The sequence below is a fragment of the Rhizobium sp. R693 genome, assembly GCF_002211315.1.
Taxonomy (GTDB): Bacteria; Pseudomonadota; Alphaproteobacteria; order Rhizobiales; family Rhizobiaceae; genus Rhizobium.
In genome coordinates this window covers 57,142-172,484 of sequence record NZ_LOKY01000047.1, presented here as the reverse complement: position 1 = coordinate 172,484, position 115,343 = coordinate 57,142, and the positions used below count along the sequence as shown (strand labels likewise).

Annotated in this window: 104 protein-coding genes (2 of these 104 only partly in view); 51 read left to right on the top strand and 53 right to left on the bottom strand. The window is 60.8% G+C overall.

Annotated elements, in window-relative coordinates; all coding sequences use genetic code 11:
• From ATY79_RS27060 to ATY79_RS27010, 11 genes are all read left to right on the top strand, one after another.
• On the top strand, positions 1-988 hold the 3' portion of the coding sequence (locus ATY79_RS27060; protein ID WP_088692088.1) for a transglutaminase family protein. Its footprint begins 2,333 nt before the window's first position; the window shows 988 of its 3,321 coding nt (coding positions 2,334-3,321); the start codon falls outside the window, past its left edge; it ends in the stop codon at positions 986-988.
• Between the two features lie 13 nt (positions 989-1,001).
• Entirely contained in the window at positions 1,002-3,419 is a 2,418-nt protein-coding gene (locus ATY79_RS27055; protein WP_088692089.1) for a circularly permuted type 2 ATP-grasp protein, read from the top strand.
• Positions 3,416-4,303: a transglutaminase family protein gene (locus ATY79_RS27050; protein ID WP_088692090.1), complete on the top strand. Its 888-nt coding sequence runs from the start codon at positions 3,416-3,418 to the stop codon at positions 4,301-4,303. Before ATY79_RS27055 ends, ATY79_RS27050 begins: the two co-directional genes overlap by 4 nt.
• 172 nt (positions 4,304-4,475) lie before the next feature.
• Entirely contained in the window at positions 4,476-5,654 is a 1,179-nt protein-coding gene (locus ATY79_RS27045) for a TadE/TadG family type IV pilus assembly protein (protein ID WP_088692091.1), read from the top strand.
• Positions 5,655-5,925: 271 nt separating this feature from the next.
• The gene (locus ATY79_RS27040) at positions 5,926-8,388 is read left to right on the top strand and encodes a glycogen/starch/alpha-glucan phosphorylase (RefSeq protein ID WP_088692092.1); all 2,463 of its coding nucleotides are present in this window, start codon (positions 5,926-5,928) and stop codon (positions 8,386-8,388) included.
• A complete protein-coding gene (glgB, locus tag ATY79_RS27035) occupies positions 8,385-10,592 on the top strand; it encodes a 1,4-alpha-glucan branching protein GlgB (protein ID WP_088705443.1) in 2,208 nt (735 codons plus the stop codon). Before ATY79_RS27040 ends, glgB begins: the two co-directional genes overlap by 4 nt.
• A gap of 20 nt (positions 10,593-10,612) precedes the next feature.
• The gene (gene glgC / locus ATY79_RS27030; RefSeq protein WP_088692094.1) at positions 10,613-11,875 is read left to right on the top strand and encodes a glucose-1-phosphate adenylyltransferase; all 1,263 of its coding nucleotides are present in this window, start codon (positions 10,613-10,615) and stop codon (positions 11,873-11,875) included.
• Between the two features lie 3 nt (positions 11,876-11,878).
• Positions 11,879-13,321 (top strand): glycogen synthase GlgA, encoded by a 1,443-nt coding sequence (glgA, locus tag ATY79_RS27025; RefSeq protein WP_088692095.1) that lies wholly within the window; start codon positions 11,879-11,881, stop codon positions 13,319-13,321.
• 6 nt (positions 13,322-13,327) lie between these two features.
• On the top strand, positions 13,328-14,959 hold the full coding sequence (locus ATY79_RS27020; protein WP_088692096.1) for an alpha-D-glucose phosphate-specific phosphoglucomutase: 1,632 nt from the start codon (positions 13,328-13,330) through the stop codon (positions 14,957-14,959).
• A 10-nt stretch (positions 14,960-14,969) separates the two neighbouring features.
• Positions 14,970-16,937, top strand: coding sequence for a glycogen debranching protein GlgX (gene glgX, locus ATY79_RS27015; protein WP_088705442.1), 1,968 nt, complete (start codon positions 14,970-14,972; stop codon positions 16,935-16,937).
• An 87-nt stretch (positions 16,938-17,024) separates the two neighbouring features.
• Positions 17,025-17,510 carry a MaoC family dehydratase gene (locus ATY79_RS27010; protein WP_088692098.1) on the top strand — a complete coding sequence of 162 codons (486 nt, stop codon included), beginning with the start codon at positions 17,025-17,027 and terminating at the stop codon, positions 17,508-17,510.
• A 42-nt stretch (positions 17,511-17,552) separates the two neighbouring features.
• Here the strand turns inward: ATY79_RS27010 and ATY79_RS27005 are convergent, their stop codons facing one another.
• The 5 genes from ATY79_RS27005 to ATY79_RS26985 form a co-directional block, all read right to left on the bottom strand.
• A complete protein-coding gene (locus ATY79_RS27005) occupies positions 17,553-17,948 on the bottom strand; it encodes a VOC family protein (RefSeq protein WP_088692099.1) in 396 nt (131 codons plus the stop codon).
• A 148-nt stretch (positions 17,949-18,096) separates the two neighbouring features.
• Complete coding sequence (locus ATY79_RS27000) at positions 18,097-18,645, bottom strand: sarcosine oxidase subunit gamma (RefSeq protein WP_088692100.1); 549 nt, start codon at positions 18,643-18,645, stop codon at positions 18,097-18,099.
• Positions 18,638-21,631 carry a sarcosine oxidase subunit alpha gene (locus ATY79_RS26995; protein WP_088705441.1) on the bottom strand — a complete coding sequence of 998 codons (2,994 nt, stop codon included), beginning with the start codon at positions 21,629-21,631 and terminating at the stop codon, positions 18,638-18,640. Before ATY79_RS26995 ends, ATY79_RS27000 begins: the two co-directional genes overlap by 8 nt.
• Positions 21,628-21,969, bottom strand: a complete 342-nt coding sequence (locus ATY79_RS26990; RefSeq protein WP_018856591.1) for a sarcosine oxidase subunit delta — start codon at positions 21,967-21,969, stop codon at positions 21,628-21,630. Before ATY79_RS26990 ends, ATY79_RS26995 begins: the two co-directional genes overlap by 4 nt.
• A 12-nt stretch (positions 21,970-21,981) precedes the next feature.
• A complete protein-coding gene (locus ATY79_RS26985) occupies positions 21,982-23,235 on the bottom strand; it encodes a sarcosine oxidase subunit beta family protein (RefSeq protein ID WP_037133489.1) in 1,254 nt (417 codons plus the stop codon).
• Positions 23,236-23,664: 429 nt separating this feature from the next.
• Between ATY79_RS26985 and ATY79_RS26980 the strand changes: the two genes are divergently transcribed.
• A complete protein-coding gene (locus ATY79_RS26980) occupies positions 23,665-25,101 on the top strand; it encodes a DUF1254 domain-containing protein (RefSeq protein WP_088692102.1) in 1,437 nt (478 codons plus the stop codon).
• Between the two features lie 67 nt (positions 25,102-25,168).
• On the opposite strand, the gene ATY79_RS26975 is transcribed toward ATY79_RS26980, so the two are convergent.
• The 3 genes from ATY79_RS26975 to ATY79_RS26965 all read right to left on the bottom strand — a co-directional run bounded on the left by ATY79_RS26975 (position 25,169) and on the right by ATY79_RS26965 (position 26,071).
• Positions 25,169-25,393: a hypothetical protein gene (locus tag ATY79_RS26975; protein WP_088692103.1), complete on the bottom strand. Its 225-nt coding sequence runs from the start codon at positions 25,391-25,393 to the stop codon at positions 25,169-25,171.
• A gap of 39 nt (positions 25,394-25,432) precedes the next feature.
• Positions 25,433-25,672 carry a 30S ribosomal protein S21 gene (rpsU, locus tag ATY79_RS26970; protein WP_088705440.1) on the bottom strand — a complete coding sequence of 80 codons (240 nt, stop codon included), beginning with the start codon at positions 25,670-25,672 and terminating at the stop codon, positions 25,433-25,435.
• A gap of 189 nt (positions 25,673-25,861) precedes the next feature.
• The gene (locus tag ATY79_RS26965) at positions 25,862-26,071 is read right to left on the bottom strand and encodes a cold-shock protein (protein ID WP_088692105.1); all 210 of its coding nucleotides are present in this window, start codon (positions 26,069-26,071) and stop codon (positions 25,862-25,864) included.
• 444 nt (positions 26,072-26,515) lie between these two features.
• On the opposite strand from ATY79_RS26965, the gene rpsU (ATY79_RS26960) reads away from it, so the two are divergent.
• The 5 genes from rpsU (ATY79_RS26960) (at position 26,516) to ATY79_RS26940 (ending at position 31,234) form a co-directional block, all read left to right on the top strand.
• Entirely contained in the window at positions 26,516-26,728 is a 213-nt protein-coding gene (gene rpsU, locus ATY79_RS26960) for a 30S ribosomal protein S21 (RefSeq protein WP_037119559.1), read from the top strand.
• A gap of 135 nt (positions 26,729-26,863) precedes the next feature.
• Positions 26,864-27,727, top strand: a complete 864-nt coding sequence (locus tag ATY79_RS26955) for a tetratricopeptide repeat protein (protein WP_088692106.1) — start codon at positions 26,864-26,866, stop codon at positions 27,725-27,727.
• A gap of 24 nt (positions 27,728-27,751) precedes the next feature.
• Complete coding sequence (locus ATY79_RS26950; protein WP_088705439.1) at positions 27,752-28,816, top strand: FAD-binding oxidoreductase; 1,065 nt, start codon at positions 27,752-27,754, stop codon at positions 28,814-28,816.
• A 220-nt stretch (positions 28,817-29,036) separates the two neighbouring features.
• A complete protein-coding gene (locus ATY79_RS26945) occupies positions 29,037-30,695 on the top strand; it encodes a sensor histidine kinase (protein ID WP_088692108.1) in 1,659 nt (552 codons plus the stop codon).
• 56 nt (positions 30,696-30,751) lie between these two features.
• A complete protein-coding gene (locus tag ATY79_RS26940; protein WP_088692109.1) occupies positions 30,752-31,234 on the top strand; it encodes a DUF992 domain-containing protein in 483 nt (160 codons plus the stop codon).
• A 49-nt stretch (positions 31,235-31,283) separates the two neighbouring features.
• Here the strand turns inward: ATY79_RS26940 and ATY79_RS26935 are convergent, their stop codons facing one another.
• From ATY79_RS26935 to ATY79_RS26905, 7 genes are all read right to left on the bottom strand, one after another.
• Entirely contained in the window at positions 31,284-31,907 is a 624-nt protein-coding gene (locus tag ATY79_RS26935; protein WP_088692110.1) for a LysE family translocator, read from the bottom strand.
• Between the two features lie 81 nt (positions 31,908-31,988).
• Positions 31,989-33,383: an NAD(P)(+) transhydrogenase (Re/Si-specific) subunit beta gene (locus ATY79_RS26930; RefSeq protein WP_088692111.1), complete on the bottom strand. Its 1,395-nt coding sequence runs from the start codon at positions 33,381-33,383 to the stop codon at positions 31,989-31,991.
• Between the two features lie 7 nt (positions 33,384-33,390).
• Positions 33,391-33,789, bottom strand: coding sequence for a proton-translocating transhydrogenase family protein (locus tag ATY79_RS26925; protein WP_028746746.1), 399 nt, complete (start codon positions 33,787-33,789; stop codon positions 33,391-33,393).
• Positions 33,789-34,937, bottom strand: coding sequence for a Re/Si-specific NAD(P)(+) transhydrogenase subunit alpha (locus tag ATY79_RS26920; protein WP_088692112.1), 1,149 nt, complete (start codon positions 34,935-34,937; stop codon positions 33,789-33,791). The genes ATY79_RS26925 and ATY79_RS26920 overlap by 1 nt, the downstream gene beginning before the upstream one ends.
• 98 nt (positions 34,938-35,035) lie before the next feature.
• Positions 35,036-35,260 (bottom strand): aa3-type cytochrome c oxidase subunit IV, encoded by a 225-nt coding sequence (locus ATY79_RS26915; RefSeq protein ID WP_088692113.1) that lies wholly within the window; start codon positions 35,258-35,260, stop codon positions 35,036-35,038.
• 179 nt (positions 35,261-35,439) lie between these two features.
• Positions 35,440-36,192: a hypothetical protein gene (locus tag ATY79_RS26910; protein ID WP_088692114.1), complete on the bottom strand. Its 753-nt coding sequence runs from the start codon at positions 36,190-36,192 to the stop codon at positions 35,440-35,442.
• Between the two features lie 150 nt (positions 36,193-36,342).
• On the bottom strand, positions 36,343-38,646 hold the full coding sequence (locus ATY79_RS26905) for an EAL domain-containing protein (protein ID WP_088692115.1): 2,304 nt from the start codon (positions 38,644-38,646) through the stop codon (positions 36,343-36,345).
• Between the two features lie 329 nt (positions 38,647-38,975).
• Between ATY79_RS26905 and ATY79_RS26900 the strand changes: the two genes are divergently transcribed.
• Together ATY79_RS26900 and ATY79_RS26895 are read left to right on the top strand one after the other, a co-directional pair.
• Complete coding sequence (locus ATY79_RS26900; RefSeq protein ID WP_088692116.1) at positions 38,976-39,515, top strand: TRAP transporter small permease subunit; 540 nt, start codon at positions 38,976-38,978, stop codon at positions 39,513-39,515.
• Positions 39,516-39,537: 22 nt separating this feature from the next.
• Positions 39,538-41,085, top strand: coding sequence for a TRAP transporter large permease subunit (locus ATY79_RS26895; RefSeq protein ID WP_088692117.1), 1,548 nt, complete (start codon positions 39,538-39,540; stop codon positions 41,083-41,085).
• Between the two features lie 58 nt (positions 41,086-41,143).
• Here ATY79_RS26895 and ATY79_RS26890 read toward each other — a convergent pair whose 3' ends face one another.
• Positions 41,144-42,253, bottom strand: a complete 1,110-nt coding sequence (locus ATY79_RS26890; protein ID WP_088692118.1) for a TRAP transporter substrate-binding protein — start codon at positions 42,251-42,253, stop codon at positions 41,144-41,146.
• Positions 42,254-42,550: 297 nt separating this feature from the next.
• On the opposite strand from ATY79_RS26890, the gene ATY79_RS26885 reads away from it, so the two are divergent.
• Positions 42,551-43,330, top strand: coding sequence for a gamma-glutamyl-gamma-aminobutyrate hydrolase family protein (locus tag ATY79_RS26885; RefSeq protein WP_088692223.1), 780 nt, complete (start codon positions 42,551-42,553; stop codon positions 43,328-43,330).
• A 43-nt stretch (positions 43,331-43,373) separates the two neighbouring features.
• Entirely contained in the window at positions 43,374-44,183 is an 810-nt protein-coding gene (locus ATY79_RS26880) for an inositol monophosphatase family protein (protein WP_189637113.1), read from the top strand.
• 56 nt (positions 44,184-44,239) lie between these two features.
• On the opposite strand, the gene ATY79_RS26875 is transcribed toward ATY79_RS26880, so the two are convergent.
• The gene (locus ATY79_RS26875) at positions 44,240-44,914 is read right to left on the bottom strand and encodes a VOC family protein (protein ID WP_088692120.1); all 675 of its coding nucleotides are present in this window, start codon (positions 44,912-44,914) and stop codon (positions 44,240-44,242) included.
• Between the two features lie 89 nt (positions 44,915-45,003).
• Positions 45,004-45,906 carry an adenylate/guanylate cyclase domain-containing protein gene (locus ATY79_RS26870; RefSeq protein ID WP_088692224.1) on the bottom strand — a complete coding sequence of 301 codons (903 nt, stop codon included), beginning with the start codon at positions 45,904-45,906 and terminating at the stop codon, positions 45,004-45,006.
• Positions 45,907-46,201: 295 nt separating this feature from the next.
• Here ATY79_RS26870 and ATY79_RS26865 point away from each other — a divergent pair, with 295 nt between their 5' ends.
• Positions 46,202-46,573, top strand: a complete 372-nt coding sequence (locus ATY79_RS26865) for a hypothetical protein (RefSeq protein WP_088692121.1) — start codon at positions 46,202-46,204, stop codon at positions 46,571-46,573.
• A gap of 105 nt (positions 46,574-46,678) precedes the next feature.
• Here the strand turns inward: ATY79_RS26865 and ATY79_RS26860 are convergent, their stop codons facing one another.
• The 3 genes from ATY79_RS26860 to ATY79_RS26850 all read right to left on the bottom strand — a co-directional run bounded on the left by ATY79_RS26860 (position 46,679) and on the right by ATY79_RS26850 (position 49,363).
• Positions 46,679-47,626 carry a 2-hydroxyacid dehydrogenase gene (locus ATY79_RS26860; RefSeq protein WP_088692122.1) on the bottom strand — a complete coding sequence of 316 codons (948 nt, stop codon included), beginning with the start codon at positions 47,624-47,626 and terminating at the stop codon, positions 46,679-46,681.
• 19 nt (positions 47,627-47,645) lie between these two features.
• On the bottom strand, positions 47,646-48,668 hold the full coding sequence (locus tag ATY79_RS26855; RefSeq protein ID WP_088692123.1) for a LacI family DNA-binding transcriptional regulator: 1,023 nt from the start codon (positions 48,666-48,668) through the stop codon (positions 47,646-47,648).
• A 122-nt stretch (positions 48,669-48,790) separates the two neighbouring features.
• Positions 48,791-49,363 (bottom strand): MarR family winged helix-turn-helix transcriptional regulator, encoded by a 573-nt coding sequence (locus tag ATY79_RS26850; RefSeq protein ID WP_189637114.1) that lies wholly within the window; start codon positions 49,361-49,363, stop codon positions 48,791-48,793.
• Positions 49,364-49,477: 114 nt separating this feature from the next.
• Between ATY79_RS26850 and ATY79_RS26845 the strand changes: the two genes are divergently transcribed.
• From ATY79_RS26845 to ATY79_RS26835, 3 genes are all read left to right on the top strand, one after another.
• Complete coding sequence (locus ATY79_RS26845) at positions 49,478-50,269, top strand: creatininase family protein (RefSeq protein ID WP_088692125.1); 792 nt, start codon at positions 49,478-49,480, stop codon at positions 50,267-50,269.
• 125 nt (positions 50,270-50,394) lie between these two features.
• Complete coding sequence (locus tag ATY79_RS26840) at positions 50,395-51,507, top strand: GTP-binding protein (RefSeq protein ID WP_088705438.1); 1,113 nt, start codon at positions 50,395-50,397, stop codon at positions 51,505-51,507.
• Positions 51,507-52,496, top strand: a complete 990-nt coding sequence (locus ATY79_RS26835; RefSeq protein ID WP_088692225.1) for a WD40 repeat domain-containing protein — start codon at positions 51,507-51,509, stop codon at positions 52,494-52,496. The genes ATY79_RS26840 and ATY79_RS26835 overlap by 1 nt, the downstream gene beginning before the upstream one ends.
• 116 nt (positions 52,497-52,612) lie before the next feature.
• Here the strand turns inward: ATY79_RS26835 and ATY79_RS26830 are convergent, their stop codons facing one another.
• From ATY79_RS26830 to odc2, 3 genes are all read right to left on the bottom strand, one after another.
• Positions 52,613-53,761 carry a GGDEF domain-containing protein gene (locus ATY79_RS26830; RefSeq protein WP_088692127.1) on the bottom strand — a complete coding sequence of 383 codons (1,149 nt, stop codon included), beginning with the start codon at positions 53,759-53,761 and terminating at the stop codon, positions 52,613-52,615.
• A 928-nt stretch (positions 53,762-54,689) separates the two neighbouring features.
• Positions 54,690-55,280: an N-acetyltransferase gene (locus ATY79_RS26825; protein WP_088692128.1), complete on the bottom strand. Its 591-nt coding sequence runs from the start codon at positions 55,278-55,280 to the stop codon at positions 54,690-54,692.
• A gap of 88 nt (positions 55,281-55,368) precedes the next feature.
• Positions 55,369-56,502: an ornithine/lysine decarboxylase gene (gene odc2, locus ATY79_RS26820; RefSeq protein ID WP_088692129.1), complete on the bottom strand. Its 1,134-nt coding sequence runs from the start codon at positions 56,500-56,502 to the stop codon at positions 55,369-55,371.
• Positions 56,503-57,070: 568 nt separating this feature from the next.
• On the opposite strand from odc2, the gene ATY79_RS26815 reads away from it, so the two are divergent.
• The 3 genes from ATY79_RS26815 to ATY79_RS26805 all read left to right on the top strand — a co-directional run bounded on the left by ATY79_RS26815 (position 57,071) and on the right by ATY79_RS26805 (position 59,766).
• Positions 57,071-57,964, top strand: a complete 894-nt coding sequence (locus tag ATY79_RS26815) for a LysR family transcriptional regulator (RefSeq protein ID WP_088692130.1) — start codon at positions 57,071-57,073, stop codon at positions 57,962-57,964.
• 87 nt (positions 57,965-58,051) lie between these two features.
• On the top strand, positions 58,052-58,693 hold the full coding sequence (locus ATY79_RS26810; RefSeq protein ID WP_088692131.1) for a DUF1007 family protein: 642 nt from the start codon (positions 58,052-58,054) through the stop codon (positions 58,691-58,693).
• 38 nt (positions 58,694-58,731) lie between these two features.
• Positions 58,732-59,766 carry a nickel/cobalt transporter gene (locus ATY79_RS26805; protein ID WP_245312461.1) on the top strand — a complete coding sequence of 345 codons (1,035 nt, stop codon included), beginning with the start codon at positions 58,732-58,734 and terminating at the stop codon, positions 59,764-59,766.
• 16 nt (positions 59,767-59,782) lie between these two features.
• Here ATY79_RS26805 and ATY79_RS26800 read toward each other — a convergent pair whose 3' ends face one another.
• The 4 genes from ATY79_RS26800 to ATY79_RS26785 all read right to left on the bottom strand — a co-directional run bounded on the left by ATY79_RS26800 (position 59,783) and on the right by ATY79_RS26785 (position 62,218).
• Positions 59,783-59,998: a hypothetical protein gene (locus ATY79_RS26800; RefSeq protein WP_088692133.1), complete on the bottom strand. Its 216-nt coding sequence runs from the start codon at positions 59,996-59,998 to the stop codon at positions 59,783-59,785.
• On the bottom strand, positions 59,995-60,690 hold the full coding sequence (locus tag ATY79_RS26795; protein WP_088692134.1) for a GNAT family protein: 696 nt from the start codon (positions 60,688-60,690) through the stop codon (positions 59,995-59,997). Before ATY79_RS26795 ends, ATY79_RS26800 begins: the two co-directional genes overlap by 4 nt.
• Before the next feature lie 70 nt (positions 60,691-60,760).
• A complete protein-coding gene (locus tag ATY79_RS26790) occupies positions 60,761-61,471 on the bottom strand; it encodes a tellurite resistance TerB family protein (protein ID WP_088692135.1) in 711 nt (236 codons plus the stop codon).
• A gap of 108 nt (positions 61,472-61,579) precedes the next feature.
• A complete protein-coding gene (locus ATY79_RS26785; protein ID WP_088692136.1) occupies positions 61,580-62,218 on the bottom strand; it encodes a 2-dehydro-3-deoxy-phosphogluconate aldolase in 639 nt (212 codons plus the stop codon).
• Positions 62,219-62,373: 155 nt separating this feature from the next.
• Here ATY79_RS26785 and ATY79_RS26780 point away from each other — a divergent pair, with 155 nt between their 5' ends.
• Genes ATY79_RS26780 through ATY79_RS26770 form a run of 3 tightly spaced genes read left to right on the top strand, consistent with a single transcriptional unit; the run spans position 62,374 to position 64,736 of the window.
• The gene (locus ATY79_RS26780; protein ID WP_088692137.1) at positions 62,374-62,862 is read left to right on the top strand and encodes a CYTH domain-containing protein; all 489 of its coding nucleotides are present in this window, start codon (positions 62,374-62,376) and stop codon (positions 62,860-62,862) included.
• A complete protein-coding gene (locus ATY79_RS26775; protein ID WP_088692138.1) occupies positions 62,840-63,748 on the top strand; it encodes a CHAD domain-containing protein in 909 nt (302 codons plus the stop codon). Before ATY79_RS26780 ends, ATY79_RS26775 begins: the two co-directional genes overlap by 23 nt.
• A 46-nt stretch (positions 63,749-63,794) precedes the next feature.
• A complete protein-coding gene (locus ATY79_RS26770) occupies positions 63,795-64,736 on the top strand; it encodes a rhodanese-related sulfurtransferase (RefSeq protein ID WP_088692139.1) in 942 nt (313 codons plus the stop codon).
• Here the strand turns inward: ATY79_RS26770 and ATY79_RS26765 are convergent, their stop codons facing one another.
• The 7 genes from ATY79_RS26765 to ATY79_RS26730 form a co-directional block, all read right to left on the bottom strand.
• Positions 64,737-66,947, bottom strand: coding sequence for an EAL domain-containing protein (locus tag ATY79_RS26765; RefSeq protein WP_088692140.1), 2,211 nt, complete (start codon positions 66,945-66,947; stop codon positions 64,737-64,739).
• Positions 66,948-67,103: 156 nt separating this feature from the next.
• The gene (locus tag ATY79_RS26760) at positions 67,104-67,652 is read right to left on the bottom strand and encodes an NADPH-dependent FMN reductase (protein ID WP_088692141.1); all 549 of its coding nucleotides are present in this window, start codon (positions 67,650-67,652) and stop codon (positions 67,104-67,106) included.
• Between the two features lie 43 nt (positions 67,653-67,695).
• Positions 67,696-69,069 carry a GH1 family beta-glucosidase gene (locus ATY79_RS26755; RefSeq protein WP_088692142.1) on the bottom strand — a complete coding sequence of 458 codons (1,374 nt, stop codon included), beginning with the start codon at positions 69,067-69,069 and terminating at the stop codon, positions 67,696-67,698.
• Positions 69,070-69,239: 170 nt separating this feature from the next.
• Positions 69,240-70,841: an ABC-F family ATP-binding cassette domain-containing protein gene (locus ATY79_RS26750; RefSeq protein WP_088692143.1), complete on the bottom strand. Its 1,602-nt coding sequence runs from the start codon at positions 70,839-70,841 to the stop codon at positions 69,240-69,242.
• 206 nt (positions 70,842-71,047) lie between these two features.
• Entirely contained in the window at positions 71,048-71,425 is a 378-nt protein-coding gene (locus ATY79_RS26740) for a hypothetical protein (RefSeq protein ID WP_088692144.1), read from the bottom strand.
• A 125-nt stretch (positions 71,426-71,550) separates the two neighbouring features.
• Positions 71,551-72,738: a Gfo/Idh/MocA family oxidoreductase gene (locus ATY79_RS26735; protein ID WP_088692145.1), complete on the bottom strand. Its 1,188-nt coding sequence runs from the start codon at positions 72,736-72,738 to the stop codon at positions 71,551-71,553.
• A 115-nt stretch (positions 72,739-72,853) separates the two neighbouring features.
• Positions 72,854-73,906, bottom strand: a complete 1,053-nt coding sequence (locus ATY79_RS26730; protein ID WP_088692146.1) for a sugar phosphate isomerase/epimerase — start codon at positions 73,904-73,906, stop codon at positions 72,854-72,856.
• Between the two features lie 292 nt (positions 73,907-74,198).
• Between ATY79_RS26730 and ATY79_RS26725 the strand changes: the two genes are divergently transcribed.
• Entirely contained in the window at positions 74,199-75,974 is a 1,776-nt protein-coding gene (locus ATY79_RS26725) for a tetratricopeptide repeat protein (protein WP_088692147.1), read from the top strand.
• Positions 75,975-76,037: 63 nt separating this feature from the next.
• On the opposite strand, the gene ATY79_RS26720 is transcribed toward ATY79_RS26725, so the two are convergent.
• From ATY79_RS26720 to ATY79_RS26710, 3 genes are all read right to left on the bottom strand, one after another.
• Complete coding sequence (locus ATY79_RS26720) at positions 76,038-76,985, bottom strand: substrate-binding domain-containing protein (RefSeq protein ID WP_088692148.1); 948 nt, start codon at positions 76,983-76,985, stop codon at positions 76,038-76,040.
• Between the two features lie 89 nt (positions 76,986-77,074).
• Positions 77,075-78,079, bottom strand: a complete 1,005-nt coding sequence (locus ATY79_RS26715) for an ABC transporter permease (RefSeq protein WP_088692149.1) — start codon at positions 78,077-78,079, stop codon at positions 77,075-77,077.
• Between the two features lie 82 nt (positions 78,080-78,161).
• On the bottom strand, positions 78,162-79,685 hold the full coding sequence (locus ATY79_RS26710; RefSeq protein ID WP_088692150.1) for a sugar ABC transporter ATP-binding protein: 1,524 nt from the start codon (positions 79,683-79,685) through the stop codon (positions 78,162-78,164).
• A 171-nt stretch (positions 79,686-79,856) separates the two neighbouring features.
• On the opposite strand from ATY79_RS26710, the gene ATY79_RS26705 reads away from it, so the two are divergent.
• Positions 79,857-80,888 carry a LacI family DNA-binding transcriptional regulator gene (locus tag ATY79_RS26705; protein ID WP_088692151.1) on the top strand — a complete coding sequence of 344 codons (1,032 nt, stop codon included), beginning with the start codon at positions 79,857-79,859 and terminating at the stop codon, positions 80,886-80,888.
• A gap of 80 nt (positions 80,889-80,968) precedes the next feature.
• On the opposite strand, the gene ATY79_RS26700 is transcribed toward ATY79_RS26705, so the two are convergent.
• From ATY79_RS26700 to ATY79_RS26665, 8 genes are all read right to left on the bottom strand, one after another.
• The gene (locus ATY79_RS26700) at positions 80,969-81,439 is read right to left on the bottom strand and encodes a cupin domain-containing protein (RefSeq protein WP_088692152.1); all 471 of its coding nucleotides are present in this window, start codon (positions 81,437-81,439) and stop codon (positions 80,969-80,971) included.
• A gap of 128 nt (positions 81,440-81,567) precedes the next feature.
• Positions 81,568-81,786 (bottom strand): hypothetical protein, encoded by a 219-nt coding sequence (locus tag ATY79_RS26695; RefSeq protein ID WP_088692153.1) that lies wholly within the window; start codon positions 81,784-81,786, stop codon positions 81,568-81,570.
• A 77-nt stretch (positions 81,787-81,863) separates the two neighbouring features.
• Positions 81,864-82,640, bottom strand: coding sequence for a phosphodiester glycosidase family protein (locus tag ATY79_RS26690; RefSeq protein ID WP_088692226.1), 777 nt, complete (start codon positions 82,638-82,640; stop codon positions 81,864-81,866).
• 170 nt (positions 82,641-82,810) lie between these two features.
• Positions 82,811-84,121, bottom strand: a complete 1,311-nt coding sequence (gene xylA, locus ATY79_RS26685; protein WP_088692154.1) for a xylose isomerase — start codon at positions 84,119-84,121, stop codon at positions 82,811-82,813.
• 37 nt (positions 84,122-84,158) lie between these two features.
• Positions 84,159-85,613, bottom strand: coding sequence for a xylulokinase (gene xylB, locus ATY79_RS26680; RefSeq protein ID WP_088692155.1), 1,455 nt, complete (start codon positions 85,611-85,613; stop codon positions 84,159-84,161).
• Between the two features lie 18 nt (positions 85,614-85,631).
• The gene (locus ATY79_RS26675) at positions 85,632-86,657 is read right to left on the bottom strand and encodes a LacI family DNA-binding transcriptional regulator (RefSeq protein WP_088692156.1); all 1,026 of its coding nucleotides are present in this window, start codon (positions 86,655-86,657) and stop codon (positions 85,632-85,634) included.
• 148 nt (positions 86,658-86,805) lie between these two features.
• On the bottom strand, positions 86,806-88,398 hold the full coding sequence (locus ATY79_RS26670) for a DHA2 family efflux MFS transporter permease subunit (RefSeq protein ID WP_088692157.1): 1,593 nt from the start codon (positions 88,396-88,398) through the stop codon (positions 86,806-86,808).
• A 22-nt stretch (positions 88,399-88,420) separates the two neighbouring features.
• Positions 88,421-89,617 carry an HlyD family secretion protein gene (locus ATY79_RS26665; protein ID WP_088692158.1) on the bottom strand — a complete coding sequence of 399 codons (1,197 nt, stop codon included), beginning with the start codon at positions 89,615-89,617 and terminating at the stop codon, positions 88,421-88,423.
• Between the two features lie 154 nt (positions 89,618-89,771).
• On the opposite strand from ATY79_RS26665, the gene ATY79_RS26660 reads away from it, so the two are divergent.
• The 3 genes from ATY79_RS26660 to ATY79_RS26650 all read left to right on the top strand — a co-directional run bounded on the left by ATY79_RS26660 (position 89,772) and on the right by ATY79_RS26650 (position 92,241).
• The gene (locus tag ATY79_RS26660; protein ID WP_088692159.1) at positions 89,772-90,443 is read left to right on the top strand and encodes a TetR/AcrR family transcriptional regulator; all 672 of its coding nucleotides are present in this window, start codon (positions 89,772-89,774) and stop codon (positions 90,441-90,443) included.
• Between the two features lie 107 nt (positions 90,444-90,550).
• Positions 90,551-91,390: an AraC family transcriptional regulator gene (locus ATY79_RS26655; protein WP_088692160.1), complete on the top strand. Its 840-nt coding sequence runs from the start codon at positions 90,551-90,553 to the stop codon at positions 91,388-91,390.
• Positions 91,391-91,491: 101 nt separating this feature from the next.
• A complete protein-coding gene (locus ATY79_RS26650) occupies positions 91,492-92,241 on the top strand; it encodes a TerC family protein (protein ID WP_088692161.1) in 750 nt (249 codons plus the stop codon).
• Positions 92,242-92,273: 32 nt separating this feature from the next.
• Here the strand turns inward: ATY79_RS26650 and ATY79_RS26645 are convergent, their stop codons facing one another.
• On the bottom strand, positions 92,274-93,206 hold the full coding sequence (locus ATY79_RS26645; RefSeq protein ID WP_088692227.1) for a phytanoyl-CoA dioxygenase family protein: 933 nt from the start codon (positions 93,204-93,206) through the stop codon (positions 92,274-92,276).
• Between the two features lie 92 nt (positions 93,207-93,298).
• On the opposite strand from ATY79_RS26645, the gene ATY79_RS26640 reads away from it, so the two are divergent.
• The gene (locus ATY79_RS26640; RefSeq protein WP_088692228.1) at positions 93,299-94,126 is read left to right on the top strand and encodes a helix-turn-helix domain-containing protein; all 828 of its coding nucleotides are present in this window, start codon (positions 93,299-93,301) and stop codon (positions 94,124-94,126) included.
• A 53-nt stretch (positions 94,127-94,179) separates the two neighbouring features.
• On the opposite strand, the gene ATY79_RS26635 is transcribed toward ATY79_RS26640, so the two are convergent.
• Both ATY79_RS26635 and ATY79_RS26630 read right to left on the bottom strand, forming a co-directional pair.
• On the bottom strand, positions 94,180-95,748 hold the full coding sequence (locus ATY79_RS26635; protein WP_088705435.1) for a DHA2 family efflux MFS transporter permease subunit: 1,569 nt from the start codon (positions 95,746-95,748) through the stop codon (positions 94,180-94,182).
• A 24-nt stretch (positions 95,749-95,772) separates the two neighbouring features.
• Positions 95,773-96,972, bottom strand: coding sequence for an HlyD family secretion protein (locus tag ATY79_RS26630; protein ID WP_088705434.1), 1,200 nt, complete (start codon positions 96,970-96,972; stop codon positions 95,773-95,775).
• Between the two features lie 121 nt (positions 96,973-97,093).
• Here ATY79_RS26630 and ATY79_RS26625 point away from each other — a divergent pair, with 121 nt between their 5' ends.
• Entirely contained in the window at positions 97,094-97,750 is a 657-nt protein-coding gene (locus tag ATY79_RS26625; protein ID WP_088692164.1) for a TetR/AcrR family transcriptional regulator, read from the top strand.
• Between the two features lie 28 nt (positions 97,751-97,778).
• Here ATY79_RS26625 and ATY79_RS26620 read toward each other — a convergent pair whose 3' ends face one another.
• Positions 97,779-98,327, bottom strand: a complete 549-nt coding sequence (locus tag ATY79_RS26620) for a glutathione peroxidase (protein ID WP_189637115.1) — start codon at positions 98,325-98,327, stop codon at positions 97,779-97,781.
• 136 nt (positions 98,328-98,463) lie between these two features.
• Between ATY79_RS26620 and ATY79_RS26615 the strand changes: the two genes are divergently transcribed.
• The 4 genes from ATY79_RS26615 to lysS all read left to right on the top strand — a co-directional run bounded on the left by ATY79_RS26615 (position 98,464) and on the right by lysS (position 104,353).
• On the top strand, positions 98,464-99,225 hold the full coding sequence (locus ATY79_RS26615) for a DUF4239 domain-containing protein (RefSeq protein WP_088692165.1): 762 nt from the start codon (positions 98,464-98,466) through the stop codon (positions 99,223-99,225).
• A gap of 196 nt (positions 99,226-99,421) precedes the next feature.
• Complete coding sequence (locus ATY79_RS26610) at positions 99,422-101,191, top strand: SLC13 family permease (RefSeq protein ID WP_088692166.1); 1,770 nt, start codon at positions 99,422-99,424, stop codon at positions 101,189-101,191.
• A gap of 191 nt (positions 101,192-101,382) precedes the next feature.
• On the top strand, positions 101,383-102,840 hold the full coding sequence (gene gltX / locus ATY79_RS26605; RefSeq protein WP_088692167.1) for a glutamate--tRNA ligase: 1,458 nt from the start codon (positions 101,383-101,385) through the stop codon (positions 102,838-102,840).
• Positions 102,841-102,853: 13 nt separating this feature from the next.
• Complete coding sequence (gene lysS, locus ATY79_RS26600; protein ID WP_189637119.1) at positions 102,854-104,353, top strand: lysine--tRNA ligase; 1,500 nt, start codon at positions 102,854-102,856, stop codon at positions 104,351-104,353.
• A 60-nt stretch (positions 104,354-104,413) separates the two neighbouring features.
• Here lysS and ATY79_RS26595 read toward each other — a convergent pair whose 3' ends face one another.
• Positions 104,414-105,118 carry a hypothetical protein gene (locus tag ATY79_RS26595; RefSeq protein WP_088692169.1) on the bottom strand — a complete coding sequence of 235 codons (705 nt, stop codon included), beginning with the start codon at positions 105,116-105,118 and terminating at the stop codon, positions 104,414-104,416.
• A gap of 181 nt (positions 105,119-105,299) precedes the next feature.
• Between ATY79_RS26595 and ATY79_RS26590 the strand changes: the two genes are divergently transcribed.
• The 8 genes from ATY79_RS26590 (at position 105,300) to ATY79_RS26555 (ending at position 112,852) form a co-directional block, all read left to right on the top strand.
• Complete coding sequence (locus tag ATY79_RS26590) at positions 105,300-106,208, top strand: LysR family transcriptional regulator (RefSeq protein ID WP_007527791.1); 909 nt, start codon at positions 105,300-105,302, stop codon at positions 106,206-106,208.
• A 131-nt stretch (positions 106,209-106,339) separates the two neighbouring features.
• On the top strand, positions 106,340-107,500 hold the full coding sequence (locus tag ATY79_RS26585; RefSeq protein ID WP_088692170.1) for an ABC transporter substrate-binding protein: 1,161 nt from the start codon (positions 106,340-106,342) through the stop codon (positions 107,498-107,500).
• Positions 107,501-107,701: 201 nt separating this feature from the next.
• Positions 107,702-108,688: an ABC transporter ATP-binding protein gene (locus tag ATY79_RS26580; RefSeq protein ID WP_088692171.1), complete on the top strand. Its 987-nt coding sequence runs from the start codon at positions 107,702-107,704 to the stop codon at positions 108,686-108,688.
• Positions 108,685-109,659, top strand: a complete 975-nt coding sequence (locus ATY79_RS26575) for an ABC transporter permease (RefSeq protein ID WP_088692172.1) — start codon at positions 108,685-108,687, stop codon at positions 109,657-109,659. Before ATY79_RS26580 ends, ATY79_RS26575 begins: the two co-directional genes overlap by 4 nt.
• On the top strand, positions 109,649-110,464 hold the full coding sequence (locus ATY79_RS26570; RefSeq protein ID WP_088692173.1) for an ABC transporter permease: 816 nt from the start codon (positions 109,649-109,651) through the stop codon (positions 110,462-110,464). The genes ATY79_RS26575 and ATY79_RS26570 overlap by 11 nt, the downstream gene beginning before the upstream one ends.
• Positions 110,465-110,539: 75 nt before the next feature.
• A complete protein-coding gene (locus ATY79_RS26565) occupies positions 110,540-111,967 on the top strand; it encodes a gamma-aminobutyraldehyde dehydrogenase (RefSeq protein ID WP_088692174.1) in 1,428 nt (475 codons plus the stop codon).
• Between the two features lie 66 nt (positions 111,968-112,033).
• The gene (locus ATY79_RS26560) at positions 112,034-112,528 is read left to right on the top strand and encodes an ester cyclase (RefSeq protein ID WP_088692175.1); all 495 of its coding nucleotides are present in this window, start codon (positions 112,034-112,036) and stop codon (positions 112,526-112,528) included.
• Positions 112,529-112,678: 150 nt separating this feature from the next.
• Positions 112,679-112,852 carry a DUF1328 domain-containing protein gene (locus ATY79_RS26555; protein ID WP_088692176.1) on the top strand — a complete coding sequence of 58 codons (174 nt, stop codon included), beginning with the start codon at positions 112,679-112,681 and terminating at the stop codon, positions 112,850-112,852.
• Positions 112,853-112,861: 9 nt separating this feature from the next.
• Here ATY79_RS26555 and ATY79_RS26550 read toward each other — a convergent pair whose 3' ends face one another.
• Both ATY79_RS26550 and ATY79_RS26545 read right to left on the bottom strand, forming a co-directional pair.
• Positions 112,862-113,539, bottom strand: a complete 678-nt coding sequence (locus ATY79_RS26550) for a DUF1345 domain-containing protein (protein ID WP_088692177.1) — start codon at positions 113,537-113,539, stop codon at positions 112,862-112,864.
• A 64-nt stretch (positions 113,540-113,603) separates the two neighbouring features.
• Entirely contained in the window at positions 113,604-114,335 is a 732-nt protein-coding gene (locus tag ATY79_RS26545; RefSeq protein WP_088692178.1) for an SDR family oxidoreductase, read from the bottom strand.
• Positions 114,336-114,549: 214 nt separating this feature from the next.
• Here ATY79_RS26545 and ATY79_RS26540 point away from each other — a divergent pair, with 214 nt between their 5' ends.
• Positions 114,550-115,343, top strand: partial view of an amidohydrolase gene (locus tag ATY79_RS26540; RefSeq protein WP_088692179.1) — the 5' portion only. The gene runs 43 nt beyond the window's last position; the window shows 794 of its 837 coding nt (coding positions 1-794); the start codon lies at positions 114,550-114,552; its stop codon lies off the right edge, out of view.

Below are 115,343 nucleotides of genomic sequence, written 5' to 3'. Positions count from 1 at the left end.
CTACGAGCTGGAAACGGCGCTCGCCCAGATCCCCGCACCGGGCCGGGGCCTAACACCGCTGCCGTGGATCACCGACCGCCTGTTCCGCAATCTCCTGATCGACGTCACCGGCAACACCCACCGCGCCGAGATTTGCATCGACAAGCTGTTCTCGCCCGACGGCCCGACCGGTCGCTTGGGACTTGTCGAGTTCCGCGGCTTCGAGATGCCGCCGAATTCGCGCATGTCGCTCGCCCAGCAATTGCTGGTCCGCGCCCTCATCGCCCGCTTCTGGCAGAACCCGGCCGACGGCCGCTTCGTGCGCTGGGGCACGACCCTGCACGACCGTTTCATGCTGCCGCACTTCGTCTGGCACGACTTCCTCGACGTGCTCGCCGATCTCAAGCAGAACGGCTTCGGCCTCAGCCCGGAATGGTTCAAGGCGCAGCTCGAATTCCGCTTCCCCTTCTGCGGCGAAGTCGAATACGAGGGCTCCAAGCTGGAGCTTCGCCAGGCGCTGGAACCCTGGAACGTCATGGGCGAAGAAGGTGCGATCGGCGGCACCGTGCGCTATGTCGACAGCTCCGTCGAGCGCCTGCAGGTGCGGCTCGAGACCAGTAACGCCTCCCGCTACACCGTCACCTGCAACGGCCGCACCGTGCCGTTGACGCCGACGGGAACGGCGGGCGTCTCGGTCGCCGGCGTCCGCTTCAAGGCATGGCAGCCGGCGTCGGGATTGCACCCGCTTCTGCCGGTCAACACGCCGCTGACCTTCGACATTTATGATACATGGTCGAAGCGTTCGATCGGCGGCTGCATCTATCATGTTGCCCATCCGGGCGGGCGTAACTATGACACCTTCCCGGTCAATGGTAACGAAGCGGAAGCAAGGCGTCTGGCGCGATTCGAGCCGTGGGGGCATACATCGGGCGGCTATATCCCGCGCACGGAGACAGCTTCGCCGGAATTCCCGCTGACGCTCGATCTTCGCAGGCCGGTGGGAATCTAGACGTTAGGGCGAAATGGGCAAAAAACCGACGGCAGAACTGAGGGAAGCACCACGCAACCGCACCGGCAACGATGCGGTGCTCAGCTACGCCCCGCTGCCTGGCGTGGCCGACGAAATGGTCGATACCAACGGCGCCATCCGTCCGGTCTGGCAGCGTTTCTTCGCGCATCTGAGCGGCATGCCCGAAAAGGACCTGACCGAGCGCTTCGCTCGCGCCGATCGCTATCTCCGCGATGCCGGCGTGTTTTATCGCGCCTATGGCAGCACCGGCAGCGCCGAGCGCTCCTGGCCGCTTTCGCATGTGCCCGTCCTGATCCACGCCCGCGAATGGGAAGCGCTGTCGGCCGGCCTCGTACAGCGCGCCGACCTGCTTGAGGCGATTGTTGCCGACATCTACGGTCAGAACCGGCTGGTCGCAGACGGCGTCCTGCCACCCGCACTCATCGCCGCCAATCCGGAGTACCAGCGTCCACTCGTTGGCGTCACTCCCGCGGGCGGTCATTATCTGCATTTCTGCGCCTTCGAGATCGGCCGCGGCCCGGACGGCAACTGGTGGGTGCTGGCCGACCGCACCCAGGCTCCGTCGGGCGCTGGTTTCGCGCTCGAGAACCGCGTCGCAACGACCCGCGCCTTCTCCGACATCTATGCCGAGACCCCGGTTCATCGCCTGGCCTCCTTCTTCGGCGCCTTCCGTGACGCGCTGCAAGGCATGAAGCACAGCGGCGACGACCGCATCGCCGTCCTGACCCCCGGCCCCGCCAACGAGACCTATTACGAACACGCCTATATCGCCCGCTACCTCGGCTTCATGCTGCTCGAGGGCGAGGACCTGACGGTCGTCAACGGCAAGGTGATGGTGCGCACCGTTTCGGGCCTGAAGCCGATGACCGTTCTCTGGCGCCGCCTCGATTCCGCCTATGCCGACCCGCTCGAACTGAACCAGAATTCGCACATCGGCACGCCCGGCCTCGTGGAAGCATTGCGCGCCGAAAGCGTCACCATCGTCAACGCGCTCGGCAGCGGCATCATCGAGACCCGCGCGCTTCTCGCCTTCATGCCGACCATCTGTCGCCGCCTGTTCGGCGAAGAACTGAAGCTCCCCTCGATCGCGACCTGGTGGTGCGGCCAGAAAGGCGAGCGCGAACATGTCGCAAAGAACATCGGGAAGATGGTGATCGGCCCGGCTTATTCGCGCGCGCCCTTCTTCGATGACAGCGGTGAATCCGTGCTCGGCTCGAGCCTGCGCGCCACCGCCAAAGACTCGATCGCCGACTGGCTGAATTCCGACGGCACAAAGCTCGTCGGCCAGGAAGTCGTGACGCTTTCGACAACGCCCGCCTGGATCGACGGCAAGCTGACGCCACGGCCGATGTCGCTGCGCGTCTTCGCGGCTCGCACGGCCAATGGCTGGCAGATCATGCCCGGCGGCTTTGCCCGCATCGGCGGCAGCGACGACGTGGCGGCCATCGCCATGCAGTCTGGCGGTGCGGCCGCCGACGTCTGGATTGTCAGCGACAAGCCGGTGGAGCGGCACACGCTGCTGCCGGCCGAAGGCAGCTTCACCCGCAACATGCCGGGCAGCCTGCCGAGCCGCGCCGCCGACAACCTCTTCTGGCTTGGCCGCTACATCGAACGCGCCGAAGGGGCACTGCGCATCCTGCGCGCCTGGCACGCCCGCTTCGCCGAGGCCGCCGATCCGAGCCAGCCGCTACTGGCCGACGTGACGGCCTATCTGACAGCCGTCGATATCGACACCAAGGACGCGGTGCCGGACACGCTGCTGCGCAACATCGACAGCGCCGTCTATTCCGCCAGCAACATCCGCGACCGCTTTTCACCCGACGGTTGGCTGGCGCTGACCGATCTCGCCAAGACGGCGCGGCGTTTCCACGCGACGGTCTCACCGGGCGACGACGCAAGCCATGCGATGACGATCCTGCTGCGCAAGCTCGCGGGTTTCGCAGGTCTGGTGCACGAAAATATGTATCGCTTCATGGGCTGGCGGTTCCTGTCGCTCGGCCGCCATATCGAGCGCGGCCTGCACATGACGCGGCTGCTCGGCCACATGTCGGGACCGGACGCCCCCGACGGCGCGCTCGACATGCTGCTGGAGATCGGCGACAGCGTCATGACCCATCGCCGTCGCTACAACGTCAACACTGCCCGCCTGACGGTCACCGATCTTCTGGCGCTAGATCCACTCAACCCGCGCTCGATCCTCTTCCAGATGAACGAGATCCATCGCGAGGTGGAGCAATTGCCGAACGCGCTCGTCAACGGCCAGATGTCGCCCTTCTACCGCGAAGCAATGCGGCTCCACGCAGGTCTTGCGGTGATGACGCCGGAGACGATGAGCGTCGATGTCTATCGCCGTCTCGAACGCGAGTTGGAACAACTGTCCGACCTTCTTGCCCAAACATATCTCGGGTGACTCAGGTGCTCTACGATCTCTCCCTGCACATGGGCTACATCTACGACACCCCGGCCTCCGGTGCCCGCCACATCATGCGGCTGATGCCATTGTCTCTGCCAGATCGTCAGCGGCTGATCGCCGGCTCCATCAAGGTTTCGCCAACGCCGGACGAACAGGCCCACTTTGTGGATTTCTTCGAGCATCCCGCGACTTCCTTCATGTTGCGCGCGCCGCACGAAAAGCTTGATATCCGCATGCAGGCCCGCGTGCAGGTGGAGAGCCATTCGATCGCGGCGGATTTTTCGCCAGTGCTTGCGAAGTTGCCGGATGAGATTGCTGGCGTCTGGTCGCTGAAGCCCGATGCCCCGCACCACTTTCTCGGCAACAGCCCTCGCCTGCTGGAAACGCGCGCCATTTCGGACTATGCGAAGGCCTGCGCCGAAGCGTCATTGACCGTGCTGCAGATCGCCACTGCGCTTTGCGCGAAAATCCACCGGGATTTCAAGTACGATGCCGAAGCGACGACCGTCGATACGACGCCGCTTGAGGCCTTCCAGTTGAAGAGCGGCGTCTGCCAGGACTTCGCCCATGTCATGATCCTTGCACTCCGCAGTCTCGGCATTCCGGCAGGCTATGTCTCCGGCTTCCTGCGCACCATCCCGCCGCCCGGCAAGGAACGGCTGGAGGGCGCCGACGCCATGCACGCCTGGGTCAGGGTCTGGTGCGGCGAAACGATCGGTTGGGTCGAACTCGACCCGACGAACAACATCCCGGCCGGCACCGACCACATCGTCGTCGCCTATGGCCGCGACTACGCCGACGTCGCCCCGGTCATCGGTGTCTTGAAGAGCTACGGCGGCCAACGCGCCGTCCAGGCGGTAGACGTCGTCCCGCTGGGGTGAACATTCTATAGCTGCATCAATGTCAAAAATCCCTCAAAGAGGGCATTTTTCATTGAGGCTGCGCACAAGAAAGCGACATTCCGCTAGAATCTTAACGATCCGATAAAGGCGAGCTCAACAATTGCCGGGCATGAATTAGGCATTATTGGGGCACTTAACTCAGGTGAACATGATGAGCACCTTTCAATCGCTGAAGTCGAGCCTGTCTCGGCTGCAGAAGGATCGGCATGGCAATTTCGGGATGGTTACTGCGATCCTGCTACCGATCGCAATAGGAGCCGGCGCGGTCGCGGTTGACGTAACCAACGCTGCGTTGGCGAAGCATCAGTTACAGGAAGCCTCCGACGCGGCGGCACTTGCCACCGCCTCCGCCCTTGCCGAGGGAAAGATCGACACAACGACTGCCTCTGCGTTCGCGAAGGATTTCGTTGCCGGTCAGATGGCAAACTTCATTAGCGACACGACCGCACTCCGGGCCGCCACAACGGCCACAGCGACCAAGACAACGTCCGGGAGTGCTGCGAGCTACAGCGTGAACGTCTCATCGTCTTACAGCATGCAACTCAGCGGCCTTGCGCGGGTCATCGGCTTCCAGACTGCCAACATCGCTACGTCAAGCCAAACAGCAAGCGGCTATTCCGAGAAGCAGGGTTCAGTTTCGATATTCCTGGCTCTCGATAAATCGGGCTCGATGGGCGACTACACAACGACGTCCTACACCTATACCTGCGGTAAAAACCACAATAAGACGTGCACAGCCTACTACACTAAAATTGCAGCCTTGAAGCTCGCGGTCGGTAACTTGACGGCAGAACTCGACAAGGCCGACCCAACGCACATCTATTCCCGCACGGGTGCGGTCTCCTACGATCTCATTACGTATCCGGAAACCAAGCTCGCCTGGGGAACCAGTGCCGTCACGACCTATGTCAACGCGCTCTCGGCGGCCAACGGCACGAATTCCAGCGGCGCGGTGAGCATGGCTTATAACTCGTTGATCGCGAAAAACAACGCCGGCAACGACAGCGAAAACGCTCTGCATCAGGCGAAAACCGGCCAGACGCCCAAGAAATATATTGTCTTCATGACGGACGGTGACAACAACGATGATCCGTCAGGCGGCCGCTCCTATGACACGTTGACGAAGGGCACGTGCGATAAAGCGAAGGGTGATGGCATTGAGATCTACACGGTCGCCTTCATGGCGCCTGAGAACGGCCAGGCGCTGCTGAAGTATTGCGCGACGGATGACAACCACTACTTCAAGGCAGAAAGCATGTCCGATCTTCTCGCTGCCTTTAAAGAGATCGGCGCAAAAGCTTCCGACCAGACGACGCGCCTGATCAACTGATCTCTAGACTATCTCAAGCAACAAGCCGCTCCGGAACAAACCGGAGCGGCTTTTCGTTTGCTTGCAAAAACGCGCGTATCAAAATCGGAAAACCGATTGAAATCAAGCTCTTTCCGCAATGGAACGTCGAGCCTCGTCAATTTTTTCGTTTGGGTAATTCCCTTGTTGCAAGTGCGTTGTAACGATGCATAAACTGCGTCTTTAGTGCGCGGTAAACCGATTGAAATTGGCATAAAGCACTGAAACAGAACAGAATTGGCGAGGACTGACGATGAACACCGTTTCGAAACCGACCATCCCCTCCCCCGCCCCCCGCAGTTCCAAGCCGGAAATTCTCGCTGAAGAAATCATTGAGCGTTTGACCTACCGCATCGGCAAGGATGCGAAGGTCGCCAAGCCTCATGACTGGCTGACTGCCACGATCCTCGTCGTGCGTGACCGCATCATCGACAAGTGGATGGAATCGACCCGCAGGGTCTATGCGACCGGCGACAAGCGCGTCTACTACCTCTCGCTGGAATTCCTCATCGGCCGCCTGATGCGCGATGCCATCTCGAACCTTAATCTGATGGAACAGGTTCGCGACGCACTCGCCTCGCTCGGCGTCGATGTGGCCGTCATCGCTGGCCTCGAGCCCGATGCCGCCCTCGGCAATGGCGGCCTCGGCCGTCTCGCTGCCTGTTTCATGGAAAGCATGGCGACCGTTGAGGTGCCGGCCTATGGCTACGGCATCCGTTATGTACACGGCCTCTTCCGCCAGCAGCTCGCCGACGGCTGGCAGGTCGAGCTGCCGGAGAGCTGGCTGGCGCACGGCAACCCCTGGGAATTCGAGCGTCGCGAAAGCGCCTACGAAATCGGCTTCGGCGGCACGGTCGATGTCGTCAACAATCCCGAGGGCGAGCCGCGCTATGTGTGGAAACCAGCCGAGCGGGTGATTGCCGCGGCCTTCGATACGCCAGTCGTCGGTTGGCGCGGCAAGCGCGTCAACACACTGCGCCTCTGGTCGGCGCAGCCGATCGATCCGATCCTGCTCGATGCCTTCAACGCCGGCGACCATATCGGCGCGCTGCGCGAAAGCAACAAGGCGGAAAGCCTGACGCGCGTTCTCTACCCGGCCGATGCGACGCCGGCCGGCCAGGAGCTGCGCCTGCGCCAGGAGTTCTTTTTCTCCTCCGCGTCGCTGCAGGACATCCTGCGCCGTCACCTGCAGCAATACGATGACTTCACTTCGCTGCCCGACAAGGTGGCGATCCAGCTGAACGATACGCATCCGGCCGTCTCCGTCGCCGAACTGATGCGTCTGCTGTGCGATGTTCACGGCCTCGACTTCGACCAGGCCTGGGACATCACCCGCGGCACGATCGGCTACACCAACCACACGCTCCTTCCCGAAGCGTTGGAAAGCTGGCCGATCCCGCTCTTCGAGCGCCTGCTGCCGCGCCATATGCAGATCATCTACGCGATCAACGCCAAGGTGCTGCTCGAAGCGCGCAAGACCAAGACATTCTCCGAAACCGAAATCCGCTCGATTTCGCTGATCGAGGAAAGCGGCGAACGCCGGGTTCGCATGGGCAATCTTGCCTTCGTCGGCGCCCATTCGATCAACGGCGTTTCGTCATTGCACACCGACCTGATGAAGGTCACGGTGTTTGCCGACCTGCACAAGCTTTATCCCGACCGCATCAACAACAAGACGAACGGCATCACGCCGCGCCGCTGGTTGCAGCAATGCAATCCCGGCCTGACCTCGCTGATCCGCGAGACGATCGGCGACGACTTCCTTGACGATGCCGAAAAGCTGAAGCCCCTCGACAGGTTCGCAAACGATGCGAGCTTCCAGGAGAAGTTTGCTGCGATTAAGCGTGACAACAAGGTGGCCTTGTCCAATCTTGTCGCCAGCCGCATGGGCATCAAGCTCGATCCGTCGGCAATGTTCGATATCCAGATCAAGCGTATCCACGAATACAAGCGCCAGCTGCTCAACATTATCGAGGCCGTCGCCCTCTACGACCAGATACGCTCGCATCCTGAATTGGACTGGGTGCCGCGCGTCAAACTCTTCGCCGGCAAGGCGGCGCCGAGCTATCACAATGCCAAGCTGATCATCAAGCTGATCAACGACGTCGCCCGCACCATCAACAACGATCCGGCCGTCCGCGGTCTCTTGAAGGTCGTGTTCGTACCAAACTACAACGTCTCGCTGGCCGAAGTCATGGTGCCCGCCGCCGACCTGTCCGAACAGATCTCGACGGCTGGCATGGAAGCCTCGGGCACCGGCAACATGAAGTTTGCGCTCAACGGCGCCCTGACGATCGGAACGCTCGACGGTGCCAATGTCGAAATGCGCGATCATGTCGGCGAGGACAACATCATCATCTTCGGTCTGCGCGCCGACGAAGTCGCCGCCGCCCGTGCCGACGGCCACAATCCCCGCGCCATCATAGAGGCGTCGCGTGAACTGTCTCAGGCGCTCCAGGCGATCAGTTCCGGTGTCTTCTCGCACGATGATCGAAACCGATACGCGGCGTTGATCGAGGGCATCTATGCCCATGACTGGTTCATGGTCGCGGCGGATTTCGATGCCTATGCGCAGGCCCAGCGCGATGTCGACCAGCTCTGGGCCGATCCATCAGCGTGGAACGCGAAGGCGATCTGCAACACGGCGCGGATGGGCTGGTTCTCGTCTGACCGCACGATACGGCAATATGCCAAGGAAATCTGGAGAGCCGGATGAAGACGCCGAAAGCCACCCCTGAAGTCAGACTTCCCTGGGAGATTTCGGCAGACGAGATAGCGGCAATCCTTTCAGGCTCGCATTCCAACCCATTCGCCGTTCTCGGCGTTCACAAATCAGGCAGCGCCTACGTCGCCCGGTGCTTCATTCCGGGCGCCGAAGAGGTAACGGCGATGGCGCTCGATGGTAGCGTCATCGGCGAACTGGAGCAGCAGCACCCGGACGGCTTCTTTGCCGGGTCCGTCTCTGTCAACAAGCAAGTGCCGGTTCGCTATCGCGCCCGGCGCGGTGATGCCGAATGGGCGGTGACCGACCCTTACAGCTTCGGACCGGTCCTCGGCCCGATGGATGACTATTACGTGCGGGAAGGCTCGCACCTGCGCCTCTTCGACAAGATGGGTGCGCACTGGATCAAGCACGAGGGCGCGCAGGGCATCCATTTTGCCGTATGGGCGCCGAACGCACAGCGCGTCTCCGTCGTCGGCGATTTCAACGGCTGGGACGGTCGTCGCCATGTGATGCGCTTCCGCTCCAGCGCCGGCATCTGGGAGATCTTTGCACCCGATGTCCCGACCGGGGTGGCCTATAAGTTTGAAATCCGCGGTCACGATAGCGTTCTTCTACCGCTGAAGGCCGACCCATTTGCCCGCCGCAGCGAGCTGCGGCCGAAGACTGCCTCGGTCGCGGCCTCAGAACTGCTGCAGGAGTGGGACGACGAAGCGCATCTGAAGCACTGGAGCGAAACCGACAAGCGCCGTCAGCCGATCTCGATCTACGAGGTTCATGCCGGCTCCTGGCAGCGTCGTGACGACGGCTCGTTCCTCTCCTGGGACGAGCTGGCCTCGCGGTTGATCCCCTATTGCGTCGATATGGGCTTCACCCATATCGAGTTCCTGCCGATTACCGAGCATCCCTACGATCCGTCCTGGGGATACCAGACGACCGGGCTCTATGCCCCGACCGCCCGCTTCGGCGAGCCTGAGGGTTTCGCCCGTTTCGTCAACGGCTGCCACAAGGTGGGCATCGGCGTCATCCTCGATTGGGTGCCCGCCCATTTCCCGACTGACGAACACGGCCTCGGCTGGTTCGACGGCACGGCGCTCTACGAGCATGCCGATCCACGCCAGGGCTTCCACCCGGACTGGAATACGGCGATCTACAATTTCGGGCGCACCGAAGTCGTCTCCTACCTCGTCAACAATGCACTCTATTGGGCCGAGAAGTTCCATCTCGATGGCCTGCGTGTCGATGCCGTCGCCTCGATGCTCTACCTCGATTATTCCCGCAAGCACGGCGAATGGATCCCGAACGAGTACGGCGGCAACGAGAACCTGGAAGCGGTCCGCTTCCTGCAGAACATGAATACCCGCATCTACGCAGAGCATCCCGGCGTCATGACCATCGCCGAGGAATCGACCTCCTGGCCGAAGGTGTCGCAGCCGGTGCACGAAGGCGGCCTCGGCTTCGGCTTCAAGTGGAACATGGGCTTCATGCACGACACGCTCTCCTACATGAGCCGCGATCCCGTGCACCGCAAGCATCACCATAACGAGCTGACCTTCGGCCTGCTCTACGCCTACTCGGAAAACTTCGTGCTGCCGCTCTCGCATGACGAGGTGGTGCACGGAAAGGGCTCGCTGATCGCCAAGATGCCGGGCGACGATTGGCAGAAGTTCGCAAACCTGCGTGCCTACTACGCCTTCATGTGGGGTTACCCTGGCAAGAAGCTGCTTTTCATGGGCCAGGAATTCGCGCAATGGGCCGAATGGAGCGAGGCGAAGTCGCTCGATTGGAACCTGCTGCAGTACCGCATGCACGAGGGAATGCGCCGGCTGGTGCGTGACCTCAACTTCACCTATCGCAGCAAGCCGGCCCTGCACGCCCGCGACTGCGAGGGCGACGGCTTCGAATGGCTGATCGCCGACGACCACGAAAATTCCGTCCTCGCCTGGATCCGCAAGGCACCGGGCGAAAAGCCGGTTGCCGTCATCTGCAATCTGACGCCTGTTTATCGCGAGAATTATTCCGTCCGCCTGCCGACCGAGGGGCGGTGGCGCGAGATCCTGAATACCGATGCCGACATCTACGGCGGCAGCGGCAAGGGCAATGGCGGCCGCGTCCAGGCCGTCAACGCCGGCGGCAACATCGCCGCATCAATCACCTTGCCGCCTCTGGCGACGATCATGCTTGAACCTGAGAACTGAAGACTGGTGGGAGGATAAAAATGGTAGAAAAACGTGTTCAGCCACTTGCCCGTGACGCAATGGCCTATGTTCTCGCCGGCGGCCGGGGGAGCCGCCTGAAGGAACTCACCGATCGCCGCGCCAAGCCGGCAGTCTACTTCGGCGGCAAGACCCGCATCATCGACTTCGCCTTGTCGAACGCCTTGAACTCGGGCATCCGCCGCATCGGCGTCGCGACCCAGTACAAGGCGCACTCGCTGATCCGCCACATGCAGCGCGGCTGGAACTTCTTCCGCCCGGAGCGAAACGAGAGCTTTGACATTCTGCCGGCCTCCCAGCGCGTCTCCGAGACGCAGTGGTACGAAGGCACGGCCGACGCGGTCTACCAGAACATCGACATCATCGAGGATTACGGCGTCGAATACATGGTCATCCTCGCCGGCGACCATGTCTACAAGATGGACTATGAATACATGCTGCAGCAGCACGTCGATTCCGGCGCCGACGTCACGATCGGCTGCCTGGAAGTGCCGCGCATGGAAGCCGTCGGCTTCGGCGTCATGCATGTCGATCAGAACGACCGGATCATCGACTTCATCGAAAAGCCTGCCGACCCGCCGGGCATTCCCGACAAGCCTGAGTTCGCGCTGGCCTCCATGGGCATTTACGTGTTCCATACGAAGTTCCTGATCGATGCGCTGCGCCGCGACGCCGCCGACCCGAACTCCAGCAAGGATTTCGGCAAGGACATCATCCCCTACATCGTCAAGAACGGTAAGGCCGTGGCCCATCGCTTCGCGCAATCCTGCGTCCGCTCCGATTTCGAGCACGAACCTTACTGGCGTGATGTCGGCACCATCGATGCCTACTGGCAGGCCAACATCGACCTGACCGCAGTCGTTCCGGAACTGGATATCTACGACAAGTCCTGGCCGATCTGGACCTACGCTGAAATCCTGCCGCCGGCGAAGTTCGTCCACGACGATGAAGACCGCCGCGGCTCTGCCACGTCCTCCGTCGTCGCGGGCGACTGCATCATATCGGGCGCGACACTCAACAAGAGCCTCCTGTTCACCGGCGTGCGCGCCAACTCTTATTCCAAGCTGGAGGGAGCGGTCGTCCTGCCGAGCGTCAAGATCGGCCGGCATGCACAGCTCAAGAACGTGGTAATCGACCATGGCGTGGTGATCCCGGAAGGCCTCATCGTCGGTGAGGACCCGGTCCTTGACGCCAAGCGTTTCCGTCGCAGCGAAGGCGGCATTTGCCTCATCACGCAGCCAATGATCGACAAGCTGGGTCTGTGACCGATGAAAGTTCTTTCGGTTTCGTCCGAAGTCTTCCCACTTATCAAGACAGGGGGCCTCGCCGATGTGGCGGGCGCCCTGCCGATCGCGCTCAAGCGTTTCGGCGTCGAAACCAAGACACTCATGCCCGGCTATCCGGCGGTCATGAAGGCGATCCGCAATCCAGTCGTCAGGCTTCAATTCGACGATCTGCTCGGCGAGCCGGCCACGGTGCTGGAAGTGGAGCATGCCGGCATAAGCATGCTGGTGCTCGACGCCCCTGCCTATTACGACAGGTCAGGCGGTCCTTATCTCGACGCGACCGGGAGGGATTACCCTGACAATTGGCGCCGTTTTGCGGCACTGTCCCTTGCCGGAGCCGAGATTGCCGCAGGCTTGATGCCGGGCTGGCGGCCGGACCTCGTGCATACGCATGATTGGCAGTCGGCGATGACCTCAGTCTACATGCGCTACAACCCGACGCCGGAATTGCCGAGTGTACTGACGATCCACAACATCGCGTTCCAGGGGCAGTTCGGCGCTGATATCTTTCCCGGCCTTCGCCTGCCGCCGCACGCCTTCGCGACGGAAAGCATCGAGTATTACGGCAACATCGGCTTCCTCAAGGGCGGCCTGCAGACCGTTCATGCCATCACCACCGTCAGCCCTTCCTACGCCGGCGAGATCCTGACCCCGGAGTTCGGCATGGGTCTCCAGGGTGTCATCGCAAGCCGAATCGATTCGCTGCACGGCATCGTCAATGGCATCGACACGGATGTCTGGAACCCGTCGACCGATCCCGTTGTCCACACGCATTACAACGGCGCCACCCTGAAAAGTCGCTTCGAAAACCGCACCTCGGTCGCCGAGTTCTTCGGACTGCACAACGACAATGCGCCGATCTTCTGCATTATCAGCCGGCTCACCTGGCAGAAGGGAATGGACGTCATCGCCGCCACTGCCGACCAGATCGTCGACATGGGCGGCAAGCTTGCGATCCTCGGATCAGGAGACGCGGCGCTCGAAGGTTCGCTGCTCGCCGCCGCCGCCCGTCATCCCGGGCGGATCGGCGTTTCCATCGGCTACAACGAGCCGATGTCGCACCTCATGCAGGCCGGCTGCGACGCCATCATCATCCCATCGCGCTTCGAACCCTGCGGGCTGACGCAGCTTTACGGCTTGCGCTACGGATGCGTGCCGATCGTTGCCCGCACCGGCGGGTTGAACGATACGGTCATCGACGCCAACCATGCCGCGCTTGCGGCGAAAGTGGCAACCGGGATACAATTCTCGCCTGTGACGGCATCAGGCCTGTTGCAGGCCATTCGCCGTGCGCTACATCTCTACGCCGATCAAAAAGTCTGGACCCAATTGCAAAAGCAGGGCATGAAATCGGATGTCTCGTGGGAAAAGAGCGCCGAGCGCTACGCTGCCCTCTATTCAAGCCTCGCCCCCAAAGGCAAGTGAGAGAAAATGATAAAATCCGTATCCACTAAGCCCTACCAGGATCAGAAGCCCGGCACGTCTGGCCTGCGAAAGAAGGTTCCGGTATTCCAGCAACCGAACTATGCCGAGAACTTCATTCAGTCGATCTTCGACTCATTGGAAGGGTTCCAGGGCAAGTGCCTCGTCATCGGCGGCGACGGACGCTACTACAACAGGGAAGTTATCCAAAAGGCGATCAAGATGGCCGCCGCCAATGGCTTTGGCAAGGTCATCGTCGGCAAGGGCGGCATCCTGTCGACCCCGGCAGCCTCCCATATCATCCGCAAATACAAAGCCTTTGGCGGCATCATTCTGTCGGCCAGCCATAATCCCGGCGGTCCGACGGAAGATTTCGGCATCAAGTACAACATCGGCAATGGCGGCCCGGCACCGGAAAAGATTACCGACGCCATCTATGCGCGCACCAAGGTGATCGATACCTACAAAATCGCCGATTTCCCGGACGTGAACCTTGATCGCATCGGCAAGGACGAACTGCCCGGCGGCATGATTCTCTCGGTGCTCGATTCGGTGGAAGACTATACAGCGCTCATGGAAGAGCTGTTTGACTTCCCCGCGATCCGCAACCTCATCAGCCTTGGCTTCCGCATCGCCTTCGATGCAATGAGCGCCGTCACCGGCCCCTATGCCAAGGAAATCTTCGAAAACCGCCTCGGCGCCCCGTCAGGCTCGGTCCGCAATTTCATGCCGCTGCCCGATTTCGGCGGCCATCATCCGGACCCGAACCCGGTTCACTGTAAGGAACTCTATGACGAGATGATGGGCGATGATGCGCCCGATTTCGGAGCGGCATCCGACGGCGATGGCGACCGCAACCTTATCATCGGCCGTGACATCTTCGTCACGCCGTCCGACAGCCTTGCGATCCTCGCTGCCAACGCCAACCTGGCGCCCGGCTATTCCGGCGGCCTGGCCGGCATCGCCCGCTCCATGCCGACCTCGGGTGCGGCGGATCGTGTCGCTGAGCGCCGTGGCATTGGCATGTACGAGACGCCGACCGGTTGGAAATTCTTCGGCAACCTGCTCGACGCCGGCATGGCGACGATCTGCGGCGAGGAAAGCGCCGGCACCGGCTCCAACCATGTGCGCGAGAAGGACGGCCTCTGGGCGGTTCTGCTCTGGCTGAACATTCTGGCGGTCCGCGGCGAGAGCGTCCAGGACATCGTCACCCAGCACTGGCAGACCTACGGCCGCAACTACTACTCGCGCCACGACTACGAAGGCGTGGATACGGACGCAGCAAACGGCCTGATTGCTAACCTGCGCAGCCAGCTTGCTTCGCTGCCGGGCCAAACCTTCGGCCCGCTAAAGATCGAGAAGGCGGATGATTTCGCCTATCACGACCCGGTCGACAAGTCCGTCAGCGAGCATCAGGGCATTCGCATCCTGTTCGAAGGCGGCTCACGCGTCGTCTTCCGCCTTTCAGGAACGGGAACGTCGGGCGCCACCTTGCGCGTCTATCTGGAGCGGTACGAGCCGGATTCCACCCGCCACAATATCGAGACACAGCAAGCGCTCGCCGATATTATCGCTGCCGCCGAGACCATCGCGGATATCCGCAGCCGCACAGGCCGTGATGCTCCTTCCGTGATTACCTGACCGGAACGGCATGGCGGCGAGCAAATCCGGGCAAGGCGGAGCAACCATCTTCGAGACCGGCGTTGATTTCGCCGTCTGGTCGCATAATGCCGGACAGATCGAATTGTGTCTGTTCGGCGACGATGACAAGGAACTGGCCCGCCTGCCGATGGAACGGGGCGATGACCATGTGCATCGCCTCTTCGTCGACGGATTGAAGGAAGGCGCGCGGTATGGCTACCGCGCCGATGGCGTTTATGCGCCCGACAGCGGTCTTTGGTTCGACCCATCGAAACTGCTGGTCGATCCGTACGCTAAGGAGCTTGATCGCCCGTTCCACTACGATCCCCTTCTCGGCACTTTTGGCGCCGAAACGCAGCATCTCGTGCCCAAGGCGATTGTCACCCGCGACATCAGCGTGAAGCCGGCAAAGCCGCTCTTCAAGCCCGGCGGCTTCATCTACGAGGTCGCTGTCCGACCTTTTACTATCCTGAATCCGGATATTCCCGAAGCCCAGCGCGGCACGGTCGCGGCTCTGGCGCATCCCTCGGTGATTGCCCATCTCAAGCGCATCGGCGTCGATGCCGTCGAACTCATGCCGATCACCGCCTGGATCGACGAACGCCATCTGCCGCCGCTAGGCCTCAGAAACGGTTGGGGTTACAACCCCGTCGCCTTCATGGCGCTCGACCCGCGGCTCGTGCCTGGCGGCATGGCGGAGTTACGAGAGACGGTCACAAAGCTCCGCGCCGAAGGCATTGCTGTTATCCTCGATCTCGTCTTCAACCACACCGGCGAAAGCGATCGCTTCGGCACGACGCTGTCGCTGCGTGGCCTCGACAACCTCTCCTTCTTTCGCCATGTCCCCGGCCGGCCAGGCGAACTGGTCAATGATACCGGAACGGGCAACACCGTCGCCTGCGATCACCCCTATGTCAGGCAGCTGATCGTTGACAGCCTTCGGCATTTCGTGCTCGGCGCCGGGATCGACGGCTTTCGTTTTGACCTCGCCCCTGTCATTGGCCGCACCGCAAACGGCTTCGAAGCACATGGGGAAACGCTGACCGCGATGCTCGCCGACGACATCCTGGCCGATCGCCTGATGATCGCCGAACCCTGGGACATCGGCCCCGGCGGCTATCAGCTTGGCAATTTCCCGGCCCCCTTCCTCGAATGGAACGACCGCATGCGCGACGACGTCAGGTGCTACTGGCGCGGCGATGATTGGAAAACAGGACCATTGGCGACTGCGCTTGCGGGATCCTCCGATATCTTTGGCCGCAATCGCGGAAAGGCGACGCGCAGCGTCAACTTCCTCGCTGCCCATGATGGATTCACGCTGAACGATCTCGTCTCTTACCGCGGCAAGCACAACGAGGCGAACGGGGAAGAAAACCGCGACGGTCACAACGAGAATCACTCTTGGAATAATGGCGTCGAAGGCGAAAGCCGCTACCCCGACATCATCCGCCGGCGCCGCGACGACCTGAAGGCGCTTCTCTCGACGCTCTTTGCCACCCGCGGCAGCGTCATGCTGACAGCAGGCGACGAGGCTGGCCGCACCCAACGCGGCAACAACAATGCCTATTGCCAGGACAATGAGATCACCTGGGTCGACTGGGCAGTGCTCGATGATGAACTTGTCGCCCATACGGCCTTCGTCTCCAGCCTGCGCAAACGCTTCTCCGCCTTCTCCGAGATGGACTTTCTCAGCGGTAACGGCGACGTCGAATGGATATCGCCTTCCGGCCAGCCGATGAGCGTACAGGACTGGGAGACGCCGAACTTTTCCACGCTCGGAATGCTGCTTTCGACGCGCGATGGCCAAACCAACAAGGCCACGCGGCTGGCGGTTCTCTTCAATCGCTCGGGCGGCGAGGAGATCTTCACATTACCTGGACCGTCCTTGTGGCGGCCTCTCGTCCCCGATGCGCCGAAGAAACCCGCAACTTCCGCCATCGTGCCGCGCCGCTCGGTTGCTTTCTATCTCGAAAGTTGATCCGACGGGCTCCCGCCTGCAATTCCTTGTCGCAATCGTCACAATCCCATTGTAAGGCTTGCGGAGCCGCTTTCTCATGGGGAATCAATGGCCAAGGAAATTTCGCTCGCGGATGTGCAAGGGCTGGTCGGCACTGAAACCGGCCTCTCGGACTGGATTGTCGTCGATCAGGCGATGATCGATGCGTTTGCGCATGCAACCAACGATCATCAGTTTATCCACGTCGATCCAGAGCGCGCTGCCAACAGTCCCTTCGGCGGCACCATCGCCCATGGCTTCCTTACGTTGTCGCTGCTTTCGGCCATGAACTACAACGGCCTGCCCAAAGTGCGCGAGCAGACGATGGGCATAAACTACGGCTTCGAGAACGTCCGCTTCCTGTCGCCGGTCAAATCGGGGGCGCGCATCCGCGGCCACTTTGTCCTCGCCGAAGCCCGCTTCCGCGGCGCCGGCATGCTGATGACGACCTATGACGTCTCGATCGAGATCGAGAACGAAAGGAAGCCGGCCCTCTCTGCGCGCTGGATCACCATCATCCAGTTCGACCCCAAGGATCGGCCTGACGACGCCTAGACCTTATGCTCCCGGCTTCGGTGGGCGACGTCGAACGCAACGCTATGGCGCACCGTTGATTTCAACGATGTTGCGATCGGGATCAAGCAGATAGGCTTGCGGAAATCCCGCCGGCCCGTCGCGCCTGAGACGCAGCCGCCAGGGATCGCCCTCTGGCGCATCCTCGCGAAAACCCTTCGCAATCAGCCCCTGGATACATCCCTCAAAATCATCGGTACGGAACGCGAAATGCCCGTCGGTCGTGTCGATGGTCGCCGCATGCCGGAAGGTCCCGGCCGGGTTGACGATCATGTGGATCTGCAGTGCGCCGCAGGCGAACCACGCTCCAACGGAGCTGAACGGCGGCCGCGCGATCCGTTCGAGGCCGAAGACGTCACGATAGAAGGCGACCGAACGGTCGAGATCCGTGACGACAATGGAAACGTGATGCAGCATCATCAAAGACACCCCGCCCTGCAACTGCGCTCCGATAAAGAGCGCACGCTAGGGTGGATGATGCATGAGTGAGGGCAGTCCTGCAACGCAAAGACGATCGGGAACGGCACCAGAGCACCGTCCCCGACCGGAAATTGCAAGTTGGCAGCGCTTAGTGCGCCGCGTCTTCCGCGCCCTCGGCCAGCAGGCCGAAAACGAAATCGGCAAACGAACGCCAGCACTCGACGCGGAACGTATCGCCCTCGGTGCGGAAGAGCACGATCTCCGCCTTTCCGAATAGCGTGCGCGAGCAGGCGCCGACCGGAAAGACCTCGAGCGACAGATCCTGCGGGCAACCCGCGGAAATCGTCGCCTCGGCCCCGGGACCGGAGACGATGATCGCGACGTTGCGATGCGAGACGTCGGTTGCCGAATGCAACACGCCTGACTTCGCGAGCGCACCCATAAGGTCTGCGCCGGACTCGTCGATGACAAGCCATTCATCCGGGCCGAGCCAGAGGGCGGCACGGCCACCCTTGCGGCCCGACGTCTTCGGGGAAGCCGGGACCGTGACGCCGAGCGCGGAGGAAAGAGCCTTGAGCGACTCCCCTGGTGCGCGAAGCGCCACGCGGGTCGCCGCTGGTGCCGGCGTCAGCCGCACCGTGGCCGAGCCACCGTGGCGACCAGAAAGCACAGACTTGCGAACTGCCGTATCAGCCATTGATGCGGCCTCCTTCCTTGTCAAAGAACACCATGTCAGTCACCTCGACGGCGATCGTCTTGTCGGGCATCGGCACGTAGAGCGTCTCGCCCATTCGCTTGCGGCCGTCGGCGACCAACGCGAAGGCGATCGATCGCCCAAGATTTTCCGACCAATAGGACGAGGTGACGTGGCCGAGCATCGTCATCGGCTTCGGCTCATTCGGGTTGGCGACGATCTGCGCGCCCTCTTCGAGTACGAGGTTCGGATCCTTGGTGACGAGACCGACAAGCTGCTTGCGGCCTTCCTTCACCAGATCCGGGCGCTTCAGCCCGCGAATGCCGACGAAATCCGTCTTCTTCTTGGAGACCGCCCAGGAGAGACCGGCATCGTCAGGCGTGACGGTACCATCCGTGTCCTGACCGACGATGATATAGCCCTTCTCGGCGCGAAGAACGTGCATCGTCTCGGTGCCGTAGACGCAGGCGCCGAGCGGCTCGGCATTGGCCCAGACGGCCTCGAGAACCGACTGGCCGTAATCGGCCGGCACGTTGATTTCGAAGCCGGTTTCGCCGGTGAACGACACGCGGAAGAGACGTGCCGGAACGCCCATGACCGTGCACTCGGCAACGCTCATATGCGGGAAGGCTTCGTTCGAGATATCGACGCCCTCGACCAGCGGCGCGATGATCTCGCGCGCCTTCGGCCCCTGTACGGCGATAACAGCCCACTGCTCGGTCACCGAAGTCAGCCACACCTTCAGATGCGGGAATTCGGTCTGCAGATAGTCTTCCATGTGGTGGAGAACGCGCGGCGCACCGCCCGTCGTCGTCGTCACGTGGAAGCGATCGTCGGCCAGACGCCCGACGACGCCGTCGTCATAAACGAAGCCGTCCTCGCGGGTCATGATCCCGTAGCGGCACTTGCCGGGCTTCAGCGTGTCCCAGGCGTTGGTGTACATCAGGTTCATGAACGCGGCGGCATCGGGGCCGACGACTTCGATCTTGCCGAGCGTCGAGGCATCGAATACGCCGGCGACATCGCGCGCCGTCTTGCATTCGCGAGCGACCGCCTTATGCATCGTCTCGCCGGCGCGCGGATAGAACCAGGCACGCTTCCAGTTGCCGACGTCCTCGAACACGGCGCCATGGGCTTCTTCCCACTGGTGCAGCGGCGTCTTGCGGGCCGGATCGAACAGATCGCCACGCGAATGGGCGATCAGCGTGCCGTAGGTAACAGGTGTATAGGGCGCGCGGAAGGTGGTGAGACCGACCTGCGGGATCTCCTTACCGAGCATTTCGGCGGCGATCGCCAGGCCGTGCATGTTGGAGAGCTTGCCCTGGTCGGACGCCATGCCGTTCGTCGTGAAGCGCTTGATGTGCTCGATCGAGTGCATGCCTTCGCGAACGGCAAGGCGGATATCCTTGGCGCAGACGTCGTGCTGGAAATCGATGAACGCCTTGGCGCTGGTCTCCGGACCCGCACCCTCGGCGGCGCCGATCATGCCGCCGGTCCACTGATGCGCCTGCTCTGCCGAGATGCTGATCTTGCCGCCGGATGGTTTGCCTGCTGCCTGCGCCATCAGCTCGCCTGCCGCCAGCGATTCCTCGATCGTCTGCTGCAGATCGTCCGTGCCGTTGCAGGCGCCGACGGAAAGGCAATCCTGCGCATAGGTTCCGGGCAGGAAGCGTTGCGTTTCCGGCTCGAAGGCCACCTTGCCGCGCGACTGCGAGAACAGGTGCACCGATGGCGTCCAGCCAGCCGAGACCAGCAGCGCGTCGACCGCGATCTTGCGCGGCGAGCCGCCGCCGTTGCGGGCAACCGTCATCGACGAGATGCGCAGCTTGCCAGCAGTGTTGACCACGGACTGACCGGCGAGAACGTCGATGCCGAGCGAACGGGCTTCCGCCAGAACCGCCGCACCTGGCGTCTGCCGGCAATCGACGATTGCGGCGATCTCGACACCTGATCGCTTCAGGTCGAAGGCCGCCTCATAAGCCGAGTCATGCGCCGTGTAGACGCCGACCTTCTGGCCGACGGCAACGCCGTACTGGTTAAGATACATGCGCGCGGCCGACGCCAGCATGATGCCCGGACGGTCGTTGTTCGGGAACACCATATGACGTTCGATCGCGCCATTGGCGAGAATGACACGCTTGGCGCGCAACTGCCAGAGACGCTCGCGCGGCAGGTGACGGCTCGGGTTTGCGACATGGTCGGTCACGCGCTCGGCGAGACCGACGAAGTTGTGATTGTAGTAGCCGAAAGCGGTGGTGCGGGTGAGAACCTGCACGTTCTTCATCGCCTTCAGCGTGGCAGCCGTTTTCTGCGCCCACTCGTAGCCGTCGAGGCCGTCGATCTTCACGCCGCTGTCATAGCGCAGCGCGCCGCCGACATCGGCCTGCTCGTCGCAGAGGATCACCTTGGCGCCAGCCTGCGCCGCCGCAAGTGCTGCCGAAAGACCGGCAACGCCGGCACCGACGACCAGCACGTCGCAATGCGCGTAGCGGCCAGCATAGTGGTCCGGATCGGCTTCCTTCGGCGCGACGCCGAGGCCGGCCGCCCGACGGATCATCGGCTCGTAAACATGCTTCCAGGCCGCCTTCGGCCACATGAATGTCTTGTAGTAAAAGCCTGCGGCAAAGAAGGGCGACATCAGGTTGTTGATGCCGCCGATATCGAAGGAGAGTGACGGAAAGCGGTTCTGCGATTCGACGATCATGCCGTCGAAAACTTCCTGCACCGTTGCACGCACGTTCGGCTGCTTGCGGGCGCTGTCGCGCGCCACGTCGATCAGCGCGTTCGGCTCCTCGGCACCGGCCGACAGGATGCCACGTGGGCGGTGATACTTAAACGAGCGGCCGACCAGATGGATGTTGTTGGCGATCAGCGCCGAGGCGACGGTATCGCCCTCGAGCGCCGTATAGCTCTTGCCGTCGAAGGTGAAGCGCGCGGTTCTGGCCGGCGTCAGACGGCCCTTGCCTGCAATACGGTTCGTGCCGCTCATTGTGCCTCTCCTTCGAGCTGTTCGTAGGTCTCGACGGGAGCATGCGGAACGGCGGCCTCGCCGATCGTGGGCTTCGGCTCGCCTGCCTTGTATGTCTTGATGAACTTGTCGCTGATGGTATCGCGCGCCGCATTGAAGAAACGGCCGCATCCGTGCTGGTGACGCCAGCGTTCGAAGATAAGCCCCTTCGGGTTGTCGCGTAGGAAGAAATATTCCTCGAACGCCTCGTCGGAGATGTCGGCGATATTGGTCGGGCGGGCGATGTGGGCATCGCCGGCGCCGCGGAATTCGAGCTCGGAACGCTCTTCCTGACAGTATGGGCAGTAGATAAGAAGCATGGTGTCCTCGTGTCAGTGCGCGACGGCGGCAGCGGCGGCTTCGTCGATCAGACGGCCGGTGCGGAAGCGGTCCAGCGTCAGGCCGGCATTGAACTTGTGCGCCTCATCGCGGGCGATGAGGTGCGCGAAGAGATTGGCCGAGCCCGGCGTCGCCTTGAAGCCGCCGGTGCCCCAGCCGCAATTGACGTAGAGCCCCGGAACCGGCGTCTTCGACTGGATGGCCGAACGGTCCGGCGTGTTGTCGACGATACCGCCCCACTGGCGCATCATCTTGACCCGGCGGAACATCGGGAAGAGCTCGCAGATGGCATCGAGCGTATGCGTGATGATCTGCAGGCCACCGGTCTGGCTGTAGGAATTGTACTGGTCGGTGCCGGCGCCGATGACGAGCTCGCCCTTGTCGGACTGCGAGATATAGGCATGCACCGTGTTGGACATGACCACGCAGGGGAAGATCGGCTTCAGCGGTTCGGAGACCAGCGCCTGCAGCGGGCTCGATTGCAGCGGCACACGCACATCGGCCATCTTCATGACGGTGGTCGTGTGGCCGGCCGCCGAAACGCCGACCTTCTTGGCGCCGATGAAGCCGCGGGACGTCTCGACACCGGTGACGCGCCCGTCGGGGCCGCGGCGGATGCCGGTCACTTCGCAGTTCTGGATGATGTGGACGCCGCGATCGGACGCCGCACGCGCATAGCCCCAGGCGACAGCATCGTGACGCGCCGTGCCGCCGCGGCGCTGCAATGCCGCGCCATTGATCGGATAGCGGGCGCTGGCGGAGATATCGAGCGGCGGACAATAAGCTTTCGCCTGCTCCGGCGTCAGCCATTCGTTGTCGATGCCGTAGAGGCGGTTGGCATGGATGTGGCGCTTGAAGGACTGCTGATCGTGCACATTATGCGACAGCATCATCACGCCGCGCGGCGAATACATGACATTGTAGTTGAGATCCTGCGAGAGGTTCTCCCAGAGCTTCATCGAATGCTCGTAGATGTGCATGCTCTCTTCATAGAGATAGTTCGAGCGGATGATGGTCGTGTTGCGGCCGGTATTGCCGCCGCCGAGCCAGCCCTTTTCGAGCACCGCGACATTGGTAATGCCATGCTCCTTGGCGAGATAATAGGCAGCGCCCAGGCCATGTCCGCCGCCACCGATGATGATGACGTCGTATTCGGCGCGCGGCTCCGGCGAAGTCCATTGCTTCTCCCAGCCCTTATGGCCCCTCAGAGCCTCTCGTGCCACGGCAAAAACCGAGTATCTGCGCATCCGCCTTCATCTCCTTCAAGGGAAAGGTCCCTTCTCGTCGGCCATACAAATCGCAAATCCAAATGCGGCACAACGTTTCTTTTGCGACGTGGACCGGCTTTTGTTTTGACACTCGGTAAGAATGAACAAGGTTGGCCATTCTGTTCGAAGCCAAGCCCCACCCCACAGCCAAGCCGGGGCGGCCCCGCGATGGCTTACAGCCTCACCATCCTTATTATTTTAGAGTGTTTGCACTTACAATTTTTGAGCCCATAGTTCTTGCGCTGCATAGGCGTCTTTGCGCGTTGAGGGTCTCGCGTCTGCAGCAACGGGAGCATTCATAATCCAAATTTCGACACGCGTGGCAAAAGCCCGCGTGCGACCTGACATCAAAAGAAAACAGGCCGACACGGCATGATGCTCGCTGTCTGGTCTCAGGGAGGATTCGTCATGCAATCGCATTTCATCACCTTCACGGTTGGCCTGCTTTTATCGGGGGCTTGTCTTACCAGCCCCGTCGCCGCTGCCGAAGACACCATGACCAAGGAGGAAGCGGCGGCGATCGGCGTCGAGGCCTATCTTTACCTTTATCCGCTGGTCACCATGAATCTGACCCGTGAACAGGCAACAAACGTCGAGGCCGGCAAGACGATGGGACGAGGACCGGCCAACATGTTCACCAACGTTCCGGAGTTTCCGGCCGCAGACTACAGGGATGTCGTCCGGCCGAACTTCGACACACTCTACTCCGTCGCCTGGCTTGATATGACCAAGGAACCGATGATCGTCTCGGCTCCCGACACGAACGGGCGCTACTATCTGCTGCCGATGCTGGACATGTGGTCCGATGTGTTCGCCTCGCCGGGCTGGCGCACAACGGGAACCGCGAAAGCCGATTTTGCGGTTGTGCCCCCCGGCTGGACGGGCAAGGACCTGCCCCCTGGAACCCAAAGGATCGACGCGCCGACACCCTATGTCTGGGTCATCGGACGCACAAAAACGGATGGGCCGCCCGATTACGACGCCGTTCACAAGATCCAGGCTGGCTACACAGTCACGCCACTGTCGCAATGGGGCAAGACGGCCGAACCGGTCAAGGTCACGATCAATCCTGACATCGACATGAAAACCCCGCCAAAGAAGACGGTAGACGGGATGGCGGCAGAGGACTTCTTTGCCTATGCGGCGGAGCTGCTGAAGGCCAATCCGCCGCACGCCACCGACCAGCCGATCATAAGCCGGATGAAGCGGATCGGAATGGAACCCGGCAAGAGCTTCGACAAGAGCAAGGTGAGCCCTGAAATCGCCGCTGCTTTGAAGGATGTTCCGGCCGAAGGCCAGAAGCTGATGGAGTGGAAAATCCCGACGCTTGCGCGCGTGGCCAACAACTGGTCGATGAACACCGACACGATGGGCGTCTACGGCAATTACTATCTGAAGCGGGCGATTGTCGCGCAGCTTGGCCTCGGGGCCAACCTGCCCGAGGACGCGATCTATCCGCTCAACCTCGGCGACGAGAAGGGAAACCCGCTGAACGGAACGAACAGCTATAAGCTTCACTTCGACAAGGCGAACCTACCGCCGGTCAAGGCGTTCTGGTCCGTCACGCTTTACGATCCGGAAGGATTCCAGGTCGGCAACAGCCTCAACCGCTTTGCCGTCAGCAGTTGGATGCCCTTCGTCTACAACGCCGACGGGTCGCTTGATCTCTATTTCCAGAACAAGAGCCCGGGCGCGGCAAAGGAAGCGAACTGGCTCCCCGCGCCGGCTGGGCCATTCAACCTGACCATGCGCCTGTACGGACCGGCAAGCGATGCCCTGACCGGAAAGTGGAACCCGCCGGTCGTGGAAATGGTGCCGGCGCTTCAACAGGTCACGGCGCAATAGCGCTTCCGCGACCTCGGACAATCCGCGTGGACACAGCCAGCGGGTAGAGAGGCGCTGGTGCGAGGTCTTAGGAGGACGAAGCCGACTTGGGCGCCGTCCGCCGCCTCTTGGCAGGAGCGGCGGACGGCGCTTCGGCTTCCTGCTGCAAGCGCAGTGCCCGGAGTTTTTCCGTCTTCTTCTCGCGAGCCTCGGCTTCTGCCGTGATAATTGCTCTCGCTGTCGTATCGGTAGCAGCCGCCTTATCCCGCGGGGAGAGCTTTGCCGTATCGAAGAGATCGTCTTTTGAAGTCATCTGCTCTCTCAATCTCGATGGAAACTGCCCGATGGCAGTTCAGTGGGCGGGACGAACCGCCTTCTTCGGGGCCGGAAGGAGACCTTCACGCTGAAGCTTCTTGCGCGCAAGCTTGCGCTGGCGGCGAACGGCTTCGGCCTTTTCGCGGGCGCGCTTCTCGGACGGCTTTTCGTAAGCGGTGCGCGCCTTGAACTCGCGGAAGAGACCTTCGCGCTGCATCTTCTTCTTCAGAACGCGGAGCGCCTGGTCGACATTGTTATCTCGAACGAGAACCTGCAAATTCTTTCCTTTCTTGAGGCGAACTCATTGCCATTTTGGTCAGCCTGGACTGTCGCCGACAGCGTATCCAGTCACTCGTGCCACCACTGTATTGACCATCAAAAGCACAAAAGGCCGGGGTTACGCCCGGCCTTTGCCACAAGGCACTTGGCTGCCAACACATCCGTCGTCAGCCGGGCCGAATGAGAATTAAGCGGCGCGGAGATTGTCCGCGGCATTCTTGCCAGACTTCTTGTCGCGAACGAGATCGTACGTGACCTTCTGGCCATCGGACAAATTGCCCAAACCAGAACGCTCAACAGCCGAAATGTGAACGAATACGTCAGTGCTGCCGTCATCCGGCTGGATGAAGCCGAAGCCCTTGGTGCTGTTGAACCACTTAACGGTGCCTGAATTCATAACGATCTCCTTTCAATAGTCGTTATTGCCTTGCGTTTATTCACAAGGCCAAAGATCGATCTTGAGAGGAAATCTGACGGAGCTTCGAGCTCCTTGACAAAGGTCACAACCAACGGTCGATGGGCTACATATAACGCGAAGTGAGCAATAGACAAGGCAAGGAAGCCGCTCATTGCGTTAGGTTGGCTGCCCCAATGCCTCCCAGCAGCGTTCTTCAGGCGGCCAGCCAGACGGGAAAGAGGCCGTGTTCGCCCTTGAAAGACGATCAGATCGAGACAAGACACGGTTTTTTCCGGCTAGAACCGCGAGGACATATGGACTTCCCCCTGCCATTCTGCTATCCGCATCCTCAATCGCAAGGCTCTGGCCGCGCGAACCGTATATTTTTTGCCTCTGGCGCCTTGCCGACGCAGGCATCAACCAAACCAAAGGAACGTGATTCTCGTGCAGGTACTTGTCCGCGATAACAATGTCGATCAGGCTCTCCGCGCTCTCAAAAAGAAGATGCAGCGCGAAGGTATTTTCCGCGAAATGAAGATGCGCGACTACTACGAAAAGCCGTCGCAGAAGCGCGCTCGCGAAAAGGCCGAAGCCGTTCGTCGTGTTCGCAAGCTGGCTCGCAAGCGGGCACAGCGCGAAGGTATCGTCGCACGCTAAGCGTAGCTGTCGTTATTTCGACGTTTTCAGATGCATGTTGGCGGGGGCGATCTATTCGCCACCGCCTTTTTAATTTGTTGCTGAAGCTTGCTCGTCCCTGAACGGAGCGGCTGCACTGGGGGAAAACGAGCCCGCATGGCTGACATCACCAAGACCCGCTCTCTGCGTTCGCCGAAAATCGCTGTTCTGCCGGTTTTCGCTATCGTCACCGCGCTAGGCCTTGCTGGCTGCACGACAAGCAACACGACCGATGCCGTCATCCGCATCGACAAGGCGCAGGGTTCGCAGGAAAACATTGCCTCGCTGACCTCTGTGATCAACGCCAATCCGAAGGATCCGGAGGGCTACAACGTTCGCGGCTCCGCCTATGGCCGCGGCGGCGATTTCCGCCAGGCGTTGAACGACTTCAATACGGCGCTGCAGATCAACCCGCGCTTCTACCAGGCCTACGCCAATCGCGCGCTGGTCTACCGCAACATGGGCCAGCAGCAGCAGGCGATTCAGGACTACAGCACCGCGCTGCAGATCAACCCGAATTACGACGTGGCGCTGATCGGCCGCGGCAACGTCTACCGCACCGCCGGCCAGGACGATGCGGCCTTCAACGATTTCAACAAGGCGATCCAGAACGGCACGACCGATGGCCGCGCCTATCACAATCGCGGCCTGCTCTATCAGAAGCGCAATCAGCAGGATAAGGCGATCGACGACTTCTCGAAGGCGATCTCGCTCTCCCCGAACGCGCCGGAACCCTATAACGGTCGCGGCATCTCCTATATCGCGCTGAACGATGACGACAACGCATTTGCCGACTTCAATCACGCGATCGAACTCAACGGCAATGTCGCCGAATCCTGGGCCAACCAGGCTCTGGTGTATGAGCGCCGCGGCGAAAAGGACAAGGCAGCCCGCTCCTACCGTCACGCGATCGGACTCGACCCGAAGTACCAGCCGGCGAAGGACGGCCTCGCCCGCGTTGGCGCATCGACCACCGGCTAAGACTTTACAGGCAGGAGACCGACGATGGCAGCCAGACAGCATGTGGTCGTCGTCGGTTCCGGCATTGTCGGTGCCTCGATCGCCTGGCACCTGACACGTGACGGCGCCGCCGTCACCGTGATTGCCGAGGACATCGGCGGCGTCGCCACACCCACTTCTTTTGCCTGGATCAACGCGAGTTGGGGCAACCCGGAATTCTATTTTCACTTTCGCCGCCGCTCTATCGCCGAATGGAAGCGCTTGGCCCGCGAGCTCCCAGGCTTGCCGCTCTCCTGGTGTGGCGGCATCTGCTGGGATCTGCCGCCCGATCGGCTAGAGGCGTTTGCCGTCGAGCATGCGTCGTGGGGTTATGGCATCGAACGGCTGGATCGCGCCGCGATTGCCGCGCGGGAGCCTTACCTGAAACAGCTGCCCGAATCTGCGCTCCTGGTCGCGGAAGAAGGTGCCGTCGAGCCGGCGGCGGCGGCGCGGCTGCTGCTTGCTGACGCCGAGGCCAGAGGAGCGAAGTTCGTCAACGCTGCCGTCGATGGATTTATTCGCAGCGGCGAGCGGATTTCCGGAGTGGTGTCATCGGCCGGTATTGTCGGCGCCGATCATGTTGTCCTGGCGACTGGCGCCGGCAGTGTTCCCCTCGCCGCCTCCGTCGGCGTCACACTTCCCCTGGAGGCGCCTCCCGGGCTGATCGTCCACTCCCGTCCATTCGAGAAGCGGCTGAACGGCCTTGTGATGGCGACCGACCTGCATATGCGCCAGACGACTGATGGCCGCATCATTGCCGGCTCCGATTTCGGCGGCACCGATCCCGGCGCCGACCGGCACGCGACCGCCGCGGCACTCTTTGCGAAGGTGAAGGAGAGCCTGACGGACGGGAGCCGGTTAAGCATGGATTTCTTCACTGTCGGCTACCGTCCGACGCCCAAGGACGGCTTTCCTGTTATCGGCGGCTGTGGCCAGGACGGCCTCTATATAGCCGTGATGCACTCTGGCATAACGCTGGCGCCGCTCGTCGGTCTACTCGCGTCTAACGAGATTCTCACCGGCGATGCAGACTCCTCTTTGGCCGCCTTCCGCCTCGCCAGATTCGGTTGAGATGACAGCCTGACAAAAATTTGCGTATTGCCGGGCGACATGTTTTAGTGTGTTGCAAGCAGCAGCACCTATCCCTAACATGTAGTGGTTTCGATAGCAGGCTATCGGAGGGTTTGGGGGCGTTGAGGGCAATTGCGGTGGTCCAGTATTTTGCTTTCATGCCTGTAAACGGCGGGCGTGCCGATGGTTTCGGCTGCATAACTCAGCGAAGTATAGGCTCATGAAAAGCCGCTTCCGCTTCTTTCCGAAGGCATCGATCGGGACCTACCTGATCGCGATGGCAGTTGCGACGGCCTTGCCGATTTTCGCCCTCGTGGCACTTCTGCTGGCACAGCTGGAGGACAACCAGCGCTCGATTCTGAGGCGTGAAACGGCCCAGGATGCCACTGCTCTCGCCCGCTCCATCGATCGCCAGCTGCAGGATATGGCTACAACTTTAAGGTTGCTCTCGACCTCACCGGAATTGGAGAGCAACGACTTCGCTTCCTTCTACGCGCGCACCGAGACGGCCCTGAGAGCAAACACGCTCTATGTGATCGCGGTAGACGAGCGCGGCCAGCAGCTCCTGAACACCCGGCGGGATTATGGCGAGCCTCTGGGTATCGCTGGGAACCTTGCGGCCATCGACGCAGCCGTCAAGTCAGGACGAATCGAAGCCTCGGACGTCTTCATGGGAAAGACGAGCGGTGAGTTCGTCTATAACGTCACCATGCCACTGCAGGTGGGCAAGGTCAGGGCGCTGATCATTACCCAGAACGCCAGGGATCTGGCACGACTTGTCACCACGGAAGGTCTGCCGAGTGGCTGGTCCGCAGCAGTCATCGATCAGAACGGCCACGTGGTTGCTTCGGCCGGGGCGACAAGCATCGGCTATGGCGAACCCTTCGACACCCGCATTCTGCCCTCGCTGTTTGAATCCAGCGGCGTATACGAGAACAAGCAGATACTGCCGAAGGCGATGCTGGGTTACGCGCAGATTCCCGGCTGGTCGTGGAAAGCCGTGATATGGGGACCGGTCGCTACGGCGCAATCTTCTATCCTGACGACATGGCGCTTTCTCGCCATCGGCGGTGTCGCGCTGATGCTTCTCGCGGTTCTCGCGGCCTATGTTGTCGCGCGCCAGGTCCGCCTGACGATCCGCTCGATCGCCGACATGGCCAATCGCATGGGCGAGGGTCATATCGTTGCGCCGGTCGAGACCAGCGTCATCGAAGCCAACCAGGTCGCGGTTGCACTCTCCAATGCCTCCTTCGACCGAAGCCAGACCGAAGACCGCCTGCACTTCGTCATGAACGAACTTGTTCACCGCACCAAGAACCTGCTGGCCCTGGTGCAGGCCATGATGCGACAGGTCGCCAAGGGCGCCGAAAGCGTGCCCGCCTACCAGGCGGCCGTTGCCGATCGCCTCGACGGCCTCTCGCGCTCGATCGACCTCCTTACCAGCGAACAATGGGCAGGCGCATCGCTGCGCCGCGTCATTGATATTCACTTCCAGAGCTTTCCGCAGGCGACGGAACAGGCCGAGATATCGGGCAAGGACTTCATCCTAAAACCCGACGTGGTGCAGAACCTCGGCCTCGTCCTGCATGAACTAGCGACCAATTCGGTGAAATATGGTGCCCTTTCCTTGCCGCAGGGTCGTGTTCTGCTGAGCTGGCGGAATGTTCAGCACGAGGAACGCAACGAACCCTACATTCGCTTCACGTGGGAAGAACGCGACGGCCCATCCACTCAGGCTCCGGAGGGCTCGGGCTTCGGCACGACGATCATCAAGAACCATGCCGCCGCAGCCTTTGGCGGTAGCGTTGAAATCGACTTCCGACCGGAAGGTTTCTACTGGGCGTTGACGGCCCCTCGCCGCACCCTCGAGCGCACATAGGGGAACAAATCACGCTGAACCTTCGTTTCCGACAGGCTACTCGAAAGGAGAAGACCATGTTCAGGGAAACGATGATTGCCGCGGCGGCTGCCGCAGTCGCCGCCATCGCAAACCCGGCAAGTGCCGCAAACTACATCACACTCGGTCAGCTCGTCTGCGGATCGCAGGGCGGGCAAGGACTGATTGTTACCTCGCAGAAGAACCTGCTTTGCACCTATACGCCGGCCGAAGGTGGCCCGAAGGTCGTCTATGCCGGAACGATCCAGAAATTCGGATTGGATGTCGGCCAGACCGGCAAAACTGTGATGATCTGGCAGGTCCTTGCCAAGACTGGAACCAACATTGCTGAATATGCGTTGGCCGGTGAGTACTACGGCATAGGTGCCGATGCGAGCTTTGGCGCTGGTGCTGGTGCCAAGGTCATTGCCGGTGGCACGAACCAATCCTTCATGCTCCAGCCACTGAACGTCCAGGCTCAGGAAGGCTTGAACCTCGCGGTCGGCGTGGAGAAACTGACGCTGGCGCCGGCAGCCACCTGATCACAGGTCGCGCCGACGAGGAGAGAGGCCCTGCCTCTCTCCTTGCAAGTCAGGTGGAGCGGTGCGTCAGCGCCAAAGCGCCACCGAACAGCATCATCATCGAACCACTGATACGATTGACCAGGCGAACCGCCCAAGCATTACGCATGACGCCGCGCAGTCGTGAACCGACAAAGGCATAGACGGCGATCGCCCCAACTTCCAAGATCAGAAAGATTGCTCCAAGCGTGAAGAAACTCTGCCAATAGGCCTTGGGTTCAACGAACTGTGGCAAGAATGCCGTAAAAATCAGGATCGCCTTGGGATTGCTCGAGGCGACAAGGAACTCCTGCCGCAAATACGCCCTCAACGTTGAAGGGTGATGAGCAGTCGCCGGATCCGATACATCAACCTTCGCGCGGATCAGCTTGAAACCAATCCAGAGGAGATAGGCAACACCCAGCCATTTCACGATCGAGAAGGCTACTCCTGACGCCATCAACAGGGCGCCGAGACCAAAGGCCGTAATGGCGATCATGATGGCAAAGGCGACAATGCGACCGGCGGAGGCTACAATCGCCACACCCATTCCGGCTCGCGCGCCGATCGTCACCGAGAGCAAGTTGTTCGGACCAAACGCCATGTTCAGCGCAAAACAGGCGGGAACGAAGAGGAGCAGCGTTTCGAGGGACATGACATCACCGTGCAAAACAAAGGGCGCGGGCCAAGCCCGCGCCCTTACAGTTTAATCGAGATCAAGCCGCGTGGCGACGCCTCAGTGACCGATCGCCTTGTTGATTTCCTCGGTCACCTTCTTGGCATCCCCGAGCAGCATCATCGTGCCATCCTTGTAGAACAGCGTATTGTCGATGCCGGCATAGCCGGAACCGAGCGAGCGCTTGACGAACAGGCAGGTTTTGGCCTTGTCGACATCGAGGATCGGCATGCCGTAGATCGGCGAGGTCTTGTCGTCACGCGCCGCCGGGTTGGTGACGTCGTTGGCGCCGATGACATAGGCAACATCCGCCTGGGCGAATTCCGAGTTGATGTCCTCAAGCTCGAAGACCTCGTCGTACGGCACATTCGCCTCGGCCAGCAGCACGTTCATATGACCGGGCATACGGCCAGCGACCGGGTGGATCGCGTATTTCACCTCGACGCCGTTCTTTTTCAGATTGTCTGCCATTTCGCGGAGCGCATGCTGTGCCTGCGCCACCGCCATGCCGTAGCCGGGCACGATGATGACCTTGGAGGCGTTCGCCATCAGATAGGCGGCATCTTCTGCCGAGCCGAGCTTGACCGTCTTGTCGGAATTGTCCGTGCCGCCCGCAGCCGTCTCACCGCCGAAGCCGCCGAGAATGACCGAGATAAACGAGCGGTTCATGCCCTTGCACATGATGTAGGACAGGATCGCACCGGATGAACCAACCAGCGCGCCGGTGATGATCAGCGCCAGGTTGCCGAGCGTGAAGCCGATACCGGCGGCCGCCCAGCCCGAATAGGAGTTCAGCATCGACACGACGACAGGCATGTCGGCCCCGCCGATCGGCACGATCAAGAGCACGCCGAGCGCCAGCGACAGGGCGACGACCGCCCAGAAGTCGAAATGGCTTTCCGTTGCAGCCAGCCCGATGATGAAGAGCACGATCAGCGCCAGGAGGGCGATGTTGATCAGGTGCCGGAACGGCAGCATGATCGGCTTGCCGGACATGCGCCCGTCGAGCTTCAGGAAGGCGATGATCGAGCCGGTAAAGGTCAGCGCGCCGATGGCAACGCCGAGCGCCATTTCGATACGCGCCTCGGTGTGGATCTCACCGATATTGCCGATGCCGAAGGAAGACGGCGTATAGAGCGCCGAGGCTGCCACCAGCACGGCCGCGAGGCCGACCAGCGAGTGGAACCCGGCAACCAGCTGCGGCATCGAGGTCATCGGGATCACGCGGGCGACATAGGCGCCCGCCCCGCCGCCGATGGCAAGCCCGAGGATGATCAGCACAAGGCCGCCGAAGGATGGCGTTGCCAGGGTCAGCGTGGTGAGAATGGCGATCCCCATGCCGACCATGCCGTAAAGGTTGCCCTTGCGGCTGCTGGCCGGATGGGAAAGCCCGCGCAATGCCAGGATGAAGAGGACGCCGGAAACAAGATAGAGGAAGGCTGCGATACTGGTCATGCGGTCCTCACTTGTCCTTCTTCTTGTACATCGCCAGCATGCGCTGGGTGACAAGGAAGCCGCCGAAGATGTTCACTGAGACGAGGACCAGGGCGATGAAGCCGAAGCCGGTCGCAAGACCACTCGTCGAAATGCCGACGGCCAGAAGCGCGCCGACGACGATAACCGAAGAGATCGCGTTGGTGACCGCCATCAGCGGCGTGTGCAAGGCCGGCGTCACCGACCAGACGACGTAGTATCCCACGAAGATCGCCAGCACGAAGATCGCGAACTGGAACACGAAGGGATCGATCGCGCCGCCGGTTGCGGCGCTGGCCGCCTCCGGCGCATGGGCGGCAGCGGCCGCCACGGCATTCATGGCCTGGTTCAGCTGATCCAGCGCCTTGTCCATTGCTTCACTGGCCATCAGTTATCCCCCTTCTTCACGCCGCCGAATGCCGGATGCACGACATTGCCCGCATGCGTCAGCATCGTCGCCTTGATCAGTTCGTCCTCGAGATTGAGGGCGATCGTCTTCGTTTCCTTGTTGACCATGGTCTCAAGGAAGGTGACGAGGTTCTTGGCGTAAAGCTGGGAGGCACTGGCGGAAATCCTGCCGGCCATGTTGGAAAAGCCGATGACGCGCACGCCGTCGACGTCAGCGACCTTGCCTGGCTTGACGCCTTCGATATTGCCGCCGCGCTCGACCGCGAGGTCAACGGCAACCGCGCCCGGCTTCATCGACTTCAGCATCTCGCGCGAAACGAGCTTCGGTGCCGGACGCCCCGGGATCAGGGCGGTGGTGATGACGATGTCCTGCTTGGCAATGTGATCGGCCACAAGCGCCGCCTGCTTCGCCTGGTATTCCTTGGACATCTCCTTGGCGTAGCCGCCGGAGGTCTCGGCCGCCTTGAATTCTTCGTCCTCGACGGCGATGAACTTCGCGCCGAGCGAGGCGACCTGCTCCTTGGCTGCCGGGCGAACGTCGGTCGCCGACACCGCGGCGCCGAGACGGCGGGCCGTAGCAATCGCCTGCAGCCCGGCAACACCGGCGCCCATGATGAAGACCTTGGCAGCCGGAACGGTGCCGGCCGCCGTCATCATCATCGGCATGGCGCGGTCATAAACCGCCGCCGCCTCGATCACCGCCTGATAACCTGCCAGATTTGCCTGCGAGGAAAGAACGTCCATCGACTGCGCGCGGGTGATGCGCGGCATCAACTCCATGGCGAAGCTGGAAAGCCCCGCCTTGGCCATGGAGGCAATCGCTTCGTCGTTGCCGTAAGGGTCCATGACCGCGATGACGATCGCGCCAACCTTGTAGCCGCCGATTTCTTCGTCCGTCGGGCGGCGCACCTTCAGGACCACGTCGGCGGTCGCGGCAGCGCCAATCAAACCGACCCGCGCACCGACAGCCTCGAATTCCACATCGGGAATTTTCGACTTGGTCCCCGCACCAGCCTCGACGACGACCTCGAGGCCTAGACCGACCATTTTCTTTACGGTTTCGACAGACGCCGCGACGCGCGTCTCATCCCCCGTGGTTTCTTTCGCGACAAAAACAACGTTACCCAACCGCCCCCTCCTCCCGGTCAGCCAGTCTGCCGCAGGTCCCCCTGCTCAGCCCGCACATTCAGCCAAAGCTTTGGAAAGCCGCGTTCCCGACGCCGCGCTCAGCGCAGCAGGACGAGGCCCGCGATAAAGACGATCAGCAGGACGACGAGGCCGCCAAGGAAACCGGCACCGGTGAAGAACCCAGCGGTCATGCCAAGCAGGAGAGCGACAAGAAACAGCGTGCCGTACTTAGCCGCAGCAAGGAACATAAGGTAGGTCTGCTCGTGTTCCTTGTAGTCCATTGGCGCGCCGACCTCAGTAGGTCCGGTGTGATGCTCAGCCATGAATATCGTCTCCCTCAAACTTCCCGGCCAATAAAGCAATGCGGCCGGCCGACTGCCGTGATTCCCTCGCTCCCGCGAGGAAATTTCCCTGCAGAGGGATTACACAAAGCTTCGATAAAGCGCAATGCATGAGAATGCCGCAGGCGGGCGGCATTCCCAGCCAATTCAAGCGCATGGGCTTACAGCGGAAGATCGGTTCCGAGATCGCCTTCAGCCATGAAACGCGCCGTCGGGATGATGGTCAGCGGCGGCAGCGTGTCATTGGGCGTGCGCGAGAACATCATGCGCTGTTCGCTGGCGCTGGAGATAAAGAAGGGATACCGCGTCAGGAGCTTTCGTCCGACCTCGATGACATTGGTCGCCATCAGCGTCAGGTCGAAACCATAGGTCTCCGTCATCCGGCTTGCGACGACGGTATCGGCGTAGAAGACGCGCTTGTAGAAAGCCGCATGCGCAGGGCGCACGTGTTGCATCACACGGTCCGCGCGAAAATGCGCGGCGGCGACGATGTTCGGACGCAGCGTCAGGTAGGGGATCCACGGCATTTCCGTGCTGAGTTCGGGATCCGCGGCGAACCGCGCCGGATCGATCAGGCTCAGTCCGGCGTCCAGAAACGCGTCCATTTCGACAGGAAAAATACCGCCCGATTGTGAGACACGATGGTCCGGCGTCACGTGATGGATGCGGATCGTGCTGACGAGCTGTTCATAATAGTACAGTCCGAAAACATAAGCCTGACTGTCGAAGTCGGCCTCGTCGATCATGCTTTTGGCAGCGACCGGAAGCACTTCGCGAGCCTTGTAGGCCTTGTAGCGCAGGCGCTCCACCTCTTCCATATCCTCGCCGCTTTCGACACGGCGGTATTCGACGTGGTTCATTATTTCGAGGAGTTTGCTGCTGAAATCACTCGTCTTTAAAGGGTTGTCTGCCATAGTTACTCGGTTCGCCTGTTAACGAAACATTAATCATACGGAACCGGCGCAAGGGCAAGAACGGGACGAGAAATTGCGTTATATTTGAATTGTTAAGGTTAACGGCACCGCGTTTGCGGCAAATGCGATCGGCCGCAAACGCTGTCGGGCTTATGCAACTTTCGGACGACGACGCGGTGCCGTACGGCGGCTGAGGCTCTGGGAAAGAATGGCGATATTCTGCGCCGGAACTGCCGGCGAGAAAACGTAACCCTGAACGAGATCGGTGGCGCGATACTTGTTGAGCAAGGCCAGCTGCTCGGTGGTCTCGACACCCTCGGTGACGATCTTGAGACCGAGCTCGCGCGCGAGGTTGACGGTGCCGCGCAGCAGCTTGAGGCGACGCCCGTCCTCGACGATGTTGCGCAGGAACGAACGGTCGATCTTGACGATATCCAGCGGCAGCGTGTCGAGATAGCTGAGGCTGGAGAAACCGGTGCCGAAGTCGTCGATCGCTATCGTGATCCCGCGTGCCCTGAGTTCGGCGAGGATCGCGCGCACCGCCGCCGGCTCGTCGATCAGGCAGCTTTCCGTGATTTCCAGATGCAGGCGGGCTGGCTCGAGGCTTGAGGCCTCGAGCGCTTCCGAGACCACGGCAAGAATATCCGCGTCGCGCAGGTCGCGCGCCGACAGATTGACCGAAACGGCGATATGATCCGGCCAGTTCATGCAATCCCTGCACGCCTTCATGAGGATGAAGCGCGTGATTTCGGAAATGATGCCCATTTCCTCTGCAAGGCGAATGAAGACATCCGGTGGGATCGCGCCCTTTTCGGGATGAACCCAGCGCGCCAGCGCCTCGGCGCATTCGATGCGCGTTCCGTCCGCTTTGAACATCGGTTGGTAGGCAACGCTGAGACCCTGGTTGCCGATCGCCTCGCGCAGATCCGCTTTGAGCTTCTGCTGCTCGATATAGCGGCCATCCATCTCGCGTTCGAAGCCGGCAATCCCGCCACGCTGTTTCGACTTGCTTTCGAAAAGCGCGAGGTCGGCCTTGATGCTCCACTCCTCCATCGCGAAGGTGTCGCTTTCGAGGATTGCAAAACCGGCACTCAAGGAGACGAGGAAGGTGACGTCATCGGCCTCGTAATTGCCCTGAATGCTCTCGTGGAAGCGGCGGATCTCCGCATCAAGCGCGGCCGCGTCCTTCGCATGCGGGAAGAAGAGGATGAACTGGTCGCCCATCAGACGGCCGACGATGGCCTTGCCCGCCTGCTTCGAGATACGGCTTGCGATGGCACACAGCAACCGGTCGCCGGTGATGTGGCCGCGCATGTCGTTGACATGCTTGAACTCGTCGATATCGAGAACCATGAAGGCGACGGGGCCGCGCTTCTTCTGATGTTTGCTGAGGTAATCCTGCACGAGATGGCTGAAGTATTCGCGGTTCGGCAGACCGGTCAACGCATCGAAGCGCACCATGTGCAGGATCTTCTGCTCGGCCTTCACGCGGCTTGACACGTCCTCGAAAATCAGGACGGCACCGCCATCGGCACGGCGACTTGCCGAAAACTCCAGCGAGAGATCCTCTGGAAAATGGATCAGCGTGCGCGAAAGCTTGCCCTCGGCGACATGCGTCATTTGCCGCAGGATCAGCTCCGGCTGCGTCGAATCCATAAAACTGTAGCGCGCGCCGTAGCGCAGCACTGCACCAAGATCGCGCTCCTTCAGCCGCTCCGGATCACCGATCCTCAGAAGGTCACAAGCCTTGCGGTTGATGACCTGAATGCGGTTTTCCGGATCGACCATTACCAGGCCGTGCGGCATGTTGTTGAGTGCCGTGTCGAAACGGTCGGCGATCATCGAGATCTGGCGACGCGCAATGACGTTCTCGTACAGGAACTCGCGCACGCCATTTGCCATTGCCCGCGTTGTCAGGCCGAACGGAATGAGGAAAGCCGACAGGATCGCACGATAGAAGTCGAGCGCCATCAGGCTGCAGATAATCATCGGCAGACAGCAGGCCAGCGTCTGCAGGTCGATTGCCTTCTGCGATCCGTAGTTTCGGCCGACGACGGAGACCATCGACGCCATGGTGACCGCGATACAGGCGAGCTCGGCGAAAGGATCCTGCAGGATGAAGATAGCGTAGCCGCTACCGATGCCGAGGATTGCCGCTGTGGAGGCGGCGCCGATAACGTAGATGGTTTCCCAATGCTCGATCCGCTCGCGCGACAGGCTCTGCTTGTCGACCTTGTCGAACATCCGGAACGTGACCATGCGGCCGACGAAGACGGCAAGGAAACCAACCGACAGGACGACGTAGAACGGGGAACTGGTTTTCAGGGCAACTGCGAGGAAGGCAACCACATGCACGACGACACCCGCAACGAGCGTCATGCGATTCCCGAAGAGGGAACTGACAAACGACAGATAGACGTCGGTAGGGACCCTGTTCGGGTTATGTGGCTTCATCCATACTTTCCCTGTGCGGCGAAACCTTAACCGCAACCCTTTAAAAATTGATTTCGGGTAATCGATACATTTTGTCGAATTTTTCAAAACCTTGGGATGAATTTTAGTGTTTGCAATGACTTATGCATCCATTCGGTGAAGTTTTCCCGGCTCCGCGCCTATCCTGAGGTTGTCTGATCGTCCCGACGTTGACGCCAGGCGTGTCTCATGCAGGTCATACGACTATATTCCAACACGCCCCCTTTCATCTTTCAATTTGAAAAACCGTGTGGTCTAAACCGGTGGAAAGATAAAACGCGCCACAAGGCGCGAAATATGGGGGGAAGGGCATGCCGGCTTTGTTGACCGTCAGCCGGCTGATCGATGCGGTCAGCCAATTCATGGGCAAATTGTCCGAATATATGGTGCTGTTCTGCTGCCTGATCAGCGCCGCCAACGCGCTGATCCGTTACTCGTTCAACTACAGCTCCAACGGATGGCTCGAGATCCAATGGTATCTCTTCGCCTTCATCGTTGTGCTGGGCGCGGCTCACACTCTGCGCATGAACGAGCATGTGCGCGTGGACCTGATTTATGGCGCGGTCTCCGAAAAGGCAAAGATCTGGATCGACGCCATCGGCCTTATCGTTTTCCTGATCCCGGCCTGCATCTTCCTGACCTGGCTCTGCTGGCCATTCTTCCTGTCCTCCTACCTGCAGCATGAGGTCTCGGCCAATGCCGGCGGTCTGATCCGCTGGCCTGTCAAGCTCGTTCTGTTCCTCGGCTTCGGGCTGCTGACCCTTCAGGGCATCTCGGAATTGATCAAGCGGATCGCGGCCCTCACCGGCTACATCCAGATCGACACGACATACGAAAAGCCGCTGCAGTAAGCCAGACCTGGGAGGAACACCATTGTTTGATTTCGGCATCATTCCGCCGGCCATGTTCGTGGGCATGGTTCTCTTCATGCTCTACGGCTTTCCGGTCGCCTTTTCGCTGGCTGCAGTCGGCCTGTTCTTCGGCGTTATCGGCATTGCGACAGGGCATTTCAGCGAAGCCTTCCTGCAGGCGCTGCCGCTGCGCTTCTTCGGGATTGTCTCCAACGACCTGCTGCTCGCCATTCCCTTCTTCACCTTCATGGGCGCCATCCTGGAACGCTGCGGCCTGGCCGAGGATCTGCTGGAGGGTACGGGCAAGCTGTTCGGCCGCATTCCGGGCGGCCTTGCCTATGCGGTGATCCTGGTCGGCGCCGTGCTCGGCGCAATCACCGGCACGGTGGCTGCCTCCGTCATCACCATGGGCGTCATCTCTCTGCCGATCATGCTGCGCTATGGCTACAGCCCGCGGCTCGCCACCGGCGTCATCGCCGCCTCGGGTACCATCACCCAGGTCATTCCGCCCTCACTCGTGCTGGTCGTGCTTGCCGACCAGCTCGGTAAATCGGTTGGTGACATGTATCTCGGCGCCATCGGCCCGTCGATCCTGCAAGTCGCGATCTTCATGGGCTATATCCTGATCCTGTCGATCGTGAAGCCCGCCACGGTGCCGCCGCTGCCGAAGGAAGTGCGTGGCGACTTCACCTGGGGGCTGCTCCTGAAGGTGCTCTCGGGGATGGTGCCGTCGATCGTGCTGATCTTCCTCGTCCTCGGCACGATCTTCATGGGACTGGCAACCCCCACGGAAGCCGGCGCGCTCGGTGTCGTCGGTGCGATGGCGCTCGCCGCCATGCATCGCCGGCTCACCTGGCCGCTGATGCAGGAGGCCATGCGCTCGACCATGCACATCACCTCGATGGTGGTGATGATCCTGATCGGATCGACCTGTTTCAGCCTGGTCTTTCAGGGCATGGACGGCTCGCGCTGGATCGAGCACATGCTGTCCGGCATCCCCGGCGGCCCGGTCGGCTTCCTGATCTTCGTCAACATCTTCATTTTCGTGCTGGCCTTCTTCCTCGATTTCTTCGAGATCGCCTTCATCGTCATCCCGATGCTGGCGCCGGTCGCTTCGGCGCTCGGCATCGACCTGATCTGGTTCGGCGTGCTGATCTGCGTCAACATGCAGACGAGCTTCATGCACCCGCCCTTCGGTTTCGCGCTCTTCTACCTGCGCTCCATTGCCGATCGCAGCGTCAAGACATCCGATATCTACATGGGTGCCCTGCCCTGGGTCGGCATGCAGCTGATCCTCGTCGCGATCGTGATCTTCTGGCCGCAATCGGTGACCTATTGGCTCGAGAAGGGGCCGAAGATCGATCCGAACTCGATCAAGATCGAGGTGCCCGGCTTTGGCGGCAACGGCCTGTCGCTGCCGCCGCTGGGAGCACCGGGCGGTTCACCACAAATGCCCGGACTGACCCTGCCGCCCCTGAACGGCCTGCCGGGTCAACCAGCTGCACCCGCGCCGACAAAACCCGCCGCCCCACCGGCAACGGATCTCAGCCAACCTCCGAAGATCAACTGACGAAAAAGCCCCGGACCGAAATCCGGGGCTTTTTTGATTTCGCGTATCTTGGCAGGAATCAGATCTTGCCGGCGCGCTGCTGGATCATCATGAAGGTGTCGAAGGTGTACTCCGACAGCTGAGACCAAAGATAGGCGTCGCGCTTGAACGCGTTCTGGTCTTCGTAGATTTTCTTGAAATACGGGTTCGACGCCGAAATCTCGGCATAGATGCCGAGAGCCGCCTGGAAGCAGGCCTCCATGATTTCCTGGCTGAAGGGACGCAGTGTTGCGCCCTCCGACACCAGCTGCCTGAGTGCCGGCGGATTCTTCACGTCGTACTTTGCCATCATGTTCGTGTTGGCAAAGGCGCAGGCATCGGTGAGCGCCGCCTGATAGTGCTTCGGCAGGCTGTTCCACTTTTCCAGGTTGAAGAAGGCGTGAACCGTCGGTCCACCTTCCCACCAGCCTGGATAGTAGTAGTACTTCGCCACCTTGTGCAGGCCGAGCTTCAGGTCGTCATAGGGGCCGACGAATTCCGAGGCGTCGATCGTGCCCTTTTCGAGGGCCGGGTAGATGTCACCGCCGGCGATCTGCTGCGGAATGACGCCAACCTTGCTGATGACCTGGCCGGCAAGACCGGCGATACGCATCTTGACGCCCTTCAGGTCATCAAGCGTATTGATTTCCTTGCGGAACCACCCGCCCATCTGGGCACCCGTGTTGCCCGCCGGCAGGCCGTAAATGCCCTGCGTGGCGTAGAACTCGTTCATCAGCTTGTTGCCGTTGCCTTCGTAGAACCAGGCATTGGTCAGGCGTCCGTTGAGACCAAACGGGATTGCCGTACCGATTGCGTAGGTCGGATCCTTGCCGACGAAATAGTAGGAGCAGGTATGCGCCGCCTCGACCGTGCCGGCGCTGACCGCATCGGCCGCCTGTAGGCCCGGAATGATTTCGCCTGCGGCAAACGGCTGAATGGTGAAATTACCATCGGTCGCCGCGGCAAGATGCTTCGAGATATCATCCGCCGCGCCATAGATCGTATCGAGGCTCTTCGGGAATGACGACGTCATGCGCCAGGAAATCTTGGGGTTCTCTTGTGCAATGGCAGGCGCCGCCAGTGCACCCGCAGCAGCGACCGCGCCGGCACCGGCGGTTCCTGCCTTCTTCATGAATGAACGACGATCCATCAAAAACCTCCCGTATAGATGGTACTGCGAGGTGAACCCTCATCTTTGCCCGCAGCGATAGCGGGAAACTAAGCACGGTGGCGACCGTGTTTCAAGCACTGTCCCATTAGTCTTTGGCATCACGACGGCAATATGGCAGCCAAGCGCATTTTCATCAAAATCAGCAAGTTAGCGAAAACACGCCGGAGCCGGCGGACGAGAATGCCGCAATTCCGCCCGCGATTGCGCCGAGACGTTGACTTCCAAGCCGTTCTCGGCTCTCACAATAGCGAGCAGCATCTTCCGACCGGGGTTAAAATGACGAAGCCGATCGTCGCCGTTCCTGCCGATATCCGTACCTTCGACGGTGCCACATGGCACGCCGTTCAGCATCAATACGTCCGCGCCGCCCTGAACGCCGCCGGCGTCATGGCCTTCATCATTCCGGCCTTTGAAGAGGGGTACGGAACGGACGCTATCCTCGACCGCGTCGACGGCGTTCTCGTCTCCGGTTCGGCCAGCAACGTCCATCCGTCTTATTACGGTGCTGCTGCGACCGACGGAGACGGCCCCTTCGACATCGCGCGTGACGCCACCACCCTGCCGCTGATCCGCCGCGCCATTGACCGCGCGATTCCGCTGCTCGCAATCTGCCGCGGCATTCAGGAGCTCAACGTCGCGCTAGGCGGCACGCTCGCGAGCGAGATCCAGAACCAGCCTGGAATATGGGATCACCGCACGCCGGCCGAGGTTGACCGCGACGGCAAGTATGCGATCCGCCAGAGTGTCTTCGTCAAGGAAGGCTCCTGCATCGCAGGCATCATCGGCCCCGGCGAGATCAGGGTGAACTCGCTCCACCGTCAGGCAATCGCCAAGACGGCGCCGCGCTTGCAAGTGGAGGCGGCCGCCGAGGACGGCACGATCGAAGCCGTGTCCGTGATCGATGCTCCAGCCTTTGCGGTCGGGGTTCAATGGCATCCGGAATACTGGGCCGAAACCGACAAGCCGTCGAACCAGATCTTCACGGCCTTCGGTGATGCGGTCAGAGACTACGCGGCAAGCAAGCTCTCCAAGGCGGGAGAGAAGACTCCCGCCTGATTCAATGTGCCATGGCATAAGCTATCTTGGTGGTTTCTATCGAATGACCATGAATGCTGACGGTGATAAAATTAGCTGGCTTGCTCAAGAGGCTGCTGCGTCGGCTGGGCGTGCCGTGATTGAACAATGGGGCGCGTTGCGTGATCATGTCCGTTTCAAGGGCAAGAGCGATATCGTCACCGCCGCAGACATACTCTCGGATGACATTGTCGCCGCCTGCATCAAAGCAAAGTTCCCGTCCCATCGCATTCTCTCCGAGGAGGACACCGGCAACCACGGATTCGACTATTCTGGCCCTTTGTGGATTGTCGACCCAATTGACGGAACAGCAAACTACGCCAGGGGGCATCCTTATTTTGGCATTTCCGTTGCTTTCGCAGTTGATGGCGTTGTTCTAGCCGGTTGCGTCCATGCTCCTGCATTGGGTGAGACGTTCACCGCCGTAAAAGGTCGAGGTGCGTTCTTGAATGGAAACCGAATTCGAACCTCATCACCTGTCAGCTTGGCTCGCGCAGTAGTGAGCACTGGCTTTCCGCACGAGAAGAACAACATGGAACCGCTCGTGAAACGAGTACATGTGCTTCTGCAAAAATGCCAAGACATCAGGCGAAGCGCGTCGCCGGTCCTTGATATTGCCTACGTCGCCGCCGGGCGATTGGATGCACATACCGAAACCCTGTTCCCGTGGGACGTCGCCGCTGCTGGCCTTATTGCGAATGAAGCCGGCGCCAGCCGCTGCAACCTTGGAGGCGCACCTACGAACACTCCCGCCGACCTATGCGGAAGCGAAGTCGTCTTCTCAGCGCCCACGATCCATCATGAACTTCGAGAGTGTCTTCAACTGGCCATCTGACTTGAAATTGCAGTTGCCTTTCGGACTGCTACCTCACGACCGCGTCATCCAGCAACTCAAGACGGCAAGGGTTTGCCCGCCTGCTCGCTGGCCATGTACTCCGCATACCAGGTGGGCCAGTCATCATCGTGCTTGCCGATGCGCTTTTCATGCTCTCCATGGGCGGCCGCCGCCCGGCGCAAAGCTGCCTCGAGATCCGTCGATGACGCGAACATCGTTTCGTCGGCGTCTATGCGCCCAGGCAGTCGCGTCGTGACTTCCTGGAACAGCCAGCCATTGCCATCCGGATCGCTGAATGAAGCAAACGAGCCGTAGCTGCGACGGCCCGGATGCGGTCCACTCAATCGGGCACTCTGGCCGGCGTGATGGAACACGCCGCCAGCATCATGGAACACCTCACTCACGTCTATCCCACGCTTCACAAACTCGGCGCGAGCCGCCTCCACGTCGGCGACGATAAGATGGAGACCTTGCGCCGTGCCGGGCACGGCGGCCGTCACATTCTTGCCGAAGATGACAGAACACGGCGACCCCGGAGGCGTGAATTGAATGACTCGGAAATCGTCACCCGTGACGACGTCGGCATCGAGCCGCCAACCGAGATTGCCGTAAAATTGCTTGGCACGGTCAACGTCCGAGACTGGGACGACGATGACTTCAAGCTTCATGTCGGCCGTCCGCATGGCCGGGGTCCTGACCGCAGTCTCGCTCTGCACGGAAGTATTGCCCATGTTCAGCTCCTTTGGATACTTTGAGATTGGCAATAAGACCTGGTGAGTGCATCACAGCGGCCGCAGGCAGTCGAATCAATTTGCGAAAGCTACCCCCGCATGGCCCATCGCAGGCCGACGGTGACCGCCAGACCGAGCAGTGGCCATATCGCCCATAACACCCCGTGCCATGTCAGCAGGTTGATGATCACGATGCCGATACCAATGACGGCCAATCCGGCAATACGCTGGTCAAAGCGGCTCTGGTTGCGGACCCAGGCCATCGCCGCGACGAAGGCAAGGCCGAGGAGCGGCCAGACGGCCCAGAACTCGCCCTGCCAAGTCAGAAGATTGATCACCACCAACGCGATCGCGACAACCGCGAACACGCCGCCAATCTTCCGCGCTCTCGGAGCAAAGGGGCGTTCCGGCGCGGGCGTCGCAGCCGCCGGCAACGGACGAGCCAGTGGCGTGGCCGTTGTGGACACATCGTCTCCAATTCGCACGGCATAGCTCGGCACCGCCTCGCTGACGTTCTTCACCGTCAGTGGCCCGAGAAAATCGAAGCCGACGGCGACCTTGTTGCGGACCTGATCATAGACCGTGTTGGAGATCACGATGCCGCCGGCGGGCGCAGAAGCCTGAAGCCTGGCGGCAATGTTGACGCCATCGCCATAGATGTCGTCACCCTCGGCGATGACATCGCCGAGATTGATGCCGATCCGATAGAGCATATGTCCCTCCGCCGGCCGGGCTGAGTTCATACCAACGAGCTCGTTCTGGACGTCAATGGCAGCACGCACCGCTTCGACGACGCTCGGAAACTCGGCAATCAGGCCGTCGCCCCAGGTATTGATCACCCGACCGCCATGAGCGCCGATCAGGCGCGACATCGCATCGCGCGACCATTTCAGCATGGCGAGGGTGCCCTCCTCGTCGGCGCCCATCAGCCGCGTGTAGTCCTGAACATCGGCAGAGAAGATGGTTGTCAGCTTGCGTCGCATTTCATTCATCGTATTGCGATCCACCGCAGGTTTGGCAGACGGTCCGCCGGTAGCAGCCATCTGACGAAGAGATTTCCTCATTCGAAAGTTCTGCAATAGCTGACCGCACTTTTCAACGCGGGACGCGAACGACGTCTTGCACGCTTCGGGCAAGGAAATGCGCGCGCCTCTCTGCCGGTCGCAAGGCAAATCCGAATGTGTATCGCCGGCAGTGAGATCATGGAACCGCCACCTCGCCGGAACGTTTCTTGCTCACATCGGGCGCTACCAGCATCCCGCTGGCACTACCGAACCGGAGGTAATCATGAAAACGCTGATCGTCTCCATGGGCCTGTTGGCTGCAACCGCCTTCTCGGCTTTTGCGGCGGAACCCGCCAAAATGGTCGATACCAAAATGGGTAAGATCCTGGCGGACGCCAAAGGCATGACGCTCTACACGTTCGACAAGGACGCCATGGGCAAATCAAACTGCGACGCGGCCTGCCTGAAGAAATGGCCCGCCTTCCACGCTGCCGCCAAGGCCAAGGCCGAAGGCGAATGGTCACTCATCAAGGCAGCCGACGGCAAGGAGATGTGGGCTTACGAAGGTAAGCCGCTTTACACGTTCGCTGGAGACAAAAAGCCCGGCGATATGACCGGCGATGGCGTCGGCGGCGTCTGGCATGTCGCCAAGTAGCCAAGCGCACCAGAGCCTTCAGGTCGAATTGAAAGGCTCTAAACTTGGGATGAGGGCGATGATCCGTCCGCGTGCGCGCCTCATCCCGGTCCGACATCGAGACGATCAGCCCTTCGCTGGCGTTTCAGGGACAGGTGTCAGTGCCCTGCCCTTCCCGAACCACTCCATGAGGTTGTCGACGACCAGATCCGCCATGGCATTGCGGGTCGGCACCGAGCCAGATGCGAGGTGCGGCAAAAGCACGGCGTTCGGCAGATCGAGCAGCGAAGGCGGCACATCAGGCTCGTCGTAGAAGACGTCGAGGCCGGCAGCACCGATCGTTCCGGACTTCAGGGCCTGAGCAAGTGCATCCTCGTCGACCGTCCAACCACGCCCGACATTGATGAAAACGCCTTCAGGGCCAAGCGCGGAGAGGATTTCAGCATTGATCGTCTTGTGGGTCTGCGGGGTTTTGGGGACGATGGAAATCAGAGTGTCGACGGCCCCGGCGAGATCCTTCAGCGACGGATAGTAACCGTACGGGGCATCCGGGTGGCGCGTGCGCGTGTGATAGCTGATCCTGACCTTGAACGGCTCCAGGCGCTTGGCGATCTCTTGGCCGATGCGGCCAAGGCCATAGATCCCGACATGCCGCCCCTTCAAGGAGAAACGCGACAGCGGATAGTTCTGTCCAGGCTTCCAGTAGCCGGCACGCAGCCAGTTTTCGGCGCGCGGGAGTTCACGGATCACATTCAGCAACAGCCCGATCGCGGTATCGGCGACCTCATCGTTCAGCACATCCGGCGTGTTCGTAACGATCACACCCTTCGTGGCCGCGTGCCTGGCATCGACGCCGTCATAACCGACACCAAAGCTCGAAATAAGCTCGAGATTCGCAAGCCTGTCGATCGCAGCCGCATCGAACGTGCCCGAGACGGCGACACCGCGAATCTTGCCAGCAGCCTCCGCGTCAAGCGTCGAGGGATCGGCTTCGATAACGTCGAAGCTCTCCTTCAGGCGCGTCAGGACGCGTTCGTGTATCTTCCCGGGAACGAGAATGGCAATGCGGGACATGGCAATTCCTCTTGGCTGTTTACGGGCGCGGGCGGTAGGGGCTCGTCGACTGGCGGATGCGCATCTCGGGCTTGATGAGATGGATGCCGTCGGGCTCGTGGCTGCCGGCCAGTCGATCGAGAAGCGCGCGGGCAGCAAGACGTCCGACTTCCGCCTGGCCGTTCCAGACGGTCGTCAGCGCCGGCATCGATATCGACGCTTCCTCGAGATCGTCATAGCCGGTGACGGAAATATCCTTGCCTGGAACGAGACCGGCGCGGGCGATGCCGTTCATCAGGCCGATCGCGACGAGGTCGTTCCAGCAGACGGCGGCCGTCGGCTTTTGCGGCAGCGACAGGAAATGCACCGCCGCCTCGAAGCCGCCCTGCATCGAGCGGGGGCCGGGAATGCGCAGACCCGGATCGACATCGATGCCGGCCTTGCGCAGCGCGTTGACATAGCCCTGATAACGATCGCGCCCGGTCGAGGTTTGGTCGGTACCGCCGATCATGGCGATCGAGCGATGGCCAAGGCCGATCAAATGGTTGGTCGCGAGCGAAATGCCGTAGCTGTCATCGCCGCGGTAGGTCGGAAGGTCCAAGCCATCCAACGAGCGGGCAACCAGGATCGCCGGCATGCCGTTGTCTTCAGCGAGTTGCATATCCTCGGGCGGCGTACCGATTGCCGGCGACATGATGACCCCGTCGCCACCGAGCTGCAGCAGCGTTTCGATGAAGGTGCGCTGCTTTTCGACGGAGTCGTAATGGTTCGACAGAATGAAGGTATGCCGGCTGCGATCGAGCTCGCTTTCGATCGCCTTCAGGATTTCGCCGTAGAACGGGTTCATGATGTCGTGCACGACGACGCCGATGATGCCGGAGCGGGACGTCCGCAGGCTGGCGGCGCGGCGGTTGTAGATATAACCGAGCGCCCGCGCCTGTTCCTTGATTTTGTCTCGGGTGGCGCCAGCCACGAGCGGGCTGTCACGTAAGGCAAGAGATACGGTTGCTGTGGAAATGCCGAGCGTTTCGGCGATCGTCGAAAGCTTTATCTTTTGAGCCACGTGTCCTCCCCAGGCAACGCGCGGTTTTTCATGCGCCCCGACCACTTGAAGAGTCCGGCGTTATTAAAATGTTTAATTAAAAGATTAAACGCAACGAGGCAATTCGTAATTTTACAAAACCGTCAGATTTCCTCAGGCTCTTCGAGAGGAATAGCAGCAGACTGCAAGTTGCCATCGATTGCCTTCAACAGACGGACAAGATTGCGGATTTCCTTCTCGGAGAATTCCTGGGTAGCCATACTGTCGCAGGCAGAGGACGCCATTTCAATTGCCTTGACGCTGCCGCGGCCAAGTTCGGTCAGATAGACCTTGGTCAGGCGGGCATCCTCGGCATCCGCCTTGCGTTCGAGGAAGCCTTGCGCCTCCATGCGGCCGATCGTGCGCGTCATTGTTGGCGCCTTGACGCCGAGCCTCTGCGCCAGCCCGCCTGCCGTCATCCCGTCGGTTTCAGCAAGAAGAAGAATCACGCCGTCCTGGCCGGCATAGAGGCCGCTTTCGAGCAGGTTGCGAGACAGGACGGTGCGCATCGAGCGGGCCGCCTGCGTCAAAGCCGGCGAAAGATCGACAACTGTGTATTCGGTCTGATCCTTTTTCTTGGACTTCTGCTTCTTTCCGTCCTTGTGCTTCTTCCCCATCGCTATTCCTTTGACTTTGCCGCGTTGCGCATCCTTCACCCTGCAAGGGAGCCGGAACATTCATAACCATCTCCCCTAAATCGATTTCGGTTTAAGGGCTTATGCGATAAGCATTGAGAACGCTGCGTTATGACATTGCGCATCATCTCGTCATAAACAAGAGGTCTTAGCCGGATGAACGCGCCTTCTCGCGACTTCGAACACAACGATCCGAACCTTGCCCCGTCAGAGCGCAGCCGATGGATCGCTGTTCTATCGCTGGGCGCCCACGAGCAGCACGGACCTCACCTGCCCTTCGACACCGATGCATTGATTGCAGCCGGCATTGTTGCTCGGCTCAAGGCCGCTATTCCCGCCGCGTTACCGGTCACGTTTCTGCCGACGGAAAACGTCGGCTATTCGGTCGAGCATGTGGACGCGAAGGGCACGCGAACACTGACATATGGCGAGGCTATCGAACGCTGGCTCGGCATTGCCCGAAAGCTCTCGGAGATGGGTATTCGCAAATTCGTGATGCTGAACGCCCATGGCGGCAACTCGCCGCTGATGACGATTGTCGCGACGGAGGCCCGCGTCCGGTTCAACATGCTTGCCGTCGCCACCAGCTGGACGCGCTTCGGCGTCCCCGCCGATGTCATCTCGCCCGAGGCGAAGGCGATCGATATCCACGGCGGCGATATCGAGACTTCGGTGATGCTGGCGCTTCACCCTGATCAGGTCGACATGACCAGGGCTGCAGACTTCCCCTCCCGCCAGTCCGATTTTGCCGCCCGCTTCAAGCATCTGCGCGCCTACGGCCCGCACGCCTTCGGATGGAAGATGTCGGATCTCAGCGCATCCGGCGTCGCAGGCAACGCCTCGCTGGCAACAGCGGAGAAAGGCGAGGCTCTGATTGCGCATTCGGTAAAAGGGCTGGTCGAACTGCTGCAGGACGTCGATGCATTCGACGCAGCGGAGCTTGATTGAAACGATCCCCGTCGCGATGTGATCTTATAACATACAAAACCCTTTGAACTGCCGCTCGCAACTCCTTATATGTGACCGACGAATTTTCAGCCCCGCCCCCGGGCGTGCCATCTCTCGAGGTTCTGATGACCGACGCGATCTCCACCCAGCAGAAGCCAATCCCCGTTACCGTTCTCACCGGCTACCTCGGCGCCGGCAAGACGACCTTGCTCAACCGTATTCTGTCGGAGAACCATGGCAAGAAATATGCGGTCATCGTCAACGAGTTCGGCGAGATCGGCATCGACAACGATCTCATCGTCGAATCCGACGAAGAAATCTACGAAATGAACAACGGCTGTGTCTGTTGCACCGTGCGCGGCGACCTGATCCGCGTCGTCGAAGGCCTGATGCGCCGCCCCGGCCGTTTTGACGGCATCATCGTTGAAACGACCGGCCTTGCCGATCCGGTGCCGGTCGCCCAGACCTTCTTCATGGATGACGACGTTCGCGCCAAGACGGAACTCGACGCCGTCGTTGCTCTGGTGGACGCCAAGCACCTGCCGCTGCGTCTGAAGGACAGCCGCGAGGCCGAAGACCAGATCGCCTTTGCCGACGTCGTCCTGATCAACAAGACGGACCTCGTGACGCCCGAAGAGCTGGCGCAGATCGAAGACATCGTCCACGCCATCAACCCCTCGGCCCGTGTCTACAAGACCAGCCGCTCGGGCGTCGATCTTGCGCGTGTTCTCGATCAGGGCGCCTTCAATCTCGAGCGCGCGCTGGAGAACGATCCGCACTTCCTCGATCATGACCACGACGATCACGTCTGCGGCCCGGATTGCGATCACGACCACCATCATCACCACGCGCATGATCACGACCACGATCATGACCATCACCACCATGATCACGACCATGACCACCATCATCATGGCGCCATGTCGCCGATCCATGACGTGACAGTGCAGTCGGTCTCGCTGCGCGGCGGCGAGATGAACCCGGAACGCTTCTTTCCCTGGATCCAGAAGATCACCCAGACGCAGGGCCCGAACATCCTGCGCCTCAAGGGTATCGTTGCCTTCAAGGACGATCCCGAACGCTACGTCGTTCAGGGTGTCCACATGATCGTCGAAGGCGATCATCAGCGTCCGTGGAAGGACGGCGAGAAGCACGAAACCCGCCTCGTCTTCATTGGCCGTGAACTCGACCGCGAAAAGCTCGAAGCCTCCTTCAAGGCGTGCGAGGCGGCAGCCTGATGCCGACAGTTGCCCCGTTTGATCTCGACGGCCATATCCTGGCCGTCGAATTTTTAGGTGACATCCCCTTCTTCGCCAATGCCGCCGGCACCTTCCACCGCCTCGATGGTGGCGAGAAGGTAACCGAAGCCCATCAGGGCATGCTGACCTGCATCCGCGACCCCTATAGCGAAAGCCTGATTTCCGGTGGTGAGGACGGCAAGGTGCTGCGCATCGCAGCCGATGCCGGGCTGACCGAGCTTGCCAACGCGCCGCGCAAGTGGATTTCCCAACTTGCCGCCGGCCCGCAGGGCGCCGTCGCCTACTCCTACGGCAAGAGCGCCTTCGTGCGCCTCGCCGATGGAACGACCAAGGAATTTATCGAAGAGCGCACCATCGAAGGTCTCGCCTTCGCGCCCAAGGGCATGCGCATTGCCGCAGCGCGCTATAACGGCGTGTCGCTGCATTGGGTCGGCACGACCGCCAAGCCGGTCGACCTCGAATGGAAGGGCGCCCACACCGGCGTCACCTTCTCGCCTGACGGCAACTTCCTCGTGACCACGATGCAGGAGAATGCGCTGCACGGCTGGAAGCTCGACAGCAAGGCCGGCGCCGACACCCGCCACATGCGGATGACCGGCTACCCTGCCAAGGTGAAGTCTCTCTCCTGGTCGGCGAAGGGCAAGTGGCTTGCCTCCTCTGGTGCGCCGGCTGCGATCGTCTGGCCATTCCAGGGCAAGGACGGGCCGATGGGCAAGGCGCCGCTCGAGCTCGGCACCCGCGCCAACATCATGGCGACATCGGTGAAGTTCCACCCGGCCGAAGACATCCTGGCGATCGGCTTCATCGACGGCATGATCCTCGCGGTCCGCATTGCCGACAGCAAGGAAGCGTTGCTGCGGCGCCCCGGCAAGGGAGCGATCACCTCGATGAGCTGGAGCAAGAACGGCAAGCTGCTGGCCTTCGCTTCCGAAACCGGCGATTGCGGCGTCGTCGATATCGCGGCCTAGGCAGCTGGGAAGTGCGGCCACAGTTACCGCGCTCTGATGGGCGAGAAAACAAGACGCCGCGAGATCAGCGACGTCTTCGCCCCTTCTGGAGGGTTGCTGTCTCAGCCGCAAGCAGCTCAGGCAGCCTGCTCACCCGTCGACGCTTCGACGCGATCCCGGCCGCGACGCTTGGAGGCATACAGCGCCTCGTCCGCCTTCCCCAGAAGCTGCTCGAAATCGTTCTCGCGGGAAGTGGCGACGCCGATACTGAGGGTCGGGAAGACCGCGAGCCCCGGCACCTGCCCAACGGCAAATGAGAACGCCAGCCTTATGCTTTCGGCGGCCTGCACCGCCTCGGCATCGGCCATGTCCTTCAGAACGGCCACGAACTCGTCACCGCCCTGGCGGGACAGCAGATCGCTGGGCCGCAGGACGCTCTGCGCCACGCGGGCGAAGAGCCGCAATATGTCGTCGCCCACCACGTGGCCGTGCTGATCATTCAACTGCTTGAAATTGTCGATATCGATGGCGAGCAACGCAAGCGACTGCGGCCGCTTGAATGGCAGGTGCTGGGCCAGGCCGCTCCGATTGAGCGCGCCGGTCAGCGGATCGCGATGCGCCAGATCGATGAGCTTGCCGCTGTTGCGCTCGGCCGCCATCAACACAATCACGACGCTGCGTAGAGCGAAGAAGACCACCGCCGTGGCACCCATCCAGCCATGAACAACACTATCGCCGAAGGCGCCCGGTCCGGCGATCTGGCCTGATACCGCAAGCAGGCTGCGGGCCAGGAAGATCGCCGCGGTAGGCGCATAGAGCCAGGCAAGCAGCCCGGCCGAGAACAGCTTCTCGCGCCGGTGAATGGCGGCGCCTTCCCGCAGGATCGCAAGATCACAGAGGCAGCATACGATTGAAACATAGAAGATGCGGGCTGATACCGTGGCAGGATCGACCGTGAAAAGCAGAACGGGCAAGCTGACGCCGGCAATGGCAAGCGCGCAGTAGCGTTTGTCGACAGGCCGCTCCGCAAAGACGCGAACGGAAAAGAATGTAAGGAGGTAGCCGGCGATCGTCACGACGTTGCCAACGTCAAGGGAGACGAAGGGGGGAACGAGATTCCGCAGCGAAACGCACAAGGAACCGATGCCGATCAGCAGATTGCTGATGCCCCACCATGCCGGCCAGCGTCCAAAGCGGCCCGTCGAATATGCCGCGAGATGCACGCTGCCGAGGACGAGGCATGTCATGGCCGAAACGACATAGATCGTTCTCAGGTCCAGCATCATTTCCAGCACTCTCCAACCAAGGGCCGGAGCACCTTATAGCAGCGCTGTTGAATTTTGATTTTACAGCTCGCTCGTTTTTTAACGATGTACGAAATCGATTCGTCCGGCCGCCGTCTTGCCGCCGCGCTGCCAGCCCAAGGCGCCGCGCGAAGCGGTGCTTCGTGACGTTTTCTCTCGATGGGAGCGGGCAGGCGATTGGGTAGTGGAGTAGGATGTCAGGCTGCATCGCCTGCCCGATCGCGTCAGGCTTGTCGGCGTTTTGAGATCGGCAGGAGCGTCTCCCGACCCCAATTTCCCGATAGATCATCAACCCTGACGGCATCCGACCTAGCCCTGGCAACCGTCATCGAGCGCCGAAACATGAACGGAAGGCGGACCGGTTCATGAACCCGGCTCCCTGCCCGATGACGAGGAGATCATAGGGCGACCTCACGCCAGTGAGGAAAACTCCTGCCCAAACTTTCATTTATATGATTGAAATAATTGCATATTCACGAGAACAAACCAGGAATTTCGTCCTCTTCGGGGCGAAACTCAGGTGTTGCTAAAATATCATTAATTTTTGCTCTCACAGTTTTTTGTTCATCTGGCGTTCAGAAAACTCTTTGGAAAGCCACTTTTTGAGCCCACATTGAACTCCTGAGAATAGGAGTGCGTGAATGATTCTAAGGGCCACTGCCGCAGCGACTATATTCGCGGTTTATGCTTTCACGATGTTCTTCATCGCCGCTATACCTGAAAATGTCGTTCAGACTGCCGGAACTCAATTGGTCGACACAAGCGTCGTCAAATAATTGAAGCCTGAGGGGGCAAGCAGTCATAAAAGTCTAGGCTAAACGTTCGTCCGGTCTTCCGGCGCCTTCTAGGCTTGATTTCCGAAAAACGGAAAAACAAAAGGCCCCTCCCCGTCGGGGAGAGGCCTCGCCGATCACGCCGCCCTGCGGATCGGGGCACTTGCCAGCATTCGTCCCGAGGGCACGATCATGCCGGCCGCGCCGTCAAGCCAGCCTTCAATGAGTTCCAGCGCCAGGAAGCGCGAGCGTTCGAAAGGACCCGGCATGACAAGATGCTGAGCCTTCTCGGCGAAAAAGCCGAAACGCTCATAGTAAGGGGCATCGCCGACAAGCAGGATGGCGCCGTGCCCGCGGTTCTTGGCCTCCAGAATGGCGGCGCGCATCAGCGCTGAACCCACGCCCTTACCCTCGAAGCTGCAATCGACCGCCAGCGGACCAAGCAGCAGCGCGTTGATCGGCGTGCCTTCGGCGTTAACGCCGGCCTCGACGTTCCAAAGGCGCACAGTGCCGATGACATGGCCGTCACGATCGCGCGCAACCAGCGCCAGGCCCTCTGCCGGAACACGGCCACGGCGAATCTTTTCAGACGACTTCTTGCGGCGGTTCGGCCCCATGGCGCGATCGAGCAGATTTTCGCGAGCCACGACGTCGCCGGGGTTCTCGGTGTCAATGGTGAAGACAGAAGGCGCAAAATATGCGCGGACAGAATCAAGAACAGCGGCCATTTTGGCCTCCCGTACCCAAAACCGTTATAAGCGGCGATTGATATGAATTGTGAAGGTGCCGCCCCGGCTGGCTACGGGGCTGGCAATCTTAGATAACGTAGGCCTTCAGCGGCTCGAAGCCGTTGAACGCCACCGCCGAATAGGTGGTCGTGTAGGCGCCGGTGCCTTCGATCAGGATCTCGTCGCCGATCGAAAGGGTAAGCGGCAGCGGATAGAGATTCTTTTCATACAGCACGTCTGCCGAGTCGCAGGTCGGGCCGGCAATCACGCAGGGCTCCATTTCGTCGCCGTCGCGCTCCGTGCGGATCGGGTAACGAATGGCTTCATCCATCGTTTCAGCGAGACCGCCGAACTTGCCGATGTCGAGGAACACCCAGCGAGCGGCATCGTTGTCCGACTTCTTCGAAATCAGCACGACTTCCGTCTTGATGACGCCGGCGTTGCCGACCATGCCGCGGCCCGGCTCGATGATCGTCTTCGGCAGGTTGTTGCCGAAGTGATCACGAAGGCTCTGGTAGATCGCACGGCCGTAAGCTTCCGCCGACGGAACGTCGCGCAGGTACTTGGTCGGGAAGCCTCCGCCCATATTGACCATCTGCAGATGGATGCCCTGCTTGGCCAGCTGTACGAAGACGCGCTTGGCATCGGCGAGAGCCGAGTCCCAGGCATCGACCTTGGTCATCTGCGAACCGACGTGGAACGATACGCCGTAGGATTCGAGGCCGAGCTGGTGCGCGTAGACGAGAACGTCGACGGCCATCTGCGGAACGCAGCCGAACTTACGCGACAGCGGCCATTCGGCGCCTTCGCCATCCGTCAGAACGCGGCAGAATACGCGGGCGCCGGGAGCGGCACGCGAGATCTTCTCGACTTCCTCGTGGCTGTCGACCGCGAAAAGGCTGACGCCGAGCGCATGCGCGCGGGCAACGTCGCGTTCCTTCTTGATCGTGTTGCCGTAGGAGATACGGGCAGCTGTCGCACCGGCGTTGAGCGCCATTTCGATTTCAGCGACAGACGCGCAATCGAAGTTGGAGCCCATGTTGGCGAGCAGCTTCAGGACCTCGGGAGCCGGGTTTGCCTTGACGGCGTAATAGATCGCGCTGTCCGGCATCGCATGCCGGAAGGCGTTGAAATTATCGCGCACGACGTCGAGGTCGACCACGAGGCAGGGACCGTCGGGACGTCGGGTTGCGAGAAAGTCGCGGATGCGCTGGGTGGTCATATCGATTCCCTCTTCCAATTCCAGAGCTCCGGGAAAACCGGAGGACAAAGGGCAATCAATCGCCCGCATAGGAACCAGCCGGTGGAGACCCCGGAACCTTAGCAAGCGCTTGATAGCGCGAATGATGAATCAACGCCGCGAAAGCGACATGGATCCGGCTTTGTCTGCCATGGATTGGAGGGGGATTCCCAACCGCACTTCCGGCAATGAAGGTGTGCCTCTTCAGTAACCCCCGCTGATGGAAAGCAGGGAGAGAACAAAAAGGCCCGCACCGTCGTTGCTTCAGGCGTCCTCGCATTTTCCGGTTGGCCGGAATAGCGACTGGAGGGGTTAATTCCAGGTACCTTACCGATTTCCTCACCAATTCGAGGGTTCGGCGGACACCCATGGGCACGTGCGACTTTGGGCTGATCACGAGATAGGAATATTCGCCGTCATAATCAAGCGGTTTTTCGCATCTCCCGGCAGAAAATATTTGAACAATACACCGCAATTTGTTCAACGTGGCGAAACGGCCCGCAACCGACTGATTTGAAATGCGGTTCGGCGCTTTTTTTGGGAGGTCATCATGGACACACTCACCCGCATCCGCGCCTTCATCGATGTCGTTGAAGCGGAAGGCTTTTCGGCCGCGGCGCGGCGCACTGGCCGTTCCAAGGCGCTGCTTTCCAAATATGTACGCGAATTGGAGGACGAACTCGGCGCTCTGCTGCTCAATCGGACGACCCGCCAATTCTCCATGACCGAGGCCGGCCATACCTACTATCGCACCGCCTCCGATATCCTGAAGGAGATCGACAACCTCGCCGATCTCGTGCGCGAGAATAACGCGCAATTGAAGGGACGGCTGAAGATTTCGGTGCCACGCACCTTTGTCGATGCCGATGTCGGCCAGTCCCTGATCGATTTCGCCAGGGAGAACCCCGATCTCGCGCTCGAGATCGCCGCGGATGACCGATTCGTCGACCTCATCGAGGAAGGCTTCGACGTTGCCATCCGCGTGACCAAGCTCGAGGACTCCGGTATGATCGCCCGCAAGATCTCGGATTTCCGCGTCCATCTTTGCGCAACGCCCGACTTCGTGGAGCGCCATCCTGATCTCGCCCATCCGTCGGACCTGTCGAACATCCCCTTCATCGTCGACACCAATTCCCGCAGCCAGGGCAGCATCCGCTTCTACAATCCGGACAACACCTCATTCGCCGTTGCCGTCACTGGCCCCATGGAGGTCAACAGCCCGCATGCAACGCTGCGTGCGGCACTTGCCGGCATCGGCGTTGCGCTGATACCCGATTTCATCGCCCGCAAGCCGATCGAGAGCGGCGAACTGGTGACGCTGTTTAACGATTACATTCCGACCGATCGCGGCATCTATGCTGTCTACCCGCACCGGCGCTATCTGCCGGCCAAGGTGCGCATCTTCGTCGACTATCTTCACAATTGGTTCAAGAAGCATTCCTGACCGCTTGCCTTGGGGGACCGGTCCCAATTCCGTCCCATTTACTGGCAAGGAATCAAATGAATTTGGGATCCCGCAATAAGAGCACGCATGAAGAAATCGACATTCCTGATGGCGTCGTTCCTGTCGCTTCTGCCAGCCGCCGCCTTTGCGCATCCGCATGTATTCGTTGAGGCAAGGCTCGAGGTGGTCGCCGACGATGACGGCAATGTTGCCGAACTGCGGAACGTCTGGCGTTTCGACGAGGTCTTCTCGTCATCCGTCGTGATGGATTTCGACAAGAATACCGACCTGAAGCTCGATCCGAACGAACTGGCCGAGGTCGGCAAGACCGTGCGGGATTCGCTCGTCGACTACGACTACTACATGAACCTCACGATGAACGGTAAGAACATCAAGGTCGAGAAGCCCGATCTGATCCATGTCGACTACAAGCAGGGCCAGCTTCTAATGTTCTTCGCCGTCAAGCCGGCGGAAAAGATGCCGCTCAAGGGCCGCATGACCTTCGGCGTCTACGACCCGACGCTCTATACTTCGATCGATTTTCCGAGCGACAACGAACTGGTCCTTGTCGGAGAAGGCTTCAAAAGCTGCAAGCACCAGGTCGTCCGTCCCGATGCCGATCAGGTGATCGCCGAAAACAAGCAGTCCTTGACCGACGCCTTCTTCAACGACCCGACGGGGACGAACATGTCGAAGCTCTTCGCGACGCGGCTAGACGTATCATGCTGAAGCACGGGCTTCGGCCGATTGCGCTCGGTGTGGCGCTCATGCTCGTCGCGGGCATGGCCGCTGCGCACGCACAGTCGCCGCTCGGCATCGGCACCTCAGAGCCGAGCTTCCAGCCGACGGGCGGGCCGCTTGCTCCCCTCCTCCTCTATGTGAACGCGCAACAGCAGGCTTTCTATCGCGCGCTGACAGGCGCGCTGCGCGCCATGCGGGAGGATTCCTGGCATCTCTGGACGCTGATCGGCCTATCCTTCGCCTACGGCGTCTTCCATGCCGCAGGCCCCGGACATGGCAAGGCCGTCATCTCCTCCTACATGATAGCCAATGAAATCGAGCTCCGGCGCGGCGTATCAATCTCTTTCGTCTCCGCCTTTCTCCAGGGAGTGGTCGCAATCGCACTGGTCGGCGGAGCATGGCTGGTGCTGCGCGGCACCGGAATAACGCTGACGGCAGCGACGCGGGCGATGGAGATTGCCAGCTTCATCATGGTCATCCTCTTCGGGTGCTGGCTGCTGTTTCGCAAGCTGCGAGCAATCATCCCAGGCATGCCACGCGGCGAAGTCATGGCAACCTCCTCGGGGCCTGTCAGCATGATGCTGGACTGGAAGGACAATGAGGAACAAAAGCAAGGCTCAGGCTACGCTTTCGGCGAAGCGGACGTACTCAAAGCTGGGCACAAATTCATCGCGGGCATGGCCTGCGAAACCTGCGGCCAATCGCACATGCCCGATCCGTCCTTGCTCGGTGCAGAAAGGTTCAACATTCGCGAAGCCTGGTCCGCCATCATTGCCGTTGGCCTGCGCCCCTGCTCGGGCGCGTTGCTGGTGATGACCTTCTCGCTTCTGAACGGCCTCTATCTCGGCGGCGTCCTGTCGGTAATCGCGATGTCGTTCGGCACCGCCATAGCGGTCGCGATCCTGGCAACGCTCGCCGTCACTGCCAAGGGCACGGCCATGCGGCTCGCCGGCCGAGGCTCTGCCGCCTCGATCTGGATCGGGAATACGATCGAAATTCTGGGCGCCCTGCTGGTAATTGCCATGGGCGCGCTGCTGCTCGGCGCTTCGCTGCAGGGCTAGCCGACCGCCCGCTACGCTACTTGCCACGCCGGCGCTGATATCGCGCTCTCAGCCAAAAGACGACGAAAAAAGCGAGGATCAGGCAGGCGCCCACACCAGCCGCCAGATACGGCGAATAGCTGCCGAGTCCGAGAACGATGGTCGGCATGAAATAGAGCACAAGGCCGGCAGCCACGAGGATGATAGCCGCGGCGATCGCCTGCGAATGGCCTTCCGATTTCGGAGCCGTCATGCGGCCGATTCCTTACTCAGCTCGGCGCGAATATCCTCAAGCCGGCGCTTCTGCTTGCCGTCCGCGTCAAAATTGCCGGGAGACAGCCAGGCCTCGAACGCCGCGTTCAGGACGGGCCATTCGGAATCGATCATCGAGAACCACGCCGTATCGCGGTTGCGACCCTTGGAGATCATGTGCTGGCGGAACACGCCTTCGAACGTGAAGCCGTAGCGTGCCGCCGTCGTCTTGCTCGCCTCGTTCAGATTGTCACATTTCCACTCATAGCGCCGGTATCCAAGCACCTCGAAAATATGCTTGGCCATAAGGTAGTGAGCTTCCGTGGAGAGCGGTGAGCGCTTCATGTCAGGACCGTGCGCAACGCCGCCCACTTCGATCACGCCGTTGGCCGGATCGGCCCGCATATAGTTCGCCATGCCGACGATCTTACCGGTGTTGTTGTCACGGAAGATATGGGTCAGCCAGCCCGACTTGGCGTAAACCGAATGAAGCCAGTTGGAGAAATCCTCGATGCCGGCGAAATCGGGCTGCGAGAAATAGCGCAGCAGAGGGTTGATCGCCACGCCGCCAAGTCCGTCCCACAACGCTTGCAGATGCTGCTCGCGTACATAAGGTTCGACGGTGACAAAACGGCCCTTGAGGGTTACCGGCTGTGGCGCCGGGCAGCCCTTGAAATTCGATAGATCGCGCATGCGCTCCTCCAGATAAGGAGACATGGCTTAGGCCAGCCGCCCGTGAAAGGCAACTGGCCGCTTGTTACCCTTACAAACCAACCTTGGCGGAATTTACCGTCGCCTCGATGTGATCGACCAGCGCGTCAGGAAGGCCAAGGCGACCGGCCAGCAGGTCGAGGTAGCCGCGCTCGGCGCGCGAATCCGGCTCGATGGTCAGGCGCGAGGCGGTATAGAGCTCCACCCGCTGCTCCTCGGTCACGGCGGCTGCGACCAGCGCGTCGATATCCGTCGGCTGCGACAACTCGCGTTCGATGAAGAAGGCGGCTTCACCACTGACATCCGCCGCCTTGATCTTGTCGAGAATGAGCGCACGTTCGCCGTCGTCGATATGACCGTCGGCCTTTGCCGCCGCGATCATGGCGCGAATGAGAACGAGGACGAATTCGTTGCTCTGAGCCGGCGAAGTCACGCCGAATCCAGAGTCGGGGGGCGGCGGCAGTACAGCCGTCTTCGGCGGCGGCGCATCGGACGGCGTCGCTGGTTCCTGCCCTGCCTGGTAGTTCTTGTAGGCCTGGTAGCCGAGACCCGCAATCGCGGCGAGGCCGCCGATGGTCAAAGCATTGCCGGCAATGCTGCGGCCGGTCTTGGTTCCGAGAAGCACGGTTGCGAGCGCGCCAGCTTTCCACGGATTGTCCTTGGCCATCTGGATCGCGTCGCCCGCCCGGTCCTTGACCGAACCGCCGACAACCGGCACCTGCGAACCCAAGAACTGCTCAAGAAGCTTTTTCGCGTCGAACATTCCTCATCATCTCCCTATCTAGAGGCCAGAGGGGAGATAGGTACTGACGCCGGAAATACAAATGCAGGCGGAACCTCCGCCCGCATCACGCGTGGGTTTGTCCCGAAATCATGCCTTCAGGGCCGCCGCTTCCGACGCCAGCTTGGTGATGCCGGCCCAATCGCCAGCGGCGATCAGCTCCTTCGGCGCGACCCAGGAGCCGCCGACGCAGATGACGTTCGGCAGCGACAGGTATTCCATCGCGTTCTTCAACGAGATACCACCCGTTGGGCAGAAGACGGTGCCTGATAGCGGCGAGGATAGCGCCTTGAGATAGGCGGCGCCGCCGGCCTGTTCCGCCGGGAAAAACTTCAGAACCTGATAGCCTTCCTCGCGCAGCGCCATGACTTCGCTTGCGGTCGCCGCGCCCGGCAGCAACGGCACCGACGACTTGCGCGCCGCATCGAGCAGTTCCTGCGTTGCGCCCGGGCTAACGATGAACTTCGAGCCGGCAGCAACCGCGGCATCCCAATGCGCGGCGTTGAGGATGGTGCCGGCACCGACCTCGGCGCCTTCGACCTCGTCGGCAACGGCGCGGACGGCATCGAGGGCCGCGGGCGTGCGCATGGTGATCTCGATGGCCTTCAGGCCGCCGGCGACAAGAGCACGCGCCAGCAAAACGGCGGACTTCACGTCATCGACGATCAGAACCGGTACGACAGGCTGAAGTTTCAGGATGGAAAGGAGCTTTTCTGTCTTTTCGCCCATGGCCGCGTGATCCTTATGAAACGATTGAATTCGGGACCCGAAATACCTCCAAGGGTACGCCTTGTCGAGACCAAACCCATCTTTGGAATAGAATGGGTACACATCGCCGTAAAATTAGGCTAGCGTAATAAAATTGTCACAAAAGGTCCCCGGTAATGGCGAAAGAGATCGAGCGGAAGTTTCTAGTACGCAACGACGGCTGGCGCTCCGGCGCCGAGACGAAATCCATTTTAAAACAAGGCTATATCGCTTCGATGGACGACCGGTCCGTCCGCGTGCGCGTGCTCGACAATGCGAAGGCACGGCTGACGATCAAGATCGGCCGCAGCACGATGACCCGTGAAGAGTTCGAATACGACATTCCGGTCGCCGACGCCGATCAGTTGCTCGATGACGCAATCGGCGTCGTTATCGAGAAGACCCGCTATCGCGTCCCGCATGAAGGCTTCATCTGGGAAGTGGATGTCTTTGCCGGCCAGCACCGCGGCCTGGTGATCGCCGAAGTGGAGATGCGCTCGGAAAACGACAAGCCTGCGCTCCCCTCCTGGCTCGGGCGCGAGGTGACGGGCGATTTCCGCTACTCCAACCAGGCGCTGGCCACAGAATTCGAGCACGATCGGCATGCCCTTTCGTATACGGCCTGACCGCAGCTTCACTGCAGAATTCCGGAAAGCCGTGGGCGGACAGCTTCGCGATGCGATTCACACGCTCGAAAAGATGCCCGATGGCAAGCACGAAGCGATCCACGACTTTCGCAAGAACCTGAAACGTGTCCGCTCCCTTTATCGCCTCGTTGCCGGGGAGATACCGGAGTTTCAGGACCAGGAAAACACGCGCCTTCGGGAAGTTGCGCAATCGCTTTCAGCAATCCGAGACGCCGCCGCTCTGATCGAGACCGCCGCGCATCTCAAGGCGCGAGCACGAAATGCTGAGGAAAAGAAGGCGATCGGCCGCATCATCGAGGCATTGAAGGCCCGCCGCGATCACATGGCCGAAGCCGAGGCGACAATCGACCAGAAGCTGACGAAGGTACCGGACCATCTCAAAGCGGCGGCAGCGGCTGTCGAGGACGTACATTTCAACGGCGGCCCGCAGCGGCATGCCCGGCTGGTCGCCAAGGGCTGGCGCAAGACAGCCCTCAAGGCAAGAGAAGCAATTGCCCAATGCCGGAACGGCGGGTCGGCAGAAGCCTTCCATACCTTGCGCAAGCGCGCCCAGGACTACCGGGCCTATCACGCCGCGCTCAGGCCGCTTTGGCCGGCCGCCATGGATGCCAAATACGAGGTAACGAGCAGTCTGGTCGATCTGCTCGGCCGCATCCACGATCTCGACGTGCTTTGCGAACTCGTGGAGGCCGAGCCACGGCATTTCAGCAATGCCGACGACCTGGCCCATCTACTCGACGCCGTCATTTTCCACCAGCAGGAAGGCCGACAGGCAGCCTTGGAGCGCGCCGAGGAAGTATTCGCCGATGATCCGCGGGAGGAAGCAGACCGGATCGAATTGCTCTGGCAGGCGCAGGTGAGCTGAATCGTCCCAATTGCGCAGACGGCCCGAAACCTGTATTTGCAGCCGCATGACAGACACGCTGACACAACCGCCGTCTGCGACGAGCCCCTTCCTCGTTGCGGCTCTCTACCATTTCGTTTCCGTCCCGCGCTTCGAAAGCCTGCGCGAGCCGCTGCAGACGCTTTGCGAAGAAAACGGCGTGAAGGGCACGCTGCTTCTGGCGCATGAAGGCATCAACGGCACGATCGCTGGCCCGGATGCAGGCATCAAGACGGTGCTCGCCTATTTGCGCGCCCAGCCGGAATTTACCGCGCTTGAGCACAAGGAAAGCCGCGCATCGAAGATGCCTTTCCTGCGAATGAAGGTGAGGCTCAAGAAAGAGATCGTCACCATGGGCGTCGAGAACATCGACCCCAACAAGGTGGTCGGCACCTATGTCGCTCCGCAGGACTGGAACGCGCTGATCTCCGATCCCGATACAATCGTCATCGACACGCGCAACGATTACGAGACGGCGATCGGCATCTTCCGCGGTGCTGTCGACCCGAACACGAAGACCTTTCGCGAATTCCCGGACTGGGTGCGCAACAATACCGGCCTGCACAACAAGCCGAAGATCGCCATGTACTGCACCGGCGGCATCCGCTGCGAGAAGGCCACCGCCTTCATGAAGGAGCAGGGCTTTGAGGAGGTCTATCACCTCAAGGGCGGCATCCTGAAATATCTCGAAGAGATCCCGCAGGAAGAAAGCCTCTGGGATGGTGCCTGTTTCGTTTTCGACGAACGTGTCTCGGTCGAACACGGCCTCAAGGAAGGCGAGCACAAGCTCTGCCACGCCTGCCGCAATCCGATCACCGCCGAGGAGATCACCTCACCCCACTACGAGGAAGGTGTCTCCTGCAGCAACTGCTACCACACGCGCAGCGAAGACGACCGTCTGCGCTACCGCCAGCGGCAGCACCAGATCGCGCTCGCCAAGAAGCGCGGGCAGAAGCACATCGGAACCTGATTAGGCGGCGTTGGTGCGGCGCGTGGTGACCTTCGTTGCCCGCGCCTGCATCAACCGCTCGGTGATCTGATCGGCCGGCATCGGTCTGCCGAAGAAATAGCCCTGTAGGGTATCGCAGCCGAAGAGGCGCACGGCAATGGCCTGCTCCTCCGTCTCGATGCCCTCGGCCGTCACCGGAATGTCGAGCGAGCGGGCGAGTGCCACCGTTGCCTGCAGCATTTCGCGCTGACGGTCGCTTTCCAGAATGTCCATGACCAGCGAGCGGTCAATCTTGATGCGGTCGAAGCCAAACTGGCGCAAATAACCGATGGACGAGAAACCCGAGCCGAAGTCATCGAGCGCGACTTTGACGCCCAGCGCCTTCAACCGCTCGATCGCCTGCCGCGTGCGCTGCGGGTTCTGGATCATGTAACCCTCGGTGACCTCAAGCGTCACCCGTTTGGCCTCGATCTCCGTCTGCTTTAGGACATAGCGGACATAGTCGGCAAAGGCCGGGTTGCGGAATTGCCCCGGAGAGACGTTGACCGAGATACGCAGTTCCGGCCACTGCTTGGCGGTTTCGCAGGCCTTGCGCAGCACGAAAAGCCCGAGCGCTTCGATCAGTCCGCTGGTCTCCGCGATAGGAATGAAGACCTCAGGCGAGACCGGTCCGTGGCCCGGGCGGTTCCACCGCACCAATGCTTCGACGCCGGTCATTTCATGGGTCGCTGCATCGATCAGTGGCTGATAGGCGATCTGTAGGTCGCCGCCCTCGATCGCCATCCGCAAATCGAGTTCCAGCGCATTGCGCTCGCTGCGGTCGGCGTCCATCGCGGGATCGTAAAGCGTCATGCGCGCGCGACCGGCTTCCTTGGCCTTGTACATGGCAAGGTCGGCCCGGCGCACCAGCTCCTCGCGGTCAATCGTGCCGCCCTGCGACATGGCGATACCGATGCTCGCGCCGATCACGACGACACGCCGGCCGATCTCCAGCGGCTCCGCCAGGAAATCCAGTATCTGCTCGGCAAGCTGCAGGGCAACCGCGTGCTCGCTCTCGGAGACAAAGGCGATAGCGAACTCATCGCCGCCGATGCGCGCAAGGACGGCACCCTCGGGGATGAGCACGTCCAGGCCTGCGGCAACCGCCCGGATCAGTTGGTCGCCGGTGCCATGACCGTAAGCATCGTTGACTTCCTTGAAGCCATCGAGGTCGAGATAGAGGATAAGCACGTTGCGGCGCGTCTGCAGGGCTTCTGCAACGAAACCGTCGATCGCAGATCCCAACCCGTCGCGGTTCAACAAGCCGCTCAGCCGATCACGGTTTGCTTCCTCTCGGGCATTGATTTCTTCCGCCTTGAGGCGCCGCAACGCCAACCAGCCGATGATCAGCAACACGATGAAGAACAGGCCGACAAGGCCCAGTGCCTTGACGACCATTGGACGAACTTCGCCATAGCCAATATCGCCGGGAGCCCGCGACATCCAGGTGAGCTTGCCGAGGGTAATCGCCTGCGCGTCCGCGATCGTCACCGAATAGGGAGCCTCGAAGTTCGGAGCAACCAGTTTCAATCCGCTGATAACATAGGTTGCACCAAGCTCGGCGACCTTGTCGGCGCTCAGATGCCGCGCGAAAATGAGGTAGCGATGTTTTCCGGCCGGTACACCAAGCGCACCGGATTTCTCGCGGACGAGCGCTACGCCGACTGCCGCGATACCGGACTTGGTACCAACGAAGCCCGTTGCTTCCGGATTGTCCTGTGGCCTCGCGGCCTTTGCCTTGTTGAAAAGCGTCCAGAGCGATGGGGAGAAGAATTCGTCCAGTGAGCCGTCCATCGGCTTGCCTTCCCGATACGCCATGATCGGTTTCTTCTCATCATCGATCACGATCGCCATGTCGAAGAGGGAACTGTTGACGGACATTTCGCCGTAGTTGCTGATCGTCCAAGCCATACCATCGGCCGCATAGACGTTCACCGCGGCATCATCCCAGGCGGCGTAGTCGTTGAGCGTCGCGCCTAACTGCATCTCGAAGGTCTTCAGTGCGCCGGAAATGGTTTCCCGCGAACGCTCGTCATCCAGCACATTCGATCGGTCCGCAACGCGTTCAAGCGCGCTGAGCACCAGGACCGTGACAATCGCGACGACAATGGCAAAGGAAAAAAGCACGCCGGCGACGGTCGCATGACGACCGATGCCCGAAATTTTTCTGCTGCCTTCGAAAATTGCCCGCATTACTGCTCCCCGATCAAGGAAGTCTGCCAGCGAATGGTTCAAAAAACGGTTAAAGGGCGATACAATGATTAATCGTCTACGATTTGGCAAAAGCGCTCGAAACACGCACATGCTTGCACATATTGATCAATATTTTCAAAAGCTTGACAAACAAAACTAGGTCGCGGCTCGATTGATTGCAGCGCAGAATTTTACAAGCGCTGATACAAGAAGACCGCTTTCGACGTTCTCGGCGAGCACAACGGTCTGTATGTCCTCCGGTTTGCCGAGCAATGAGACTCGTAGAAGGGCCTCGTCGACAAGGCGTAGTGACATCGTCTTGAGCACTTCGGTCAACTGCTCTAGCGCGAAATCGCCGCGATGCGAGGCATGCGCGATCGTCACGGGCTTGAACGGCACTTCGTCGCGGGAGACCAACCAATCCAGCGCGTTCTTCAAGCCGCCGGGCAGACCATGGGCATATTCCGGACAGGCGACGATGATGCCGTCGCAGGCACGGATCTTTGCGGCAAACTCTTTGACGATGGCCGGTGTGTTCTCACCCTCGCGGTCCGGATTGAAGATCGGCAGATCGCCGATCAGTTCGCAGATCTCGATGGAGACACCCACCGGCGCATTGTCGCGCAGAGCTTCGAGCAGCCGGCGATTGGTCGACGCCTTTCGCTGGCTGCCGCAGAGCGCATAGAGGAAGAGCGGCTTTGCCATGCGCTCGGTTTAAGCCACGGCGCCGATTCGCGCCATGCGCTCGTCAGCTGCTTTTGTGATTGCCCTTCGGGAACTGCGCGGCAAGTTCGCTGTACCATTTGCCGCTCTTTTTCACCGTGCGGACCTGCGTGTCGTAGTCGACATGCACGAGGCCGAAGCGCATGCGGTAACCCTCGGCCCATTCGAAATTGTCCATCAGGCTCCAGGCGAAGTAACCGCGCATCGGATAACCGTCCTTGATAAGGTCGGCGACGGTATCGAGGTGCTCGCTGTAGTAGTCGAGGCGCGGCTGGTCATCGACCTCGCCGTTGACGACGCCCATGTTGCAGCAGGCGCCGTTCTCGGTGATGTAGCACTCCGGCAGCTCGTAGCGACGATAGAGATCCTCGACGACGTTCTTCAGGCCCGGTGCATAGACCTCCCAGCCGATATCGGTCTTCACGTCGCTGACGCGCGGCGCCTCGACCGTCCAGGGGAAATCGCCGTTCTTTGCAGGATCGTCAGCGACACGCAGCGGCGTGTAGTAGTTGAGGCCCCACCAGTCGAGTTTCTGATTGATGATCTTGAGGTCGCCCTCTTCCACGACGGGCATCCGGTCGCCGAGTGCTTCCAGGAACTCCTTCGGATACTCGCCGTTGAAGACCGGATCGAAGAAGGCGCCGTTGTGGAACTGGTGAGCCCGTTCGCCAGCCGCCTGGTCGGCTGCGCTGTCAGAGCCTGGCATGACGGACATGGCATTGAGCACGAGCCCGACCGGTACGTTGGGCGCCTCCGAACGGATCGCCTCGACGCCGAGGCCATGCGCAAGGTTCATGTGGTGCATGGCGTGAAGGGCCGCCTGCATGTTGCGCTCGCCCGGCGCATGAATGCCGTAGAGGTGGCTGAGCCACACGATGCACCACGGCTCATTGAAGGTCGCAACGCTGTCGAGACGGTCGCCGAGGCGGGCCATCACGGTCTTGGCATAGCGCTGGAACGCGTAGGCCGTCGAGCGCGCCGTCCAGCCGCCATCGCCGGCGAGAAGCAACGGCAGATCCCAGTGATAGAGCGTTGCGAAGGTCTTGATGCCCCGCGCCTTGCAGCCATCGACGAGGCGATCATAGAAATCCAGACCCGCCTCGTTCACCGGACCTGTGCCATCAGGGATGATGCGCGGCCAGGCGATCGAGAAACGATAGGCTTCGACGCCCATGGACTTGATGAGATCGAGATCCTCATCGAGGCGGTTGTAGTGATCGCAGGCGACATCGCCATTGTCGCGATTGAAGACCCGACCCGGCATATTGCAGAAGGCATCCCAGATGGAGGGCTTGCGACCGTCTGCCTTGGAAGCGCCTTCAATCTGAAACGCTGCCGTCGCAACGCCAAAGGTGAAATCGCCCGGGAAGCGGGCCGCAAGGGTCTTCGGATCGATCATGAGAGGGTTCCGTCTGTTGCTGTTGGACAGGCCGATGCGGCCATCTTCGGTGGCGGTTTAGCCAAGCCAGATAGGCTTGTACAGGGCTCGAATGTCAAAACTGTAACGTTGCAGATGAAAATCCACCATGACGCGAGATGGAAAACACGACCGTTGTCGACCTCCCCGGTTTACGCGATGATCTCATCGCCCGAGGGCAACTGCAACCGCCTCGCAATGCCGATATTGTCAAGAAACACTTCATCGTGACTGACGACAAGCAGCGCGCCGTCATAGGCCCGCAGGCCCGCCTCCACGGCTGCGACGGAATCGATGTCGAGATGGTTGGTCGGCTCATCGAGGATCAAAAGCGGCGGCGGCTTTGCGCCGCCGAGAACACAGGCAAGTCCAGCGCGCAGCAGCTGCCCTCCCGAGAGTGTCGAGACCTGCTGCAGGGCGGCATCCGCCCGGAACATGAAACGCGCCAGCACGGCGCGGCAGGCATTCTCGTTGGCACCGGGATTGAGATTGCCGAAATTCTCGCGGATCGACAGCGATCGATCGAGGAGACTGACGCTCTGATCGAACATCGAAAAGCCGGTCATGACGGAGACCGTCCCGGACCATGGGTGTAGCTCGCCTGTGATCAGCGCCAACAGCGTCGTCTTGCCAGAGCCGTTCGGTCCGGCGATCGCGACGCGATCGGGGCCGGTCATGGCGAAGGAAAGGTTTCGGATGATTGGCTGCTCGGGCCGATAGCCGGCAGCGACGCCCTCCAGCCGGAGAACATCCCTGCCGGGCGGCAGCCCTGTTGACGCGAGCTGGGCTGAGAAGGGCCGGAGGATCTCGATCCGCTTCCGCGCCGCGGACGCCTCCTCCATCGCCTCCTCGCGGCGTTTTTCGCCAAGGCGAACTTTGTTGCCGCTGGTGTTTTCCGCCTGTCGCTTGAGGCCGCCGGCGACAATGCGGGGCATGTCGCCCCTTGCCGCCTTCTTGCGGCCGTTGCGGTCACTGCGGGCCTGCCGCTCCGCCGCAACCTGGGCGCTGCGGACCGCATCGGCAACGCGTCTCTCGCTGTCTGCAAGATCGTGCTCGGCGGCAGCCAATTCGATCGCTTTGCGTTCGCGAAATGCGCTCCAGTTTCCACCGTATCGCCGGGCGCCAAGTGTCGTGATCTCCACGATCGCATCCATGGTGTCGAGCAATTCGCGATCATGGCTGACGACGATGGCGCCGGCCCGCCAGCCGGCAAGTAATGCGATGACCGCTTCGCGCCCATTCCGATCGAGATTGTTGGTCGGTTCGTCGAGAATGAGGAAATCAGGGCCGGAGAAGACGAGGACTGCAAGACCTACACGCGTCCGTTGGCCGCCGGAAAGCGAGGTCAGCAAGGTTTCCGGTTCCGCGTCCAACCCGACGCCTTCGATCGCCGCGGCGATACGCGCCTCGATCGTCCAATCGGCAATTGCGAGTTCGTCAAACGTGGCATCACCGGCTTCGGCGCGGCGAAGGATAGTGAGCGCATCACTGGCGCCGAAGAGATCGGCGACCGTTGCCCCCTCGTCCACCTGGACCGCCTGGCGCAGGATTCCGAGCCGCCCGCCGAAGGCGATGCTGCCGGATTGCGGTTGCAATTCGCCGGCAACGAGCTTCAACAGCGTCGTCTTGCCGACACCATTACGACCGATGAGGCCGGTTCGCTCGGCGCCGAAACTCAGATCGAGATGGGAAAGGAGGGTCCGCCCGTCAGGCGTGGACCACGAAAGATTCGACAGGGTAATGGATGCAGGCATGGATAAAGGACTCCCGAATAGCAAGGCGAACTGGCGTTGCGATCGGGGTGAAATCCATTGCTGCACACATCCTGTTGATGTTGGCGATGGCCGCAATCTAGGCGAGCACCACGCCGAAATCAAGGCAATAGGCGGTGGAGCCGCATCGACGGAACCACGTCAGCCTGAAATCCGCAGCGATTCTGTCACTATAGCACTAGGAACCGCTACTGCTTCTGCTCTTTGAGTTTCACGGCCATCGTCACCGTGCCACGCACGACGATGTCGTTGCGCGAACCGCGATTGAGATCCGCGCTGCTCGTAAGGTTGATGATCTGGCAGCTCTCGGCAAGCGTCTGCAATATGAGATCACATTGCCCGCCCGCCATCAGATAGAACCCTTTCTGGGCGGCCTTGATCTGCTCGCCGCTCTCTTGCCCGGCGTCGACAGGCACCGACAGAGAAACCGTCGTCTGCACGTTCACCGTGCCCGGAACACGTTGGCGGCCATAGAAGTTCGGCGCGCGATTGAGGACCTCCTGCGACAACGCCGGAAACGCAGCGAACGCGAAGGCGCATGTCAGAACTTTGGCAAAAGCTTTCATCGAACGTCTCCCCATCTGGTTGCGCCCGTTTCTGCCACAGCATTGTGAAACGACAATGAGCGCACTCCCTAACATTGTAGGGAGTGCGCTCATTAGTTGCATAAATTATCCAAACCGTACGAGGATCAGACCTTGACCCAGGCGCCGTTCTTCTTCGAGGACGCTACGCAAGCCTCGACGAAGGCAACACCTTTTACGCCGTCATCAACCGTCGGGTAGACCACGGCCTTATCGACTGCCTTGCCCTTCTTGTGTGCGTTGATCGCAAGCGCGGCTTCCGCGTAGATCGTCGCGAAGGCTTCGAGATAGCCTTCCGGATGACCGGACGGAATGCGCGAAACGCGGGCAGCGGCAGGGCCGGAGCCTGCGCCGTTGCGGGTGATCAGGCGCTTCGGCTCGCCGAAGGGCGTGAACCAGAGATAGTTCGGATCGGCCTGCACCCATTCCAGACCACCCTTCGTTCCATAAACGCGGACCTTGAGGCCGTTCTCGTGGCCCGGCGCCACCTGGCTGCACCAGAGCATGCCCTTGGCCGGCTTCTCGGAGCCCTTTGCCTTGAAGCGCAGCATGACGTGGGCGTTGTCGTCGAGACGGCGGCCTTCGACGAAGCTGTCGAGATCGGCGGCGAGGCTGTCGAGCTCCAGTCCGGACACGAAGGAGGCGAGGTTATAGGCATGCGTACCGATATCGCCGGTCGAACCGCCAGCACCCGACTGCGCCGGGTCGGTGCGCCACACAGCCTGCTTGGCACCCGTCTGCTCGACGGCTTCGGTCAGCCAGTCCTGCGGATATTCCGCCTGTACGATGCGGATATCACCGAGTTCGCCATTGGCGATCATCTCGCGCGCCTGACGAACCATTGGGTAACCGGTGTAGTTATGCGTCAGGATAAAGAGCGCGCCGCTCTCGTCGGCCACCTTCTTCAGCTTCTTGGCGTCGGCAAGGTTCGAGGTCAGCGGCTTGTCGCAGATGACATGGATGCCGCGACGCAGGAATTCCTTGGCAGCGTCGTAATGAACATGGTTCGGCGTAACGATCGAAACCGCTTCGATGCCGTTCTTCAGCTTCGCTTCGCGGATCGCCATCTCGCGGTAGCTGGAATAGGTGCGCGACGGATCGAGGCCGAGATCGCGGCCCGATGCCATTGCCTTTTCCGGCGTCGATGACAGCGCGCCTGATATCAGGTCGTACTGGTCGTCGATGCGGGCAGCGATGCGATGGACGGCGCCGATGAACGCGCCCGCGCCGCCGCCGACCATGCCGAGACGGATGCGCGGTTCGCGCGCCTGTTCTGTAGATGCTTCAATTGCCATTGGTTCCTCCTAAATTGCGTAGGGCAGAAACAGCCCCTTCCCTCGGTGGGCTGGGGAAGGGAGTGCCCCTTCCCGCTGCGTCCAATCAACCTTCCTGTAGCGAAGGGCAGTGGCCTCAGAGACCGAGCATGCGGCGGTTGGCCGCCTGGTCCGTACCACCCGCTGCGAAATCGTCGAAGGCCTTTTCCGTGACGCGGATGATGTGCGCCTTGACGAACTCGGCGCCTTCACGTGCGCCGTCCTCCGGATGCTTCAGCGCGCATTCCCACTCGACCACGGCCCAGCCGTCGAAGTTGTTGGCCGTCATCTTCGAGAAGACCGCGCCGAAATCGACCTGACCGTCGCCGAGCGAACGGAAGCGGCCGGCACGCTCGACCCAGCCCTGGTAACCGCCATAGACGCCCTGGCGGCCGGTCGGGTTGAACTCGGCGTCCTTGACGTGGAACATCTTGATCCGGTCCTTGTAGATGTCGATGTTCTCGAGATAGTCGAGGCACTGCAGGATGTAGTGCGACGGATCGTAGAGCATGTTGGCGCGCGGATGGTTCTTTACGCGCTCGAGGAACATCTCGAACGTGATACCGTCATGCAGGTCTTCGCCCGGATGGATTTCGTAGCAGACGTCGACGCCGTTTTCGTCGGCATGGTCGAGGATCGGCTTCCAGCGGTGGGCGAGTTCGTCGAAAGCGGTTTCGACGAGGCCGGCCGGGCGCTGCGGCCACGGGTAGATGAACGGCCAGGCGAGCGCACCGGAGAAGGTCGCATGCGCCTTGATGCCGAGATGCTTCGACGCCGTCAGCGCCATCTTGACCTGTTCGACAGCCCATTCCTGACGCGCCTTCGGATTGCCGCGCACCTCAGGTGCCGCAAAGCCGTCAAACGCTTCATCATAGGCCGGATGCACGGCGACGAGCTGGCCCTGAAGGTGGGTGGAAAGCTCGGTGACTTCGACGCCGTTCTGGCGCGCCACACCGGCAAACTCGTCGCAATAATCCTTTGAGGAAGCCGCCTTCTTGAGGTCCATCAGCTGGCCCGCCCAGGTCGGAACCTGCACGCCCTTGTAGCCGATGTCGGCTGCCCATTTGGTGATCGAATCCCACGAGTTGAAAGGCGCGGCATCGCCCGCGAACTGTCCAAGGAACAGGCCTGGACCCTTGATCGTTTTCATGTCAATTCCTCCCTAAAAGATGACCGTAAACGTTTCTGATAGTGTTCTAGCACGCGATTTGAAGTCTGCAAGCCGATTTCGGCGAAACTGCAAATTTGCCCCGCGGGACGAAAAACGAAGGCGGCCGACTTAAACACGGCCTGTCTCGGCACACAAGATGTACGTACCGCATTTCTGCTGTCCATCCCGTCACAGCGGTGGTGTCCGCCTGCAATCCAGGCACCCGCAGCGTCTTGCGGCGGTAGACATCGCGCCGTGCCGTGCTACTGTCTTTAGACCAGGAGGATGGCGCATGACGCGGCGTCTGGCAGCAATCTTGGATGCGGATGTCGTCGGCTTTTCCCGGCTGATGGGCCTTGATGAAACCGGCACTTTTGCGACGCTGAAAGCGCACAACAGCGAAATCATCGTTCCCAGCATCGACAGACATCACGGGCGCGTCGTGAAATTTCTCGGTGATGGCACGCTGGCCGAATTTGCGAGCGTCGTCGATGCCGTCGGCTGCGCCATGGATATTCAGAGAGCATTGCTTCGGCGCAACGAGGCCATCGAGCCGGATCGGCGCATGGTGTGGCGCATCGGCATCCACGTTGACGATGTGCTGGTCGAAGACGAGGACATTTTCGGCGACGGCGTGAACGTCGCCGCAAGCCTGCAGCAACTGGCACCGCCGGGAGGGATCTGCGTCTCCCAGCAGGTCAACGACCAGATCCGATCGAAGCTTGACTTCCGGGCAATCGATTTCGGCAACCGCAAGCTCAGGAACATCGAGCAACCGGTCCGTGTCTGGCGGTGGACGGCGGAAAGCGTACAACTTCCATCGCCTTCCGCGCCGAAGGATCAGGTCACGAGGCCCTTGCGCAATCGGCCCTCCATTGCGGTGCTGCCCTTCAACAACATGTCGAGCATCGAGGAACAGGAACATTTCTCGGACGGCTTCACGGACGAGTTGATCGCCACGCTGGCACGCTGTCGCTGGCTGCTGGTCGCAGCCCGCAACTCGTCGTTCAGCTACAAGGGCCGGCAGGCCAATGCGCAACAGGTGGCGGAGGACCTTGGTGTCAAGTACGTGCTGGAAGGCAGCGTGCGCCGTGCGGCAGATCGCCTTCGGATCACCGCGCAGTTGCTGAATGGCACGGATGGCTCGCTGCTCTGGGCCGAACGCTACGACCGGACGCTGGCCGACATCTTCGATGTTCAGGACCAGCTTGCTTCTGAGATCACGGGCACGATCGAGCCGGAACTCGGCTCCATCGAGTTCGCCGCCCTTCGTGGCCGCACCGTGTTCGACATGGACGCCTGGGAAATCTACCTGAAGGGCCTCTGGCATCTCTACCGGTTCACACTTGACGAATTGAAGACTGCCAAGGCGCTCTTCGAGCAGGCGATCAGCATTGATCCGACCTTCGCGCAGGCACAGGCCCGCCTGGCCTACGTGCACATTCAGCTTGGCTGGTATGGCCCTCTCGACGAACGAGCTGAGCGCATCTGCGAGGCGATCGACCTTGCCGAACGGGCGATTGGACTGGATCAAAAGGAACCCGCCGCGCACCTCGCCCTGGGTAGAGCGCTTGCGCTCGATGGGGCGACGGAGGCGGGAATTGCGCATCTGCGCAACGCCTTGCAGCTGGATCAGAGTTTTGCGCAGGCTCACTTCGCGCTCGGCCAGGTCCTCTGCTATGTCGAGCGCCCCGCTGAAGGCATTACCGAGATCAAGGAAGCGTTCCGTCTCAGCCCTCGCGATCCGCATCTTTGGACCTTCCATAACATTCTCGCGATCGCGAACTATCAGTTGGACAACATGGCGGAAGCGGCCAAGGCAGCGCGCGCATCGCTCCGCTCCCCGAATGCCACCTTCTGGCCGGCGATCGTTCTGGTTGCGATCCTCGGAAGGCAAGGCAAAACTGACGAGGCTCAGGAAGCGATTGCCAGGCTTCATCGTTTCCGACCGGGAATGAACTGTACCGACGCCCGGCGGGAATTCTATTTCGGCGACAATCCTGTCATGACCGAAACCTTCATCGACCGCTTCATCGCCGATCTCACCAGCGCCGGCCTGTCTGAGTGACGAGCGGAAGCATCAAAATAGACGCCCGTCCTCTCGAACGGGCGCCGCATTGGATTTCTCGGATCAGAACGGAGAATCCGGGAAGTAGAAGTCCTTGGCGTTGTCCTTCGTGACAAGCGTGGCGTCGAGGACGAAGGTGCCGCGAACCGGAACCTGACCGTAAAGACCAGCAGCCGTCAGTTCCATTGCCGTGCCGACCATTGCCGGCGGATAGAGAACGTCGACGGGGATCATCTTGTCGCCGTCCATGACCTTCTTGACCATGTCCTTGGAGCCGGCGCCGGCAACGACATACTTGATGTCGGAACGCTTGGCCTGCTCGATCGCCTGCAGCACGCCGACAGCCATGTCGTCATCCTGGCACCAGACCACGTCGATCTTCGGATACTTCGTCAGGTAATCCTGCATGACCTTGAAGGCATCGTCGCGGTTCCAGTTGCCATACTGGCGGTCAAGAACCTTGACCTTGGAGCCGGCAATACCCTTGTCGAAGCCGTCCTGGCGCTGCTGATCGATCGGAATCGGCAGACCGCGGATGACGACGACTTCGGCGTCCGGCGTCTGCGCTGCGATGTACTTGCCAGCGACTTCGCCGAGCGCCGGGTTGTTGCCGGCAACGTAAAGGTCACGGACGGTGTCATCGTTGGTCGAAGGCGCACGGTCGACAAGCGCGACGTACTTACCCTTGCCCTTGACTTCCTTGATGGCGTTGACGAGCGGATCCGGATCCGACGGCAGGATGACAAGTGCATCGATACCCTGTGTGTCAAGGTCCTGCACAGCGTTCGCCTGGCTGGCGGCATCCGGCGAGGTCTTGACGATGACGTTCAGGCCCGGATGCTGTTCCATCAGCTTCTTGGCGATGCGTTCGGCATGGAACACGACGCCCGAGGTCCAACCATGGTCGGCGGCCGGAATGGACACGCCGATGGTGAACTTCTTGTCCTGTGCGTATGCGGTACCCGCCAGCGTGACGGCCGCAACCGCAAGACCCAACATGAGTTTGCGCATTCTATTTCCTCCCAATAAACGTCAGGGACTTTTCCTACCCGTCAACCGGACGCCCTGTGATCCCGGCCAATTTCCTGGAGCCAGTCCGCTTACGATTTGCGGACCAGCGAGCGCTGCACCAGCATGGCGATAATGATGATCGCACCCTGGATCGCACCGATGAGATATTCGCTGATAAAGTTCGACAGCAGCATGATGTTGCCGACCAGTTCGAGAATGAACGCGCCGCAGATCGTGCCCCAGACGCGGCCGGCGCCACCCTTGAGCGCCGTCCCGCCGACGACGACGGCGGTGATTGCCTGCAGTTCCCAAAGAATGCCCGTCGTTGCAGAGGTCGAGCCGAGGCGCGGCACATAAAGCAGCACGGCGATGGCAACGCAGAGCCCCTGGATGACGAAGGCGATCGTGCGAACACGATTGACCGCGATACCGGAGTAGCGTGCGACGTCGCTGTTGGAACCGACAGCAACGACGTGTCGACCGTAACGCGTGCGATAGAGAATGAAGGCTGCCACGGCGGTGACGGCAAGGATGACGACGATCGGCACCGGCACGCCGAGGATGCTGCCGAAATAGGCCGGGCGGTAAATCGTCTGGATATCCGGCGAGCGCAACGTGATCGCGCCGCCCTGGCTGAGCCATGTTGTCAGGCCACGATAGATGCCCATCGTGCCGAGCGTGGCGATGAACGGCTCGATCCTGCCGACGGTCGTGATCAGGCCGTTGGCCAGTCCACAGAGCGCACCGGCGACGAGCGTGAACACGACCGCGGCCGCCAGCATCAGCGTCGGGTCGGCAATCACGCCGGAATTCATCAAAAGGATCATCAGGCTGGCGACGAAGGCCACCATCGAACCGACAGACAGGTCAAGATCGCCGGCGGAAATCACGAATGTGGCGCCAACGGCAATGATCGCGATGAAGGCGCAGCGGGTCGCGACGTTGGCAAGGTTGGTGATGCCGATGAAGTTCGGGTTGACCAGCGCGCCGACGATCAACAGCAATATCAGAGCCGCGAAGGGCGCCACCGCCCTGAGATCGATATCCCGCCAGGGGCGACGCCTGATTTCCCTGGTCTCCTCATTCACGCTCATCTCCAAACCAACCTCCCGCCACAATATTCGATGGGCATCATACCTGCGCGGCACGACCGTCGCTGCCGCCTCCCCGCCAGCGTCAGGCGGCTTTCTTCTTCAATCCCGCGGCGTAACGCATGATCTCCTGCTCGGAGATCTCGTCGCCCTCAAGCACGCCGACGATCCGTCCTTCGCGCATCACGGCGACGCGCGTGCAGAGGCCGATCACTTCAGGCATCTCCGACGAGACGACGATGATGGACCGACCATCGCGCGCCAACGCCGAGATGAAATGATAGATCTGCTGCTTGGTGCCGACATCGATGCCACGCGTCGGCTCGTCGATGATGATGATTTCGGGCTCGGTCTCCATGACCTTGGCAAGCAGAAGTTTTTGCTGGTTGCCACCAGACATGCGCCCGGCAACGATGTTGGTATCGCGAACGCGGATATCGAAGCGGCGCCGCGCCTTGGCGAGCGCCTGCGCCTCGCTGCTTGGGCTCAGATAGCCGTGCCGCGAATGCTGGCCGAGCGACTGTAGCGTCAGATTGGTCATCATGCCGGAGCGCAGAAGCAAGCCCTTCGACTTGCGATCCTTGGTCATGTAGGCAAGTCCGGCGCGATTGGCGGCGTGCACATCGCCCGACGGAACCGATTCGCCGCGAATGTGGACTTCGCCCGAAGCACGGCTGCGAAGCCCGGCGATCGCCTCCATCAGTTCCGTACGACCGGAACCGATCATGCCCGAAAAACCGATGATCTCGCCCTTGCGAACCTCGAAGCTTGCATCCTGGACATAACCCGTAGAGACGCCCTCGACCCGGAGGACGACTTCCTCGTCGACATTGGGCTCGACCTTGGTGGGATACAGGCGCGACAGCTCGCGCCCGACCATCAGCTGGGCGATCGACTCGCCATCGAGCAGCGAGGTCGGGGCCGTCTTGACCCACTGACCGTCACGCAGCACGGTCACCCGGTCGGTGATTTCCATCACCTCGTCGAGCTTGTGCGATACGAAGATGAAGCTGGTTCCCGCGTCGCGCAGTTTGCGCACCTGCCGGAACAGGAAGTTCGTCTCTTCGCGCGAGAGCACCGCTGTCGGCTCGTCCATGATCACGACCCGGGCATCACGGCTGATTGCCTTGGCGATTTCCACCATCTGCTTGTCGGCGATCGATAATGTGCTGATGATGGCATTCTCGTCGACGTGCGAACCGAGCAGATCGAGTGCCTTGCGCGTCTCGGCACGCATGTATCTGCGATCAAGCATGCCGAACCGTGTGACTTCGCGGCCAAGGAAAAGGCTCTCTGTGACGGTCAGATGTTCGGCAAGATTGAATTCCTGATGGATGAGAACGATGCCGAGCGCTTCGGCTGCGCCATTCGCTGGCAGCGCGACCGGCTCGCCATCGAGCAATATCTCGCCCGAACTCGGCTGCTCGAAACCGGACATGACCTTGACCAGCGTCGATTTGCCGGCGCCGTTTTCACCCATGAGAGCATGGATCTCACCGGCGCGCAGATCGAAATTGACACTGAAGAGGACTTGCACGCCGCTGAACGACTTGCAGATGCGCCGCGCGGACAACACCACGGGCGCGGCGTCGACTGAATCCACACTCATTGACCGGCTTCCTCCCCTGCGGCTCCCATCCGCTTGGCGCCATATGTAAACCTTTACACAACGCATGTAAAGGTTTACATCATTGTTACACACAGATCTGCCGGCCCCGACGTTTGACCTATCGGCAAGTCTGTGTAGTGTCGCGGCGAAGGCATCCCAAGGCAGGACGCAGTGTCGAATTCCACGCCCGCAACCATTGAAGACGTCGCTCGGATCGCCGAGGTCTCGATCGCGACGGTATCGCGGGCGATCCACATGCCGGAGAAAGTAGCCAATTCGACGCGGCTGAAAGTCAACCAGGCAATCGCCATCACCGGCTACACCACGAACGCCATGGCCCGCAGTCTGCGGCTCGGCCGGTCAAACATGATCCTCGTGGTGGCGCCCGATATCGGCGACCCGAACTTTTCCAACATTCTCGTCGGCCTCGAGAACGAAGCACGCGCCCATGGCTACGGCATCCTGATCGGCCATACGCAGAATGACGCACAGCGTGGCCTCGAATATCTGAAGTTTTTGAATTCCAACCAGGCCGCCGGGCTGATTCTCTTCACCGGCATTTTGCCCTTCGGCCACCAGACGATGACGGCCCGGCTGCCGCCAAGCGTCGGCGTGTTCGAGCCGGTTTTCAACGGCGGTATTCCCTATGTCGGCGTCGATGACGTCGAGGGAGCCAGAAAGGCGGTCGACCTGCTGTTGGCCGAGGGTCACCGCAAGATCGCCTTCATCGGCGATTCGCGGACGCGCCTTGCTTACAGCCGCCGCCGTCAGGGCTACGACGCGGGGCTAGATGCCGCGGGCGTTGCACCGGACATGCGTATCGTGCTCGAAGGCGACGGAACGCTTGAAAGCGGTCGTCACGCCGTTGAGCAGCTTTTCATGCGCGACACACTGCCGACCGCCTTCATGTGCGTGAACGACCAGACGGCGATCGGCGTGATGATCGGCCTGAACGCTCGAGGATACGATATCCCGAAGGATTTCTCCGTGACCGGCTTCGACGACGTGCCGCAGGCCGTCTTCATGTCGCCGCCGCTGACCACCATCCGTCAACCGCGGACGTTGATCGGCAAGCAGGCCATGGCGCTGCTCCTGGAGTTTCTTGCCGACCGCCAGCCGGCCGAGACCGAAATATTGCTGCGTCCAGACTTGGTCGTGCGCAATTCGGTCGGTGCTCCTTCGCGTCGATGGACTAAACGCTGAACCCAGCAGCTATCGGACGCTGACACGGACATCCCGCCGCGCTTGACGGCGGGAGCAATTGGCCTTCACGCCGCAACTGGTTATTGCGACTTTTGAGGATCGTCCGCCGGGTTGACGTACTTGATGCCCCACGGGCCGTTGGTGTTGATTTGCAATACAGTTTCATCGTCGAAGTAGACGAAATGCGCCGTGCCCGGCGGCAAGGCAAAGAAACTGCCCGCAGGCAGTGCCTTGGTGGCGCTCCGATCGGCGGTTTTGCCCATGCCAAACTTGGCGGCACCGGACAGGACTGTGACCACTTCATAGCCAGGATGCGTATGCGGCGGGATCGCATAGCCCGACGGTACTTTGAGCCGAAGGGCAAACAGGCCTTTCTTCGTCGGATTGCCGAACAGGACCGCCGCTTGCGCACCGGCCGGAAGCACCTTGGGGGCCTCGACCCACTTGACATCACCGGGAGCGAATATTGTGTGCGCATCCTCCGCCAGAGCGAGCGATGCGGTCCCACAGAATCCAATCAAGCCGACTGCGAATATCGATGCGATTTTCATGATATCCTCCCTCTCGCCGGGCCTTCCACCTGGGCTGAGCGCTGGGGCAGGCTCGCGAAACCCAAGAATACGTCCGCAGACCGTCTCTAAGCAAGCGCTACTCGGTCATTGGATCAGATGTCGGCAAGTCATTTCACCCGCTTGAACACCCATTTCACGACGTATTCGCCGCTTCGCTTCATCTTGGTTTTCGTTTTGACCTGGATCGGCCCGCCGAGAGCCGCTTCGGCGGCTTCGAATGCCTGCCGCGCCTTGGCCATTGCCATGTGATAGGCGCTGTTGTCGCGCCTGGGGCTGTCGGCGACAGCCTGCACAAGGGCGCTCCAATCACGTTCACTGTTGCGCATGTATCAGCCCTCCCGTTGGCAGCAACGCGGTCTACCCTCCAGCATGTTGGCTACGCAAGCATGAATGATCACACGCGCTATTCGACAAGCCCGAACATAGGGCCGAATCCGCCATGCCACGATTTGTCGTTGCGCCCAAGGGCCGGACTGTAGAGTCCGACACCCCGGCCACCGTCGAGAAACAGCGCATCGGGGCAGGCCAAATAGTCACGGAACAAGCGCGCGAAATCATGGAAATTCACTCCATCTTCGCTGACCGCGAAGCGCACTGCGCCATCGGTGCAGATGCCCACTCCACCGCGGCGGGTCCTGTCCGTCGATCCGATGATAAAGATCGGATTCAGCTTGTTGTCGATGACAAGCATCGGACCGGACTGGGTGGCGAACCGGACCTGGGGACGGCGCTTCAGGAATTCCGGCGTCGGAAGTATTCCGGCGCCAGTATCGCCGAGAAAGAACACGCCATTCGGCCTTTTATAGAAGTTCGGCAGAGGACCGGCGGCAGATCCGTCGCCATACGCGCTGTTGGCAGGCCGCAATTCTTGACCATCTTCGACATAAAGACCGATCGGTGAAAAATCGGGCAGATACATGCCGGCATTGACCGCGAACGCCAGGGTCTGTCCCTTGCTGCGAACGGCCTCGGCAACGCCGGAGAAATCACGATAAGGCTCGCCATCCGCGTTCTTCCAGAACAACCGGAGATCGCCTTTTCCTTTTTCAATGGTGCAGACGATATACGCGTTTCCTTCGAAGGTGTCCTGCGCGCAGGGTTGCGCGGAAGCGGCTCCCGCAGATATCGCAGCGGCCAGCATCGCGGCCCCTGCAAGCATACTCTCTCTGAAATAGGCCATCGCTGCCGTGCCCTTTCTTTCAGATCGCCATTCGACCGCCAGCAATGCCAAGCGCCAAGCAGGATATCTCGCGTCAACCTTCAAAGCATGGCCACGTGTGCTACCGCGATCAACAAAAAAAGTCGGGAAACCTTCGCTCCCCGACCCTCTCCTCCGCAATAAACCGCCGATCAGACGTAACGGTTGACGATGTTTTCGAGCAGTTCCTGCTTGCCGGACTTCGGCTGCGGGTTGATGTCCTTGGCTTCGACCCACTCTGCGATCTGCTCGAGCGAGTATTCGCCGCGGGCGAGCTTCTGGCCTTCGGCCGAATCCCAGCCGGCGTAGCGAGCGTCGAGCGGGCCGGACAGAGCCTTGTCCTCGATCATCTTGGCAGCAGCCTTGAGACCGCGGGCGCAGGCATCCATGCCGCCGATATGGCCGATCAGCAGATCTTCCGCGTCGAGCGACTGGCGGCGCAGCTTGGCGTCGAAGTTGGTGCCGCCCGTCGTGAAGCCGCCGCCCTGCAGGACCTGGTAATAAGCGAGCGCCATCTCAGGAACGTTGTTCGGGAACTGGTCGGTATCCCAGCCGGACTGGTAGTCGTTGCGGTTCATGTCGATCGAGCCGAAGATGCCGAGCGCGTTGGCGAGCGCCAGTTCGTGCTCGAACGAGTGGCCGGCGAGGATCGCATGGCCCTGCTCGATGTTGACCTTCACTTCGTTTTCGAGGCCGTGCTGCTTCAGGAAGCCGTAGACCGTCGCGACGTCGTAGTCGTACTGGTGCTTGGTCGGCTCTTGCGGCTTCGGCTCGATGAGGATCGTGCCCTTGAAGCCGATCTTGTGCTTGTACTCGACGACGAGGTTGAGGAAGCGGCCGAGATGGTCGAGTTCCTTCTTGAGATCGGTATTGAGCAGGGTTTCATAGCCTTCGCGGCCGCCCCAGAGAACGTAGTTGGCGCCGCCGAGCTTCATCGTGGCGTCCATGCAGGTCTTAACCGTCGCGGCCGAGTAGGCGAAAACTTCAGGATCGGGGTTCGTGGCGGCACCCGACATGAAGCGGCGGTTGGAGAAGAGGTTCGCCGTGCCCCAGAGCAGCTTGGTTCCGGTCGCCGCCTGCTTCTCGGCGAAGTAGTCGACGATCTCGTTCAGGTTCTTGGTGTTTTCAACGAAGTTCTTGCCTTCGGGACGCACATCGGCGTCGTGGAAACAGTAGAACGGTGCGTCGAGGATCTGGAAGAGTTCGAACGCCACATCGGCCTTCAGCTTGGCGGCCTTCATCGTGTCTTCGAACCAGGGGCGCAGGAAGGTCTGGCCGCCGAAGGGGTCGCCGCCCTGCCAGGCAAAGGTGTGCCAGTAGGCAACGGCAAAGCGCAGATGGTCTTCCAGGCGCCTGCCGAGAACGACTTCGTCCTTGTTGTAGTGACGGAAGGCGAGCGGATTGGTGCTCTCAGGGCCCTCATACTTGATCTTCTGGATGTCGCCGAAGAATCCGGTGCTCATCTCGTGTCTCCTCAGGTTTCGGATTGTAGTTCTGGGTTCAATGCTGCAGCGATTTGATCGCCGGGTAGAGAGCGCGATAGCGCTTGTAGGCATCCTCGTAGGCGCCAGAGAGCGCCGCGACGGGTTCGATCGTGCCCGCCGTCTTCGGCGGCGTGCAGACGGCAACCGGGTCGGCGCCGGTCGCCGCGATCAGGCCGAGACGCGCAGCGCCAAATGCCGCGCCGAAGTCGCCATCGGCAGGCAGGTCGACGAGGACACCGAGCGCAGTCGCGATCGAAGCCAGCCAGTAGCGCGAGCGCGAACCGCCGCCGATCGCCGTAACGCGAGAAATATCCGTGCCCGCAGAGCGCAGTGCTTCCAGATTGTCGCGGATAGCGAAGGACACGCCTTCGAGGACCGCCTGGGTCAACACCACGCGGCTGCTCTCATGCTCGAGGCCGATGAACGCGCCGCGGATGACAGCATCGTTGTGCGGCGTGCGCTCGCCGGAGAGATAGGGAAGGAAGGTGACGCCGGAGGGCGCCTTCAGCGTCTCGCCGAGCTCGGTCGTCAGATCCGCCGCCGACTTTCCGGTGACACTGGAGTGCCAGTTCAGCGCGTCCGTCGCCGAGAGGATGACGCCCATCTGATGCCAGGTGTTGGGCAGCGCGTGGCAGAAGGCGTGTACGGCGCTTTCCGGCTTCGGCAGATAGGCGGCATTGGCCGCGAAGAGAACGCCCGAGGTGCCGAGCGACACGAAGGCCGCGCCATCGCTGACGGTGCCCATGCCGCAAGCCGAAGCCGCGTTGTCGCCCGCGCCGCCGGCAACGACGACGCCACCAGACATGCCCCACTGACCGGCCAGCTCGCCGCGCAGCTTGCCGCCCTGCTCCGTGCCTTCGATCAGGCGAGGCATCTGCTTTTCATCAAGGCCGGTGGCTGCAAGAAGCTCAGATGACCAGGCGCGCTTTCCGGTATCGAGCCAGGAGGTGCCGGCCGAATCCGACATCTCGGAGATGTGCTCGCCGGTCAGCCAGAGGCGCAGGTAATCCTTCGGCAGCAGCACCTTGGCGACCTTGGCAAAGATCGCAGGCTCATGCTTGGCAACCCAGGCAAGCTTCGGCGCGGTGAAGCCGGGGAAAACGATATTGCCGGTCAGCTTGCGGAAGCGCGGATCGGAATCCAGCCCAGCCGCTTCGACGTAGGAGCGCGTATCGTTCCAGAGAATGCAGGGACGCAGGACTTTGTCGTCGGCATCGAGCAGCGTCGCGCCATGCATCTGGCCGGAGAGGCCAATGCCCTTCACGGCGGCGAGCTCCTTCGGATGCTTTGCCTTCAGCCCGGCAACAGCCTCTTCCGTCGCGCGGATCCAGTGCGAGGGCTCCTGCTCCGACCAGCCGGAATGCGGGCGCGAGACGTCGAGCGAACCATTGGCCGAGCCGATGATCTTCTGATCGCCGTCGATCAGCATGGCTTTGACGCCGGAGGTTCCGAGATCGAGACCCAGATACATGTGTTTCTCCCTTTGCCGTTACGGCAGATTGTCTTTCAGGAATATGTCGAGGCGGATGCGCTCTTGCGCCTCGATGACGGCAAGCCCGTCAGCCTTCGCCTTGAGGACGCGGATGGCGCTGCGCACCTCATGCCCCGCATCTTGGTTCAGAATTGCGTCAATGGTGCCGTCAAGCAGCGCGGCGCGGGTATGTGTCGTCAACTCATGGGCGATGACCGTCAGCGACCGATCGACTGCCTTTTCCTTCAGCGCCCTGATCAGACCACGATTGCCGGCACCGAGGCTGTAGACTCCAATGATGCCGCTTTTCTTCGACAGCGCGTCCGCCACCAGCATATGCGCCATCTCGGGATCGTCGCGGCCTTCGATGACAGGCAAAATGGAGAGCAATGGAAACTCCGCCGCCATGACGGAAGCAAAGCCCTCGAGGCGTTCGCGATGGTCGCGGACCAGCATCGAGCCGGCGAGCACCGCGATCTCGCCCGTGGCGCCGCCGAGGAAACGCCCGAGAAGCCGTGCGGCAGTACGGCCGGCAGCAATATTGTCGACGCCGGCATAGTGATGGCGCTGCGAACCGGTGAGATCCGAGACCAGTGTCACGACTGGAATGCCATCCTGCACCAGACGGTCGACGGCATCGCGCACCTCAGGCGCATCAGTCGCGACAAGCGCGATCCCCGAAGGCCGCTCTTTTCCAAGTTCGTCCAGAACCCTGACCAGCGCTGTCGGATCGAACGCCGGTACCTCAAGGGTGCGGATGTCCGTTCGCTCCACGGGCGAGCGAGCGACCGCGGCGCGCACCTCGTCGTTCAACCCATGCATAAAGGAGTTGTCGCTTGCAGGAAGGATGAACACAAGCGGATAGGTCCGACCCTTTGCGAGGTTGGCAGCAGCGACATCCCTGACGTAGCCAATCTCGCGAATGGCCTTCTCGACCTTCTCGCGCGTCACGTGGCGCACGCCCGGCCGCTGGTTCAAAACCCGATCGACGGTTGCGAGGCTGACGCCTGCGGCGGCAGCAATATCGTGAACTGTTGGCCTCATCTTTCCTCCTGACGAGACCTTTAACTCCAAATCTGATGTACGTAAATCAAAATCTACGAACGCTTCCGTACACGTCAGATATTTGTGTAAAACAAAGGCCGATCTGATGATATCCGATCGGCCCCTGAACGTTGATTTGAAAGACTAATTAGTGGCCTCCGCCACCTCCGCCCCCACCTTGCGGCGCGGGTTTGTCGAGCATCGCCACGCCGAGGATCATGGCCAGGAAAAGCAAGGTCAACATCAGGAAGACGTCGCTGAAAGCCAGGACGACGGCCTGCTTCGTCACCAGTCCGACCATCTGCTTGATGGCAACAACGGCGCCGTCCATGCCGTAGGTATTGAAGTTCGCTGCCATGTTGTTCATCTGGTCGATTGCAGCAGGGCTTCCCCAATCGATATTCTCGCGCAGCCGCTCGTAATGAACGTCCTGCCGGTTCGTCAGCACCGTGTTGATGATCGCTAGCCCCACAGCGCCGCCGAGGTTGCGGGTCAGGTTGAAGAGGCCGGACGCGCCGCGCATGCGGGCCGGCGGCATCGTGCCGAGCGCGATGTTGTTGATCGGCACCATGCACATCATCAGCCCGAAGCCGCGGAATATCTGCGGAATGAAGAGTTCGTAGAAGTCCCAGTCCTGCGTCAGATGCGTCATGATGTAGGTGCCGGCCGCAAAGCTGGCGAAACCGATTATCATCATGAGCCGCAGGTCTATCTTCGTCGACAGCTTTCCGGCAATCGGCGCAGTGAAGAACATCGCAAGGCCTGACACGAACATGGTCTCGCCGATCATCAGCGAGTCGTAGCCGCGGATGCGGCCCAGATAGACCGGGTAGATATAGGTCAAGCCGTAGAGGCCGATCCCCATCACGAACGAGAATACGGAGCCGAAGGCGAAGTTTCGGTTCGTGAAGGCCCTCAAGTCAACGACCGGGAATTCCACGGTGAAGGCCCGATAGAAGAAGACAACGGCAGCAACCGCAGAGGCGATCGCACCCATGAAGATATAGCTGTCGTTGAACCAGTCGTTGGAGTTGCCTTCCTCCAGCACATATTCCAGCGCACCGAGGAAAACGCCCATCGACAACAAGCCCCACCAATCGAACTTCCTGATCAGCGAGAATTCCGGCTTGTCGAAATCGATGAAATTCCACGTGACGATCGTCACGATGATGCCGGGCACGATGTTGACTAGGAACAGCCAGTGCCAGGAGAAGGCATGGCTAAGATAGCCGCCGACGGTCGGGCCGATCGTCGGGGCAAGCGTTGCGATCAGGCCGATGATCGGCGACACGATGCTGCGCTTGGAAGGCGGGAAGATCGTGAATGCGGCGGCAAAGACGGACGGGATCATGCCGCCGCCGATGAAGCCCTGAATGGCGCGATAGACAATCATCTGGTCGATGTTCGTCGCCGTCGCGCAGAGCGCGCTCGCCATGGTGAAACCGGCGGCCGAGGCCGCAAACAGATATCGCGTCGAGACGATGCGCGCGAGCGTCCCCGACAGCGGAATCATGATGACTTCCGCGATCAGATAGGAGGTCTGCACCCAGCCGATCTCGTCCGAGCCGGCGCTGAGGCCAGCCTGGATTTCCGCAAGCGATGCCGAAACGATCTGGATGTCGAGGATCGACATGAACATTCCAAGCACCATCGCGAAGAACGCAATGAGCTTGCGGGGATCCATGTGATCCGTGGCAGCCGGAGTCGCCGGAACGGTTCCAACTGTTGCGCTCGCGGCCATGGGTCTACCTCGTCAGCCGATATTACTTGGTCGCGTCCGGCGCTGTGCGCGTGTCGACATCAACGACAACGCTGAGACCGGCGCGCAGGCGACCGCTATCGAGAGCATCCTGCGGCAGTGAGATGCGAACCGGCACGCGCTGGATGATCTTCGTGAAGTTGCCCGTCGCGTTTTCCGGCGGCAGCAGCGAGAAGACGGAACCGGATGCCGGCGAAATCGACTCGACCGTGCCGACGATCGGATGATCATCATAGGCATCGACGTGCACGTTGACCTTCGAGCCCGGGACCAGATGCTGGATCTGAGTCTCCTTGAAGTTCGCGTCGATATAGAGCTGACGGACCGGCACGAGCGCCATCAGGCGTTGCCCGGGCGACACCAGATCGCCCTCCTGCACTGAACGATTGCCGACGACGCCGTCATAGGGCGCCTTCAGCACCGTGAAGGAGAGGTCACGGGCGGCCTTGTCGCGCGAAAGCTCGAGCTGGCGGATCGTGCCTTCGGCTTCCCGGCGCTGCGCCTGCAGGAGCGTGATGTTGGCGTGCGCGGAAGCAATCGCGGCGTCGCCACCGACGAGGTTCGCCTTTGCCTGATCGAGCGCGATGTTCGCAGCATCGAGGTTGGCGGTCGTACCGACCGACTTGGATTGCAGCTCGGCAGCGCGGGTCTGGGTGATCTGCGCGCCGCGAACGGTGGCTTCCAAAGCCGCCTTCTGGGCCTCGGCCTGATCGAGACTTGCCTGCCCGCCGGCGATCTGCGCGTCGATGCGCTGCAGCGAGAGCTTTTCCGTTTCGAGTGAAGCAACCGCCTGGTCGAGTGCCAGCTTATAATCGCCGTCGTCGAGCGACGCCAGGATATCGCCTGCCTTGACCTTCTGGTTGGCAACGACATTCACCTTGGCGACATAACCGGTGACCTTCGGCGAGATCGTCGCGATATCGCCTTCGATATAGGCGTCATCGGTCGAGACCATGAAGCGGCCCGTGGTCCACCAATCGTAACCATACCAGGCAGCGCCCGCGAGCAGCGCAAGGCCAATGATCGGCAGAGCAAAGCTACGCTTTTTCTTCTTTTCGGCAGGAGCGGCCTGCGTATCAGCAGGAGCTTGCGGCGCGCGCGGTGCTTCCGCGGTAGGAACTGCTGCTTCCTGAGCCCTGCCCTCGGTATCAGCAGGCTCGCTGACGATGCGGGCAACATTGGCTTTTGAACTGGACGACATGGGCAGCTACCGGTAAATCGAGTGAATTTAATCGAACTGAACGGTTCGGTTCAGTTGACATAGAACCTTTTTCCATTCATATCAAGTTATATCGAACCGGTTGGTTCGGTTTTATTAACGAAAAATTCGCTGATGCGATCATGGTTAAGGAGCGATGACAGAGCTTTCCGATACGCGCGTGGACGACTCCCCCTCGACAGGCGGCCGGTGGGCCGCAGGCGAAGACCCTGCCAAGCGCAAGCAAATTCTCGACGGCGCCCGACGCGTTTTCATGAAACTTGGCTTCGATGCCGCGAGCATGAACGATGTAACGCGCGAGGCCGGAGTTTCAAAAGGAACGCTCTACGTCTACTTCGCCAATAAGGAAGAGCTCTTCACCGCGATGATGGAGAGCGAGCGCGCGGCTTTCGTCGCCAGCGTGCGCAATACTCTCAAGGAATCCAACGATCCCGACGTCGCGCTGCACGACTTCGGCATGACCTTTGTCAGCCACCTGACCGAGGATAAGGTCATCAATGCGATGCGCACGGTCATCGGCGTACGCGACCGCATGCCGCACCTCTGTCAGCGCTTTTTCAGCGGCCCGGAAAACATCCGGACGGTGTTAAAGGACTTTCTGACAGCCCAAGTCGAGGCCGGCCGTTTCGAGATCGACGACATCGAGCTTGCCGCCCGGCAGTTTCTGGAACTTTGCGGTGGAAGCTTCTTCAAGCTGCGCCTGTTCGGCGACATGGACGCCCCTCCTCCACGCGAGGAGATGGATCGCGTGGTCAATGGCGCCATCCGCGTCTTCACGGCGGCCTACGGCGTCAAGAAGCAGCCCTGAACCCGTCCCTTTGATTTCTCTCGCCATTCGCGCCAGAATCCCGCAACCGGGATCAAGCGCGACCTGTTGCCGTTCGCTATGAAGGGCATGCAGCCAAGGGAGAGCAAATGAGCGCCGTCGGACGAGCGATCTGGTTCATCGAAAGTCATTTCGGCAACGACATCACTCTGGAAGAGATTTCGGACGTTGCCGGTCTTTCGCGCTACCATCTTTCGCGCGTCTTCGGGCTCGTCACCGGGCATTCGATCAGCAGCTATATCCGAGCCCGCCGCCTGAGCGGTGCGGCACGGACGCTGGTCGATCAACCGGGAAGCATTCTCGAGGTTGCCCTCGACGCGGGTTACAGCTCGCACGAGGCATTCACCCGTGCCTTTCGCGACCAGTTCGGTCTAACACCCGAGGCCGTCCGCAAGCAGAGGCACACGCGCAACCTCGCACTTCTGGAGCCTATCCGCATGGACCCCGCTCGCCTTCCCGAACTCGAACCACCACGCTTCGAAACCTTGCCGCCGATGCTCTTTGCCGGCCTGCAGGAGATCTACCCCTACGGCGGCAATGCCGCGATCCCCTCGCTATGGCAAAAATTCAATGTTCATTTCGGCAACATTCCCGGCCAGATCGGCAATGTCGCCTATGGCGTCTGCACGCATATCGAGGGTGAAGCTGAGAAATTTTGCTACATGGCGGCCGTGGCAGTCAGTAACGGCAGCGACCTGCCGGCCGGCTTTTCCACCCTGAAGATCCCCGGTCAGCGCTATGCCGTCTTTGCCCATCGAGGCCACGTTTCAGGCATTTCCGCAACGATGCATCGGATTTTCGGAGACTGGATGCCGAATTCCGGCATAGAGTTCGGCAACATGCCCGACATGTTCGAACGCTACGACGATCGCTTCGATCCCTATACCGGCACGGGCCTGACGGAAATCTGGATTCCCATCAAGGAATAAAACTCGTCTTGCTTTCGTATATCCCCTTGCGCGCTTGCCAAGGCAGGCCGCGTCCGTACATTGCGAGCGTCAAACTATGTGGCGCAAGGGGATAAACGCCGATGCAAGATATCATGATGCTCGTTCAGGACCCGGCTGCCTGGGTGGCCCTCGTCACCCTCGTGGTGATGGAAGTGGTCCTCGGGATCGACAACCTCATCTTCATCTCGATTCTCACCAACAAGCTGCCACCTGAACATCGCGAGAAGGCCCGCACGCTCGGCATCGGCCTTGCTCTCATTATGCGTCTTGCCCTCCTCGGTACCATTGCCTGGATCGTGAAGCTGACCACGCCGATCTTCGAACTGTTCGGCCACGGCTTCTCGTGGAAGGACATCATCCTGATTGCCGGCGGTCTCTTCCTGCTGTGGAAGGCGACGAAGGAAATCCACCACAACGTAGATCCGACCGATCACAACGAGGATTTCATTGCGACAGCAGTAACAACAGGCTTTACCGCCGCGATCGGCCAGATCCTGCTGCTAGACCTCGTTTTCTCGGTCGACAGCATCATCACCGCGGTCGGCATGACGCCGCACCTGCCGATCATGGTCGTCGCCGTGGTCGCGGCCGTAACCGTCATGCTGGTTGCCGCCACGCCGCTTGCGAACTTCATCGAGAAGAACCCGAGCATCGTCATGCTGGCCCTCGCCTTCCTGATGATGATTGGCATGACCCTGATCGCCGAGGGTATGGGCGTGCACGTGCCGAAGGGCTATGTCTATGCCGCGATGGCCTTCTCCGCGCTCGTGGAAGCCCTCAACATGCTCGCTCGCAATGCCCGTCAGCGCAGAAAGCAAGGCGGCCACTGAGACAGCACGGGGCGCGGTTCCGCTGCCGCGCCCTATAGCATGTCCCCCAGGCTCCAGTGATTGCCCCATCGGGCATCGATCTCGTCATCGACGTTTTGATAGCGGATATCCGTCGACAGCCTTATCCTGTTCGATACGCTTTGGTTCGTGGTCGAGGCGTGGATCATGTAGGGACTATGCAAGACCACGTCGCCGGCTTCGTAGTCGGCGATCAGCCAGCGCGTGCCGAAGCGCTCCGCCACGTCAGGAAGATCCTTCGAAACCCAGCCGCCCTCGGTCATGTTGCGGTTGAAGGCGCTCACCCTTTCCCCTGCGGACAAGTCGCGGCTCTTCCTGGAAAACTCCTCCTCCATACGGACGCCGATGGCATGCGAGCCCTCGAGGTAAACGAGCCCACCCATGTCGACCGACGTATCGCCGATCGGAATCCAGGCGGTCACCAGCCGGTTGGTGCCACCGCGCAGGTAGACGAGATCGTAGTGCGCCGGCGTCGCTGTCGTCGTGCCCGGCTGGGTAAAGCGCATAATTTTGCGCTTGTGCAGGTAGGAGATACCCGAAAGGAACTCATCCATGAATCCGGCAAGCCGTGGCTGCGCGCAAAAGCCCTCGAAGGCGACAGAGCGGACAAGCGACATCAGAATACGATCGACCTGACCTTTGTCGACACCTGTGCCGGCCGATAATCCGAGCATCGGATCGGACCCGGGTGCGACAAGCCCGCCGCGCGCCAGATGCGAGAAAACCCAGCCGCGAAAGGCATTGACCACATCCGGATCGAGAAAGCGCTTCAACCAGACATAGCCGCTTTCGCGATAAAGCCTGCGGATCGCCTCCATGCCGATCGACGGGTCCGTCGGCACGAGTTCACCCAACCGGTTCGGCGCGGTCGAGAGAATCTTCCCGTTGGCGACTAGGTCGATCGCCGGCGCTCGATCCGGCTTGCGATCCGCAGCGCGACTTGACATTCCGATCACTCCTAAAGCGAAATAGACGCTTGAAATCTGAAGAAAAAGAAATGACATTCCATGGACGGAAGAAACGGCTGGACTTTTCGCTCATGACTGAGTTCCCGATCGCTCTTTATCGTTCTTCCTCTTCCGGCTCCACGGTGCTCACGGTCACCGGGTTCGGTCGCCAACGTATCGGAACGCGTATCGTCAACCGCCGTCTGCCGATGCATGCGGTCGTCCTCGTGGAAGCCGGGCAAGGCACGCTGCAGACGGCAAAGGCCGGTGTTCAGGAGATCAACGGCCCGTCGCTCTTCTGGCTGCCCGCCGGGACGCTGCATTCCTATGGTCCGACAGAAGGCGAGAGCTGGGAGGAACGATGGGCTCTCTTCGAGGGCACGCTGACGGCAGATCTGATCCGTCAGCGCCTGATCTCACCAACAGAACCGGTGGTGCGCCTACAGAATCTCCGCGAGATGCAGCACCTCTTCGGGGCGCTTCATTCGGACTTTGTTGCGGGCGATCCGCTCAGCCTCGCGTCGGCCGCGGCAACGCTTCACCGCATCGTTGTCCAAGCAGCCCGGCAGGCAAACGCAGGGAGCGATGATGCGGCGGACGTCAAGATCGAGCTGGTCATCGAGACCTTGCAGCGTCGGGCATTCGAGCCGACGGACATGCAATCCGTCGCGCGGGAGTTCGGCATGTCCCCGGCAACGTTGCGACGGCGTTTCCATGGAGCCATCGGCTTGTCACCGAAGGCTTTCCAGCTGCGCCTCCGCATCGATCGAGCCAAGCAGCTGCTGACGACCACCGATCTTTCGATCGAGGTGATCTCCAATGCCGTCGGCATCGATGATGCATTCTACTTTTCGCGGCTATTTCAGGATCGCGAGCATTGTTCTCCGAGCGGGTTCCGCCGCCAGTACCGCAGAACATGACTGCGGCCGGATCGAACCCGGCCGCAGTCACACATCGTTTCAACCGAACCGAGCTAGTGCGCGCCGGCACCACCGGCCTGCGTTTTCTTGGTGAGCAATAGAGCGAAAGCGGCAATGGCAAGCACGACACCGATCACGGCGAAGGTATCGCTGAAGCCAAGGATCAAAGCCTGACGTCTGACGATTTGACCCAAGGCGACGATGGCTTTGTGGCTGGCGACGGCCGGGTCCGAAACGCCGTGCGCCAGGAAATAGTTGGTCGTTTGGCCGAGACGATCGCGCACCTCGTCGCGAGCAAGCGTCACCGATTGACCGATGATGTTCGAATGGAACTGCTCACGCTTCGTCAGGATCGTGCCGAGCGAGGCCGTGCCGACGGCGCCGCCGAGGTTGCGCAACATGTTCGTCAGGCCCGAGGCAGCCGCCGCGTCCGCCGCAGCGATGCCGCCCGTGGTGATCGCGGTAACCGGCGTGATGACCAGTGCCTGACCCATGGCGCGCACGATGTTCGGGATCCAAAACTGGTCACCTGCATTGTCGAACGAAAGCCAGATGTTCATGAAGCAACTGACGGAGAAGACGCTCACGCCGACGACGGCGAGCACACGGACATCCACGCGCTTCATCATCCATGGGATGAGAGGGATCAGCATCAGCTGCGGCAAACCAGTCCATGCAAGAACGTTGCCGATCTGCTCGGCGTTGTAACGCTGCACCTGGCCGAGATATTGCGGGACGATGTAGACGGACCCGAACAGGGCTACGCCGACCAGCACGTTGACGACAACACCGATGCCGAAATTACGCTGCTTCAGCAGGCGCAGCTTCACGAGGGGCCTTTCGACCTTGAGCTCGATCCAGATGAAGGCTGCAAGGAAGACAAAAGCAACAATGCTGAGCTTGATGATGAAGGGCGAGGAGAACCAGTCGTCCTTGTTCCCTTCCTCAAGCACCGTCTGCAGCGCAGAAAGGCCGATCGCCATGGTGACGATGCCGGCCCAGTCGCCTTCCTTCAGCAAATGCAACTGCATCGGCTGCTTCTGCAGCGTCAGGGCAAGAGCCACCGCCATGATGGCACTGGGAACGGTGTTGATGAAGAAGATCGTCTGCCAGCCGTAATTCTCTGTGAGATATCCGCCGATTGTCGGCCCGATGGCCGGCGCGAAGGTCACCGACAGAGCAAAAAGCGCCAGGCCGAGCGGTTGCTGGCTCTTCGGCAACTTGGTCAGCACCATGGTGAAGGCCATGGGGATCAGGACGCCGCCGGCGAACCCCTGGAGGCCGCGAAACACGATCATCGTGCCAAGGTCGTGCGCGAACGCACATGCCATTGAAAACAGCGGAAAGAGGATGGAATTGACGAGAATGTAGCGGCGAAACGAGAAGACGCTGCTGAAATAGGCCGTTAGCGGTATGACGACGATCTCGCCGATCAGATAGGAGGTGGAGATCCAGGCGCCGTTGTCGACGCCGGTTCCGATGCCGCCCTCGATGTTGAGCAGTGAAGCATTGGTGATCTGGATGTTGAGGATTGCCATGAACGCGCCGATCATGCCGGCGCAAACGGCTATCCAATCCTTCGTGCTGGCTCGCGGCTGGGAGACTGCAATTGAAGTAGACATGACAAGATCCTCATCCCGCGCCCGTTACGCTCCGGGAGCCGTATCGGCGGCCTTGGTGTTGATGCTTGGTTGCACCGACATGCCGGGGCGAAGATCACCGGCTGCCGCGCCATTGCCATCGAGCACGATCTTGACCGGTATACGCTGGACGACCTTCGTAAAGTTGCCGGTGGCGTTGTCCGGCGGCAGCAGCGCGAATTCCTGGCCGCTCGCCGGTGCGATGCTGTCGACGTGACCGTGATAGGTACGGCCGGGGAACGTGTCGACTTCGATGTCAACAGGCTGGCCGGCATGCACGTCGGTCAGCTGCGTTTCCTTGTAGTTGGCGATCACATAGGCCGCGCTGGTCGGGACAACCGACATCAACTGTGTGCCCGCCTGGACGTACTGGCCAACGCGCAGCGTCCGGTTGCCGACGGAGCCATCGACGGGTGCTACGATCGTGGCATAGGAGAGATTGAGTTCGGCCTGACGCTCGACCGCCTGGCTACGGCCGAGCGCGGCTTTTGCCTGTGCAAGCTCGGCATTCAGAAGATCGACCTGTTTTACGGCTGCCTCGAGGGCCGCGCTGTCGCGCACGATGGTTGCCTGTGCCGCGGCGATCTGCGAGGCGGCCTGCTGGGCGGTCTGAACCGGGGCATAACCGTTATTGGCAAGGCTCGAATAGCGCTTGTTGTTCTGCTCGGCGAACGTTTCGTTGGCCTTATCGACCTCGACCGTGGCGCGGGCGGCGGCGATCGTCGATTGCTGGATTTCGAGAGCTGCCTGCTTGGCGCTTAGCGTAGCTGCCGCAGCGGCAACATCCGCCTTCGCCTGGTCGAGCGCGGCCTGGAAATCGCGGTCATCGATATGCGCGAGCGGTTGGCCGGCCTTGACGGCCTCATTGTCGTTGACGAGCACCCGGGCGATATAGCCGGAAACCTTGGGGGCGATCGTGCTGTTGTCCGCCTTCACATAGGCGTCGTCGGTTGACACATGGAAGCGACCGACCGTCCAGTAATCGTTCCCATAATAGGCACCTGCGACCACGATCGCGATGGCAGCTGCGCCAAGCAGCAGCGACCGACCTGGTCGCTTGCGAGTCTGCAGTGTGTTAGCGGCAGCGCGCGGCGCCTCCGCCTGCAGCGGCTTGCCGGCCTCAAGCGTTTCTGGGGCTGCCTCGGCGACCGTTTCGGCGCTTGGGGCGGTGTTGTTGTTCAGAGCATGCAGCTTCTGGGCGGTCATTGTTGTCTCCGGATCATGGCCGCTATCGCGAAGGACACAGCCTGATGCACAAAAAGGAAAATTGACGTTTTCCAAAATATGCTCTATAAAATCGATGTCAACATGAATTTGGAAAATAGTGATGGTCCAAAATCACAAGATCGAGAGAAGGCCGCGAGGCAGACCGCAGGCGCGGTGCGATGACGACACCAGAAGCGTCATCATTGAGGCTGCCAACAAGCAGTTTCACGAGAATGGATATGCGACGGCGAGCATAGCAGCGATCGCGCAGGAAGCGGGCGTTTCGACAAAGACGCTCTACCGGTTGTTTCCGACGAAAGCCGACCTCTTCTCCGACCTGATTTCCGATCGCATTAGCCGCTTTTTGCTGGCGCTCGACCCGACTACGCTTGCCGCGGCCGATCTGCGCCAAGGCCTCGAGCGGATGCTGATGGCCTATGGCATGCTGACACTCTCGGACGACACCATCACCATGATGCGCCTCGTGATCGGCGAGTCCGACCGTTTCCCCGAAATCTCCGCATCCTTCTATGAAAAAGCCATCGTTCGAACGAGCGCACTGATGGAGGGATGGCTGCGCAAACAGGTCGATCGCGGCCTCATCGCTCTCGACGACCCGCATGCCGCTTGCGGCATGTTGCGCGGCATGATGGCCATGGAGCCACAGCGCGCCGCAATGCTGCGGCAGCTGCCGGCGCCCGGGATCGAGGAGATCGCTGCCCGGGCGAAAATGTGCGCCGATCTGTTTCTGAACGGCGCGGCAGTCGTTCCAGCTTAGTCGCCGCGCTTAAGCGCGGAGAACCGCCTCAGGCGGTCTTTGCAAGCTCCTTGTCGATGGCAGAAGTCAGTCGTTGATCGTCGGCCGTGACATCAGGCGCAAACCGCGCCACGATCTTGCCGTCGCGGCCAATCAGAAACTTTTCGAAATTCCACAGGATATCGCTCTTGTCGCCGGTCTCGATGCCGTGATTGCGCAGCCGCTCCCGCATCGGACCTTCGCCAACTGCCGTCCCGGCAGCGGCTGTCAGCAGCTGGTAGAGCGGATGCTTATCATCGCCCTTCACCGAGATCTTCGAGAAGATCGGAAACTTCACGTCATAAGTTAGGGTGCAGAATTCAACGATCTCGGCATCCGTGCCGGGTTCCTGCCCCTTGAAATTGTTCGCCGGAAAGGCGGCAATCACGAAGCCGCGCTCGCGTTTGTCCTCATAGAGCTTCTCGAGCCCTTCGTACTGGACAGTCAGGCCGCATTTGCAGGCGACATTGACGACCAGGATTACCTTGCCGCGGTGATGGCTCAGCGTTGTCTCACGGCCGTCGGCCAGCTTCACCGGTATGTTCAAAAGATCAGTCATCACTGCCTCCAGCATGAATTCCGCCGCGGAAGCTATACCCACCCGTGCGTTTGTCCAGCAGGCAGATGCAGTCCACTGGCAAAATCAATCAAAACAGCTAGTTTGCCCCCAAGAGCACGGGAGGGCGCGACGGAAGATGGTGCTGGAACTACTGGTGGCGGTCGTTGTCTTCGCTTTGCTCATGACAGCCTCGATCGGAACGATGCTGACTTACTCGAAGCTGCCGGTGCATCACCGCCAGGACGAGACCAATACCGTCGTCCGGCTGGTCGCCAACATCTTCGTCGTTATGACATCGCTTGTCTTTGGCCTGATGATCAATTCGTCAAAGAACACCTTCGCCGAGATCGATAAGAACGTTCACGCCTTCGCGACGCAAATCATCCTTCTTGACCGAACCCTGCGCACCTATGGCCTCGAGGCCAACGAAACCCGTAAGCGCCTGGAAAACTACGTCGAAAAAGCGCTGACCAATCCGGCGCGCGCCGCCACCGATCCAATGGTCAAGAGCGACCGAACGAGCGAGCTTGCCCTCAATGCCGTCGGCGACAGCCTTTCGCTGATCAGGCCGTCCGACCCGGGGCATGTTGCGCTCTGGAACGACGCCCGCCAGCAGTACCAAAGGATCGTCGAGCAACGCTGGATCATCGTCGAACAATCGGAAGGCGTCATTCCGAGGCCGCTCATCACGATGCTGACGGCGTGGCTGACCTTGATCTTTGCCAGCTTCGGCTATCGTGCGCCGAGAAACATCATCGTCATCCTGATGTTCTTCATGTCCGCGCTCCTCATATCCCTGTCGATCTTCATCGTGCTGGATATGGACATCCCGTTCTCGGGCTGGATCCAGATTTCCGATACGCCCCTTCGCAGGGCGCTGGCCGAGCTTCAACAATAGCAATTTGCGGAACGTTGAGCGGCATCGCGCTCGTGTTATCGCGACACCGACGAGATCCTGGCGCAAACGATCCGCGTCCTTGAAGTGCCGAACAGGAACTTTGCATCCCGCACGGCATTGATTAGTCCAGGAAGGCTTACAGATATCAAGGCGGCAGGCGCACGCCCGTCGCTCGGCCTCGAGACGCTGGAGTCGCATGACAACACAGCAGATCCTCGCCTTCAGCGTGATCGGCCTGATGATGGCGATCTTCATCTGGGATCGCTTCCGCTATGATCTGGTCGCCTGTTGTTCCCTTGTTCTGGCAGTAGCTGTCGGCATCGTGCCTTTCGACAGGGCATTTTCGGGCTTCAGCGATGACATCGTCATCATTGTAGGCAGTGCGCTCATCGTCAGTGCCGGCGTCGCGCGCTCCGGAATCGTCGACACCACGATCAAGCGATTCTTCCCCAATCTGACCAAGCTGCATGCGCAACTCGCCCTGCTGCTCATCGTTGTCGCCGTTCTCTCTGCCTTCATCAAGAACATCGGCGCGCTTGCGATCATGATCCCGGTCGCCTTCCAGTTTGCCCGCAAGAGTGGGAGATCACCATCGTTCTACCTGATGCCCATGAGCTTTGCCGCCCTTCTGGGCGGGCTGATGACCCAGATCGGCACCTCGCCGAACATCGTGGTCTCGCGACTCCGTGGCGAAATCAGTGGTGAACCCTTCACGATGTTCGACTTCACGCCGGTCGGAGCGACGCTAACACTGGTCGGCATTGTCTTTCTGATCTTCTTCCACTGGCTCCTTCCCGAGCGACAGAACGAGAATCCGTCGCTGGAGGAAGCGCTGGATCTCAAGAACTATTTTTCCGAGGCAACCGTCGTGGAGGGCTCGGGTTTCGAAGGCAAGGCACTCAACGGCATCCTGCAGCTTGGCGATGGAGAAGTAATCGCAACCGCGATCCTGCGCGGGCATTCACGCCTTTCGCCCTTCCCTGACATCCTCCTGAAAGCAGGCGACACGATCCTGCTGGAGGGGCGCCCGGAGGCGCTGGACCGCGTCGTTTCCAATGCCAAGCTCAAGCTTGCCGGCAAACCGATCCCTGAGGCGAAGGCCGAGGGAGACGTCACCTCCATCGAAGCGGTGATTTCATCCGAGTCCATGCTGGTCGGCTGGTCCGCGCGCCAGCTTTCACTGTGGAACCGCCGTCGGATCAACCTGCTGGCCGTCAGCCGCCACGGTCACCGGCTGACAGAGCGCCTGAGCGAAGTGACCCTGCGCGCCGGCGATGTTCTTGTGTTACAGGGCAGCCGCCGAAACCTGCCTGCCTTCCTGCAGGAATTCGCCTGCCTTCCCCTGGCGCAGCGCGACATCATGCTCGGCACACCGCGCAGGGCCTATGTGCCGCTGCTGATCCTCGCCGCCGCGATGGGTGTAACCGCAGCCGGAATGGTTCCGGTTTCGGTTGCCTTCTTCTGCGCGGCGCTGGCAATGGTCGTCTTTCGGGCAATCCCGCTCGCCGAGGTCTACAAGGCCGTGGACGGGCCGATCCTGATCATGCTTGCGGCTCTGATCCCCGTCTCCGACACACTGCGAACGACCGGCGGCAGCGATCTGATTGCCGGCTGGCTTGGCCACTTTGCGGCCCAGATGCCGCCCTTCGGCGCATTGGCGCTGATCCTCATCACCGCCATGGCGGTAACCCCGTTCCTCAACAATGCGGCAACGGTTCTGGTCATGGCGCCGATTGCGGCAAGCTTCGCCCAGACACTCGGATACCGGCCTGAGGCGTTCCTGATGGCGGTCGCCATTGGAGCGGGTTGCGATTTCCTGACGCCGATCGGCCACCAATGCAATACACTTGTCTTCGGCCCGGGCGGTTACCGCTTCAGCGACTATCCTCGCCTCGGCCTGCCGCTGTCCTTCATCATCATCCTCGTCAGCGTGCCCGCCCTGCTATACGTCTGGCCGGTTCGTTGACCTAATTGCCCATTTTCCTTGACGCGCGCGGTCGAATATGGCCTTAAGGCCAGCCAAATGGGCAATCGGCGGATGAACGGGGGCAGTGCCCTTTTCCAGCCGGTTTCCTGATCCAGTTATCTGCATTCTTTCCGGCCGAACGTCGCTTTCCCAAGAAAAGCCGTCCGGCATTCATTTGACGGGCACATAAAATGACAGCTTCCGGCGTCCGCGTCCGCATTGCTCCCTCGCCGACCGGCGAGCCGCATGTCGGCACTGCTTACATCGCACTCTTCAACTATCTTTTCGCCAAGAAGAACGGCGGCGAGTTCATTCTGCGCATCGAAGACACCGATGCGACGCGCTCGACCCCGGAATTCGAAAAGAAGGTGCTGGACGCGCTGAAATGGTGCGGCCTCGAATGGAAGGAAGGTCCTGACATCGGCGGTCCCTACGGCCCCTATCGTCAGTCCGACCGCAAGGACATCTACACGCCCTACGGCCAGGAACTGCTGGACAAGGGCCACGCCTTCCGCTGTTTCTGCACGCCCGAGCGGCTGGAAAAGATGCGCGAAGAGCAGCGAGCCGCCGGCAAGGCACCGAAGTATGACGGTCTTTGCCTGAAATATTCGGCCGAAGAAGTCAGCTCCAAGATGGCAGCCGGCGAAGGCTCGGTCATCCGTATGAAGATCCCGACCGAGGGCTCCTGTGACTTCACCGACGGTGTCTACGGCGACGTCAGCATTCCGTGGGATTCCGTCGATATGCAGGTCCTCATCAAGGGCGACGGCATGCCGACCTATCATATGGCAAACGTCATCGACGACCATCTGATGCAGATCACCCACGTCGCCCGCGGCGAAGAGTGGCTGGCGTCCGTGCCGAAGCACATCCTGCTTTACCGCTACTTCGGCTGGGAGCAGCCGGTGTTCATGCATCTTTCGCTGATGCGCAACGCCGACAAGTCGAAGCTCTCGAAGCGCAAGAACCCGACGTCGATCTCCTATTACTCCGCTCTCGGCTATATTCCGGAAGCGCTGATGAACTTCCTCGGCCTGTTCTTCGTGCAGATCGCCGAAGGCGAAGAGCTGCTGACGATGGACGAACTCTCGGAAAAGTTCGATCCCGAAAACCTTTCCAAGGCCGGCGCGATCTTCGACATCCAGAAGCTGGATTGGCTGAACGGTCGCTGGATCCGCGAGAAGCTGTCGGAAGAGGAATTCCAGGCCCGCGTGCTCGACTGGGCGATGGAGAACGACCGCCTGAAGGCCGGCCTGCGCCTGTCGCAGTCGCGTATTTCCAAACTCGGCGAACTCCCTGATCTCGCAGGCTTCCTGTTGAAGTCCGACCTCCGCGTGGACCCCTCGGCCTTCGCCAAGATCAAGTCGCCGCCGGAAGAGATCCTCGAGATCCTCAACACCGTTCAGCCGGATCTCGAAAAGATTCTCGAATGGAACGTCGAGACGATCGAGGCCGAGCTGCGCGCGATTACCGATCGCATGGGCAAGAAGCTGAAGGTCGTCGTGGCGCCGCTCTTCGTTGCCGTCTCCGGCTCGTCGCGCTCGCTGCCGCTCTTCGACTCGATGGCGATCCTCGGCCGCTCCGTCGTGCGTCAGCGGTTGAAACTGGCCGCCCAGGCAGTTGCCTCCCTCGTCGGCCCGAAGAACTGAACCGGACGTTTGCATCATGACCGAAAAGACCGAAACAGCGACCCTTTCCTCCGACGCCACCGAGGTCCGCGCACAGAAGCTGAAGCTGCTGCGCGAACAGATCGGCGACGTCTATCCGGCGCATTTCCACCGGACCATGACCAATGCCGAACTGGCGAAGAAGTACGAAGGCCTCGAGTCTGATGTCGAGACACAGGATGTGGTGACCGTTGCCGGTCGCGTTTATTCCTCGCGCAATTCAGGCATGTTCATGGATATCCATGACGCCTCCTGCAAAATCCAGATCTTCAGCCACAAGGACGTGACGCCGGAAGAAGCACGCAACATGCTCGGCATGATCGATATCGGCGACATCATCGGCGTCACCGGTACGGTGCGGCGTACGAAGCGCGGCGAATTGTCGATCAACGCCCGCGAAATCACCATGCTGACGAAGTCGCTACTCCCCATGCCGGAGAAGTGGCACGGCGTCTCCGATGTCGAGATCCGCTATCGCAAGCGCCACCTCGACATCATGACCAACGAGGAATCGAAACTCCGTTTCCAGCAGCGCTCGAAGATCGTCTCCGGCATCCGTCGCTTCATGGAAAACGACGGTTTCATGGAAGTCGAAACGCCGATGCTGCACTCGGTCTACGGCGGCGCCACCGCCGAGCCGTTCAAGACGCATCACAACACGCTGAAGCTCGACATGTACCTGCGCATCGCGCCGGAGCTGTATCTGAAGCGGACGCTGGTTTCGGGCCTCACCGACAAGGTGTTCGAGATCAACCGCAACTTCCGCAACGAAGGCGTCTCGACCCGGCACAATCCAGAATTCACGATGATGGAGTGCTACTGGGCCTATGCCGACTACGAGGACATCATGGACCTCGTCGAACGGCTCTTCGAAAGTCTGGCGCTGTCGATCCATGGCACGACGGAATTCCCCTTCGGCGACAAGACGATCTCCTTCAAGGGTCCGTTCAAGCGCGTGCCGATGCCCGACGCCGTCAAGGAAGTGGCCGGTATCGACTTCCTCGCCATCAAGACCGACGAGGAAGCCCGCGCCGCCGCTAAGGCCGCCGGTTTCGAAGTCGAGAAGGATTGGACCTGGGGTGAGTGCCTTGCCTTCATCTTCGAAGAGAAGGTTGAAGCGACGCTGATCCAGCCATCACACGTCACCCATTTCCCGAAGGACATCTCGCCTTTCGCCAAGGAAGTGCCGGGTGAGCCGCGCCTCGTCGAGCGCTTCGAGACCTACTGCAACGCCTGGGAACTCGGTAACGCGTTTTCGGAACTCAACGACCCGGAAGAGCAGCGTCGCCGCATGGTGGAGCAGCTGGAGCAGGCGCACGCCCGCGGCGAAAAGGAAAAGCAGCTGGACGACGAATTCCTCGATGCGATCGACCAGGGCATGCCGCCGGCAGGTGGCCTCGGCATCGGCGTCGATCGCCTGATCATGCTGCTCACCAACGCTCCGTCGATCCGCGACGTGATCCTCTTCCCGGCTCGCCGCAGCAAGGCAGACTGAGACGGCTCATAAGGAGTAGAAAAGGCGGCGGCCCCTCGCCGCCTTTTTTCGTTGGAATTGTCAGTGACCGGCAGCCGGTGCTGCCTCCGCCGGCGCGGAACCTTCTGCAGGCGCCGCGCCTTGCCCGCCACCCTCAGCCGGCTTTTCTTCCTTCTTCTCACCCTTGCCCTCGCCACCCTTCGTTGAGGCAACGGCGATCGGATCGATGCAGTCGGAGTATTCCTTGAAGGACGCGTTCAGCGCTGTGATCTCGTCCTCGGGCAGATCGACACGTTCGCCAAAGAACAACCCATTGGCGGCAGCCTCGCCGTCATAATAGCGGGCGGTGTACGTCTTCGCCTCCGCGCTTTCGAGAACGGGATCGGGATGCGGAATGTAGACGACGTCGGCGCCGATCGCCCGGCCGCGAATATCGGACCGCAGCGTCGGTCCATTGGCATCGAGCACAACGACCTGCACCAGATCGGGCTTCTGTGCATTGTAGATCGCCTTGGCCACGCGAAGCGCGGTCTTGACCCGCGTCATGCCATCGGTCGGCTCGGTCTTGATATACTTACGGATCCAGATGCGGTTCTGTTTCTTAATGGTGACGAGATTGACGTCGGTGCAGGAGAGACCGTTCATCGTCTCCGCGGAAAGGCCGAGGATCTTGTCTTTGCCGATGAACAGCGCGGCGCCGCCGGAGACGCCCCCGAGGAGGGCGACGCCAGCGATGATAAACACCAATTTCCGGGAAGGCCGGAAGATGCGCAGTAGGGCCTTCACGCCAACTGCTCCGCCATTAACGAGCTCCAACGCAATACGAGTGGTTTCGACGCTAGAGAAATGACGTTTCCGAATACTTAAACGAGCCCTCCAAGTTTGCGTCAGTATGGGATTAGCACCAAAAAAGGTCCAAGCTTTCCCTATGCTTGCCAATATCCTCGCGACCATGCTCTAACGGCGTATGGCCTTCACGCTCCGCCAGATCCAGTATTTCGTAGCCGTCGCCGAACAGGGCTCCGTAACGCGTGCCGCGCAGAACCTTTCGATCTCGCAATCCTCGGTTACGGAGGCGCTGAAAGAACTAGAAACCGATCTCGGCGTCGCGCTCTTCGAACGCCATCCGCGGGGCCTGTCGATCACCCACAATGGCCATCAGTTCCTGCGCCATGCGACGAAAATCCTGGCGAGCGTTTCTGATGCGCGCACCAGTTTTTCCGGCAAGCAGAATGAACTGTCAGGCACGCTCAATATCGGCGTCACCTCGCTCGTTGCCGGCTACGTGCTCTCCGACCTCTTGGCCCGCTATCGCCGCGCCTGCCCAGGCGTCGAAGTCAGCGCCATCGAGGACAATGGCAGCTATCTCGAGCATCTGTTGGTCGGCGGCGAGCTGGATGTGGCTGTCATGGTGATCTCCAACCTGCGTGACCGCATGGCCCTGCAGGCGGAAATTCTGGAAACCTCGCCCTACCGGCTGTGGTTGCCCATGGGCCACCCGCTGGTCTCTGCCGACATCATCTCCGTCGCCGATATCGCCCGCGAGCCGCTGATCATGCTGACCGTCGACGAAATCGAGGAGAACACCGGCAAGCTGCTTTCGGCGCTCGGCGCGCGCCCGCATGTTGCCTTCCGCACGCGTTCGGTGGAAGCGGTGCGCAGCCTGGTCGCCACCGGCGCCGGCGTGGCGCTGCTGCCGGATCTCGTCTATCGCCCCTGGTCGCTGGAAGGCGACCGCATCGAGAGCCGTGACGTGTCCGGCTCGCTCCCCGTCGTCCAGGTGGGCATGGTCTGGCGCAAGGGGTCGAGCCTGCCGCAGGCGGCCCGCGACTTTGTGGGCATTGCGGAGGCGCTCCGGTCCGGTCGGCCGCGCTGAATGCCAGTATTGATATCGGATTTTCCGATATTGGCTTTCTGATAAATGAATTTGCGAAACCGGAAAATTCGGCGCACTTTTTCATCTGGGAACATAACGCCACGAAAAGTGGCAAAACCGGGAGACATCAGATGAAATATCTTCTGAAATCATGCACTGCTGCCCTCGCGAGCTTAAGCTTCGTGACGCAGGTGGCCGCTGCTGAACCGCTGAAGGCGCTCGGCAAGGGCGAAGGTGCAGTGAGCATCGTAGCCTGGGCGGGTTACATCGAACGCGGCGAAAGCGACAAGAGCTACGACTGGGTCACCGCTTTCGAAAAGGAAACCGGCTGCAAGGTCTCCGTCAAGACGGCCGCGACCTCGGATGAAATGGTCTCGCTGATGAACGAAGGGGGCTTCGATCTCGTCACCGCGTCCGGCGACGCATCGCTTCGCCTGATCGCCGGCAAGCGTGTCCAGCCGATCAACACCGACCTGATCCCGAGCTTCAAGAATGTCGATCCGCGCCTGCAGAAGGGCGCGTGGTACACGGTCAATGGCGCCCACTACGGCGTACCCTACCTCTGGGGGCCGAACGTTCTTATGTACAACACCGATGCCTTCAAGGATAAGGCGCCGACCAGCTGGAAGGTCGTGTTCGAGGAAGAGGTGCTTCCGGATGGCAAGTCCAACAAGGGGCGTGTGCAGGCCTATGACGGCCCGATCTATATTGCGGATGCCGCCCTCTACCTGATGGCGCACAAGCCGGACCTCGGCATCAAGGATCCTTACGAGCTGAACGAAGACCAGTACAAGGCAGCCCTCGATCTGCTGCGCGGCCAGCGCAAGCTCGTTTCCCGCTACTGGCACGACGCGATGATCCAGATCGACGACTTCAAGAACGAGGGCGTGGTCGCCTCGGGCTCCTGGCCGTTCCAGGTCAACCTGATGCAGGCCGACAAGCAGAAGATCGCCTCCACCTTCCCGGAAGAAGGGGCAACCGGCTGGGCTGATACGACCATGCTGCACGTCGACAGCGAGCACCCGAACTGCGCCTACATGTGGATGGAGCATTCGCTGCAAGCCAAGGTCCAGGGCGACGCCGCTGCCTGGTTTGGCGCGGTGCCGTCGGTCCCCGCAGCCTGCAAAGGCAACGAATTGCTGACCGACGAAGGTTGCGCAACGAACGGCTTCGACCACTTCGACAAGATCAAGTTCTGGAGAACGCCGACCGCGAAGTGCGCCACGCAGAACGAGTGCGTGCCGTATCACCGTTGGGTATCTGACTATATCGGCGTGATCGGCGGACGATAATTTCGCCCGCGACCTCTTCTTCTCCTCGCTCGGGGAGAAGACGCCCTGCGAGGGCAGACGAGGGGCAACCGAGCAAAAGAGCGGACGTCAGCGCGGGGGCGCGATGACGGAACGCCGAGTTGCCCCCTTGTTGGAGCCTTTTGGGCCACCTTCTTCCCGTTGCGAAGAAGTCAAAACAGACACTACATTCCGGAGCTTACAATGATCCCCGCCGTCCGTTTCCAACAGGTCTCGCGCCATTTCGGGCAGGTCCGTGCCGTCGACGGCGTCGATCTCGAAATTGCGCCGGGCGAATTCTTCGCCATGCTCGGCCCTTCCGGTTCCGGCAAAACCACGTGCCTGCGTTTGATCGCGGGCTTCGAACAGCCAACGGGCGGCCACATCGAAATCTTCGGCGAGACGGCCGAGGGCATTCCACCCTATCGCCGCAACGTCAACACCGTCTTCCAGGACTACGCGCTCTTCCCGCATCTCAACATCCTCGACAACGTCGCCTACGGACTGATGGTCAAGGGCATCGGTAAAGCCGAACGCACCAAAGCCGCCGAGCAGGCGCTGGAGCTTGTGAAGCTTCCCGGCTACGGCGCGCGCAAGCCCGGCCAGCTCTCCGGGGGCCAGCGGCAACGCGTGGCGCTCGCCCGCGCCCTCGTCAACAAGCCGAAGGTCCTGCTCCTCGACGAACCGCTCGGCGCGCTCGATCTGAAACTGCGCGAGCAGATGCAGGAGGAGCTGAAGAGCCTGCAGCGCGCGCTCGGCATCACCTTCGTCTTCGTCACTCATGACCAGGGCGAGGCGCTGTCGATGGCCGACCGCGTCGCCGTCTTCAACAATGGCGGGATCATCCAGGAAGGTACCCCGCACGACATCTATCGCTGCCCGAAGACACGCTTCGTCGCGGATTTCGTCGGCTCCTCCAATGTCATTGCGCCCGATCTGATGACCGCGCTCGGCGGCGAGAAGCGTTGGGCGAGCCTGCGTCCGGAAGCGATCCACGTCGCCGGCGAAGGTGTCGCGGCGCGTGTGGAGCACGCGAGCTTCCTGGGTGCTGCAACCCGCTTGTCGGTCGATATCCGCGGCACGCGGCTGCACGTCATGCTGCCTGCCGGCGCCCACGTGCCGGATGTCGGCACGAGCGTTCGCCTCGCTTGGCAGCCTGTGGACGTGCATTACATGGACGACGCAGCATGACCACCCTTGCGCTGACCAAGACGACCGATCTGCGCGAGACCTCGATCCTGCCCGGTCGCGGTGGCTTCTTCGGACGGCTTTCCGATGCCTTCTGGCGACGTCCGAAACTGCTGCTCTTCCTGATGCTGACGCCGCCGCTGCTGTGGCTCGGCATCATCTACATCGGCTCACTGATCGCCCTGCTCCTGCAGAGCTTCTTCTCGATCGATGATTTCTCAGGCCTGGTGAATTACGAATTCACGCTCGCGACCTATGCGCAGCTCCTCAGCCCGACGAATTTCGACATCATCATCCGCACGATCATCATGGCGGCACTGGTGACGCTGGCCTCCGCCGTCGTCGCCTTTCCGATCGCCTATTACGCCGCCCGTTACGCGCAGGGCAAATGGAAGGCGCTGTTCTATCTCGGTGTCATGCTACCACTCTGGTCGAGTTATCTCGTCAAGATCTATGCCTGGAAGCTGATCCTGGCCAAGGAAGGCATCCTCACCTGGATCTTCGAGAAGATGCACCTTTCCTGGTTGCTCGACGGCATTCTCAACCTGCCCGTCATCGGCGGCAATTCGCTGTCGGTCAGCTATCTCGGCACGTTTGTCGTCTTCGTCTATGTCTGGCTGCCCTACATGATCCTGCCGACACAGGCAGCGCTCGAACGCGTCCCGGGCAACCTCATCGAGGCCTCGTCCGATCTCGGCGCGACCCCGAGCCAGACGTTCCGCACAGTGCTTTTTCCGCTGGCGCTGCCCGGTATCGTCGCCGGCTCGATCTTCACCTTCTCGCTGACCCTTGGCGACTACATCATCCCGCAGATCATCGGCTCGTCGCGTCTCTTCATCGGCCAGGCGGTCTACGCCCAGCAGGGCACGGCAGGCAACGTCCCGCTCGCGGCCGCCTTCTCCGTCGTGCCGATCGTCATCATGGCCATCTATCTCTGGCTCGCCAAGAAACAGGGGGCCTTCGATGCGCTCTGACCGTTCCCAGCGTTCGCCGCTGTTCCTGAAGATCGCCGCAGCCGGCGGCCTGCTCTTCCTGCATCTGCCGATCCTATTGATCTTCGTCTACGCCTTCACGACGGAGGAAAAGAGCTATCAATGGCCGCCGCCGGGGCTGACGACGCAATGGTTCGCCATCGCCTGGAACCGTCCGGATGTCTGGTCGGCGCTCGGCCTGTCCGTGCAGGTTGCCTGCATCGCCACATCAATCGCACTTGTGCTTGGCACCCTCTGCGCCGCGGCGATCAGCCAGACAAAGTTCTTCGGCCGCGAGGCGATCTCGCTGCTGGTCATCCTGCCCATCGCGCTCCCCGGCATCATAACCGGCATTGCGCTGCGCTCCGCCTTCAGCCTGTTCGATATTCCCTTCTCGGTCTGGACGATCGTGCTTGGCCACGCGACCTTCTGCGTCGTTGTTGTCTACAACAACGCCGTCGCCCGCTTCCGCCGCACCTCCGGTTCGCTGATCGAGGCATCGATGGATCTTGGCGCCGATGGCTTCCAGACCTTCCGCCATGTCATCCTGCCGAACATCGGCACGGCGCTTCTGGCCGGCGGCATGCTCGCCTTCGCGCTGTCGTTCGACGAGGTCATTGTCACCACATTCACCGGCGGACAGCAATCGACGCTACCGATCTGGATGCTCGAAGAACTCATCCGGCCGCGGCAGCGCCCTGTTACCAACGTGGTCGCGATGGTCGTCGTGCTCGTCACTTTCCTGCCGATCCTGGCAGCCTACTACCTCACTCGCGACGGCGACCAGGTCGCCGGAGCCGGCAAATAACCAGAGTGGGATGCGGAAAAGTGTGAAGCGGTTTTCCGCCCACATCCCACTCCGTCAACAATAAGGGAGAACATCATGGACACCGCGATGCTGATTGGGTCCCGCTTCGAAGCGGGCACGGAAACGGACGAGCACATCCTGAACCCGAAAACGGGCGAAACAGTGCTTGACCTGCCGGAAGCCTCGCTTGGCCAGATCGACGCCGCCGTGGACGCCGCGGAAGGCGCGTTCAAGCACTGGTCGCAGACGACGCCGGGCGAACGCTCCAGCTACCTCCTGAAGATTGCCGATGCGATCGAAAAGGATGCTGCGGGCTTTGCCGCATTGGAAGCGCTGAACTGCGGCAAGCCGATCAACGCCGTGCTGAACGACGAGATCCCGGCGATCGTCGATTGTTATCGCTTCTTCGCCGGTGCTGTCCGCAACCTGCACGGCCCGGTCGCCGGTGAATATCTGCCGAACCATACCTCGATGATCCGCCGCGACGCCGTCGGCATCGTCGGCTCGATCGCGCCGTGGAACTATCCGCTGATGATGATGGCCTGGAAGCTCGCGCCGGCGATCGCCGGCGGCAACACCGTCGTCTTCAAGCCTTCCGAACAGACGCCGTTGACGGCCCTGAAGATGGCGAAACTGCTCTCCGAAATCCTGCCGGAAGGCGTCGTCAACGTCGTCCTCGGCCGCGGCGAAAGCGTCGGCAACGCGCTGATCAACCATGCGAAGATCTCGATGCTGTCGATCACGGGCGATGTCGCCACCGGCAAGAAGGTGCTGCAGGCCGCCGCCAAGACCGTGAAGCGCACCCACCTCGAGCTCGGCGGCAAGGCGCCGGTCATCGTCTTCGACGACGCCGATATCGATGCTGTCGTCTCCGGCATCCGCACTTTTGGCTACTACAATGCCGGCCAGGACTGCACTGCCGCCTGCCGCATCTATGCAGACGCGAAGGTCTACGACAAATTCGTCGCCGACCTCTCCTCGGCCGTCTCCTCGATCAGGTTCAACCAGGCAGACGATACCGAAAACGAAATCGGCCCGCTGATCTCCAAACGCCAGCGTGACCGCGTCGAAAGCTTCGTCGCCCGCGCCGGCGAGCACAAGCACATGGAGATCACGACCGGCGGCAAGACCTCCGGCGACAAGGGCTTCTTCTACACGCCAACGGTCATCGCGGGCGCCACGCAGGATGACGAAATCGTTCGTCGTGAGGTCTTCGGCCCCGTCGTCTCGGTCACCCGCTTCACCGATGTCGAGGATGCCGTCACTTGGGCGAACGACAGCGACTATGGCCTCGCCTCGTCCGTCTGGACCAAGAATATCAGCCGCGGCATGAAGACCGCCGCCCGCCTGCAATATGGCTGCACCTGGATCAACACCCACTTCATGCTCACCAATGAAATGCCGCACGGCGGCCTGAAGCAATCAGGCTACGGCAAGGACATGTCCGTCTACGCACTGGAAGACTACACGGCCGTCCGCCACGTGATGATCAATCACGGCTGATCCGCGCGCCGGGCCGTTGGCCCGGCCCGCAACCCAAAAACAATAAATACGCAAAGGGGAGTCCATATGAAACGCCGCACCATTCTTGCCGCCCTCGGCGGCATCTGCCTCGCGTCGACGCTTACCGCTGCGCCGGTCTATGCCGCCGATCAGACGCCGCTTGAGGTCGTCCAACAGTATCTGGCCGCATGGAACGCCCATGACGCCACCAAGGCCGCCTCTTACTTCGATGAGAAGGTGAGCTACTACGACGCAACCGTCGGCAAGCCGACAGTTGGACGGGCCGACGCCAAGGCCGGCGTCATCGACAACTTCATGACCGCTGCGCCGGATCTGAAATGGGTGATGCGCGGCGATCCGATCGTCAGCGGAAACAAGGTCTCCTTCGAGTGGACCTTTTCGGGCAACAACAGCGGTACCTGGGCCGATGGCACAAAAGCGACCAACAAGTCCTTCTCCTTTGATGGCGCTTCGGTCTTCGTGATTGAGAACAACACCATCAAGCAGCAGTCGGATTATTACGACGCCCTTGGCTTCTACAAGCAACTGGGCCTGATGTAACTCGACGATCCGCGACGGCGCCCGCACCAAGGGTGCCGTCAAATTGCCGGCTCTGCCGACACTCCCGCGCGCGCCAATCGCGGGAACCGCACATGGAACAAATTTCCTCGCATTGCGTCATCCAAGCGATGAACAAAGAGGAAAACATCCATGCTTAAATGGGCTCTTATATTCTTCGTTATTTCGCTGATCGCCGGCCTCCTAGGTTTTTCCGGGATATCGGCGGCCACGGCGACGATCGCACGTGTCCTCTTCGGCATTGCGCTGGTGATCTTCCTGATCTTCCTCGTCCTGGCGTTGCTGGCTGGCAATGCTGTTGTGTAACTTTGTCGGTCAGCCAAGCAGGCTTGCGCCAACATTGATCGCCAAAGCAAGGATCGTCGTATTGAACAGGAACGAGAGAACTGAGTGAAGAAGCGTCAGCTTTCGCATCGCGGTAGAGGTCGTCGCCACATCCGCAGTCTGCGAGGCGACGCCGATGGTGAAGGAGTAATAGAGGAAGTCCCAATAGACCGGCTCGTCATTGCCTTCCGGAAACTTCAACCCCTCCGCCCTGTCCTCGCCACCATAGAAGCGGTGCGCATAGTGGACAGTGAAGAGTGTGTGCAGGAAGACCCACGAATTCAGAATGGTGACGATGGCCACGAGTGCCCGCGCCAAGGCTTCGCTTGGTCCGGCGTCCTTGGCGAAGTGAAGTTCGAGCGCGATACCGCCGATGCTCGCGACGGCTGCTACAATCGACAGCGCCAGCAGGAAAACATCTGAAAAGTCGAGATCCTCAGCCCGCTTGCGGATGCTGGCGACGGTCGCACGCAACATTCGCCGCCAAGTCAGCGCCGTAAATACGACGGCGCTAACGTTCCAGCCGAAAATCAGATTCTGCGGATTGACCTCCCTGCTTGTCAAAAGCAGGAACGTCACTAACCCGGCGGCCAAGGCGACGCCGAAGACCATGTGCTTACGCACTTGCCCCATGACCCGATTTTCCCGGTCCACCGTGCCTTCCGCCATCACTGTCCTACCAATGCAAGATTGCCTTTGATATCAGCTTGATGGCGGCGGGAGCAATATGGCTTCAGCCGGTCCAGCCGCCATCGACGACATGGATCTGGCCGGTGGTGAAGCCTGCATCATCGCCGGCAAGATAGGTCACAAGTGCGGCGATCTCCTCGGGTGTCGCAATGCGTCCCATTGGCTGGCGGGCGATGAAATCCTTCAACGCCTTCTCGTAGTCGCCGGTGGCACGCAAACGATCATGCAGGGAGGGGCTGTCCACCGTGCCGGGGCAGATCGCGTTGGCGCGGATGCCCTTGGCAACAAAGTCAGACGCAATCGACTTGGTGAGCCCGATCACGGCTGCCTTCGACGCACTATAGGCGAAGCGATTGGGCACGCCCTTCACACTGGAGGCGACCGAGGCCATGTTGACGATCGAGCCCTTGCCTTTTTCCAGCATGCCCGGAAGAAAGGTACGGCAGGTCGTATACATGGCCTTGGCGTTGAGGTTGAAAGAGAAATCCCAATCCTTCTCCTCGCATTCGAGGATCGTGCCCGCATGCACGAAGCCCGCGCAATTGAAGAGGACGTCGATCGGGCCGATCTCGGCCGCGAAGGCGCGCACGGCATCGCTATCAAGCACATTCAGAACATGTTTCCCGGCACCTTCCAGCGTGGAAAGCGTCGTCTCGTTGATATCGGTCGCGTAGACATGCGCGCCGAGCGAAAGGAAACGCTCAGCGCTCGCTCGACCAATACCCTGACCTGCCGCCGTGATGACGACCTTCTTGCCTTCCAAACCGTGGCTCATACGTCCTCCCATAATTCCAGCGCTTGCGACGCGTTCATTCATATGCAAACAATATATTCAAATTGGCGTCAACCTGTTTCAAACACGCTTCGCTCGCGGGAGAAACCCTAGTCGATCTCGTGACGACGGGCATGGTAAATCTGGCCATCGAGGCGTCATCCGGCTCCTATGCCGCAGCTCGACGCATACAAATCGCATGAATGGGAGGAACCGAATGCTTTTCGATACTCATCTGCATATCGTCGATCGGCAGGCGCTCGATTATCCCTGGCTCTCCGGCGCTGGTAACCTCAACCGGGACAGTCTTTATGAGGACTACGCGCGTGATGCGCTGCGCTGTGGGATCTCCAACGTTCTGCATATGGAGGTGGATGTCGCCCCCGAGCGTATTGATGACGAGACGAACTACGTCACGGAGATCAGTCGCCGACCGGGCAGCCTCGTGCGCGGCGTCATTGCCGCCTGCCGGCCGGAAGAGGATGGATTCGCGGCCTATCTCGAGCGGTCGCTTGCCGATCCCTTCATCAAGGGGTTCCGCCGCGTCTTGCATGTGGCGCCTGACGACACCGCCGCACGGCCGCTGTTCCGCGAAAACATCAGGCGGTTATCAGCCACCCGCATAACGTTCGACCTCTGCGTCTTCCCGCACCAATTCGAAACCATCCTCGCGCTGGTCGATCACTGCCCGGGTGTTCGCTTCATTCTCGACCATTGCGCCAACCCACCGATCAAGGATGGGACGAGCGAAGTCTGGCGCAACGGTATCACGGAATTCTCCCGCCGCTCGAACGTGACGGCAAAGATTTCAGGCGTCATCGCCTATGGGGATCTCGAAAACTGGTCAGTCGACAGCCTCCGCCCGTATGTCGAACATACGATCGGCAGCTTCGGCTGGGATCGCGTCGTCTGGGGCAGCGACTGGCCCGTTTGCACGCTGGGCGGCGGGCTGACACCCTGGGTCGCGGCCACCCATGCGCTGACATCGGGCTGCAGCCCGGAGGAGCGCGA

Bases quoted from the DNA above. Each gene is read 5' to 3' on its own strand.
- ATY79_RS26580 (WP_088692171.1), top strand. From the start codon at position 107,702: ATGATCCCCGCCGTCCGTTTCCAACAGGTCTCGCGCCATTTCGGGCAG.
- ATY79_RS26765 (WP_088692140.1), bottom strand. From the start codon at position 66,947: ATGCGGGCAATTTTCGAAGGCAGCAGAAAAATTTCGGGCATCGGTCGT.
- ATY79_RS26670 (WP_088692157.1), bottom strand. From the start codon at position 88,398: ATGGCCGCGAGCGCAACAGTTGGAACCGTTCCGGCGACTCCGGCTGCC.
- ATY79_RS27055 (WP_088692089.1), top strand. From the start codon at position 1,002: ATGGGCAAAAAACCGACGGCAGAACTGAGGGAAGCACCACGCAACCGC.
- ATY79_RS26695 (WP_088692153.1), bottom strand. From the start codon at position 81,786: ATGCGCAACAGTGAACGTGATTGGAGCGCCCTTGTGCAGGCTGTCGCC.
- ATY79_RS26945 (WP_088692108.1), top strand. From the start codon at position 29,037: ATGAAAAGCCGCTTCCGCTTCTTTCCGAAGGCATCGATCGGGACCTAC.
- gltX (WP_088692167.1), top strand. From the start codon at position 101,383: ATGACAGCTTCCGGCGTCCGCGTCCGCATTGCTCCCTCGCCGACCGGC.
- ATY79_RS26770 (WP_088692139.1), top strand. From the start codon at position 63,795: ATGACAGACACGCTGACACAACCGCCGTCTGCGACGAGCCCCTTCCTC.
- ATY79_RS26940 (WP_088692109.1), top strand. From the start codon at position 30,752: ATGTTCAGGGAAACGATGATTGCCGCGGCGGCTGCCGCAGTCGCCGCC.
- ATY79_RS26610 (WP_088692166.1), top strand. From the start codon at position 99,422: ATGACAACACAGCAGATCCTCGCCTTCAGCGTGATCGGCCTGATGATG.
- ATY79_RS26835 (WP_088692225.1), top strand. From the start codon at position 51,507: ATGCCGACAGTTGCCCCGTTTGATCTCGACGGCCATATCCTGGCCGTC.
- xylA (WP_088692154.1), bottom strand. From the start codon at position 84,121: ATGAGCACCGGATTCTTCGGCGACATCCAGAAGATCAAGTATGAGGGC.
- xylB (WP_088692155.1), bottom strand. From the start codon at position 85,613: ATGTATCTGGGTCTCGATCTCGGAACCTCCGGCGTCAAAGCCATGCTG.
- ATY79_RS26885 (WP_088692223.1), top strand. From the start codon at position 42,551: ATGACGAAGCCGATCGTCGCCGTTCCTGCCGATATCCGTACCTTCGAC.
- ATY79_RS26570 (WP_088692173.1), top strand. From the start codon at position 109,649: ATGCGCTCTGACCGTTCCCAGCGTTCGCCGCTGTTCCTGAAGATCGCC.
- ATY79_RS26965 (WP_088692105.1), bottom strand. From the start codon at position 26,071: ATGAATTCAGGCACCGTTAAGTGGTTCAACAGCACCAAGGGCTTCGGC.
- ATY79_RS26545 (WP_088692178.1), bottom strand. From the start codon at position 114,335: ATGAGCCACGGTTTGGAAGGCAAGAAGGTCGTCATCACGGCGGCAGGT.
- ATY79_RS26900 (WP_088692116.1), top strand. From the start codon at position 38,976: ATGCCGGCTTTGTTGACCGTCAGCCGGCTGATCGATGCGGTCAGCCAA.
- ATY79_RS26810 (WP_088692131.1), top strand. From the start codon at position 58,052: ATGAAGAAATCGACATTCCTGATGGCGTCGTTCCTGTCGCTTCTGCCA.
- ATY79_RS26780 (WP_088692137.1), top strand. From the start codon at position 62,374: ATGGCGAAAGAGATCGAGCGGAAGTTTCTAGTACGCAACGACGGCTGG.
- ATY79_RS26800 (WP_088692133.1), bottom strand. From the start codon at position 59,998: ATGACGGCTCCGAAATCGGAAGGCCATTCGCAGGCGATCGCCGCGGCT.
- ATY79_RS26915 (WP_088692113.1), bottom strand. From the start codon at position 35,260: ATGGCTGAGCATCACACCGGACCTACTGAGGTCGGCGCGCCAATGGAC.
- ATY79_RS26675 (WP_088692156.1), bottom strand. From the start codon at position 86,657: ATGAGGCCAACAGTTCACGATATTGCTGCCGCCGCAGGCGTCAGCCTC.
- ATY79_RS26865 (WP_088692121.1), top strand. From the start codon at position 46,202: ATGAAAACGCTGATCGTCTCCATGGGCCTGTTGGCTGCAACCGCCTTC.
- ATY79_RS26720 (WP_088692148.1), bottom strand. From the start codon at position 76,985: ATGCGCAAACTCATGTTGGGTCTTGCGGTTGCGGCCGTCACGCTGGCG.
- ATY79_RS26730 (WP_088692146.1), bottom strand. From the start codon at position 73,906: ATGAAAACGATCAAGGGTCCAGGCCTGTTCCTTGGACAGTTCGCGGGC.
- ATY79_RS27005 (WP_088692099.1), bottom strand. From the start codon at position 17,948: ATGATGCTGCATCACGTTTCCATTGTCGTCACGGATCTCGACCGTTCG.
- ATY79_RS27045 (WP_088692091.1), top strand. From the start codon at position 4,476: ATGAGCACCTTTCAATCGCTGAAGTCGAGCCTGTCTCGGCTGCAGAAG.
- ATY79_RS26870 (WP_088692224.1), bottom strand. From the start codon at position 45,906: ATGAATGAAATGCGACGCAAGCTGACAACCATCTTCTCTGCCGATGTT.
- ATY79_RS26925 (WP_028746746.1), bottom strand. From the start codon at position 33,789: ATGGCCAGTGAAGCAATGGACAAGGCGCTGGATCAGCTGAACCAGGCC.
- ATY79_RS26755 (WP_088692142.1), bottom strand. From the start codon at position 69,069: ATGATCGATCCGAAGACCCTTGCGGCCCGCTTCCCGGGCGATTTCACC.
- ATY79_RS26655 (WP_088692160.1), top strand. From the start codon at position 90,551: ATGAGCGCCGTCGGACGAGCGATCTGGTTCATCGAAAGTCATTTCGGC.
- ATY79_RS26880 (WP_189637113.1), top strand. From the start codon at position 43,374: ATGACCATGAATGCTGACGGTGATAAAATTAGCTGGCTTGCTCAAGAG.
- ATY79_RS26805 (WP_245312461.1), top strand. From the start codon at position 58,732: ATGCTCGTCGCGGGCATGGCCGCTGCGCACGCACAGTCGCCGCTCGGC.
- ATY79_RS26650 (WP_088692161.1), top strand. From the start codon at position 91,492: ATGCAAGATATCATGATGCTCGTTCAGGACCCGGCTGCCTGGGTGGCC.
- ATY79_RS26995 (WP_088705441.1), bottom strand. From the start codon at position 21,631: ATGAGCGGCACGAACCGTATTGCAGGCAAGGGCCGTCTGACGCCGGCC.
- glgC (WP_088692094.1), top strand. From the start codon at position 10,613: ATGGTAGAAAAACGTGTTCAGCCACTTGCCCGTGACGCAATGGCCTAT.
- ATY79_RS26850 (WP_189637114.1), bottom strand. From the start codon at position 49,363: ATGTTCCGGCTCCCTTGCAGGGTGAAGGATGCGCAACGCGGCAAAGTC.
- ATY79_RS26660 (WP_088692159.1), top strand. From the start codon at position 89,772: ATGACAGAGCTTTCCGATACGCGCGTGGACGACTCCCCCTCGACAGGC.
- ATY79_RS26980 (WP_088692102.1), top strand. From the start codon at position 23,665: ATGCAATCGCATTTCATCACCTTCACGGTTGGCCTGCTTTTATCGGGG.
- ATY79_RS26735 (WP_088692145.1), bottom strand. From the start codon at position 72,738: ATGGCAATTGAAGCATCTACAGAACAGGCGCGCGAACCGCGCATCCGT.
- ATY79_RS26560 (WP_088692175.1), top strand. From the start codon at position 112,034: ATGAAACGCCGCACCATTCTTGCCGCCCTCGGCGGCATCTGCCTCGCG.
- ATY79_RS26825 (WP_088692128.1), bottom strand. From the start codon at position 55,280: ATGGCCGCTGTTCTTGATTCTGTCCGCGCATATTTTGCGCCTTCTGTC.
- glgA (WP_088692095.1), top strand. From the start codon at position 11,879: ATGAAAGTTCTTTCGGTTTCGTCCGAAGTCTTCCCACTTATCAAGACA.
- ATY79_RS26565 (WP_088692174.1), top strand. From the start codon at position 110,540: ATGGACACCGCGATGCTGATTGGGTCCCGCTTCGAAGCGGGCACGGAA.
- odc2 (WP_088692129.1), bottom strand. From the start codon at position 56,502: ATGACCACCCAGCGCATCCGCGACTTTCTCGCAACCCGACGTCCCGAC.
- ATY79_RS26575 (WP_088692172.1), top strand. From the start codon at position 108,685: ATGACCACCCTTGCGCTGACCAAGACGACCGATCTGCGCGAGACCTCG.
- ATY79_RS26760 (WP_088692141.1), bottom strand. From the start codon at position 67,652: ATGGCAAAGCCGCTCTTCCTCTATGCGCTCTGCGGCAGCCAGCGAAAG.
- ATY79_RS26845 (WP_088692125.1), top strand. From the start codon at position 49,478: ATGAACGCGCCTTCTCGCGACTTCGAACACAACGATCCGAACCTTGCC.
- ATY79_RS26950 (WP_088705439.1), top strand. From the start codon at position 27,752: ATGGCAGCCAGACAGCATGTGGTCGTCGTCGGTTCCGGCATTGTCGGT.
- ATY79_RS26985 (WP_037133489.1), bottom strand. From the start codon at position 23,235: ATGCGCAGATACTCGGTTTTTGCCGTGGCACGAGAGGCTCTGAGGGGC.
- ATY79_RS26890 (WP_088692118.1), bottom strand. From the start codon at position 42,253: ATGGATCGTCGTTCATTCATGAAGAAGGCAGGAACCGCCGGTGCCGGC.
- glgX (WP_088705442.1), top strand. From the start codon at position 14,970: ATGGCGGCGAGCAAATCCGGGCAAGGCGGAGCAACCATCTTCGAGACC.
- ATY79_RS26630 (WP_088705434.1), bottom strand. From the start codon at position 96,972: ATGACCGCCCAGAAGCTGCATGCTCTGAACAACAACACCGCCCCAAGC.
- ATY79_RS26625 (WP_088692164.1), top strand. From the start codon at position 97,094: ATGGTCCAAAATCACAAGATCGAGAGAAGGCCGCGAGGCAGACCGCAG.
- ATY79_RS26620 (WP_189637115.1), bottom strand. From the start codon at position 98,327: ATGACTGATCTTTTGAACATACCGGTGAAGCTGGCCGACGGCCGTGAG.
- ATY79_RS26590 (WP_007527791.1), top strand. From the start codon at position 105,300: ATGGCCTTCACGCTCCGCCAGATCCAGTATTTCGTAGCCGTCGCCGAA.
- ATY79_RS26725 (WP_088692147.1), top strand. From the start codon at position 74,199: ATGACGCGGCGTCTGGCAGCAATCTTGGATGCGGATGTCGTCGGCTTT.
- ATY79_RS26710 (WP_088692150.1), bottom strand. From the start codon at position 79,685: ATGAGTGTGGATTCAGTCGACGCCGCGCCCGTGGTGTTGTCCGCGCGG.
- ATY79_RS26840 (WP_088705438.1), top strand. From the start codon at position 50,395: ATGACCGACGCGATCTCCACCCAGCAGAAGCCAATCCCCGTTACCGTT.
- ATY79_RS27020 (WP_088692096.1), top strand. From the start codon at position 13,328: ATGATAAAATCCGTATCCACTAAGCCCTACCAGGATCAGAAGCCCGGC.
- ATY79_RS26955 (WP_088692106.1), top strand. From the start codon at position 26,864: ATGGCTGACATCACCAAGACCCGCTCTCTGCGTTCGCCGAAAATCGCT.
- ATY79_RS27010 (WP_088692098.1), top strand. From the start codon at position 17,025: ATGGCCAAGGAAATTTCGCTCGCGGATGTGCAAGGGCTGGTCGGCACT.
- ATY79_RS26640 (WP_088692228.1), top strand. From the start codon at position 93,299: ATGACTGAGTTCCCGATCGCTCTTTATCGTTCTTCCTCTTCCGGCTCC.
- ATY79_RS26775 (WP_088692138.1), top strand. From the start codon at position 62,840: ATGCCCTTTCGTATACGGCCTGACCGCAGCTTCACTGCAGAATTCCGG.
- ATY79_RS26665 (WP_088692158.1), bottom strand. From the start codon at position 89,617: ATGTCGTCCAGTTCAAAAGCCAATGTTGCCCGCATCGTCAGCGAGCCT.
- ATY79_RS26645 (WP_088692227.1), bottom strand. From the start codon at position 93,206: ATGTCAAGTCGCGCTGCGGATCGCAAGCCGGATCGAGCGCCGGCGATC.
- ATY79_RS26875 (WP_088692120.1), bottom strand. From the start codon at position 44,914: ATGGGCAATACTTCCGTGCAGAGCGAGACTGCGGTCAGGACCCCGGCC.
- ATY79_RS26690 (WP_088692226.1), bottom strand. From the start codon at position 82,640: ATGGCCTATTTCAGAGAGAGTATGCTTGCAGGGGCCGCGATGCTGGCC.
- ATY79_RS26615 (WP_088692165.1), top strand. From the start codon at position 98,464: ATGGTGCTGGAACTACTGGTGGCGGTCGTTGTCTTCGCTTTGCTCATG.
- ATY79_RS26785 (WP_088692136.1), bottom strand. From the start codon at position 62,218: ATGGGCGAAAAGACAGAAAAGCTCCTTTCCATCCTGAAACTTCAGCCT.
- ATY79_RS26930 (WP_088692111.1), bottom strand. From the start codon at position 33,383: ATGACCAGTATCGCAGCCTTCCTCTATCTTGTTTCCGGCGTCCTCTTC.
- ATY79_RS26635 (WP_088705435.1), bottom strand. From the start codon at position 95,748: ATGTCTACTTCAATTGCAGTCTCCCAGCCGCGAGCCAGCACGAAGGAT.
- ATY79_RS27000 (WP_088692100.1), bottom strand. From the start codon at position 18,645: ATGGCTGATACGGCAGTTCGCAAGTCTGTGCTTTCTGGTCGCCACGGT.
- ATY79_RS26905 (WP_088692115.1), bottom strand. From the start codon at position 38,646: ATGAAGCCACATAACCCGAACAGGGTCCCTACCGACGTCTATCTGTCG.
- ATY79_RS26700 (WP_088692152.1), bottom strand. From the start codon at position 81,439: ATGAAAATCGCATCGATATTCGCAGTCGGCTTGATTGGATTCTGTGGG.
- ATY79_RS26585 (WP_088692170.1), top strand. From the start codon at position 106,340: ATGAAATATCTTCTGAAATCATGCACTGCTGCCCTCGCGAGCTTAAGC.
- ATY79_RS26550 (WP_088692177.1), bottom strand. From the start codon at position 113,539: ATGGCGGAAGGCACGGTGGACCGGGAAAATCGGGTCATGGGGCAAGTG.
- ATY79_RS26815 (WP_088692130.1), top strand. From the start codon at position 57,071: ATGGACACACTCACCCGCATCCGCGCCTTCATCGATGTCGTTGAAGCG.
- ATY79_RS26715 (WP_088692149.1), bottom strand. From the start codon at position 78,079: ATGAGCGTGAATGAGGAGACCAGGGAAATCAGGCGTCGCCCCTGGCGG.
- ATY79_RS26975 (WP_088692103.1), bottom strand. From the start codon at position 25,393: ATGACTTCAAAAGACGATCTCTTCGATACGGCAAAGCTCTCCCCGCGG.
- ATY79_RS26910 (WP_088692114.1), bottom strand. From the start codon at position 36,192: ATGGCAGACAACCCTTTAAAGACGAGTGATTTCAGCAGCAAACTCCTC.
- ATY79_RS26555 (WP_088692176.1), top strand. From the start codon at position 112,679: ATGCTTAAATGGGCTCTTATATTCTTCGTTATTTCGCTGATCGCCGGC.
- ATY79_RS26860 (WP_088692122.1), bottom strand. From the start codon at position 47,626: ATGTCCCGCATTGCCATTCTCGTTCCCGGGAAGATACACGAACGCGTC.
- ATY79_RS26990 (WP_018856591.1), bottom strand. From the start codon at position 21,969: ATGCTTCTTATCTACTGCCCATACTGTCAGGAAGAGCGTTCCGAGCTC.
- glgB (WP_088705443.1), top strand. From the start codon at position 8,385: ATGAAGACGCCGAAAGCCACCCCTGAAGTCAGACTTCCCTGGGAGATT.
- ATY79_RS26830 (WP_088692127.1), bottom strand. From the start codon at position 53,761: ATGATGCTGGACCTGAGAACGATCTATGTCGTTTCGGCCATGACATGC.
- ATY79_RS26795 (WP_088692134.1), bottom strand. From the start codon at position 60,690: ATGCGCGATCTATCGAATTTCAAGGGCTGCCCGGCGCCACAGCCGGTA.
- ATY79_RS27040 (WP_088692092.1), top strand. From the start codon at position 5,926: ATGAACACCGTTTCGAAACCGACCATCCCCTCCCCCGCCCCCCGCAGT.
- ATY79_RS26750 (WP_088692143.1), bottom strand. From the start codon at position 70,841: ATGCCTGCATCCATTACCCTGTCGAATCTTTCGTGGTCCACGCCTGAC.
- ATY79_RS26740 (WP_088692144.1), bottom strand. From the start codon at position 71,425: ATGAAAGCTTTTGCCAAAGTTCTGACATGCGCCTTCGCGTTCGCTGCG.
- ATY79_RS26790 (WP_088692135.1), bottom strand. From the start codon at position 61,471: ATGTTCGACGCGAAAAAGCTTCTTGAGCAGTTCTTGGGTTCGCAGGTG.
- ATY79_RS26935 (WP_088692110.1), bottom strand. From the start codon at position 31,907: ATGTCCCTCGAAACGCTGCTCCTCTTCGTTCCCGCCTGTTTTGCGCTG.